The following is a 113846-nucleotide window of genomic DNA, read 5'->3' as shown; positions in this document are numbered from 1 at the left end:
GCATTACGGTTTTAATCCGCTGCTGCTGGAGGAGCACCAGGAGGTCGGCCGGCCGGTCTCCTGCGCCGGTATCGTCGGCAAGGGGCTGTTCGAAGAACTCCGCCTGCCGCTCTCCCGCCGCTCGATCGTCAACACGATCAACGGCGCCCGCGTCAGTTATAACGGCGCCGCTTTTGATCTCCACCGCCAGACGGTCGCCTACATCGTCGACCGCGCCCACTTCGACCAGGAATTGAGCGCCAAGCTGGAGATCGAGTTCAATACCCAGCTGCAGGACATTCACCCGATCAAGGAAGGTTATTTCCTGAAGACCAATAACGGGGAATATTTTGCCGACCTGGTGATCGGCGCCGACGGGCCGAATTCCCGGGTGCGGAAAGCGCTCGGTTTCAGTTCCGACATGAAGCTGTACCGCGGCTACCAGTACCGGGTCAAAATGACCCCGGAAAGGCTGGACGCGGTGCAGGTCGATTACGTCAAGCCGTTCTCGCTCTTTACCTGGCTGATCCCCGAGGGGAACGGGGTAGCGCGAATCGGCACGATCAGCAACAATCCGTACCAAGAGGTTAACCGCTTCATGGAGAAAAACCATTTAACCGGCGAGATCATCGAGAAGAACGCCGGCGCGATCCCGATCGGCACCTGCGAGCTGGTCAAGGGGAACGCGCTGCTGGCCGGCGACGCCGCCTGCCAGATCAAACCGATCACCTCCGGCGGGATCTATTACGGCCTGAAAGCGTCCGAACTGCTGGTCGACGCCGTCCGCGAAGGCGACCTGGCGCAGTACCCGGTCCGCTGGGCGGAGGAATTCGGGCAGGAGATCAAGATCTGCCTGCTGCTCCGGAATATTTTAGAGAATATGGGGGACGACGTCCTGAAAAAACTGTTCGAATACGTCAAGGACAACGCCAAGCTGATCGAACAGATCGGCGACTTTGAGAACCATTCATCGGTGATCTGGAGCCTGGCGTCCAATCCGCGGACCTATCCGACGATCGGCGCGCTGCTGATGGGGATGGCCAGGAACCCGAAGTTCCTGTTCCGCTCGCTTTTCCGGCTTCCCCGATGAAGCGCCTGGCCGGTTTTCTCCTCTGCCTGCTGCTGGTTTCCATCGCTTTTTACCTGGCCCGGCCGTACATTTTTACTTTTATGGCCGACTATCTTTACGCGCGCGACAGTTTGGACCGCGCCGACCTGATCATCGTCCTGGGGGGCGACAACAACGGCGAACGGGTGGCCGAGGCGGTCACCCTGTACCAGGCGGGCTACGCGCCGCGCCTCCTCATGTCGGGCGGGCCGCTCGCCTGGCACCTGACCAACGCCCAGTGGATGAAAAAACAGGCGGTCGAATCGGGAGTGCCGGCCGGCGCGATCGCCCAGCAGGACCGGTCGCTCTCCACGCTGGACGACGCGCTGCTCTGCCTGCCGCTGGCCAAGCAATTCGGCTGCCGCACGGTCATCCTGGTCACTTCGCCCTACCATAGCCGCCGGGCGTCGATCGTCTTCAAAAAGGTTTTCGCCCCCGAAGGGATCAGGGTCATTTCTTATCCGGTCCGGCAGAGCGTGTTTAACCCGGACAAATGGTGGACGCGCTACGAGGACATGACGGCGGTCGTTTGGGAGTACGCCGCCAATGTGATATACTTTTTGCGAGGCTACTGAAAATGAAGATCGGTTTCGGTTACGATGTCCATAAGTTCCAAAAAGGGCGCCCGTTGATCGTCGGCGGAGTGGAAATCCCGCATCCCCAGGGGCTGCTCGGCTGGTCCGACGCCGACGTCCTGCTGCACGCGATCATCGACGCGCTGATCGGCGCCCTGGGCGAGGGCGATATCGGGCGGCATTTCCCGCCCGGCGACCCGAACTTCAAGAACGTTTCCAGCCTCAAACTGCTGGCTTTCGTCAAGGAACTGGTCGCCAGCCGCGGTTATTCGGTCAACAATATCGATTCCACCATCGTGGCGGAAGAGCCGCGCTTCGCCCCGTACATCGAGCAAATGAGGCGGACGATCGCCGGGACGCTGGATATCCCGCCGGAGAGCGTTAACGTCAAGGGGAAGACCGAGGAAGGCCTCGGCTTTACCGGGACGAAAAAAGGGATCAAGGCGTACGCGATCTGCCTCATCCACAAAGAGCTATGAGACTCGGCGTCAACATCGACCACATCGCCACCCTGCGCGAAGCGCGCCAGGAGCATTTTCCCGACCCGGTGACCGCGGCTAAGGCGGCGCTGGCCGGCGGCGCCGACGGCATAGTTTGCCACCTGCGCGAAGACCGCCGGCACATCAAGGACGACGACGTGGCCCGGCTCCGGCAGTTGCCGGCCCGGTTGGACCTGGAAATGGCGGCTACCGACGAAATGACGAGGATCGCCCTCAAGATCAAGCCCGACATGGTGACTATTGTGCCGGAAAAACGCCGCGAAGTTACAACAGAAGGCGGACTCGACCTAAAATCGAAAAACGAAAATCGAAATTCGAAACTAAGGAATATTATCCGGAAATTACAGGATAAGGGGATCAAAGTCAGCTTATTTATCGACCCGGACTACGACCAGGTCGCGGAAGCGGCCGTTTTGCTGGCCGATTTTGTCGAGCTGCACACCGGTAAATACGCCCGGGCGTCATACGTCAAAGGGAAAAAGCTTTCGGTCGCCCGTGAGCTGGAAAAAGTCGGCGTTGCCGCCCAGCAGGCGCGGCTGATCGGCCTGCGGGTCAACGCCGGACACGGCCTCGATTATGAGAATGCCGGCGCGATCGCCAAAATACCGGGGATGGAAGAGCTGAACATCGGTTTTGCCATTATTGCCCGGAGCTTGCTGGTCGGCCTGGAGCGGGCGACGAAAGAGATGAAGGAGGCAATCAAGTGAAGATCGCGATCGGTTCGGACCACGCTGGTTACGCGTTAAAGCAGAAAGTGCTCGCTTTTTTAAAGAAAAAGCGGATCACGATCAAGGATTTCGGCACTTATTCCGAGGAGTCTTGCGATTATCCCGATTTCGCTTACCCGGTCGCCCGGGCGGTCGCCAAAAAGCGCTTTGACCGCGGGATCCTGATCTGCGGTTCGGGGGTCGGCGTCTCGATCACCGCCAACCGGGTCAAAGGGGTGCGGGCGGTCAACGTCAACGACCTGTATACCGCGCGGCAGAGCCGGGAACACGGGGACAGCAACGTCCTGTGCCTGGCGGGTCGGCGGCTCGCTCCGGCCAAAGCCCTGAAGATCGCCGCGCTCTGGCTGGCGACGCCGTTCTCCGGCGATCCCCGCCACCTCCGGAGGCTGAAAAAGATCGACCGATGAAAGCGTTCATCCTGGCCGCCGGTTACGGGACCCGGCTGGAACCGCTGACCCTGGCGGTCCCCAAGCCGATGGTGCCGATCGTCAACCTGCCGACGATGCAGCACAACATCGAACTGCTCAAAAAGCACGGTTTCACCGAGATCGTCGCCAACATCCACTATTACCCGGAGCAGATCGAGAATTACTTCGGCGACGGGCACGCCTTCGGCGTCAGCCTCGATTATTCCTTTGAGGAAGAGCTGCTCGGCACCGCCGGCGGAGTGCGGAAAATGGCGCAGATCAGCGGCGCGCAAGAGACCTTTATCGTCCTTTCGTCCGACGCGCTGACCAGCATCAACCTAACGCGCTGCCTGGAATATCACCGGGAGAAAAAGGCGCTGGCGACCATCGCTCTGGCCCGGGTCAACGACGTGCGGGAATTCGGCGTGGTAATGCACGACGACTCCGGCCGGATTACCGGGTTCCAGGAAAAGCCGGACCCGGCGGTCGCCCTGAGCGACCTGGCCAACACCGGGATCTACGTGTTCGAGCCGGGGATCCTTGACCTGATCCCGGACGGTTTTTACGATTTTGGCAAACAACTGTTCCCGCGCCTGGCCGCGGAGCGGGCGGCGCTGTACGGTTACGAGATGGTCGAATACTGGAACGACGTCGGCGGGCTGGAAAAATACATCCAGTCCAATTATGACGCCATGAGCGGCGCCCTGCACATCAACATCCCGGGCCGCAAGGTCGCCTCGGCGACCTGGCTTGGCGAGCGGGAGCAGATCGACCCGAGCAGCCGGTTCGAGGGGTCGGTCATCATCGGCGACCGCTGCCGGATCGGCCGCGACGTCTACATCAAGGATTCGGTCATCGGCGACAAGTGCGTGATCGGCGACGGCGCCGCGATCACCGGTTCGGTCCTCTGGCCCGACGTGGTGGTCAGCAAGGAGGCGCGGGTCACCGGCGCGGTGATCGGTTCTTTCTCCCACCTGGGCAAGGCGGCGGTGGTGGGCGAGGGGACGGTCATGGCGAACCGGGTCGTCGTTGGCGCCGGCCGGGTCGTTCCCTCCCAGAGCCGCGTCCAGCCGGACTCTATTTATTAGTTAATATTTAATACAAGTTTTAGCCCTCTGCGACCGATAGTAGTAGTGAAATGAACAAAACAAGCGTCGGTCTGCTCCTATTAGTAATGTTAGTGTCCGCCGCCTGCGCGCAGGAAAACCTCGGCGCCCGGCCGATGGGGATGGGTGGCGCTTTCGTCGGCCTCTCCGATGACGTTAACGCGATCTTTATTAACCCGGCTGGCATCTCGGCCATTCGCCGCGAGTCGGTCCTGGTTTCCACCCGGGTCCAGCAGGGGCGGGAATACACCCTGATCGGCGGCGTGGAGAATACCCCGTTCGGCACCCTCGGCGTCGGTTACGTCGGTTCGACCGACCCGATCGCTTCCGACCTGAGCACCGCCGCCTGGGACAGCGACAGCGCGGTCAAATACACCACCCAGACGCTTTACCTGACCGCCGCCCGGGAATTGAACCAGGCGATGCGCGTCCCGGAAAACCTCGGCGTCCTGTCGATCGGGATGAACGTCAAGTTCTCCAGCCGGAAGATCGGCGTCTCGACCGGCCTTTCCCGCGACGGCGGCTCCAACGTCGATATCGACCTGGCCACGATTTTTAAGCCGACCCGCGACCTGTCGCTCGGCCTGTCGCTGCAGAACTTGTTCAATAACGATAATTCCCTGATCGCCGGGCTTTCGACCATCGAGCAGAAGAACTCGACCGTCCTGGCCGGCGTCTCCGGCCGGTTGTTCGACGACAAACTGACCTGGGCGGTGGAAGGCGAGGAGATCGGCTGTGAATGGGCCCCGGTCAAGGGCCTGGCTCTGCGGGCCGGCCGCGGCAAGGATTGCACCACGACCGGACTGGGCATTTCGCTCGGCGGGTTCGGCATCGACTACGCTTACCTGAACAAGACCAGCCCGATCCATTACTGGTCGGTCTCGATCATCACCCTGGAAAACCAGCCGACGAAGGTCGCGGCGCTCGCCAGCGAGTAGCACCGTCCCCGCCCATTTGCTATAATCCCCTCGACATGAGCTTCGTGCTGACAGCCTATTTTTTTGTCCTGTTCCAGGTCGGGATAGTGGTCCTGGCCGCGCTTTCTTTTGTTTTTAAGCCGTTCGGCCCCCGGGGGGAGCGCGGTTTTTACGCTTGCCTGGCCGCTTTTCTCCGGTTCCTGATCCCGCTCAGCTTTATCCGGGTGGAGATCCGCGGCCGCGAGAACATCCCCCGGCACGGCCGCCTGATCCTGGCCGGCAACCACCCGGGACTGCTGGAACCAATGTACCTGATCGCTTACCTGCCGCTCAAGCTGGTCCTGGTCGCCGATGACGGGTTGACCGGCTTGCCCTTCCTTGGCCGGGTCATTAAAACGGCCGGCTGTCTGACCTACCGGCGCCGGACGACCGACGTCGCTTTCCTGATCGGCCTGCGCGACGCTTTGGCCGACGGACAGAACCTCCTGGTATTTCCCAAACAGCTGCGGCGACTCGGCGCGGCTGATAAGATAGAATATGACGACGACCTGGTCAGGACGGCCGCCGCCGCCGGCGCCACGATCGTTCCGTTCGTCGTTGAGCAGCCGGGCGGCGCCCTGTTATCGCGGGGACTTTTCGTCACCCCCGGTAAGACGACGATCAGGATCGGCAAACCGCTGCCGCCGCGGGCCGCGGACGGGGCGGCGGAGCTGCAGCGCCGGTTCGAGCAATTAATGGAGGGAGGATAGATCATGGAGCTATTCACGCCGCTGACCGAGTTTCTGGCACAACGGTTTTGGTGGATCGTCGGTTTCATTATATTTCTGGTCCTGGGAGAGATCATCAGGAAAATGGTCTTTTCCGTCAATCGGCAGGAGAAACTCAACAAAAAGATCAAGGAGCTGGAACAGGAGCACGGCGACCTGAAAAAAAAGATGGCGGCGCTGGCGCAGACGAACATCTTTACCGGCCTAAAAAAGAAATGAGAACGCTTGCCCGCCTCCTGGCCGATCTTTTTTTCGCGACCGGTCTCCAGCTCGGTTTTTTGGCCTTATATCTCCTGGCCTGGCCGCTCTCGCTGCTGGGACGGCGGGGCGTCGTCCTTTTCCGGCAAATGGCCGGCGGCATTCTCCGGTTCCTTTTCTGGGGCGGCCGTCTCCGGCCTCGCTTGAGCGGAGTGGAAAAACTGACGCCCGGGCGCAAGACGATCTTGCTGGCCAATCGTCCCTGCCGCAACGCCCCTTTTTACCTGACCGCCTATTTCCCGGTTTCGCCGGCGCTGGTGATCTCCAGCCGTTTGCTCCGTTTCCCGGTCGTCGGCCGGGTCTTTCGCCAGCTCGGCTTTATCCCGTATCCCCGCCAACCGGAGGAGCGCCGGGCGGCGACCGCCTTTGCCCTCGGCCTGATCAACGCGCTCAAGCACGGCGATCCGGTCGTCATTTTTATCGAGACTTTCCTCGGCGACAGCCGGCGCTCCCGGCAGCAGCTGGAGCGGCTGATCGAGGTCGCCCGGCAGACCGGATCAGACCTGCGCCCCCTCCTGGTCACTACCCGGGGAGTGGGTAACCGGCCGAACCGCGACATTTTCCTCCTGGGGGAGGTAGACTTGGAATTAGGGCCCCCCTGGCCGCTGGAGGAAAAAGAGCTCCCCGGCCGGATCCGCGATTATTTCCATAATTGATGCAAGTTTTCCCGGGGTTGCTTCGATATTACCTGTGGAAGGTAAAATAACCAATGAACAATGCCGTGGAAAACACGATTCATATCAGGCAGCTTACCGACGATATCGACTCGATCTGCAGCGATATCTGCGACCTGATGGCGAGTGACGCCGGTCCCGGCGTTGCCGCCGCGGAAGCGCCCGAGACCAAGCAAGGCGAATACGCCGCCGCCCGCGAGCTGCTGCTCGGCGGGCGCTGAAAAACAGGAGGAGTCAAGATGGGTGAATTAGCGTTCAAATCGACACTGCCCGAAGGCCACCATCCGTGGAAGGCCCACGATCCGTACAATTTCCAGGGGCGGGCGGCCGCGACCAAGGAAGGCTACGACGGGGTCAACGAATTCCTGCACGCTCCGATGCGGGGCGAAGCGGAAAACAACCAGCACGAGGTCTTTAACGAAGAGACCGGCCAGACCGATGTCGTGACGCTCAATGCCGGCCTCTCTTTACTGGACGATCTGGAGAACCTGAGCGCCGCGGCGCACCAGGAGTCTGATCTGCCGTCGGTCGGGGGCGGGGTAGACCTGAACCTATAAGGAGCATGGATGTTCGAGTATGTAGCGCAAAACTTTAATCTGGTCAGCTTTTCGCTGGCTTTGGCGTTTTTCCTGACCGTTTCGGCGATCGGCCGGGTGCTGACCGCCTACGTTAAACTGTATCGGGCGAAGAAGAATGCCGCCAAGGCGCAAGCCAAGCTGGCGGAGTACCAGCAAAAACTGAAAGATCACCTGACCGGTATCCGGCAGGGGATCGGGGAGATCAGAAATGGTCCAAAACCTGAATAGCGCCGATCAAGCCCGGCAATTCATTGCCAACAATAATGTCCGGCCGAACGCCAATAAACAGGTGAACGGGCAGACCGTTTCGCTGGAAACGGACGGACAGCAAGGGATTTCCCAGGCGGAATTCAGCGCGTATTACGCCGACCAGGTAACGATCTCCGCCGACGCCTGGACAGCCATTGCCGGCGATAACGGGGTTTTAGACGGGTCAGAACTCGCGGGCCAGCCGAGCCAGACCGAAGAGGCCGGAGTCCCGGGTGGTGAAGTTGTTGGGGTCCCGGGTCAGCCTGCCGGCCAGTCCGGTTCCGCGTCCGCTTCGCAATTCCGCGCTTCCTACCTCCTGATGTCCGGTTACGGCCGGGCGGCGATGCCGCTGCCGGAGCTGGAAGCGAAATGGAACGCCGCTTTAGCCGATGACAACATGATCAGCCAGGAAGAGTACGCCGACCTGGTCGGCGTTGACGTCAGCGACGAGGTCCTGGGCGCCCTGTTCGGCGGCCGGGAGAAACTGCCGCCGACCGAGCTGATGCGCCACCAGGACGTCTTTGCCGAGTATTTTGAGGCTTCGGGCGGGCGCAAGACCTGGGATTCGGTCAGGACTGCCGGTCACGTCAATATCATCCCTTCTTCCGCCGGACTGACGCAGATGTTCCAGGGCTGGTCGCGCGAGGACCAGTTAACGTTCGTCCAGAATAACCGCGATCTGCTCGGCTCCAGCTTCACCGGCCTGTCCGATGAAGAGGTGCTGGACGAGATGCTGGCGATGGCCGACCAGAACAATGGCCGCAACCTCCGCCTCCTCCTGACCCGGGTCGCCGACGAAATGGCGAAAGAACTGCGCAAAGCCGATATCCCCTACAGCGGGATGAACGACCCGCTGACGCAGCAGATCTACACCGAGCTGTTCCTCGAGGACTACCTGCTGACCGGCGAATTACCGACGAGAGACGAAATGACCAAGCTGCAAAAGGCGAACGAGACCCTCGGCCGCCTCCACGCCCTCTATTCCGGCGAGGGGACCGATCCGACGGTCAATATCAACCCCAAGGCGGGGCAGGTCCTGGAGGTCCTCGACCAGGTAGCCGAGATCTTAGACGACGAAAGCATGCGGCCGGCCGACAAGCGGACGGAGATCGCCCGGTTATTGCAGGGTATCAGCCAGGAAACGGTCGCCGTCCCGGGCCAATAAACGCGGAAAAGCGGCCAAAATAAGCCCCCCAATAACGCAAGTTTTCCCCCTTTAGCTACGATATATATGTGTAATGACAGTAGCATCCGCATATACCGCCGAGATCCAGAAGCTTGCCGACCTCCAGGAACTAGAAGAGGCCGGCGGCGCGTCGGCTGTTCCCCAGTACCTGGCCGCCGACGGCCAAATGCTGCCGGTCGACGAGCACGGCTCGGATAGCGTCGTAGTTAACCTCGGCGCGCTCTCCAACGCCGCCCAGGCCGCCATCACCGCGGCGGAAACGGCCGCCCCCCAGATGCTCAACAACGCAGAACAGGTCGAGGAAGAACAGTACCTCGCCAATACCCTGGAATACACCGCCGTAGTGGAAGGGGAGGTCGAGCAGACTGAAGACGCCCCGCCGCCCCCTCCGCCGCCCCCGACCCCCGAAGAAGACGGCGGCGGCACCGAAGGGACCAGCGGCAGCGGCGGCGCCGAAGGGACCGGCTCGGCCGACGACAGTTACGACGGGACCGACGCCTTTAACGGCATCGACGAGGAGCTGGACGACATTTTCGGCGGCTTCAACGAGGACGACTTCATCGACGAGGACGGCGACGGCGACTACGACACGCTCAACGAAGAGGCGATGAAAGAGTTCACCGAACGGATCATGGCGGTGATGAACCGCCTCCTCGGCCTGACCATCGCCCTGTCGCTCAAGCAGGAGATCATGGAGATGCTGGACGAGAAGTTCAGCGGCCAGCCGATCGAAAAAAGCAACAAGTCGCAGCTCCGCGCCAACGTCCTGAAGATCTTCTCCGGGGTGCTCAAGGCGGTCCAGATGGGCTTCTCCAAGCTGATGGAGAAGATCAACGCCCACAACGAAGAAGTCTACAACCAGAAGGTCGAGGACGCCAAAAAAGAGCAGGATTCGACCGGCTTTAAAGCGGAAAACTGGTGGAAAGCGGGCGAACCGGCGGAAGAGCTGACCCGGGAACTGTGCCGCGAACAGGTCAAGTACCTGAAAGCGCTGAACGCCAACGTGGAGGCCTTCCAGGCGATCATCGAGCACATGATCGAGCTGATGACCGAGGGGATGGCCGGCAGCAGCGACGAGACGGTCCAGCTGATGACCGCGGTCGTCAACGGGATGAAGCGGATGGTCGCCGCGATCGAAGAGAGCTCGGCGCTGGTCGAGAGCAAGCTCGAAGAGGCCGAACAGGCGGTCGAAGATATGGCCTATATCGACAGCTGCGAAGCGGGCTGGGACAAGCTGTGCGAAGGGGGCTGGGACAATTTCTGGGAAGGTCTGTCCGGCATGCTGCGGGCGGCCCAGAATTGGATGGAGAATATCCCGGTCCTCAACGTCATCAGCTACACCTGCCTGGAGCCGATGCAGCATCTCATGGGCCTGACCCAGAACCCGGTCGAGTTCGTCCTCCGGATCGTGGAGGGCATCCTCGACCTGATCTCCATGGCCCTGGACTACATCGGCGAGTTCGTCGATAAATTGCTCTGGACGATCTTCGGCGGTATCTATGACTCCGAAAATTGGGCCTCGGGTGACGGCTGGGACAAGACCTGGACCGACTGGTCGGGCGACGACAGCTACGGGACGCACGGGATCGGCGACCTGATCCAGTGGGTCGGCCGGGTCGTGGTCGACGATATCCTCGACAACCTGATCCTCGACAACATCGTGGACGCCATCCGTTTTGTCCTCTACGAAGTCGTCCAGCGGGCGATCGATTGGATCAACGACAACGTTTTTGGCGGGCACGAAGTGATCATGAGCACCCTGGACCACCCGGGGAGCCACGATTATTTCGGTTTTGAGATCGACCTGTCGGGCGGCGCGGGCGGCAATTATAACGGCGACAGCGAGAGCTCCCTGCAGGGGGGCGCCAGCTCAGTCGTTGCCAATGACGGCGGCGCTTCGGCCGGCGTTGGCGCCGGTTTCGGCGCTTTCCTGGACGGTGTCGACGGCGCTTCTTACGACTCCGGCGGCAAGGCCCTGAAGTGGGATAAGAGCGGGACCTACGACCCGAACGATATCCAGGACCTGAAGCTCGACGTGCTGATCAAGAGCATCCGCGGCGAGATCATCCGCGCCCAGAACGCCTACCGGATGGCGCTGGCGATCAGCTTCCTGAAGGCCGACCTGCGCAACATCGTCTACAGCGAAATGACCGGCCTGACCGGTTTCGCCAGCCACGCCGACCTGATCGCCGCCGCCGCCGAGATCACCATCGGCCCGGCCACCCAGATCGTCGACGCCGCCCTGTCCCAGCTGATGATGCGGGCGAATATCTACAACAACCTCCTTTTGACGATCGATTCGTTCGAAAAACTGGAAGCGGCGCGCGGCGCCCAGGTCGCCAGCGTCATCCTGACGGTCGTCGCCCTGGTCCTGGCGATCGTGATCATCGCTTACACCGCCGGCGGCGGCACCGCTCCGGCGGCGCTCCTGGTCGCGGCCGCCGTGGTCGGCGTCTGCGCGGCGCTCTCCAACATGATCGCCCAGCAGATCCTGGCGGAGATCGACCCGTACACCATCGCTCCGCCGGAAGTGGACGAAATGGACGACCCGAAAAAATTGAACACGTCCAAGACGGTGAACGACGTCTTCAACGCGATCGACCAGGAGATCCTGTCGCTGGAGAACTCCCTGGCGACCGGCAACGGCTTCATGGTCAAGACCAAGGACGGCATGCTGCGGCTCGACTACAAAGCGATCGCCAACCTGGAGCGGAAGCTGAGCGCGATGAACAACGCCATCCGGACCCTCTTCTACATGCTGAAGGAAAAGCGCGACCTGGCCCGCCTGGTCAAGGCGGTCTTCGGCGGCAGCGTCGGCGACTCGTCGGGCGAGGGGCTGGTCATGAAGGCGATGGAGAGCATGCTGGCCCAGCGGCAAGCCGTTGTCTCCGCGATCACCTTCCAGCTTTCCCAGTTCATTGCCGCCAAGAACCTGGCTACCCAGACCGAGCAGGCGCTGAACAAAACGAACCAGGGGGCGGCGACCAGCGGGATCGCGGCCGTCGGTTCGCTGCTTGGCTGTATCCCCGGTCTCGGAGCGGCCGGCGCGATCGCCGGCGCCGCCGTCACGATCGCCGGCGGCCTGATCAATATCGCGATCTCCCTCTCCAATGACAAATTAAACATGACTTTCCAGTCAAACGACCAGGAACTGGACGCCTACCTGGAAGACCGGGCTTCGGGCGACGACTCGTTCGAATCGAAGCTTGACCGCCTCGAGGCGGAAGCGATGCTCAATTTCCTGGAGAACGGGTTGATGGGGACCGGCGACGGCTACCAGGCGGTCAACTCGCCGCTGATGGCGCAGACGCTCAAGAAGATCCAGCAGATCTACCAGATCAAACAGGTGATGGCCGACCTGATCGCCCTCACTTCCCACGTCCGCGCGGTGGTCCAGAAAGAGCTGACCGGCGTCGCCCCCGGCACCTCGGCCGAAGAGCTGACCAAGGCGACCATCACTTCGAACTGCAACGCTTCCCTGCGGATGCTCGGCAACCTGGCCAACCACATGAAGACGACCGCCTCGGTCCTGAACGAGGCGCGCGACGCCGAAAAAGAGATGATCACCGGCGTCGTGGCCGGTTCGATCCAGGTCGCCGCCGGCACGCTCGGCGTGGTCGGCGCCGGCGCCGGTGAAGCCGGATCGGCGCTCGCCAACGTTGGCCAGATCGCCCCTCTGGTCGGCAACGTCGTCTCCTCCCTGGTCCAGCTGATCATGGCGGCCGTTTCGGCCGCTTCGGACAACGGCGAGCTGGCCGGATACGACGTCGACGACACGGTCGACGGGATGGGGGTCAAGCAGGATAAAGGAAAGCACGATAACGGCGACTGGGCGGCCCGGCTCGACGCCGAGGAAGAGGCGATCTACCGCCAGATGGGGACCGAGCTCCTGCAGTCGATGAACGGTTCGATGATGGGAGTAAGCCCGGACAGCTCGCTGCTGACCAGCAAGATGAACCGGCTTTACAACCTGAAAGCGGCCCTCGCCATGACGATGAACATCATGCGCGAGGTCAAGGCGGCGATGGGGCACTTCCAGTATTCCACCAGCCTGGCCGACGTCATCGAATCGAACCGGGCGTCCGCCCTCGCGATCCTGGGAGCGCTCAAAGACACTTTAGAGACGATCGCCGAACGGGAGAACCAGAAGACGCAGGAGACGATGCAGGCGATCCAGTCGGCGATCAGCCTGGCCGCTTCGGCTGCCACGCTCGGCTGCGCCGCCGCCAAGATCGACATTGCCAACCAGCTGAAAGACCCCGACGTCGCCGACGCCGACGCCGGCGCCCTGCAGGACACGGCCAGGAAGCTCGATAAGGCGATCGCCGGGATCAACTTCCTGAGCAAGATCGCCATCGGCATCGTGCCGGCCTGCTTCGACCAGGCCGCCAAAGACAGCCCGACCGAAGCGCGGGAGATCGAAGGTAAGCCGGAAGCGAGCAAGCACGGCAAGAAGAAGGAAAAAGGCGAAAAGAGCGAGAACAGCGGCTTTGCCGCCTCTATGGACAGCATGGACCAGGATATCGCTTACCACGAGTTCAGCCTGGCCCAGACCGAATCGGCGATGTCGGTCCTGGCCTACAATTCGCGCAACGCCGAAGCGGCGTTCAATTTCCTCAAGGGGTTGCCGCAGGACGTCCTCAACCTGGTCGAGGCTTTCATCAATAAGCAGCAGGAAGACCTGCCCGATACCAACGCCCAGCAGGATGCCGGTGCCGCGGCCGCAGCCGCCAACGGGAACCCGGCGGCCGCCGCCCAGCAAAATACCCCGGTCAATCCGACCGCCCCGGAACAGCAGGCCGCCCCGTCGACCGCCGTTTACCTGGAAGAATCTAAGCAGCTGCTTCAGCGGATCGAACAGTCGATCACCGAAGCGCAAACGGCGCTCAGCAACGCCCAGGCGGCGGTGACCGAAGCGGAGAGCAATATCCAGGGGCTGGAAGCGCAAGCGGCGCAGACCGCCGATCCGGCGGTCCGGCAGACCCGGGAAGAACGGATCGCCAATCTTAAACTGGAACTGGAACAAAAGAAAGAGGAATTGGCGGCCAAGCAGGAAGTGCTGACCGGCCTGATCCGCGATAAAGCGGATGCGGAAGCGACCGTCGGCCAGGCGGCGACCACCTTGCCGCGGCAGGAAGCGGAACTTAATCGGCAGAACACTGCCTTGAGGACGGAGCTTGGCGAGGTTTCCGATCAGGTCGCGCAATTGACCGAAAAGGTCGCCGAAGGGACGGCGACCCCGGCCGAAGAGCAGGAACTTGCTCAGCTGCAGACCCGCCAGGCCGAGATCCGGAGCGAGCTTGGTCTGCGCGAAGCGGCCATGGTTGAACTGCTGGCCCAGGCGGAGTCGTTGAAAGGCGAGGCCGAAGCGCTGAACGGCCGGGTTAGCGCCGTAAGAGGCGAAGTTGCCGCCCTGGCCCGCGAAGTCGGCAATATCCAGCGGCAGATCACCCAGCTGGAACGGGAGCAGAATGAGGAGACGGGGAGCACGGAGGCCGGCGCAGCCGCGACCGTGACCACGACGACCGATGCCAATACCCGCGAAGCCGTCTCCCGGATCGGCCAGATCGGCGCCCAGGTCCAGGAACGGCAAGAGAATATCGATGAAAGCCAGCGGCGCGACGATGCCGCTTTGACCCCGGAACAAGCGCCGGAAGACGTTGTTGTCCTCTCGGCGCCGGCGAGCGCCAGCGGGCGCGACTCGGTTGAACATTCCGAGCGCCATCAGACTTCTATCGCGCAATTGAGCAACATGGACGCTCCGGCCTGCGCTCTGCTGCTGGGCCAAATGGAGAGCGGCCAGGCAGCGGCCTGGATCAATGTGATTGCGGAAGGCCACGGTTCCGTTCCTGCTAATCCCGAGAAGGCCGCCCAGGTCCGCCAGCAGATCGTTAACCGGCAGGGCCGGGATTTCTTCTCGGCTTTCGACCGGAGAGCGATGGATGCCGCTATTCCGGCCGCGGCTGCTCATGTTAATCCCGGCTTTGTGCCGCTGAGCACCCCGGTCACCCCGCGCCAGCAGGAACAGGCGACCCGTTCCACCTCGGTCCAGGCCTACGACGATTGGATCGAGACGATGCAGGTCGGCGCCGAGCGGCTGGAAGGCCGGACGCAGGCGATCAGCGCCCCGGTGGCGGCCGAAGCGGGCGAGATCAGCCAGTTGATCGAGACCGCCCAGCAGGAAGACGCCCGCCCGGTGAGCCGGGAAGAGCAGATCGAGTATTTGAAAAATCGGATCGAGATGCTGAAAACGACCCGCCAGGAAGCGGTCCGGCGCTACGAAGTGCTCCGGCGCGAAACGCTGCCGCAGGCCCGGGCCAACGCCGCCGCCGTGACCGCCGATATCAGCCGGCAGATCGACGCGGTTCGGGGGAAACAAGTTGAGATCGGCAACCGGATCGCCACCCTGGAGACGCTGGAAAGCGCAGGGACAATTACCCCGGAACAGCAAGTCGAACTGACCGGTCTGCGGGAGAGATCGAACGAATTGAGACAGGCCCGGACCCGGCTGGAGAGCATGCGCGAGGCCGCCCAGAGCGAAGTGGAAGAATGCCGCCAGCAGATCCAGGCCGTTAAACAGGAGATCGAAGGGCTGCAGCGCGAGATCGCCCAGGCCGTGCAGGAGAAGAACCGGCTGCAAGCCGCCGCGCCGCGCAGCGAACAGCGGGCGGAACGGAGCGACACCGACCGGGTAGTCGCTGTCCGGGACCCGGGTGGACGCCAGTCTGGTCAGGGCCAGGGCGGCCAGCAGGGTAACGGCGGCGAGCGGCGCAACCCGTTCGGCTTCATCTTCGGCAACGGCAATAACGGCCAGGCGGTGCGGACCGCCGCCAACAGCTCGCCGGCGGACCTCGTCGGCCAGGTCGCCCGGGAACAGGAACAGCTGCTCGCCACCTTGAACGGGGGGAGATTATCATGACAATCTGGGGGATAATGCCGAATATCGCCGACAGCCAAAACGTCAAGCCGGCGGCCAAGTCGAATACGGGGAGCGCCGCCCATACCGGGCCGAGCTTTGCCGAGAACCTGAGCCAGCTGGCCAAGTCCGCCAATATCCAGGTTGCCGACGGTAATTCCGCCGCCCTGCTTAACCTCAACAAGAAGAAGGAAGAGAAGCTGGAGAAGCTGTTCAGCTTCACCGAGGCCGAGGCGGAAATGGCCGAAGATTGCGTCGACCGGATCAAACAGCTCCTCAGCGACCTCAACAAGAAATAGGGCTATTTGCCCTCAGGCGGATGCAAGTTTTTCCCCTTTTCCCACGATAATACTAGTGCCATGCGAGCGGAAGAATCACTACGGGCAAATTACGGCATCGACCTGGGCGGGAGCGGCGGACTGCTGCTCGACAGCCTGGAACAGAACGTTTCCAAAGCGCTCGGGCTGGGCGGCCAGGAACAGGAAAAGGGCCCGAACCAGCTGGCGGTCAATCCCGAACAGATCCGGGGGATGATGGCCGATCTCGCCGGTAAACCGTACGCCGGGGTCAACAGTATCGTTTGAAAAAAGCCGTACGGCCGATGCAAGTTTTGCACCGGTCGTTACGACAAGAGAGTGGAAGAGGTTGCAGTGAAATAGTCCGCCCTCGACAAGCGGACAACAAAAAAGGAGGTGAACAGGTATGAGTGTGAATATGACAGGTGTCTACGTCGGTATTGACGGGGATACAGATTATTTTCAAAAACAGGTCCTTGAGTCCTTCAAGGTGACCGATACGCAGGAAGACGTGATGGGCGCGGAAGACGCGGCCGGCCACAAGGGCGAAGACGGCTGGGAGTGGAAAGATTCCGCGGAAGCCAACGCCAACGGCTGTATCGTGACCAAGGAAGGCGACGTCATCACGAACTCCGGTTCCGCGTTCATGTACGCCAGCGAACGGTTCAGCCAGGCGCAGCAGAACAAGGCCGGTGGTATCGCGACCGTTTCGAACATCGAAAAGTCGATCAACAGCGTGTTACAGCGCCGGATCGGTTAAGAGCAATGACCGGGCCCCGGTCATCCGGGGCCCGTCCTCTTAAAGGCGAAAGGCGACTTTCCCTTTAAGCGGATCAAAAGATAAGGAGATGACCATATTATGTCAGCAATTCAAAGCGGTTACGCGATCTTATCGGGGTTAAGCCAGGGGTCCACGTCCCGGGACGTCGGCTCGCTGCAGGACAAATTGAGCAATTTCTGGTCGAATTTCAACTCGGAGATGAAGGATTACGTCACCGCCATGGACGACGATTCGACCGAATACGTCGAGATCATGGGGCAGACGGTCAAGAAGGACGGCTCCGCCGCCCAGTACCTGCTCGACAAGTGGAATTACGAAACGACCGGCGTGGTTGACGCGGTCGTGCGCGCCATCCGTTCCGACCTTGATTTTGCCAAGCAGATCTTCTCGATCTTCGGCAGCTAACGCCGGGCCGGGGGCCCGAATAGGGAGCTATGTTTAAGAGCTATTACTTCGCCACAGAGGATTATCAGCTGCAAAAGCCGCGCAAGCGGCTGGTGCAGCCTCTGCCCGACCTCTCTAATTTTATCACCAACGATTCGACGCTCAAGAAATACGCCAACTTTGGGATGGAGATGATGAAGTGGCTCCCCAAGTTCGAGCAGATGTACTACTCCGGCAAGCAGTTCGCCAGCCAGGACGATGTCGACTCGGGTAATTCGGCCACCCTGACGCACGGCAACAGCGCGGCAACCGGGGATCACCCGTCGACCGACCTGACAGTGACGACGGAATGGATGAACGACTTCAACCGCTACGCGGTCAACATGAACGACGACGCGGAGATGGCCGCCGTCTTCAAGGGTGGCGACGGGTATTTTACCGACACCGGTTATTTTGATGCGTTGAAGAGCCGGGGGACGGCGAACGGCGGCAAGATCGACAACCTTTGTGCCGTCCGGGCCTGGGAAGACACCCACACCAATGTCGACGGTTTTACCGATTGGCGCGGCAACACCTGGATCGCCGGTCAGAACCACCGCGAGGGAGCGTTTGGGCCGGGGAATAACGGTACGGACGAGAACTGGGCGGGGCAGAGCATGGGGGCCGGTTACCAGAACCTCGATTTCCAGGCGGCGGCCGGAGAATGGAACCATATCATGGTGCCGAAGAAGGAAGGGGTGGAGGACGCCAAGGCGGCCGCGGACGTCAACACGAACTTATTCATCACCACCAGCCAGCTGAACATCGTCGGCTACAGCAATTTTACCCAGTTGACTGCCTGGCTGAACTCGACCTTTCCTGGCATGAGCTTTTACGACATCGTCATGGACCCGACAAACGGTTACTCCAAGCTGACCAGCTCCAAGGACGTGTTCAAGCTGGTCCTGGCGATGACCGAATCGCGCGAGCGGATCTGGAAGATGGAGAACGACGTTTACGGACCGGTGGCCAATTGCCGGAACGACGCGGCGATGAAGTCGGCCGTTACCGATTTCGTCAGCGCGCACAATCCGGGGATGAACTACCACTCCCTGCAGCTTTTTGGCCAACTCTTCCAGGCCCAGCACAGCGTTATCAACCGGATGACCCAATACTGGGCTCCCTACCAGAGGGATGTTGATAACGCCCAGAACTTCGGCTACAACTACGGCCGGCTCGACAACTACCGGTTCAACAAGTTCGCCGAGGACCTGGGGGCGCACGGCTTTAACCAGTGGGTGAACGAATACAAGAACTACACGCACAGCTCCAGCGAGTGCTCCAAGGAGTCGGGCAAGCTTTACGAATGGCGCAACGCTTACGCCGGCCTGAACCAGGACGATTATGAGGCGGAAAAGGACGAAGACGAGCCGAACTACACCAAGATCAACAAGTACGACAAGGCCAATGGCATCATCGAACAGTGGTTCGGTGCTTTCCTGCCGGAATACGGCAAGCCGTGCGTTGCCGACATGCCCGGCTGGTTCGTTAACGGCGACGGCAACAAGCAATGCCTCGGCTCGGCGAGCGGCGACCCGACCACCGACGCGCCGGGCTCCTGGCGGTATGTCAGCTGGCTGGGTAAATATGTCTTTGCGGTCGATGAGGACTTTAAGTCGCTCGGTTACGACCGGAAATTCTACGAGCACAGCTTAGTCACCTCGACCGAGGCTGGCGGGGAAGGGACGCGTGGTTCGATCGACGAGGGGACGGAAAATTGGCGCAAACTGGTGAACGAGGTTTACCCCTCGACCTATATCAACCCTCTGCCGGACGGCGACTACATTCACCAGAACTACGCGGCGTTCCAATTCCGGGACCTGAATAACGAATGGGTCGGCCAAGGGACCGAGTACCAGAACAACTGGGTCGTCCACCTGATCGGCGAATTGTGGAAGAACGGCGGCGGGGCGGAAATGCGCAAGATCGTCGGCACCTGGCAGCAGCGGCGCCTGGCAGCCGCCGAGTACCGCTACGACATCCAAAAGACCGAAGAACGGCGTAATGAGATCGCCGACGACAAGCAGGCCCAGGCCAAACAAGCCGCTAAAATTGAAGGGAACCGGGCCAAGGAAAAACAGCAGGCCGCCAAGCGCCGGCACGAGGAAAAAGCCATGGAACAGGCGGCGGAAAAGCATATGCAGCAGCGCCGGAGTGCAATGTCCAAAGACGCCCAGATGGGCGAACAGCAGAAAAGCCAGCAAAAACAGAAGGCCAAAAACAAGAAATAAGCCGTTTTACCGGTAAAAAACCGCACCTGTCGATGCAAGTTTTCCCCCTCTGATCACGATATATTAATAGAGCATAGCTATGTCAGAACTAGCGTTAAATATAGGCATCGCCAACTCGGGCAAAGAATACGCGGTCAGGAAGCCGCAAAGCGGCCCCAAACCGCAGGAAGAGGGGACGCTGGCTAGCCAGGCGGCGCGCGAATCGGGGATGGAATGGCTGGAGAACGAAAAAGGGGAAGTGCGGTTGTCGCGCCAGGTCAACGAGAGCGAAGCGCTGCTGACCACTTCGACCACCAACACCGCCGCCCGGGTCGCCCGGTCCGCCGTCACTTCGCAGGAGCTGATCGGCGAGCTCCGCAACAAGTTCAAGAAAGCATTCGTCACCGCCTACAGCAACGTCTTCTCTCACAACCGCCTGCTCGCCAAGGTCTCCGAATGGCTGGTCGGCAACGTGATGGAGCGGCTCGCCCTCATGGGCATCTCGATCGCGGAGCTGGAAGAGCTCAAGAGCCAGGTCCGGAGCGACCTGGTCGACCAGAACCACACGGCGATGGCGCAGGTCGTTTATGACGAGACGATGCTGGAGATCCTGACATGAGCGTCAAAAAGAAAAAGAACTCCCAGAAGCGGATCATCGGCGAGCTGAAGAACCAGCTCATGATCCAGGCCGACCGGCTCGGCATCCGCGAAGACTACGGCCCGCTCTCCCTGGAGGAGATGAAGCTCGACGCCGTCGGCAAGATCATGGGCGATTTCTACGCCGAGCGCTCGAATCTGGAGTATGAGCTGAACATGCTCGACAGCAACAAACGCGACCTGCTGATCAAGCTGGAGCGGCTGAACTCTTATATCCGCAAGGCGGTTTCGGTCCGCGAACAGCACAGCGCCAAAATGGAACAGCTGATCGAAAAGGGGATGGGCGACCTGCAGCGGACCCGGCGGGCCGTCCGGAAGCTGGAAACGGTCAGCATAAAGGTGGCGGCATGAGCAAATTATCGGCTTGCCTGATCGTCAAGAACGAGGAAAAAACGCTTGCCCTGACGCTGCCGGTCCTCAGCGCCGGGGTCGACGAGGTTATTTTAGTCGACACCGGGTCGACCGACGGGACGGTGGCGCTGGCGGAAAAGCACGGCGCCCAGGTCTATCACTTCCCCTGGATCAAGGATTTTGCGGCGGCCCGCAACGAGTCGCTCAAGCACGCGACCGGCGACTGGGTCCTGTGGGTCGACGCCGACGAGTTCATCAAGACCGAAGACCTGGCGGAGCTCCGCCGCCTGCTGGAGACGGCCGAGGCCGACGCCTACACCGTGACGATGTACACCTCCGGTTTCGGCCAGTGCGAACGGCGGCAGAACTATCCCCGGGTCAAGGTCTTTCGCAACGGCCGCGGCGCCCATTTCGTCCGGCCGATCAACGAACAGCTGGTTGACGCCGCCGGCAAGGTCCTCTACGGCCCGGCGGTCCCGATCGCCATTTACCACTGGGGCAAAGACCTGGCGGCGGAAAAGATCGCGGCCAAGTGGGAGCGCAACGTCGACCTGTATTCCCAAGCGGCGGCCGAAAACCCGGCCGATCCGTACTATCCGTTCCTGCTCGGCCACACGCTGACCGACATGGACAAACTGGCCGAGGCGATCGAACAGTACCGCAAGGTCGTGGCGCTGACCAAGGACGAGGCCGTGGTCCGGCCGTCGCGCGAAAAGATCGCCCAGCACCTGCTCCGGCTCGGCAAATTCCGCGAGGCGCTCGACGCCGCCCGCGAGCTGCTGGAGCGCGACGAGTATAACGTCCCGGCGCACAACATTTTCGCCGCCGTCTGTTTGATGCAGAAAAACGCCGACAAGGCGATCGAGATCCTGAGCGAAGTGATCGGGCGCGACTGCGCCGCCGCCGCCGAAAGCCCCTACCAGTGCCTGAGCCTGCCGCAGGTTTTGCTCGGCAAGGCGTACGAGCAAAAGGGCGAACAGGCCAAGGCCGACGCCTGCTTCCGGCGGGCGCGCGAACTGTACCCGTACAGCGGAGGCCAGAACTGACCATGGGCATAGAACAAGCCAATACGCAGCAAATATCCGTCGCGGCGAACATGGGGGCGACCGAGAACCTCGGCCAGCTGCTGCGCCAGGAGATGGACAAGAAGGTCGGCGACAACCAGCAGCAGAACCAGCGGCTGGACGAAAGCGCGCTGAAAAAAGCGCTGGAAGAGGGCGGCGGCAAGGCGGGCCAGCAGATCCTGCAGCAGATGGCAGCCAAGCTGACCCAGAATTTGCCGACCAATAAGCTGATGCAGAGCTTAAAGGACGATTTCAACTTCGTCCTGGATTCGCAGGAGGATAACTCCCAGGACAAGTTCAGCGTCAGCAGCCCCGAGTATTTCGTCAGCAAGGCCGGCAAAGAGAAGAAGAGCGGCGGCCAGACCTCGAGCGGCTTCAGCGGCGAAGAGCAGCAGCAGGCGCAGCAGCAAGCCCAGCAGCCGACGCGCGCCTCGCTCAAGGAATACCTGGGGACCTATTCGCAGTTCCTGGTCACCGGCGGGAGCGAAGCGAAGAAAAAGGTCCAGCAGGGCGAAACCGCGCTGATCAAAGAGAAAGGGGTATCTGTCAAGGAGCTGCAAAGCCTGAAGCTGCAGGCGGCCAATTCGGTCCGCTCCGAGATCATGCGCCAGGTCAAGAACAGCCATCTCAAGCAGATCTGCTCCACCAAGAACTCGCTGGAATACATCCTGAACAAGAAAGAGGTCCAGAGCTTCATCGACTTCGCTTTCTTCAGCGAGAACCTCGGCGGCGAGGAATTCGGCGGCTACAAGACTAATTTGCAAACGGCCGTTAATTCGTCCAGCGCCGAAGTCTGGAACGAGATGAAGGATTTCGTCGCCGAAAAGCTGACCGAAGAGCTGACGCAGAAAGCGCTGGGCAAAAAGGACGAAAAAGCGGTCGTCAAGGACATCGACGAGCTGCTGAAACTGGGCGAGAAGGTCGGTTTCGACGTCGCCAATTTCCTGCAGCAGCTGCCCGACCGGAGCCTTGACCTTGGCTTGCTCCCGCCCGGCAGCAACAATCCGGCGCTGGCGGCCGAAGCGGGTACCGGCCAGGGCGACCAGGAGCGGCCGCGGCAGTACCAGTACACCGCCGACGAAGAGAAAGAAATATTCACCGACAAGCTGCGGGCGATCTACATGCAGCGGGCGCTGCACGGCGACCTCCGCTCGGTTATCCAGACGCAGTTCAAAATGATGAAGATGCAGAACGGGCTGATCAAGCTCGGCGTTAGCAATTTTGAAGAGGTCGAGCGCGAAGGGAAGGCGCTGGCCCGCTTCCGGCTGATGGAAATGCTGCAGGAAGGCTTTGAAGAGCGCGCCACTTATGCTAAACTTTCAGGCGAGGCGTGGGGGATGACGGAGAAGAAGCTCAAGACGGTCCTGCGCAACCTCGAGCGCCTCGGCGTCGTCCTGTCGTCCACCGAGCTCGATTCGATCCGCGACAAGGCGAACGAAAAGATGCTGCGCGAGGCCGAGCACGAACTGACGATGATCAACACCGCCATCGAGATCCGCGGCGAGATCAAGTTCCTGACCTCGAAGCAGAAGATGCTGACGGAAGTGGTCGGCAGGTTATCAACGGAATCAGGCTTCGGCCGGCCGGGCGACGAGCTCGGATTGGTCAGTGAAGCCGCTTAAGGAGGAGTTAAAATGGTAGCACCGGCATCGTGGTCTGGCGGTTTGAACGGGTTAAGCAATTCGGCCAGTCAGCTTTCCATCCAGCTCGACTTGATCATGGCCGACGTCGGCAAGGTCGTCCGCGAGGTCAACGACGCGAACAATGAAGAGATCTCGACCCTGGATAAGCAGGACGACAAGCTGGATAAAGAGAAGACGATCCAGGATCTGATGATGCTGCGGACGCAGCTGCAGCTCTTCCCGACCTCCGTCAAGGGGAAAGCGGAAAAGATCGTCGGCCTGATCGACGAGGCGCTCAGAAAGCTCGGCGCCAACCCGCTTACTTAAGCGCCGCCGCGACCGCCGCGCGTAATTCGGCGCGGTGACGATGATCGTCGGCCACCGGCGCGCTCACGATCGGCTTGCCGATCCTGATCGTTACCTCTCTGCCGCTCCGCAGCACTTTAACCGGCACGACCGGCAGTTTGGTCTCCAGCGCGATCAGCGTCACGCCGCCTTTGATCTCTCCCTTATCGGTGAAGAAGATAACGCTCTCCCCCCGCTGCAATTTGTTGATGATCGCCAGGACGTCGTCGTGCATCAGGGTGAGGTTTTCCGGGTCCAGCGTCAAGAAACCGAAGGTCGGGACGACCAAGCGGCGGCAGGAAAAAATAAAGTGGGACTTGCCGGGCAAGTAACCGAGAGTCGCCATGCCGTCCCGGGCTTCCGCCGGGTCCTGGAGGTAAATGACCGGACCGGCCGGGATGTTATTCTTGCCTTCAACGCGGACCGCTGTCCGGGTCAGCCGAAGAAAAACCCTGGTCCAGAATTTGCCGAAATTGTGCCACATGATTGTCCTCCTCAAGACTTAGTGCCGCTACGGTAACATAACCTTGTTGCTTAGTCAAACTATTTACGATATTATTCCTTAAAATGAAGCTGAAAAACCGGGTAGCGGTGGTGACGGGCGGTTCCGGCGCGATCGGCGGCGCGATCGCCCGTGAGCTGGCCAGGGAAGGGGCGGTCGTGGTCGTCGGTTTTAGCCGCCATAAAAAAGGGGCGGAACGGGTAGTCAAGGATATTAAGGCCGGCGGCGGCCGGGCTTTTCCGTTGTTAATTAAAGTGGAACGGTCGGCGGCCGTTGCTCAAGCGTTCGCGCAGATCCTCCGGCGCTTTGGCCGGATCGATATTTTAATCAACAATGCCGGTATTGTCCGGGACAAACTCCTCCTTTTAATGTCGGACGCCGATTGGGACAGCGTGCTGGACGTCAACCTGAAAGGGGTCTTTAACTGCTGCCAGGCGGCGCTCAAGCCGATGATCGCCCAAAAAAGCGGCGCCATCGTTAACGTTTCTTCGGTCTCGGCCCTGCGGGGAGTGGAAGGCCAGGCGAATTACGCGGCGGCCAAAGCGGGGATCGCCGGTTTGACCCGGTCGCTGGTCAAAGAGGTCTCTCGTTATAATATCCGGGTCAATTCGGTCGCGCCCGGCCTGATCGATTCGGAGCTGACCGGGAAATTGACCGGGAAATACCTAAAAATGATCCCGCTGGAGCGGTCCGGGCGGCCGGACGAAGTGGCGAAAGTCGTCGCTTTTCTTGCCGCGCCCGACGCTTCCTACGTCCAAGGACAGACCCTGGCGGTTGACGGCGGATTGACGGTTTAACATCACGGAGGTGCCGATGTGGCGGTAAAAGAGAGATTGAAAAAGATGCTGGTGACCCAACTGAACCTGGACCGCGATCCGGCGAAGATCGGCGACAGCGAGCCGCTCTTCCGCAAAGGCCTCGGCCTCGATTCGGTCGATTCGCTCGAGATCATCGTAGCGATCGAACGGGAGTTCAAGGTCAAGATCAACGGCAAGAACCTCAAGAAGCCCGACCAGGTCTTTAAAACGGTCGGCACCCTGGCCGAGTTCGTGGAAAAATTGACCGGTCAGAAGTGAGGCGCCGCGTCGTCATCACCGGGTTGGGCGTGGTCGCGCCCAACGGGACCGGCACCGCCGCTTTTCTCCGCGCCCTGCGGCAGGGCCGCTCTGGCATCAGCCGGATCACCTCTTTTCCCACAACAGGGCTGCGCTCCCGGCTCGGCGGCGAAGTCCGCCGCCTGCCAAATCTTATTCCCGACTTCGATCGAGTCAGCCAGTTAGCCCTGGTTGCCGCCCGGGAAGCCGTTACCGCTTCGGGGATCGGTCCGGGGCCGTGGGGGATCTCGGTCGGCACGGTCAGCGGCGGCATCCTGACGCTGGAGCGGGCGATCTTGTCGGGCCGCCGTCCAGCAAACCTGCCCAAGAAAACTTATCCCGGCGCAACCGCGCTGATCCTTGCCAAACAGCTTAGTTTGACCGGCCGGCAGCTGACCGTTTCCAATGCCTGCGCCGCCGGGACTACAGCGCTGGCGCTGGCGGCCGAAACGATCCGGCGGGGCGAACAAGACGCGGTCCTGGCCGGCGGCTGCGAATCGTTTAACCTGTTAACTTTCGCCGGTTTTCACGCCTTGCGCTCCCTCGATCCCGTCTGCTGCCGCCCGTTCGACCGGGAGCGGCAAGGTTTGGTGATCGGCGAGGGAGCGGCTTTTCTCCTGTTGGAAGAAGAGGGACACGCCCGCCGGCGCGGCGCGGAGATCCTGGCCGCAGTGGCCGGCTACGGGCTTTCGTCCGACGCTTATCATGAGACCGCCCCGGAACCGACCGGCCGCGGCGCCGCCCGGGCGATCAGCTTGGCGCTCAAGGATGCCAGGTTGAATAAGACGGACGTCTCCTATTTTAACGCGCACGGCACCGGCACGCCGCAGAACGACCGGATGGAGACCGCCGCGCTGAAGCTCGCGTTCGGTCCGGCCGCTTATGACCTGCCGGTCAGTTCGATTAAATCGATGGTCGGACACCTGATGGGGGCGGCGGGGGCGGTGGAAGCAGTGGCTTCCGTTCTCGCCTTGCGGCATTCCTTTATCCCGCCGACGATCAATTACCGCCGCCGCGACCCGGCGTGCGACCTGGATTACGTGCCGAACCAGGCGAGGGCCGCCAAGTTGAGCGCGGTCCTCTCGGCTAATTTCGGTTTTGGAGGGAGCAATGCGGTTATCGCGTTCCAGCGGCACGGTTAAACCGGGCGCCGATCTGAAGCGGCTGATCGGCAAACTGCCGCGTTTCCGGAAAATGGACCGTTTTACCGGTTACGCCGTAGCGGCCGCCGGCCGGGCGATCGGCCGGCAGAAACTGCCGGCCGGGACCGGGATCGTGCTGGCCACGCTCTCCGGCCCGCTGGTTAGTACCGAAAAGTTCATCCGCGATCTGGGAAAACACGGCCCCGGGTTGGCATCGGCCCTCCTTTTTCCGAGCACGGTGTTGAACCTGGCGGCCGGCACCGTTTCGATCGTCCACGGGTTGCGGGGGCCGTCGGTCACGGTGATCGGCCGGCTGGAAGAGGCGGTACAAATCGCGTCCGGGATGATAGAATGTGGTCGGGCGCCGGCAATGCTGGCCGGGTACGTGGAAGAAGGCAGCTCGTATATGGGGGTCAAGGGGCGCGGCGCGCAATTTATCCTGTTGGCGAAAAAGGGAGGCAGAAAGCGTGTCTGATTACCAGCTGGCAAGCTGCCTGAAGCATTACAAGAACGACCAGGACAAGGTCGTGAAGCCGAGCGAAACGGTCCGGCTGGCCGTGGAAAAGCTGAAGAAACAGTTCGACCTCTCCAGCTTCCACCTGGAACAGCGGAGCTCGGTCATCGAAGGGGCTTATTCGTTCTCCAGCGTCAGCGACCAGTTGACCGCCAGCGGCAAAGGTTTAACCCCGGAGCAATCGCAGGCGAGCGCGGTCATGGAGTTCGCCGAGCGCTACTCCTGGCTCCACTTCGACTACAAGCATTACGACGGTTACGTCGTCAAACCGTTCAACGAGATCAAAAAGGGGAGCGTCCCGACCGTCAACGAAAGCTATTTTTTCGCCTGTTTTCCCCACCTGACGAACCGGGCGGAGCTGCTCGAGCAGGTCAAGGCGATGCCGCTCAAATGGATCAAGGGGGTCTCGCTCAACGATCACCGCCCGTTCTATTACCCGATCAGCTGGTACAACTACACGGAAACCTCCAACGGCCTGGCGACCGGTAACGCCATGGAAGAGGCGATCGTCCAGGCGATCTGCGAAGTGATCGAGCGGGAGAACGTCTACCGCTTTTACGAAGAGCGGCAAGTCGCGCGCGACATCGACCTGCGCTCGGTCAAGCATCCGCTGGCCGTCCGGGCGCTGACCAATGCCCGGTCGTACGGGATCGAGTTCATTATCAAGGACATCTCCTTTAGTTTGGGTGTCCCGACCGTTTGCGTCTGCGGCACCGACCCGCAGCGGCGCGGCAAGCTTTCTTACCGGGGGTGCGGTTACGGCACCCACACCGACCCGGAAAAAGCGCTGATCCGCGCCCTGTCGGAATATTTCGAGGGTTATTCGCTGATGACCAACGTGGAGAACGAGTTCAAGCTCAACTGGGGGCTGATCATCAGTAAACTGCCGAAAAAGAATTATGGCTTCCTCACTTATTACAACGCGGAGGTGCTCGACCGCCCGGACAAGCCGATCTGGCTCCGGGACATGCGCGACCTGAGCCGCGACGATATCCGCGACGAGATCCTGGCGCTCCTCAAGATCCTGAAAAAGGAGAACCACGATGTCATCTTTATCGACAAGACCAACCCGCAGCTCGGCATCCCGGTCACCCGGATCTTCGTGCCGACCTTCCGGTCGCTGATCGGGACCAGCGTGATCGATCCGGACGACCTGATGAGCAAGGCCTATTACGAGGCGGGCAATAAACCGATGGCGCAGAAGTATTACCGGCAGCTCCTGCTCAAGGATTATTATATGAATCCCGAAGTTTCCAAAGTGAAGGTCGAGCAGATCTACAAGGGGGATTTCCAGGAGCAGATCCAGGCGATGGGCGGCATCAAGCGCGACGTCCGGGTGCTGATCAAACAGATGGAACAAGCGTTAGCCAAAGCCGCCCGGCGAGGCAGCTGACCGGGTCAGGACATTTCGGTGTAGGTCTTGCCGTTGATCACTTGATGCGGCCTGACCGCGGGGACGTCGCAGCGCCGGCAAACGTCAAAGGCCTCGCTGAAACGGGCGTTCAGGTTCTTTTTTTCCAGGGCGATCAGGTCGTCCAGTGTTTTTACCTCTGCGATCCGGCCGATCACGGCCTCCCCGTGGATATCGTTGCAGCAAATATGGATATTGCCCTCCCAGGAAATGAATAGGGTGCTCAGATGGGTAAGACAAAGCGCTTTGGTGCCGGGAGCGCTGGCGTTCTTTTTTGACGCCGCCAGGAAGGCTTCGTCCACCAGCGCGTTGTCGGCCAGCTTTTGCGAGCGGGTGGTGATGATGTGGTGGAATTTGAAGTTGTCCGCGTTGAAGCCGAGTCCGGTAAGCAGTTCCTTCATCTTTTCCAGATCGGCCAGGCCAAAGGCCTTGTTAATGACCGGGGTGAACTGGATGTTCGCCCGGCCCCGGTTATTAGCGGCAGCGTAACGCAGATTGTCCAGGGTCTGCTGGAAATCCAGCCCGACCATCAGTTGTTCATAGCTTTTCTGATCGTAACCGTTAAAACTGATATTATACCTGTTGACCAGTCCCGCCAGTTCTGCAAAAAGCGGGGGCTTGAGCAGCGAAGCATTGGTGATCAAGAGGATCGCGGCGTTAGGCACCTGCTGCTTGATCAGGCGGAGCAATGCCGGCAGTTTCGGGTGCAGGAGCGGTTCGCCGAAACCGGAGATCTTGAACACATTGATGCCGGTCGCTTTAGCCAGGTCGATCGCGGCCTGGACGGTTGCCTCGCTTATCAGCCCTTTGGCGCGCGGATCGTTGCGCGGGCAAAAAACGCATTTGGCGTTGCAGGCGTTGGTCGGCTCCAGTTCGATCTGCTGGCTGTATCTGGCTGGGGTGTTCATGCGCTAATCTTAATATTATGATGGCCAGAAAGCAAGTTTGTTGTTACAATACCGCTAAATGAGGCTGCTCTACGCGAACCTGGACTTCTCCAGCGTGACCGGCGCCCTGAACCGGCAGATAGTCGGCGCCTTCCGGCAGACGGCGATCAAGCTTGAGCTCCTCGATTTTGTCCGGTTGACGCATTCGGCCGCGGAGCGCTTGCGCCAGCAGCACCCGACCTGGCCGCCGGCGGAGATCATGCTCCAGGCTAAAACCCAAGTAGCTATGTCGCTGTGCGAAGCGACCAAGGGGGAACGCGGCAGCTGGCTCATGTTCCTGAACGGCCGTTACCTGCCGTCCGAGGTCATCGCGAAATTAAAGGAAAACGGCCTAAAGATCGCCGACTGGGAGCTGGACGACCCCTATTGCGTGGACGCTAGCCTTAGAGTTTCCGCTTACTGTGACGCGCTTTTTACGGTCGATTCCGCCGCGGTCGAGCTCCACCGGGCCAACTCTTGCCCGACGGTCGTCCACCTGCCGCTGGCTTATTCTCCGCTGCTGGATGATCCGGCTCCCCCGGCCGACCAATACCTCAGCGATATCTGCTTTATCGGGACGCCGTTCCGCGGCTCGCATCGTTTGCGCTGGATCGACCAGGCCGCCGGGACCCTGGCGCGCTATCGGTTAAAATTGATCGGCTCCAACCTGTATTCGGAATCATGGCGCGAGAACCTGCCCAGTTACGAATTGCTCAAAGGTTTTATCCGGGAAGAGTCCCTGCCGCTGGACGAAACGGTCAAATTCATGAGGGGGGCCGCGATCAACCTGAACCTGCACCGGGACAGCTACGGCCAGTCGGTCGACCGGAACGAACGCCGCATTATCGCGCGCTCCCCGAACGAGCGGACATTTTTGCTGGCCGGGCTGGGCGCGTTCCAGCTGATCGATGATACCAGGCCGGACCTGGCCGCTTGTTATGAGCTTGGCCGGGAAGTGGTGACTTTTCGGTCGGCGGCGGAGCTAGAGGAAAAGATCCTTTATTACCTCGCTCATGAGGCGGAGAGAAAGGCCATTGCCGCAGCGGCGCGCCAGAGGACTTTAGCCGAGCATACTTACGGGCACCGGGTCGGCAAGATCATCGAGGTTATTTCCGGGCTTCAATAATGATGTTCGAGGCCGCTTGTTCCAGGCGGGTATCTATCCCTCTCAACTCCGGATGGGCGCTTTTTCCGCAATCGACGAAAATAACGTCGCGGAAGCCGACCATTTCCAGCGTTTCTTTCAGGAATTGGGGGGTAAAAAGCAATTTGTGCCGGAATTGCAGCCAATGGGTCTGGACCAATTTGAAGAAATCATGGTAAGAAACGATGCCGCCGCCGCGCTCCCGCATTTTTTCCGGGGCCATCCAGTAAGCCAGGCTGGGGGTCGATATCCTGACCGTGCCTTCGGGCTTTAGGACCCGGTGTTGCTCCACCAGCATCAGCATGACCAGTGATTGTTCAAAATGTTCAATAAAGTCCTCGGAATAGATAAGGTCGGCCGAATCGTTCTCGAAGGGGAGGGGGGCGCTCAGGTCAAGCCGGCGATAATACTGGCGCAGGTCGGCGGGGATCTTTTCCGCCGGGGCGATGTCGCAGTTTATCCAGCCCGGGAAAACTTTGGGTCCGCAGCCCAAATGGAGTTTGTTCATTCCTGGAAGAGTTCTTCCGCCTTCAGTTTCCCGTCGTAGAGCGCCTTGCCGACGATGCACCCCTCGACGCCGATCGCCCGCAGCCGGTCGATGTCCTCTTTGGTGGTGACGCCGCCCGAGGCGATGACCGGCACTTTGATCTCGGCGGCGAACTTTTCGATGCCGGCGAAGTTCGGCCCCGCCAGCATCCCGTCGCGGCTGATGTCGGTGTAGATAAAGCGTTTAACCCCGAGGGTGGTGGCCTCTTTGGCAAAAGTGAAGATGTTCTTCTTGGTGACGTACATCCACCCTTCGCCGGCGGCGACTTCGCCCTTGGCGTCGATCGCCACGGCGATCTTCTCGCCGTATTTTTCGCAGACATTGGTCAGGAGGTTGGGGTTCTTGATGGCGGTCGTGCCGAGGATGACCCGGTCGACGCCGTACTTGATCAGGTCGGCGATCACGGCGTGGTTGCGGATCCCGCCGCCGACCTGGATCGGGACGCTGGTCTCCTTGATGATGCTTTTAATGACTTCCACGTTCTCCGGGGTGCCGGAGCGGGCGCCGTCCAGGTCCACCACGTGGATCCGTTTGGCCCCGGCGGCCGCCCATTTCTGGGCGAACTCGACCGGGTTGTCGGAGTAAACGACCGCGGCGTCGTACCGGCCCTGCTTGAGCCGGACGACCTTGCCGCCGAGGATATCGATCGCGGGAATGACTTCAAAGCTCATTTGCATAATCTCCCAAAATTCTTCATGATCTGCAGCCCTTTTTCGCCGCTCTTCTCCGGGTGGAACTGGATCCCGAACAGGTTGTCTTTCCAGACGCTCGAGATAAATTCTATACCATAATCGGTCCTGGTGGCAACCGTTGTTTCGTCGGCGGTGACCGCGTGGTAGGAGTGGGCAAAATACATCATCGCCCCTTCCTCGATCCCGTCAAAGATCGGGGCTTTGTGCTTGAAGTGGAGCCGGTTCCAACCCATGTGGGGGATGCTCTGGTTGGACCAGGGAGTGCCGGCAAAATTGAACTTTTCAACCTTGCCGGGCAAGATGGCTAAGCCTTTTTGTTTACCTTCCGCGGACGATTCGAACAGGTGCTGCATCCCGAGACAGATGCCGAGGAACGGCTTGCCGAGCGCGATCGCTTCTTCGATCACCGCTTCCAGGCCGTAGCTGCGCAGCTCAATGATGGCGGAATCGAACGAGCCGACGCCGGGGAGGACAACGCCTTTGGCGCCGCGAATGGCCGCTTTATCCCGGGTGATCTCGGCCGGGATGCCCACATGCTGGAATGCCTTCTGGACGCTCCGGAGGTTCCCGGCCCCGTAGTCGACGATCGCTAGAGACACAGCGCGACCGCTCCCAGGACGCCCGACTCGGAACCGAGCTTGGCGCGGACGATCTTGACGTTCTTGGCCGGCAGGGTGAGGGCGTATTTTTTAAATTCGGACTTGATCGGGTTCAGCAGCAGCTCGCGCATCTTGGAGACGCCGCCCCCCAGGATGACCATCTCCGGGTTAAAGATATTGACCAGGTTGGAAATACCGATCGCCAGGTAATGGGCCGTTTCGTTGATCACCTTGATCGCCTTGGGGTCGCCTTGCCGGGCGGCCAATTCCACCGCGATCGCGTCCATGCCGGAGCGCCGCTTGATCGCCGTTCCGGAAGCGAGCGCTTCGAAACAGCCGACGTTGCCGCAGCCGCAGGTGTACCCTTTGGAGTCGATGATCATGTGGCCGAACTCGCCGGCCGCGCCGATCGCCCCGCGGTAGATCTTCCGGTCGATAATGATCCCGCCGCCGATCCCGGTCGAGATGGTGATGTAAATAAAATGGCGGGCTTGCCGGCCGGCACCGAAGTACGCCTCGCCCAGGGCGGCGCAGTTGGCGTCGTTATCGACGTGGACCGGGACGTGGAATTCCTTTTCCAATATTTTTTTCAGGTTAACTTTTTTCCAGCCGGGGAGGTTCGGGGGTTCGATGACGATGCCGGTCTCGTAGTCGATCGGGCCGGGGACGCCGATACCGATACAGCTGATCTTGGTCTTTTGGCCGCGGATCAAAGCGTAAACCGCTTTTTTCAGGTTATCGATGACCTGTTTTTGTCCCTTCTGGGCCTCGGTCGGGATATTGACGTCGGTGATGATCTTGCCGGTCGGGGCTGCCAGTGCCGCCGCGATCTTTGTCCCGCCCAGGTCAATGCCGATGATCATGCTCTTAGTATATCGGGAAACAAATAGCCGCGCAAGTTTTTCTTATCTGCCTACGATGATAACAGCGTACGCCATTTGCATGGCTGGCTACCTCGTAAGGCGACAGGGTCCTAAAAAGATAGTCGACGGGGCAAACCAGTGAATAAATATATTGGAGGAATAAAAATGAAGAAATTAATTGCGTTCGCTCTTTTTGCGGTGATCACATTCGCTCTCTGCTCCCAGGTTATAGCGCAAACGAATAAACCTGCTGTTTTATCAGGTGCCAAGAATATACCTTGTACGCGTTCGGGTCCCCAACCGAAGATCTGAGGTTTGCAGGGTTCAATTAATGTCAAAGCCCCCGGGTCAAACCGGGGGCTTTTTTTGCCTTTTTAGCCTTTAAAATCGAATGCAAGTTTTTACCGATCCGTCACGATTAGCAAGTGAAGAGGGCGGGATGCAGAACGCCCCTTTTTATTTGGGAGGAAAGAATGTCAAAGAACATCATTATCCTGGTAGTGCTCCTGATCGCGTCGGCCGCTTTTGGCGCCGTCTATTCTGACGGTATTTACGCCCAAAATCCCGATTATCACGTTGCCCGCGCTTCGGAAATTGTCGATATTAACGCCAAAAACGGCACGGCGGTTGCGGTCAAGTACTTGGACAAGGAAGCTCCTCCCGTTGCCGACCTCGGGCAGGTTTTAGCCGACGTTTCCGGCAACTTTAGCGTTGACATCGACGCCCAGCAGACGGAGAACAAGCCGGTCGCCGGGGTCAATGTCAGCGCCAATTACAGCGTGAACAAAGGCCCGGTCTATGTCCAGTATTCCCATACCCGCTGCTATTCCCGCTATGTCGATGAATACTCGTCGGCAGCGAGCACCGATTTTTCCGGCACGGTTAACAACAAGGTAACTTTCGGGGTCAGTTTTGCCCCCGATTACTCCCGCACCGCCAGCAACGTAGCCAGTGCTCCTAATGGCGAGACGGTCGCTTCCGCAGTAGCTGCGCCAGCCGCAGCGGCAACGGTCAGGTCATCCGCGATCAACTAGCTGTTAGATTAACCTTCTTCTAAGATAAGCCCCCGGTAAATCCGGGGGCTTTTTGTTTCTCCCCCTTGACAGATTTTTGTCTCCCATGATATGATGTTAGCACTCAATGGTAGTGAGTGCTAATACCTAAACGAGGAGGTGAGTTTTCATATGGTAAGCAAAAAGTTGACGCCGATCGGCGATCGGATCGTCATTAAGCCCGAACCGGAAGAGACCAAGACCAAATCGGGGATCGTGCTGCCGGACGCCGCGAAGGAGAAGCCGTCGGAAGGGACGGTGGTCGCGGTCGGCAGCGGCCGAATTTTAGACAATGGCCAGAAAGTGTCGCCGGAAGTGAAAATCGGTGATAAGGTCATCTACAGCAAATACGGCGGGACCGAGGTCAAGCTCGAAGGCGATGAATTTATTATCCTGGCCGAGCGGGATATTTTAGCGATCAAAGGATAGTTTTAAGGAGGTGGGATGAAATGGCTGCAAAAGAAATGATGTTCGGAGACGAGGCGTGGCGCAAGCTCGAAAAGGGCGTGTCCAAAGTCGCCAACGCCGTGAAGATCACTTTAGGCCCGCGAGGCCGCAACGTTGTCCTGGAAAAGAAGTGGGGATCGCCGACGATCACCAACGACGGCGTGACCATTGCCAAGGAGATCGACCTGGAAGATCCTTACGAGAACATGGGGGCCCAGCTCCTGAAGGAAGTGGCCAGCAAGACCAACGACATCGCCGGTGACGGGACGACCACGGCGACATTGCTGGGACAGATCATCTTCAAGGAAGGGCTCAAAAGCGTGGTGTCCGGCGTCAATCCCATGGCCCTCAAGCGGGGGATCCAGCTGGGGGTTGACGGCGCGATCGCCGAGCTCAAGAAAGAGAGCCGGCCGGTCGAGACCAAGGAAGCGATCGCCCAGGTCGCGTCCATCTCGGCCAATAACGACGCCGAGATCGGCGACCTGATCGCCGACGTCATGGAAAAGGTCGGTAAGGATGGGGTTGTTACTGTTGAGGAATCAAAGGGCATAGAAACCAGTAAGGATTTTGTTGAAGGCATGCAGTTCGACAAGGGCTACGCTTCGCCGTACATGGTCACCGACCGCGAGCGGATGGAGTGCGTCCTGGAAGACTGCTTTATGCTGATCACCGACAAGAAGATCAGCGCGGTCAAGGACCTGCTCCCGTCGCTGGAAAAGACGGTCCAGGCCAGCAAGCCGCTGCTCATCATCGCCGACGAGATCGAGGGCGAAGCGCTGGCGACCCTGGTCGTCAATAAGCTGCGCGGCACGCTCAACGCCGTCGCCGTCAAGGCCCCCGGCTTTGGCGACCGGCGCAAGGCGATGCTCGAGGATATCGCCATCCTGACCGGCGGCGAGGTCGTCTCGGAAGAGAAGGGCCTCTCGCTCGAGAACATCGACGAGGCGTGGTTCGGCAAGGCCAAGAAGATCGTCGTCCGCAAAGAGGACACCACGATCATCGAAGGGGCCGGCGAAGCCAAGGCGGTCAAGGAGCGGATCTCCCAGATCAAAAAGGAGATCGACCTGTCGGATTCTTCCTACGATAAAGAGAAACTGCAGGAACGGTTGGCGAAGTTGTCCGGCGGCGTGGCGGTCATCAAGGCCGGCGCGGCCACGGAAACCGAGCTCAAGGAAAAGAAGCACCGGATCGAGGACGCCCTGTCCGCGACCCGGGCCGCGGTCGAAGAGGGGATCATCCCGGGCGGCGGTTCGGCCTTTATTCACATTCTCCCGGCGATGAAAAAGCTTTACGATGGGACCGCCGGTGATGAGAAAATTGGCGTCGGGATCGTGCTCCGGGCGCTGGAAGAGCCGCTCAAGCAGATCGCGACCAACGCCGGGATGGAAGGATCGGTCGTGGTCGAACGGGTCAAGAAGGAGAAGAACGGCTTCGGCTTCGATGCCCAGAGGTTTGAATACGGCGACATGTTCAAGGCCGGGATCGTCGACCCGCTGAAGGTCACCCGCTCGGCGCTGCAGAACGCGGCCTCGATCGCCGCGATGCTCCTGACCACCGATGTCTTGGTGGCGGAAAAGCCGGAAGAGGAAAAGGCCAAGATGCCGGCCATGCCTCAGGGCGGCGGTTACGGGGACATGATGTAGTTTAGGTCCCAGGTACCAGGTACTTAGGGGGCCCCGGGAGACCGGGGCCCCTTGTTTTTGGTTGACAAGTCCGGGCTCCGGATGCTAAAATTAATGTGCATTCGAATTGTGTAAGTTTTACCAAGCGAAGTGGGATTTTTCCCGCTTTTTTGCTTTTAGGGGGGGTAGTTATGAAGATCGACCACTTTCATGAGATGCTGGAAGAGATCCAGCGGGAACGGGGTATCTCCAAAGATAGCCTGGTTAGCGCTATTAAGGCCTCCCTGGTATCCGCTATCAAGAAGCGGTTCACCGAAGAGGACGTGCTGGAATGCCGCATTTCCGATGACGGCGAGGTCCGGATCTATAAGATAGCCGAAGGGGCGGAGGAAGACGTTACCCCGGCCGACTTCGGCCGTTTCGCCGCCCAAACCGCCAAGCAGGTCATTATCCAGCGGATGCGGGAAGCGGAAAAAGAGGAGTCTTTCAGCGAGTTCACCAAGAAGGCGGGCGAGGTCGTGACCGGCATTGTCCAGCGGCGCGAGTTCGGCGGCTACCTGGTCAACCTGGGCCGGATCGAGACCGTTCTCTCCATAGCCGAGCAGATCCCCGGCGAAATGTTCCGCGAGAAAGACCGGGCCAAGATGTACATTGTCGAGACCAAAAAGACCCCCAAGGGGCCGCTGGTCGTCGTCTCCCGCGCCCATCCCAATTTGATCAAAAAGCTCTTTGAAATGGAGATCCCCGAGATCAAGGACGGAATTTTAGAAATCAAGACGATCGCCCGGGAAGCGGGGCGGCGGACCAAGATCGCCATCCAGAGCCACGACCCGAACGTCGGCGCCGTGGGGACCTGCGTCGGCCACATGGGCCAGCGGATCCAGAACATCGTCCGCGAGATCGGCCAGGAGCGGATCGACATCGTCGAATGGAGCGATAACCCCAAGAAGTTCATCGCCAACTCCCTGAGCCCCGCCAAGGTCCAGAAAATGGAGCTGAACGAAGCGGAGAAATCGGCCCGGGTCTGGGTGCCGGAAAAGGAGCTGTCGCTGGCCATCGGCAAGGAAGGGCAGAACGTCCGGCTGGCGGTCAAGCTGACCGGCTGGAAGATCGACCTGGTCTCGGACGAAACGCCCAAGACCGACGACGTCAAGAAATCCAAAATGAAGGTCCATGAACTGGCCAAGGAGCTGGAACTGACCAGCAGCGAACTGATCGCCAAGCTGCGGGAGCTCGGTTTCTCCGTCAAGGCCGCCAATTCTTCGGTCCCGGAAGAAGCGGTCGCCAGATTAAAGGAAGGAGCAGAGAGTGGCAGCACCAAAGAAGCAGAGTGAAGATAAGCCCGTCAAGGTAAAGACCGTCAAGGTCAAGGTCAGCGACCTGGCCAAGGAGCTCCGGATCCACATCAAGGAGCTGCTGGCGGCGCTCAAACAGCTCGGGGTCGACGTCAAGACCGCCAACTCTTCGATCGACGAGGAAACGGCCAAGATCGTTTCCGAATTGCTGCGCCCCAAGCCCAAGCCGGTGGCGCCGCCGCCGTCCCCGACCGCCCAACAGCCGGTTGCCGCCGCTAAGGCGGCCGCTCTCAAGCCGACCGGCATCGTGATCAACACCGACGACATTTCGGTCAAAGAGCTGATGGAGAAGATCGGGATCAAATCGTCGGACCTGATCAAGGAACTGATGAAGAAAGGGATCATGGTGACGATCAACCAGCGGATCGCCGCCGAAGTCGCCAAAGAGGTCGCGGCCAATCTCGGCAAGGAGATCACCGTCAAGGCGGCCAGCGCGGTCGCGGACGTACTGCCGCACGGGATGAAGATCGAAAAAAGGGCGCTCCGTCCGCCGATCGTTACCGTCATGGGGCACGTTGACCACGGGAAAACCAAACTGCTCGACGCGATCCGGTCGACCAACGTGGCCGACGGCGAGGCGGGGGGCATTACCCAGCATATCGGCGCTTACCAGGTGGAGGTCAACGGCCGCAAGGTCACGTTCCTCGACACCCCGGGCCACGCGGCCTTTACCGCCCTGCGGGCGCGCGGCGCTAAAGTGACCGATATAGTTATCCTGGTCGTCGCGGCCGATGACGGCGTCATGCCGCAGACGATCGAGGCGATCAACCACGCCAAGGCGGCCGGCGTGCCGATCATCGTGGCGATCAACAAGATCGATAAGCCCGATGCCAACCAGGACCGGGTCAAGACCCAGCTTTCCGAACACGGCTTGCAGCCGGAAGATTGGGGCGGCCAAACCGTGACCATGCCGGTCTCGGCCAAGCAGAAAACCGGTATTAATGAGCTGCTGGAAATGGTCCTCCTGCTGGCCGACGTCCAGGAGCTGAAAGCCGACCCGAAAGCTACTCCGCTGGGCGTGGTAGTCGAGTCCCGCCTGGATAAAGGGCGGGGAGCGGTCGCCACGGTCCTGATCAAGAACGGGACGTTGCGGATCGGCGATATCTTTACTTGCGGCGCGACCTACGGCAAGGTCCGCGCGCTGCTCACCTACACCGGCGCCCGGCTGGAAAAGGCCGGACCGTCCATGCCGGTCGAAGTCCTTGGTTTCCTTGATGTTCCCACACCGGGCGACATGCTGCAGGGGATGGGTTCGGAAAAAGAGGCGCGTCTGCTTGCCGAACAGAAAAAGGCGCTGCTCAGCAAGGTCCAGCGCGGCCGGGTCGTTTCCCTGGAAGATTTCTCCAAGCAGATCAAGCAGGGCGAAAGCCAGGACCTGAACCTGGTCGTCAAGGCGGACGTGCAGGGGTCGCTCGACGCGATCCTCAAGTCGCTGGCGGACATGAAGGTCGGCCAGATCGGCATCCGCATCATTCACAGCGGGGTTGGCCTGATCAACGAGTCCGATGTCATGCTGGCCACCGCGTCCAAGGCGATCCTGATCGGCTTTAACGTCGGCCAGGAAGGGGCGGTCGCCAACCTGGCGGCCGACGAAGGGGTGGAGATCCGGCAGTACAATATCATCTACAACCTGCTCGACGACGCCAAGCTGGCCATGGAAGGCTTGCTGGAACCGGAATACGAAGAGGTCATCACCGGCCACGCCGAGGTCCGCAACCTGTTCTCTTTCTCCAAGGTCGGCAAGATCGCCGGCTGTTTCGTGACCGACGGCAAGATGACCCGCGGCACCGGCATGCGGATCCTGCGCGAAAAGAAGAAGATCTGGGAAGGGAAAATGGAGTCGCTCAAGCGGTTCAAGGAAGACGTGCGGTCGGTCGAGCAGAACTTTGAGTGCGGCATCAACATCCCCGGTTACACGGACTTCAAGGTCGGCGACGTCATCGAGAACTTTGAGATCAGAGAGAAGCCGCGAGGGAAATGACGAGACAGCAGCGAGTCGAAGAGCTGATCCGTTCCGAAGTCAGTGAGATCATCCGCGAGGAAGTCGACGACCCCCGCATCGGGTTTATCAGCATCACCGGCGTTAATATCTCCCCTGATCTGGAGAACGCCCAGATCCATGTCAGCATCATGGGTGACGAGAAACAGAAGCAGGACGCCATGGCCGGCCTGCAGTCCGCCACGCACTACATCCGCGGGGAGCTGGGCCCCCGCCTGGCGCTCCGCCTGGTCCCCAAGATCGCCTTTGTCCGCGACGATTCGCTGGAGCGGGGGAGCCGCGTCCTGCAGATCATGAACAAGCTGGGGAAAAATGAAACAAGCGTTCGCCAAAATAAAAGAACGGCTAAAAAGCGCTAAGAGCGCGGTCGTGACCGCCCACGTCGATCCCGACGGCGACGCCGTCGGCTCCATGCTGGCCATGGGGATGGTGCTGGAGCAGTTCGGGCTCAAGGTCCAGTACTACTGCGCCGATTTCCCGCCCCGGATCTACCGTTTCCTCCCCGGGTCGGAAAAGATCAAGCGGGATGTCCCGGCCGGCCTGATCTTTGACCTGGCGGTCGTCCTCGATTCCTCCGACGTCAGCCGGATCGGCCAGGGCGTCGACCTGCGCCAGATCGCCCGGCTGGTCGTGAACATCGACCACCACCCGGACAACACCATGTTCGGCGACATCAATTACGTTACCCGGGCCTCTTCGGTCGCCGAGGAGGTTTACGACCTGGCGAAGTACCTGGGGGCGAAGATCGACCGGCGGATCGCCGATTGCCTGTACGCGGCGATGATCACCGACACCGGTAACTTCCGCTACGAGAACACGGGCGCCAAGACGTTCCTGATCGCGGCCGAACTGCTGAAGGCGGGGGTCAACACGCACGAGATCAGCACCCGGATCTACGATAACCGCTCGCTGGCCGCGGTGCGGATCGCGGCGCTGGCCATGTCGGGCATGCAGATCACCCCGGACCATAAGGCCGCCTGGACGGTAGTGACGGGAGAGATGATGGACCAGACCGGGGCTAAGGGCGAGGACCTGACCGGGCTGGTCGACCATCTCCGTTCGATCGAAGGGGTGGAGGTCGCGGTCCTTTTCCGGGAAGACAAGGACGGCACGGTCAAGGTCAATTTCCGCTCCAAGGACCGGCTCAACGTTTCCGAGATCGCCCGGCGGTTCGGCGGCGGCGGGCACGTCAAAGCCTCGGGCGCCACGCTGGAGGGGAAGACGGCAGAGATAGTCAAACGCGTGATCGCGGAGGTGGAAAAATACCTCCAGGCCGCCAAGTTCCTGGTGTAACCATGAACGGGATCATCATAGTCAACAAGCCGCAAGGCTGGACGTCTTTTGACGTTGTCGCCAAGATCCGCAACCTGACGCGGGTGAAGAAGGTCGGCCATTCGGGGACCCTCGATCCGATGGCGACCGGCGTTCTCCCCGTTTTCCTCGGCAAGGCGACCAAGAGCATCCAGTACTTCATGACCGGGGATAAGGGGTACGAGGGGGAGATGACCCTCGGAGTGAGAACTGACACCGGCGATGCCGAGGGTAAAATTCTAAATCCTAAATCCGAAACTCTAAACAAATCCGAAATACGAATATCGAAAGAAGAAATTGAAAAGGCCTTTGCTAAATTTACCGGGGAGATCGAACAAGTTCCCCCCATGCATTCGGCGGTCAAGGTCAACGGGACGCGGCTTTATGAGCTGGCCCGCCAGGGGATCGAGATCAAGCGCCAGGCCCGCAAGGTCACGATCTACGATCTGCGGCTTACCGATCGTCAGGAAAACCGCCTGGCTTTTTCCGCTATTTGCTCCAAGGGGACTTATATCCGCCAGCTGGCGGTCGACATAGGTGACGAATTGGGGTGCGGCGCGCACCTGTCGAAACTGAGCCGCTTTTACGCCCATCCGTTCCACATTTCCCAGGCGCTCGACATGGATATAATCGTCACCATGGCAAAAGCCGACATCCTGTCGTCGGTAATTATCGAGCCGGAAGAGATCCTGGACGAGATGAAAGAGGTGGCCGCATGAGCCAGGCCGCAGCCAAAAAGAAGCTCGAAAAGCTCCGGGCCGAGATTCGGCACCACGATCATCTCTACTACGTCCTGGACAAGCCGGCGCTCTCCGACCAGGCCTACGATAAGCTCTACCGGGAACTGGTGGAACTGGAGCGGGAATACCCCGATCTGGTCACCCCCGATTCCCCGACCCAGCGGGTCGGCGGCGAGCCGCTCAAGTCATTCAAGAGCGTGACCCATAAAATCCCTCTTTTGTCCTTAGAAAAGGCTAATACAGAAGAGGAATTGATTGCTTTCGATACCCGGGTTAAAGAAGCCTTGTCCCTCAAAGAGGTTGAATATTTTCTAGAAATGAAATATGACGGCCTTGCCATTTCCTTGAAATATGAGGGCGGAGTTTTAGTTCAAGGTGCAACTAGAGGAGACGGTGTCCATGGAGAAGATGTAACAGCTAATATTAAAACTGTAAATTCAATCCCACTGCACTTACTGAAGGATATTGATATCGAAGTCAGGGGTGAGGTCATCCTTCTAAACGATGACTTTATTAAGCTTAATCAAGCTAGGGAAGATAATGATGAGCCGCTTTTTGCAAACCCGCGGAATGCAGCAGCAGGATCAATTAGACAGCTTGATCCGAAGATCACAAGGGAAAGGCCTTTAATGTTCTACCCATACTATGGGTCTTCTCAAAAAGGAATAGATACTGAATATGAGATGCTGAAATATTTGTATGAGCTTGGATTTAAAGATAATCCATATTTATGGAAATTAGATGGCATTCAAGAAGTGATCAAGTATATACATAGTCTTGAGGAAAAAAGAGAAAATGGTAAATTGCCCTACGAGATTGACGGTGTTGTTGTTAAAATAAATAAATTATCGTATCAATCGAAAATGGGCGCAACAGCTCGGGCTCCGAGATGGGCTATTGCATTTAAGTATTCTCCGGTACAAAAAGAGACGGTCATTGAAGATATTCAGGTCCAGGTCGGCCGGACCGGAGCGATCACACCGGTCGCTCATCTGAAGCCGGTCCACCTGGCCGGCGTGATGGTCAAACGGGCGACCCTGCATAACGAAGACGAGATCAGGCGGAAAGAGATCAAAGTCCGCGACCATGTTAAGGTCCAGCGGGCCGGGGAAGTCATCCCCGAAGTCGTTGAGGTTATTAAGAGCAAACGGACCGGCCATGAGAAAGAGTTCGTCATGCCGAAGAAGTGCCCGGTTTGCGGGGCTGAGATATTCAAACCGGAAGGGGAAGCGATCGCCCGCTGTACCAACGCCGCCTGTCCTGCCCAGGTGATGGGACGGGTCCGGTTGTTCACCTCCCGCGAGGCGATGGATATCGAACATGTCGGCTGGGCGCTGATCGACCAGCTAGTCGATCAAAAGCTGATCAAGGACGCGGCTGACCTCTATACATTGGAAAAGGATGATGTCAGGAGCCTCGAGCGGATGGCCGACAAGTCCGCCCAGAACGTCATCGATTCGATCCAAAAGAGCCTCGACCGGCCGTTAGACCGATTGATCTACGCTTTGGGGATCAGGATGATCGGGCGCCGAACCGCCCAGTTGTTGGCCGACCATTATCATGATATCGATTCTCTCGCCGAAGCTAAGGAAGAAGAGCTCTCCAAGATCCACGAGATCGGCCCCAAAGTTGCCGCTGCGATCGTCACCTTCTTTAAACAGAAGGGGAACCGGGAGCTGATCGCGAAGTTGAAAAAGGCAGGGGTTAGGGTGAAGGGGACAGAGAGTAGGGGGCCACAGCCATTTAAGGGAAAGACCTTTGTCTTTACGGGAGGTCTAACTGCTTACACCAGACCGTCAGCCGAAGAGCTGGTTCGCAAGCTTGGCGGTTCAGCTTCCGGGTCCGTTTCCAAACAGACCGACTATGTCGTTGCCGGCACCGACCCGGGCTCGAAGTACGAGAAGGCGAAGAAGCTCGGCGTTACGGTCCTGACCGAAGAGGAGTTTAATGCCCTTATAAGTAAACGCAAGATAAAACTGAACGAGTAGGAAACCTGCGACTGAACGTCGCGGTTCCCAAGCAAGAAAGGAGAATAAAGATGACAGATGTTAAAGCGAAAATAAGGTTTTCACCGAGAATATTAGATCATTTGGGCATATCGGCTTACAATAGCGTAAAAAAGTGCTTAGCTGAAATTGTCGCGAATTCTTATGATGCTGACGCGACCATTGTAAATATTGCACTTCCAGATGTGCTTGATGAGGATGCCTTTATAGAAATAAATGACAACGGAATCGGCATGTTGCCAAAAGAAATAGTTGAAGATTATTTATTGATTGGCAGAAATAGAAGGACAGATGGGCAAGTAACAATAAAAGGCCGACCGGTTATTGGTAGCAAGGGCATAGGGAAGCTTGCCGGATTCGGTATTGCCACTCGGATTGAAATGATTAGCGTCAAAGACAATATTCAATCACACCTCAGAATCGACAAAAAAGAGCTAGAAGAAATAGTGTCATTGGGGGAAAAAGACATCGATATTCAAACATCAAAAACAAAAAAGACAAATGGAACGATTCTTAGGCTTTACGGCCTGCACAAAGATTTAAGCATGCCTGATTCAGAAGCAGCCCGAAGGCATCTAGTAAAAGCCTTGCCCCGGAAAGCCGATTTTAAAATATTTGTGAATGATGTCGAATGCTCAGCCGAAGACATCCCGGGCACCAAAGTTGTATTTAATGAAGAAATTGAAGGCATTGGAAGAGTAGCAGGTTATTATGTTGTTGCTAATGCCAGACAAAAACAACCTGGGCTCTCTGTTCGGGTTAGAGATAGAAATGTTCAGGACCCATCCTTTTTTGGGCTTGATACAAGGGCGCACGGGTTTTTTACTGCCGAAAAAATAGTTGGAGAGATTAACGCTGATTTCTTAGATCCCACTGATAAAAACGCGGAAGACCTCGATTTAATTAAAACATCAAGAGACGGTTTCTTGGAAGATTCAGCTATCGTTCAGAAATTTACTGAATGGGCCTCGGGATTTATTAAAAAAATAGTTCAAGGCGTTGATGAACAAGAGACAAAGAAGAGGGCGGATGGGATATTGGACGAGCCTGGCATTGTTGCTCAGCTAGATAAATTGCCGCCCCATGTTAGATCCACGGCCACGAAAGTAGCGCGTTCTGTGATTGGTAAGCTAAAAACTGATTCGGATTCAGACGCGAAAGACTTAGTGGAGTGGATAATTAAATATTATGAATCAAGTGTGTTAAAAGAAATTATGCGATCAATAATGTCAGCAGATATTAATGAGGCAAAAAAGCTGTCGGAATTGATAAGGGAGTGGGGGTTAAATCAGGTTAACAGTGTTGTTGGAATTATAAAAACTCAAATTGAAATCATTCAAAAGCTCGAAGAGCTAATTGTCTCAGAAAAGGCATTGGAAATAGAGGTTCATGAGCTGATTGAAGCGAATCTATGGCTTGTTAGAGAGGGGTTGGAATTGTGGAGCTCCGATAAATCATTGAAAACGCTATTAGAAGGAAAGATAAAAGAAATATATAAAGACAAGGCCGCTTTAAGGCCTGATTTAATTTGCAAGTCACGAAATGACGGGAATGAGGCCGTTTTGCTCGAATTTAAACGGCCGACTGAGGTCATTATTATGGAACATGTGACCCAAGCAATGGAATATGAGGGATTAATTAAGAAGCATCGGCCAAATATTCATTTTGAGACTTTTGTAATTGGTAGGCAATATGATCCCAGTGTTTTAGCAACAAAAGATAAATTGGAGAAAGCGTCCGTTCATCTTTGGTCGTTTGAAGAGATACTTCAGCGAGCTAGGGCAAGATTTGAAAAAATATTAGAAATATTGGGACAATAAATGGGAGTAAAATAAAGAAGTATGCGTGAAGCCAAGGCGGTCCTTAAACTAGTTAAAAATTTGCTGGAAAAGCGGAGCGCTCGCCGAAAAGAGGGGCGGTTCGTTGTGGAAGGGCCGCACCTGGTGGAAGAGGCCGGCGACAAGGTCGAATGCCTGGTCTATTGCGAGAACCTGCCGGTCGTCAAAACGCTGGAAGATAACGGGACGCCGTGCTACAAGATCTCGCGCCAGCAGTTCGAGGAAATCTCCGGCGTGGAAACGCCGCAAGGCGTCCTGGCGGTCGTCAAGGAGTTCGGCTTCAGCTTCCGCGACCTGTTAAAAGCGGACAAAACGCTGATCGTCTACTGCCTCGGGGTCCAGGACCCGGGAAACCTGGGGACGATCATCCGCTCGGCTGACGCGTTCGGCGCCACCGGCGTCATCGTCTCCAAGGGGACGGTCGACCTGTATAACCCGAAAGTCGTCCGCTCCTCCATGGGTTCGCTTTTCCACCTGCCGATCATCACCACCGAAGATGATGGGGAGACGATCAAATACCTCAAGGAGCATAAAGTAAAGATTATTGCGGCTGATGGCTCAGCCAAGCAGGATGTTTCTGCCGTTAGTCTGAAGGGGGCTGTCGCGATCTTGATGGGGAATGAAGGGGCAGGGTTGATTAAAAGCATCATTGAGATAGCTGACGAAGCGGCGCGAATACCGATGGTTGGCAGAGCGGAATCGTTGAATGTGGGGATGGCCGCTTCCGTGTTATTATATGAAGCGCTAAGACAACGTAGCGGCGACCTTTAGGTCGCCATGTTAATGGCGGTCTAAAGACCGCCGCTACAGAAAACAAGGTCATGCACTAGGCGCAGAGCCACCCAGACCAGGAGGGATGGCTTAATTGTTGAACTGCGAGATCGACTTTGAGAACACGCGCCGGGTATTCCGCAATCCGCGGGAGCTGATCGAGACCCGCAAACTCTCCGAGCTCCCGGCCTGTTTTGCCCGGATGGAAGAAGCATCGGCCAAAGGTTTACATCTGGCCGGGTACCTTTCTTATGAGGCCGGTTACGGTTTCGAGCCGTGTTTGCGGCACAAGGACGAGTTCGCTTTCCCGCTCCTCTGTTTCGGCGTCTTTTCCCGCTGCCAGGTTACCCGCCAGACCGTCCAGTCCCGGCGCCTGCCGATCACGGCCGACCTCAACCATTCGTGGCCGGAATATCACGCCAATATTAACAAGATCAGAGAATACATCGCTGCCGGCGACACTTACCAGATCACTTACTGCGTCAAGAATAAATTCTCTTACGCCGGCCCCCCGTACGAGCTGTATCAGGCGCTGCTCGGGTTCCAGCCGGTGCCGTATCCCGCTTACATCGGGCACCACGAATACCAGCTCCTCTCCCTTTCGCCGGAGCTCTTTTTCCACAAAAAAGGGCGGGGGATCGTCACCAAACCGATGAAAGGGACGCTGCTGCGCGACGGGAGCTGGCACAATGACCTGTTCGGCAAGCAGTGGTTAAGCCATGATCCCAAGAACCGGGCGGAGAATATCATGATCACCGATCTCCTCCGCAACGACCTGGGGCGGATCTGCCGCGCCGGTTCGGTCCGGACGGTCAAACTTTACGAAGTCGCCAAATACCGGACCGTTTACCAGATGACTTCGACCGTGCAGGGCGAATTGAGCGACCCGGCGATCCCTTATTACGACCTTTTTAAGGCGATCTTCCCGTCCGGTTCGGTGACCGGCGCCCCCAAGATCCGGGCGATGGAGATCATCAGGGAATTGGAACCGGAAGAACGGCGGATCTACACCGGGGCGATCGGCTTTATCTCTCCCGAACGGGAAATGTACTTTAATGTTCCCATCCGGACGATCCTCTTGACCCGTGACTCGGGACCCGAGACCATTTATAGGGGCGAGATGGGGGTCGGCGGCGGAATAACGCATTACTCCACGCCCGAAGGCGAATACGACGAATGCCTCGTCAAATCCCGTTTTTTGACCGCCGCTTTGTGATATAATTAACCGCAAGATGCAAGAGAAAGTCCGGCAGATCAAGGACGAGGCGCTGCGCGTCATCAACGCGGCCCAGACCGTTAGCGCGCTGGAAGAGGCGCGGGTCCGCTTTACCGGCAAAAGCAGCGAACTGCTGAGCCTGCTCAAATCGCTCGCTTCGCTCCTGCCGGAAGAACGGCCCCGGTTCGGCGCCCTCGTCAACGAAACGAAGAACTCGATCGAAGCGGCCCTGAGCGCGAAAAGAGCCACCCTGCAGCAGTCGGAACAATCCCAAAAGATCGCCGCGGAAAAGCTCGACGTCTCCCTGCCGGGGAAGGGGATCCGCCGCGGCCGCTACCATCCGCTGACCCAGGTAATGGAAGAGGCGAAGGATATTTTTATCCGGCTCGGTTTTGAGATCGCCGAGGGGCCGGAGATCGAGACCGAGTATTATAACTTCGACGGTTTGAACATCCTGCCGCATCATCCCGCCCGCGACATGTGGTCGACCCTCTTTGTCGAAGGCGGCCAGCTGCTGCGGACGCACACCTCGCCGGTCCAGGTCCGGGTCATGGAGAAAAGGAAGCCGCCGCTGGCGATCATCGCGCCCGGCCGGGTCTACCGCCGCGATTACGACGCGACCCACTCGCCGGTCTTTCAACAGCTCGAGGGCTTCCTGGTCAATAAGGACGTGACGTTCGGCGACCTGAAAGGGACGCTGACCGAGTTCCTCCGCCAGATGTTCGGCAAGGAGCGGAACGTCCGCTTCCGGCCGAGCTATTTCCCGTTCACCGAGCCGTCGGTCGAGGTCGACGTCGAATGGGAAGGACGGGGCTGGATGGAGATCCTCGGTTCCGGCATGATCGACCCGAACGTCTTTAAGGCGGTCGGCTATGATCCCGAGAAATACTCGGGGTTCGCTTTCGGCATGGGGATCGACCGGATCGCCATGCTGAAATACGGGATCGATAATATCCATCTCATGTACGAGAACGACCTGAGATTCCTGGAGCAATTTTAATGCGCGTACCGATCGAGTGGCTAAAAGAGCTAGTTACCTTCCGGGCCGGGGCGGACCAGCTGGCGGAGATGCTGACCGCCGGCGGGTTGGAAACGGTCGCCTTACCGGACGAAGTGCTGGAGATCGACGTCCTGCCGAACCGGGCCGATGCCTGGAGCGTCAGGGGGATCGCCAGGGAGGTTTCCGCCCTGACGAAGTTCAAAATTAAAAGTTCAAAGTTTAAAGTTAAGGAAACATTCAACAAGAATATTAAAGGGGCAGTTAAAGTCGAGGTCCGGGATAAAGATCTCTGCCCACGCTACATGGCCCGGGTCATCGAGAACGTCAAGATCGGCGAATCGCCGGAATGGCTCAAAAAACGGCTGGAGCTTTCGGGCATCCGGCCGATCAATAACGTCGTTGACGTGACCAACTATCTCCTCCACGAGCTCGGCCAGCCGATGCACGCTTTTGACGCCGCGCTGGTCAAAGAGCAGTTCATTATCGTCCGCCGGGCGAACCCGGGCGAAAAGGTCGTTACTTTGGACGGCAAGGAACATAAGCTGGATAAGGACGTGCTGGTCATTGCCGATCCGGACAAGGCGATCGCCGTGGCCGGGACGATGGGGTGCGCCAACACCGAAGTCAGCGCCGCGACCAAAACGATCATTCTGGAATCGGCCTGCTTTGATCCGATCTCGGTCCACAAAACGTCCAAGCAGATCAAGACCCGGACCGAATCGTCGGTCCGTTTTGAGCACGGCGTCGATTGGCACGGGGTGGCGGAGGCGCTCGACCGCGGCGCGGCGCTGATCGCCGAGCTGGCCCGGGGCGACGTGCTCAAGGGTAAGATCGACACGGCCGGTAAGCCGCACAAGGCGCGCGCGCTCGAGCTCCGGCCGGAGCGGGTCAACAAGCTGCTGGGGAGCGAGATCGCGACCGGCGACATGATCAGCGTGCTGACGCGGCTCGGTTTCGCGGTCAATAAAGCGGACGGCAAAAAGTTGAAAGTTATTGTCCCGTCATTCCGGGAAATGGACATTGAACGGGAGATCGACCTGATCGAGGAGATCGCCCGGATCTCCGGCTACAACCGGATCGCCGCGACCATGCCGAATACCGCCTTCACGGGCAAAAGCGTCGATCGCGAGGACCGGCTCCGCGGCAAGGTTAGGGAGGTCCTGGTCGGCTGCGGGTTGAACGAAGTCCAGTGCTACAGCATGGTTGGCCCGAAAGAGTTCGAGCGGACCGGGATCTCTTTGGAAAAAGCGGTCAAGGTCACCAATCCCCTGACGATCGAGGGGAGCATCATGCGGACCAATATCCTCCCCGGTTTGCTTAACGTGGCCGTCCATAACCAGAACCGCCAGGTCGAGAACATTTTAATATATGAGATCGGCAAGGTCTTTCGGGGAACGGAAGAGAAATGGTCGTTGGGCGGTTTGGCGGTTGGCAGTCCGTTCATGTCGGCATTGGATAAGGGCGAAGTCGATTACTCCTTTGTTAAGGGGATCGTCGAAACGTTGATGAGGGATCTGGGGGTAGAAATGCCGGCCGTGGCGGAGTCGAACAGCTTTCTCTTGCAGCCGGGCAAGGGGTGCGAGATCAAAGGGCTGGGAATTATGGGGGCTTTGCACCCGACCATCCGGCGGAATTATGAATTGACCAAGCCGGCGTTCTTCTTTGAGCTCGATCTGGCAGCGTTGTTCAAGCTGGTCCCGGCCGGCAAGCGTTATCAACAGCTGCCGAAGTTCCCTTCCGTCAGCCGCGACATTTCGATGTTCGTCCCGGCCGGCCTTGAGCACCAGAAGATCGCTGAGCTGATCGAGCGGACCGGCGGCGAACTGGTCGAGGACGTTTTTCCCTTCGATAAATACAAAGACAGCATCGCTTACCGCGTCGTCTACCGCCATCCGGAGCGGACGCTGACCGAAGAAGCGGTCAACGCCAAGCACCAGGAAGTCGTCCAAGCGCTGGTCAATAAATTACTGGTCCGGATCAGGTAACGATCTGTTCAATCGATCCCGGCGGAGGCGGCGGTTAAGTCGCGGACCATTCCCCCCATTCTCGCTTTTATTTCCAGTTGGATTTCCAGGGGAGTAGCGATGTAAATATTGTCCCGGTGACCGGCCGGCGCGACCGTTGTCTCTGCCAGAGTAAAGCCGGCTTTGGTGTAAAAGCCGATGCTCTTTGGATTGGTTTGAGCGGTTACCCAGGCGATCGGATAAAGCGGGCCATAATCGGCGGCGGCGCCGATCCTTTCCGCGATATGCCGGAGCAGGCGGGCGCCTATACCGGTGCGCTGCAGCGGTTCGTCAACGCATAACCTTCTTAAAAAGATGCACTTGACCGGTTTTCCCCGAATGGCGAATTCATCGGCGTAGGCTAAAGCAACCCCGACGACTTTATTATTTAAAAGCGCCACTTCGCTGAGTCGCCGGGCGTCCGCGTGTTTTGTCAGGAGACCGGTTAAATCCGGCTCTTCCCAGTGGCCCTGAACGACAAGATTGATCAGCTGTAAGATCTTAGCGGTATTCCGGGGATTTAGAGAAAAGTATAAAGGCCGGTACTGCAAGTTCGGCCTGTTATTGGCGGCCGAAATTCGGCGGTTAAGATTAGTTTCTCCTATCGTCATGATCTGGATTTTTATCGGCCCGGACGGCGAATGATTTCACTTTTTACGGTGATTACAGTATAATTCAAGACATGGCCGACCTAACCCCGATGGCCCGGCAATACCAGGAAATTAAAAACCTCCACAAGGATAAGATCCTCTTTTTCCGCCTCGGCGACTTCTACGAGATGTTTTACGAGGATGCCGAACTGGCTTCCCGCGAGCTCGACCTGACGCTGACCGGCCGCGGCAAGGATGATAACCGGATGCCGATGTGCGGCATTCCTTATCACGCGGCGGAAGGGTACATCGCCAAGCTGATCGAAAAGGGATACAAAGTTGCCATCTGCGAGCAGGTGGAGGACCCCAAGCTGGCCAAGGGACTGGTTAAGCGTGATATCATCCGGATCATCACCCCCGGGACCGTCCTTGAGTCCTCTATGCTTTCGGACAAGATGAACAACTATCTAATGGCCGTTAACCATGATAAGGGGAGGTTCGGCCTCGCCTTTGTCGACGCGACCACCGGCGAGTTCAAGCTTTCCGACTTTGACTCGATCGAAAAGCTTAACGATGAAATTAAGCGCATTAATCCCTCAGAAATAATAGTTTCCGATCTTTTTCCCCAGGAACCGCGACGCTTGGTCGCAGGTTCCTCGTTTAAAGACGTTTACGATAACGAAACGGCAACGGAAAAACTACTGGAGCATTTTAAGATCAAATCGCTGGAATCGTTCGGCTTGGACGGCAAAGAAGTCGCTTTGGGTGCTGCGGCCGCTATTCTCGATTATCTCAAGGAGAACCAAAAGACGACGCTCGGCCACATCAATACGCTTAAGCCGTACCACACCGCTGAGTTCATGTTCATCGACGCGGTCACCCGGCGGAACCTGGAACTGACGCAGACCGCCCGCGACAAATCGTTCCGGGGGAGTTTGCTTTGGGTCCTGGACCGGACGAAAACCTCAATGGGGAGCCGGCTGCTCCGGCAATGGCTCCAACAGCCGCTTTTGAACGTTAAGGCGATCGAACAGCGGTTGGACGCCGTTGCCGAACTGTTCAACAATGGCTTGTTAAGGGCTGAACTCGGAGCCGGATTAACCAAGGTCTTCGATATCGAGCGGTTAACCGGCAAGGTCGCGACACAGTCAGCTAACGCGCGCGATTTGGTCTCGTTGAAGGACTCTTTGAAGTTATTGCCAAAAATAACCGGGTTGCTAAAAGAGTGCCAATCTAAACTACTGAAGGAACCGCGAGGTTTACTCGCAGGTTCCTTTAGCTCGGAAATTATCGATCTACTTGAGGCGGCGATCGTCGACGATCCGCCGTTCGTCATTAAAGAGGGCGGGCTGATCAAGAGCGGCTACAATGCCGAACTGGATGAACTGAAGAAGGCGGCCGGCGGCGGCAAGCAGTGGATCGCCGAGCTCGAAGCTTCCGAGCGGCAGCGGACCGGGATCAAGTCGCTCAAGGTCGGCTTTACCAGGGTCTTCGGCTATTTCATCGAAGTGACGCAATCCAATCTTGACCAGGTCCCGCCCGATTATATCCGTAAGCAGACGCTGGTCAACGCCGAGCGCTTCATCACCCCGGAGCTGAAGGAGAAGGAATCGCTGATCCTGAACGCCGACGAGCGGATGAAAGAGCTCGAATATCAGCTGCTTGGCGAGGTGCGGACCAAGGTTGCCGCTTTTACGAAGCAGCTGCAAGCGGTTGCCTCAACCATCGCGCAGACGGACGTTCTTCTTTCTTTGGCGGAAGTGGCAGTGGAGAACCGGTATTGCCGGCCGAGAGTAACGGGTAACGAGATACGGGTAACGGGGGGTCGCCACCCGGTTGTTGAGAAAACGCTTAACGAGTTCCAATTCGTTCCCAACGACGTCGAACTGAGCGACAAGCAGAGCTTCCTGCTCATTACCGGGCCGAACATGGGGGGGAAGTCGACTTACATGCGGCAGGTCGCCCTGATCTGTTTAATGGCGCAGATCGGCTCGTTCGTGCCGGCTAAATCGGCCGAGCTTGGCCTGATCGACCGGATCTTCACCCGGATCGGCGCGATGGACGATATCTATTCCGGCCAGTCGACCTTTATGGTGGAGATGACCGAAACGGCGAACATCCTGAACAACGCCACGGCGAACAGCCTGGTCATCCTCGACGAGATCGGGCGGGGGACGGCGACTTTCGACGGGATGTCGATCGCGGCGGCGGTGGCCGAGTTCATCCATAATAAACTGGGGGCGAAAACGCTCTTTGCCACGCACTATCACGAGATCACCCAGCTGGCGGACAAGCACCCGGGGATGAAGAACGTCAACCTGCTGGTCAAAGAGGCCGGCGACCAGATCACTTTCCTGCACAAAATAGCGGACGGCCCGGCCGACCGCTCTTACGGGATCCAGGTCGCCAAGCTGGCCGGTTTGCCGCCGGAAGTTGTCAAACGGGCCAAAGAAGTTTACAATACTCTGGAGATGGTGGAGAACGATCTGGGGAAGACGAAGGTAAAGACGGTTAAGACAAGAGCAAAAAGGGGGAAAATGACCAATGAAGACCAAGCAAGTTTGTTTAGTCGCTAGCCTTTTACTGTTATTTGCCTGCGGTACGGCGAACGCGGCGGTCACCGAGATCGTCGGCGGGATCAGGGACGGCGCGGCACTGGGGATCCAGTTGGAGTCCAGCGTGGCGAAGAACCTGACGCTGCGGGGCGGCTTGGAATTTAACTCGGGCAAGCAGCCGTTCGTCGCTTTTATCGGCGGCAAGGTGCCGCTGACCGGGCTCGGCCGGATGCCGCTCGGCCTGGGCCTTGGCCTGGTCGGTTATTTCGGCAACAGCAAGACCGATCTTGGTCTTTCGCTCTCTTTTATTTTCGGCAATTTCCTCGATATCAAGCCGCTCTTCTTGGAGCTTGGTATTGACGCGGCCGGTTCCGGGCGCCTGCTCGCCCAGCTCGGTTACAAGATCTATTAAGAAGGGAAGGTAACATGAAAAGAACTATCGTTTCCGCGCTGCTCCTGCTCGCGCTGTGCGGCTCGGCTTTCGCCAACCACACCTCGATCATCGGCGGGTTCCGCGACGGCTTAGCTTTTGGTATCCAGGTCGAGCAGAAACTGGTCGGCAAGTGGGAAGGGAATTTTGCCATGGAAACCACGACCGGCGAGGACATGACCTTTGTGGGCGACAATCCTTTTACGCTTTTTGCCGGTCTCAAATACGAGCTGGGGCAGCTGGCCTTAAGCCCGGCCTTTCTCTGCTTTGGCGCGATCGGCAATTACGGGATAAATACGGAGTACGGCGGCTACGCTTCGCTGACGTTCGAGAATATCTACCAGAACCCGGCGTTATACCTCGACCTGGGGATGGACATGTTCAGCGGCCACGGTCACGCCTTTGCCCAGCTCGGTTACCGGCTCCTGGGCGAACCGGCCAATCTTTAACCGTTTAAGAACGGTTTAATATAGATCCGGCTTGCCGCCTTGGTGAAGCCGAGCGTTTGCGCGAACTCGTCGAAGTAGCATTTTTCCCCCGGCAGCGGATAATCGAACGAATAGAGCATCCCCCCGTCCCGCAGCATGCCGAACAACCGGAGCAGCAGCGTGCCGGTCGAGGAAAAATCCCGCGCGTAAAGGTCGAAGAGCTTATTGGTGTAGATCAGGTCGAGCGAGCCGTCGGCTACGCCAAAGGGCTGGAGCAGGTCGGCAAAATGGAGAGCGATCTCCAGTCCTCCCAACTCGGCTGCGTGCTCGGTCAAGCGCTCTTTCAGGCCGTTGATGTTCGGCCAGTGCCAGTCGGCCGCGTGGACCAGCTGCAGCTGGGGGAAATGATCGGCCAGCAGCTTCAGCTCTTCATAACTGTCGCCCGGCCCGCCGATCAGCGCCGTTTTGACCTCGAGCCCCCGGCTGACCGCCGTTTCCCGTAGCAGCCGGACCCCTCCGGCGTAATTTTCATAGTAATCTCGATCCCGATAATAAGAGCGGCTCTGGACCGTGCGGCTGGCGACCTGATGGGCGTAAGCTTCGCTCCGCTGCCAGCGGGCGGGGTTGAGCGAGAGCAGCCTAATTGTCATTGGCGACCCGCACCGAGCGGTAAAAATGGTCGAAAATGGTCCGGAACGCTTCGTAAGTAATCGACAGCCCGGCGGCGGAGAGCTCGATCTGCCGGGTCGTCTCGTAGGGTAAGTGGGCGTAATGGTCGGTCTCGGACCCGGTGAGCTGGAGAAAATCGAGATAAGCGAGCTCGCGCGCCGGCTGGCCGTGCAAAAATTCGCGGCATTGCGCGGCGATCTCGTCGAAGCCGCGCTGCTGGGCGATCACGTCGATCGAGGCCAAATTGGCCATGGTCTCCCAAACGGAAAGGTCCTGCGCCGGCTGATCGCTTTGTTCGATCTTTTGCCGCGTGGCCGCCAGGGTCTGCTGCCATTTATCGCCGACCAGCCGGCGCGGGAACTCGAGCGAGTCGAGCAGGTCGAAAGAGAGCCGCTGTTTGGCGACCTGCGCCCCAAAGACCATCGCGTAAGTGGCAAAGATATTCGCCAGGGCCTCTTCGTCGACGACCAGGCGCCGGATATCCCGCAGAAAAGCGTTGACCTGGTGCGACCCCTGGCTGATCGGCGGGAAAATGCCCGGCATCAGCACGCTGATCCCCGGAAAAAGCGGCCGCGGCCGGACGATCACGTCGACCAGCAGCTGGCTCAGGACGAGCGGGGAGATAGCGGTTATCTTGGCCGGCTCTCCTGCCAGGCTAAGCTCGACCGCGTTCTGGCCGGCGGCCACCGCGACCACCGGTTCGTTCTTGGCGGAAACTTCGGAGGTTAGGGCGACGTCAAGCATGACGCCGTTGGTGAGGTTGGCGAAATTCCTGGCGATCGTCACGGCGGAACGGGCCAAGCCTTGCAATTGCTGCTGGCTCCAACCCCGTTGGCGCACGACCGGGTGCTCGGCTGCCTTGTTCAGGAGCTGGCCGAAGAACAGGTTGTTGTGCAGCGGAAAACGGGCGATTATTTTCGACGTTGAGCCGGTCATCATCTTGCCACTATCTCGGCCGGCAAACGCCGGGATTTCAGCGATTATCCCAAGCAAAAGCCCTCCGTTGCCGGAGGGCTTTTTCGTTCGAACCGCGGGCGGGGCGCTAGAAGTTGCCGCCCAGGCCGAGGGAGAGATAAGGGGCGGAGATCTTTAAGCTCTTGCCGGGATCGGTAAAATCGCCCCGCTTGAGCGTGTCGAACGCGGCGGAGAAATAGCCGAGCTTGGTGCTGAAGAAAAAGGTGCTGGTGAACCGCTTCCTGACGTCCAGGCCGATCAGGTACGCTAGGCCCGTCCCGCTCCGGATAATGTCCTGACCGGTCAAGTTCTCGTTGGTCACGTCGATCGTGTAGCCGCCCTGGGCCAGGCCGAGGCCGAGATCGAGGCCGACGATGAAATTGTCGTTGATGATCGGCTTGTACTGCGCGGCGACCAGCTCAAAAGCGGCGCCGGCGGTATAAGTGTAATAATCGGCGCCGACCTTGTTCGTGGAGCCGCCCCCCAGGCCGCCGAACAGGCCGCCGACCGCCCATTGCGGGGTCATGTTGACCATAAAACCGCCGGCGCCGCCGGTCAGGCTGCTGATGCTCTGGGCCTGGGCGGGCTTATTGTCGTTGATCGAGGCGTTGGGGAGAAAATAATAGAGGCCGCCGGCACCCCCCATGGAGAAACGGCCGGGGACGTAGCCGGTCTTTTTGGCGGCGTCGTCCACGATCTTAAAAGTGATATCCGAGAGCTCGTTCAGGTCTTCCAGCGACATGTCTTGGTAAGTGCTCTTCAGTTCGGCTTTGGTCAGGGCCAGGGCGGGGACGGCGAACAGCAGGGCGAGGAGCAGGAGCGCGATCGTTCTTTTCATCTCGGACCTCCTAGAAGAATTTGGCCTAATTATACTCCGCCATTCTTTAGATGCAAGCGGAGCTCCGCCCAATCCTTGACCCGGATGATGTTCTTTTCTTTGAACGGCCGCCGGTTCCACGGCTGGTCGAGCAAAAAGACCTTGCCGCAATGTTTGGCCAGGACCTCGGCCTCATCGAGATTGTCCTCGACGAACAGGTCGCAGCCTTTCGCCTTGCGGTATTTGGTCAGTTCCCGGGCGTGGTGCAGTTCGTGGTAGGGGAAACCGTGCTTGTTCAGCCATTCCTTGGTCTGGCGGTTGAAAACGGGGAGCCGGCTGGTGATCAGGACCAGGCGGTGCAGCGGGTGCCATTCCAGGAGCGTCTCCAGCGCTCCTTCGAGCGGTTCCGCCCGGGTCAGCAGCTTTTTGCGCCAGGTGGCGAACCAGTAGCCGACCATTTTCAACTTGTCTTCGCGCATGATCCTGATCACTTCCCGCGGGTCGGTTTCGTTCCGCAACCCCATGTGGCGGTTGAAGTAACCGGAGAGGTCGCGAAAAGTGTGGGCGAGGACGTTATCGATATCGATGCCGATCTTCATTGACCGTTATTTTACCATATGGTAGCATGCCCCAAAAGGGAGGGTGTCATGAAGATAAAGGTAGGAGCGTTCGTTTTGCTGTTAGCGTTAGCCGGGCCGGTGCTGGCGATGGGGGACGTTCCCAAGGGGACCGAGTTGGGCAAGCAGCTGACGAGTATCAAACCGGCCGGCGGGGCGACGACGTTCCGGACGATAGCCGATACCTGGGTCTACGCTTTCCGGCCGGACAAGAATTACGGCGACGGCCTCGGCTGGAAAGACATCACCAATCCCGGCGCGCCGTATTCCGTGCCGCGGATCTTCATCGGTTTCGGCGGGAGCGACGTCAAGATCGGCCTGCTGAAGTTCGACCTGAGCGGTCTCGATAAAAGCCGGCCGGTGAAGAACGCCAGCCTCAAACTGTATAACTGTTTTGCCGGGTCCGACGCCGCGGTCAAGGTCGACGCCAAAAGGATCACCCAGCCGTGGAGCGAAACGACCGTGACTTATAAGACCCGGCCGGCCGCCGGCGTCACCGTCTCGACCACGATCCTGCAGGGCGGGCGCAATTACAACGATCCCGGCAAGTGGTACGACTTTGACGTGACCGGGGCGGTGCAGGCCTGGCAGGGCGGGGCGGAGAACGATGGGATCATGCTGCTGCCGCAAGGCGAATCCGGCGTTGATTTCGAGTTCGTCTGCAAGGAGTCGGCCGGCGGCGCGGAGCGCGGCCCGCTGATCGAAGTCAGTTACTAAGCGAGCGGGTTGTACGGCGGTTTGGTGCTCGGCTGGTAGTTGATCGAGTCCAAGGTGATCTCGGCGATCTCTTCCGGGGCGAGTTCTTCACTGACCAGCTTCAGGCCCGTCGCGTTGAGGTCTTCTTCGCGGATCCGCAGGGCTACCCAATCGACCGATTCGATCACCGGGCGATAGAGCTCAAAACATGCCGGCTCTAAAATGACCTGGGCGGCGAACTGGTCCAGTTTGCGTCTTTGCAGTATCTCTTCATGAGCTCTAACGTTTTGCAGGTCTTCAGTCCGGCCAAAAGCGACCATCCCCTGGCCCATATTGACCAAGGTATGAAATGGGCGGCGCTGCCCCCGGGCCAGCAGACCGGACCAGATATTAACATCGCTTGTTCTGCGGATCGGCATTAATCTGTTTTCGTTAACCGGAACGGAAAATTTCACCCGAATGTATGTCAACGCATATTGACATAGAGTGGCTGGCCGGTTATAATCGGGGGATGGCAGGCGGTAATAAATGTTGTCAGCTTGATCTGCAGAACATGGCAAAGTCGCTTCAGACCATTTCGGAACCGAACCGGCTCAAGCTCCTCTGTTTGCTCAAGCAGGGAGAGCGTTGCGTCTGCCAGCTGGAAGCGGCACTGCAGATCAAACATAATTTGATCTGCCATCATCTCAAAACATTGAGCCAACTCGGGCTCCTCAAAGCAAAAAAGCGGCGGAACTTCACGTTTTACAGTCTGGATAAGAAGACCTACAAAGAGCTATTATTCGGCATCAATAAAGTATTAGGAGGAAGATCTCTTGCATAAGCATTTGCCTTTTTTAGACCGTTTCCTGACGCTCTGGATATTCCTGGCGATGGCGGGCGGCGTTGCTATCGGGTATTTACTCCCAGGAATAGAAAAAATTATCAACCAATTCTCGATCGGCACGACTAATATCCCCATTGCGATCGGCCTGATCTTAATGATGTATCCGCCGCTCGCCAAAGTAAAATACGAGGAATTGGGCGACGTCTTCCGCGATTTTAAGGTGCTGGGATTATCCTTGGCCCAGAATTGGGTTATCGGTCCGATCTTGATGTTCCTGCTGGCAATTACCTTCCTGCGCGGTTATCCGGATTATATGATCGGCCTGATCCTGATCGGCATTGCCCGCTGCATTGCCATGGTCATTGTTTGGAACGGCCTGGCAGAAGGGGACACGGAGTATGCCGCTGGGCTGGTGGCGTTCAACAGCATTTTTCAGGTCCTCTTCTACAGTGTTTACGCCTGGTTGTTCATTACGATCCTGCCGCCGCTTTTCGGGCTAACCGGCATGGCGGTCAAGATCAGCATTGGCCAGGTTGCCCAAAGCGTCTTTATTTATCTGGGGATACCATTTATCGCCGGTTTTCTGACCCGGTTCGTTCTGGTCAGAGTTAAGGGGGAGAAATGGTATCACACTCATTTCTTACCCCGGATCGGACCGCTTACTCTGATCGCTTTATTGTTCACGATCATCGTAATGTTCAGTTTAAAGGGGAATATTATCGTTCAGATCCCCTTTGATGTTCTGGTCATCGCGTTCCCCTTACTGATCTATTTTGTGGTGATGTTCTGCCTGAGCTTCCTGATGGGGAGGGTGTTCAAGACCGGTTACGCCAAAACGGTGACGCTCTCTTTTACGGCGGCCAGCAATAACTTTGAGCTAGCCATCGCTGTTGCCGTCGCGGTCTTTGGGATAAATTCGGGGATGGCTTTCGCGGCGGTGATCGGGCCGCTGGTCGAAGTCCCGGTGATGATCGGACTGGTCAATGTTTCTTTGTGGCTTAAAAACAGGGCTTTCGGGGCTTAATCGAAAAATAGTAGTATTATTATGGCAACTAATTGGTACCCGATAATAGATTATAATAAGTGTATCGGTTGCCTGCAGTGTTATGAATTTTGCCCTCACCAGGTGTTGGAAAAGGGCCCAGACAACAAACCTCTGGTAGCGCATCCCGAATATTGTGTTGAGTTCTGTAAGGGTTGCGGTAAAATATGTGATCAGAAAGCGATAACATTTTTCGGGGATAAAAAGTAAAGGGGGAAATACATGGCGGATAAGAAGGGTTTGATCCTTTGCGTCTGTCAGGGGACTTGCCCATCATTTAATAAAATGGATACGCTCGGGGTATTAAACGCTATTCGCCGCGAGAAGCTGGTGGATTTTGTGGCCCTGCACCCCCAGCTATGCGCCGATGATGGTGATCAATATCTGAGAGTATTGCTTGATAATAAAGACATCGACAAGCTTTATGTGGCCGGCTGTGACCCTTTAATGCAGAAGAAGCTGTTCCGGGAAACTTTTGAAGCGGTTGGTTTTGATGCAGCAAAGCATGTTGGTTTTGATGTGAGAAACCTGACCACGGAACAAGCCGTGTCAGCCATCAAAGATCTCATCAAGAATAATCCCTAATAAAGCTCAAGAAGGAGAGATAAATGTTCAAATGGTTTGCCGAGCTGGTCACTTATGACCTTTTAAGATTAACCAGAGGGACGCACCTGGCGGAAAGTCTCGCCTTTTTTCTTTACGATGTCCCCAAGATCTATTTTCTCCTGCTGACGATCGTATTTGTCGTGGCCATTATTCGGACATTCCTGCCGCCGGAACGGATCCGCAAGATCTTGAGCCACGAGAGGGAATTTGTCGGTAATATTCTGGCTTCCGGACTCGGCATCTTTACCCCATTTTGTACTTGTTCCGCTATCCCGCTTTTCATTGGGATGCTGGAGTCGGGGGTGCCGCTTGGCGTCACCATGTCGTTCCTGGTCGCCTCGCCGATGATCAACGAGGTCGCGTTGATCCTCCTCTGGGGATTGTTCGGCTGGCGCGTTGCCGTTACTTACATTTTGAGCGGCATGCTGATCGCGATCGCGGCGGGCTTGATCATCGGCCGGCTGAAAATGGAGCAATATGTCGAGCAATTCGTCTTTCAGGTCAAACAAGCGAACGCGGACGGGGAAACCAAGTTCAGCTGGCACGACCGGTTGCTCTACGCGGTCGGCTATACGCAGGAGATATTTAAGCAGGTCTGGTTATACGTATTGATCGGCGTCGGTCTGGGGGCGCTGATCCACGGGTATGTACCGGTCGAGTTCATTACCAAATACGCGGGGAACGGCAATCCGTTCGCGGTAATTATCGCGGTCGTGATCGGCGTGCCGCTTTATTCCAACGCCGCCGGCACGATCCCGGTCGTCCAGGCGCTGTTCAGCAAGGGGTTGGCTTTGGGGACGACGCTCGCTTTTATGATGGCGGTGACCGGGCTTTCCCTGCCGGAGTTCATCATTTTGCGGAAGGTCTTGAAGCCGCAGCTGCTGCTGACGTTTTTCGGCACCGTCGCGCTCGGCATTATCCTGACCGGCTACTTCTTTAACCTGGTCTTTTAGGAGGGGAAGCATGGAAATAAAAGTTTTGGGTCCCGGGTGCCCCAACTGCCAGGAGCTGGAGAAGAGGGTCAGGAAAGCGTTAGAGGAGTTGAAAGTTGAGGCGACCGTGACGAAAGTGACCGATTACGCCGAGATCGGCAAGTACATCATGATGACCCCGGGGGTCGTGATCAACGAAAAAGTCGTCCACAAAGGAAAACCGCTCCCGCGAGTGGAGCAGCTCAAGGAATGGATCTCAGCCGCTAACAGTTAAGACTTCCGCAACTCAAGATAAATGACCTTGAGGATAGCCGTGATCGGGGCGGCGAAGAAGATCCCCCAGACGCCGATCAGGTTCCCCAGGATCAAGACCGCCAGCAAGATCGTCAACGGATGCAGGTCGAGTTTATTCCCCATCAGCTTCGGCACCAGGACATAGGCGCCGATCGTTTGCAAAATGACGTAAAAGACCACCACCTGCACCGCCAGCGCCGGGGAGACGAGCAGGGCGATGATCAGCGCCGGGATCGCGCCGATGATCGGGCCGATGATCGGGATCAGTTCCGTAACGCCCGCGATCAGCCCCAGGACCAGGAAGAACTTGATCCCCATCAGGTAAAGGCCGACGCCGGTCACCACGCCGATCAGCGTACAAATAATGATCTGCCCCTCCACGTAGCTCTTTAATATGTAATTGGTCTTTTCCAGGATCGCGCCGAGCGTTTCCTGGTGCTGGGCGGGGACCAGCTTCATTACCCCGGCCAGCAGCTTGTCGTCTTCCTTGAGCAGATAATAAACGATCACCGGGATCACGATGAAGCCGATGAACTGGCCGAGCATCCCGACGACCCCCAGGACCAGCTGCTGCAGGAAATTGCTGATGTAATTGAAGGCGCTGTTCAGGCCGGTGGAGATCGCCGCGTCGACCTGGACCGGCAGGCGGATCCCGGCATACCATTGCTGGCTGGAGCGGGCCACCCCCTGGAGCTGGAGGATCAGTTGCGGCAGGTTGAGCGATAACTGGGTGAATTCGTCGGCGACCGGCGGAATGATGAATTCCAGGGCGAGCACCACGACGACCACGAAGACCGCAAAGGCGATCACGATGGAAATGTCGCGGGCCAGGGGGAATTTCTTGGGGAACAGCCGCTCCGTCGCCTTGACCAGCGGATAAAGAGCGTAGAATAAGAGGAGCGACAGGACGATCGGCAGCATGGCCCCCCGGGCAAAATAGAGCAGCACGACGAAGAGCGCGAGCGTCACGATCCTGGCCCATTGTTTGTTGTTCATAACGACCTCCCGGCTTAGTGGTCATGACTATAATCCAAGTGGTTTGTTAAGTCAACTGTGCTATAATTTTTTCGCCCGTGGAACAAGATGCCAAGACACATTGTTCGCTTAACGCTCATATTGGCCCTGCTGCTGGCCGTTGCCCGGCAGGGGGAAGGGGCCGTTAAAATGATCCCGTTACGCGATTTTTTCCGCAACCCGGACAAGGCGAACTTCCAGATCTCGCCCGACGGCCAATACCTCTCCTGGGCCGCGCCGTACCAGAACCGGCTGAACATCTTTGTCCAGCCGCGCGCCGGCGGCGCGGCGCAGCGGATCACGAACGTGACCGACCGCGATATCGCCGATTATTTCTGGAAGGGCGACACCCACCTGGTCTATCTACGCGATTTCGGCGGCGACGAGAACTACCATTTCTTTTCGGTCGATAAGGACGGGCAGGGCGAAAAAGAGCTGACCCCGTTCCCCGGCGTCCGGGCGAACCTGGTCGACGATTGCTACGACGATCCGGAGTGGATCATCATCGGCCTGAACCGGCGGAACAAGGAGATCTTCGACGCTTACCGGCTCAACGTCCAAACCGGCGAGCTTCGCCTGGCGGCGGAGAATCCCGGCAACGTCGTCGACTGGCTGACGGACCACCGGGAAAAGATCCGCGGCGCGATCACCGCCGACGGTCTCGATTCCCGCCTCCTGTTCCGCCAAACCGAAAGCGAGCCGTTCGCCCCGGTCCTGACCTGGGGATACCGGGACAATTTTAGCCCGTTCTTTTTCACCTTTGATGACCGCCAGCTTTATGTCGCTTCCAACCTGGGGCGGGATAAGACGGCGATCGTCCGGTTCGATCCGGCCGAAAAGAAAGAGGTCGAGGTCCTCTTTGAGCATCCGGAAGTGGACGCCGGCGGGCTCCATTATTCCCGTAAGCGGAAGACCTTGATCGCCATCTCTTATTACACCTGGAAAAAGGAGCGCAAATACCTCGACCGCCTGACAGAGGAGATCTTTACCGATCTGCAGGCCAAACTGCCGGGCTGCGAGATCAGCCTGGTCGACAGCGACCGGGCCGAGGAGACGTTCATTGTCGGGACTTACAACGACCGGTCGCGGGGCGTTTATTATTTGTATGAGCTGAAGGCTAAAAAACTGACCAAGCTGGCCGACGTTTCCCCCTGGCTCAAAGAGGACGAGCTGGCGGAGGTCAAACCGATCAAATATCTCTCCCGCGACGGGTTGACGATCCACGGTTATCTGGTAGTGCCGCGGGAGAAAGCGGCAAAGGACCTGCCGGTCGTCGTTAACCCGCACGGCGGGCCGTGGGTCAGGGACCTCTGGGGCTTTAATCCGGAACTGCAATTCCTGGCGAACCGGGGTTATGCCGTCCTGAAAATGAACTATCGCGGCTCCACCGGCTACGGCCGCAAGTTCTATGAGGCCTCTTTCAAACAGTGGGGACGTAAAATGCAGGACGATATCACCGACGGCGTCAACTGGCTCGTCAGCCAGGGGATAGCCGACCCCCAGAAGGTCGCGATCTTCGGCGGCAGCTATGGCGGCTACGCCACGCTGGCCGGGATCACTTTCACTCCCGACCTCTACTGCTGCGCTGTCGATTATGTCGGCGTCTCCAATCTGTTCACCTTTATGAAGACGATCCCGCCGTACTGGCGGCTGGAGTTGAAGAAGATGTACGAGATGGTCGGCGACCCGGAGCGGGACCAGGCGCTGATGCGGGCCGCGTCGCCGGTCTTCCACGCCGACCGGATCAAAACCCCGCTGTTGATCGCGCAGGGGGCGAAAGACCCGCGGGTCAATAAGGACGAATCCGACCAGATGGTCGCCGCGCTTAAGGCCAGGGGGATCGAAGTGGAGTACCTCGTCAAGGAGAACGAAGGGCACGGTTTCCGCAACGAAGAGAACCGCCTGGAGTTCTACGGGGCAATGGAGCGGTTCTTCGCGAAACACCTGGCCGAAAACGTTTCAGCGGAGGTGAAGTAAATGTATATTCCGGTCATTCTCGGTACGGCGCGGGAAGGGCGGCAATCGGAAAAAGCCGCCAATTACGTCCTGGCGCAGGTCAAACAGGCGGGGATCGAGAGCGAACTGGTTGACGTCCGCGCTTACCGGATCCCGGCCACTAATAAGCTCGGCCTGATCCCGGAGGCGATTAACTGGGCGGCGAAGCTTGACCGGGCGGCCGGGTTGATCCTGGTCGTGCCCGAATATAACCACGCTTATCCCGGCGAACTGAAAATGTTCCTCGATCTGCATTACGAAAAGTATTTTAACAAGCCGGTCGCGCTCTGCGGCGTATCGGGCGGCCCCTTGGGCGGCGCCAGAGGACTCCAGGCCTTGAAGTTAACTTTGTTGTCGCTCAAAATGCTGGTCGTGCTGGAAACGGTCTACTTCCCCCTGGTGCAGGAGCTGTTTGCCGGCGACGGCAGATCAAGGACCGGTCGTACGATAAAAAGGTCGCCGGTCTGCTCAAAGGCCTGACCGCTTTGATCGAGTTGACCGGCCAAGGGAAAAAAGCATGAGCGAGTGGAATCAAGTCAAGGGGAAAGATGCCGGCGAACTGAAGCTGTACTCCTTGAGCACTTGCGGCTGGTGCCGCCGGGCCAAGAAGTTCCTGGACGAGGCGGGCGTCGCTTACAGTTACATCGATGTCGACCTCCTGCCGGATAAAGAGCAGGACCAGCTGGCGGCCGAAGTGATGAAATGGAACCCGGCGGAGACTTATCCGACCGTTGTCATTAACGGCAAAACCGGCTTCCTGGCGACCGATACCGACCGGCTGAAAAAGGAGCTTGGGATTTAATGGCGGAGAGCGTCTATCATTTTAACCCCGATAAGGAATTGGTCGCCAGCCTGATCGGCGGCCTGCAGAAAAATCAGGAGCGTTACGGCTACCGGTCATGTCCCTGCCGGCGGGCGTCCGGCAAGATCGCAGATGATCGCGATATCGTCTGCCCGTGCGTTTACCGCGCTCCGGACGTGGCGGAATACGGCTCGTGTTTTTGCGGCCTGTACGTGTCGGCCGAGGTTGCCAACGGAGCAAAACCGCTGGTACCGGTGCCGGAGCGGCGGCCGCCGCGCAGCTGATTGCTTTGCCCATTTTATTGTGCTACAATATTCAACAGAGATTAACCAGATTGACCTCCGATCTCAACGAGGAGGGATGTTCATGAAAAAGGTAGTCTTGGCCGCTTGTTTGCTGCTTCTTTTTACTTCGTTGGTCGTTGCTGAAGGGGTTAAATACCAGATCTACACCGAACGGACCGGCTTCTTAGGGATGGGAGCGAAACGGACGATCATGCTCGATAAAGAGTCCGGCAATTCCTGGGTCTATGAAGAAGGGAAATGGGTTGCGATCCCCCGGGCCGAAGACCAGTTGCGGGCGGAACAGGAAAAGGTTCAGTTTGAGGAAGAGATCTCCAGCCTGAAGAACAAGCAGGCCGAAGAGATCCAGCAGCTAAAGGCTAAACAGGACGCCGAGGTCAAGGCTCTCCTGGCGAAAAAAGAAGAGCCGAAGGTCATCGAGGTCAGGGCCCAGACTATTCGCCCCAAGACCAACTGGCGGCGGGCAGCGAAAAGCAAGACGGTGACCGCCAAGGCCAAACCGGTCGTTGAATCATCGGACGCGGAAGGCGAAGAAGGCCCGCCGTCCTGGCTTAGCGAATAACCGGCTCCGCGATCTCGGCGTATTCGCCGGGCGGCAGCGCGCCCAAACCGATCGGACCGATGGCGGTCCTGATCAGCCGTAAACACGGTAAACCGACCGCCGCGGTCATTTTCCGCACCTGACGGTTCATTCCCTCGCTGATCACGATCTCCAGCCAAGCCGTCGGCACCGTTTTCCGGAAACGGACCGGTTTGCTCCGCGGCCAGAGCCCGGACGGTTCGGCGATCAGCCGGACCTTGGCCGGCCTGGTCCGGCGTCCGCCGATCGTCACCCCGTTTTCCAATTTTTTCCGCTGCTCTTCCGTCGGCGTCCCTTCAACCTGCGCCCAGTAAGTTTTCGGCTGTTTATGCTTCGGGTCGGCCAAGCGATGGTTCAAAGGTCCGTCGTCGGTCAGAAAGAGCAAGCCTTCACTATCATGGTCAAGCCGGCCAACCGCGTAAATGCCGGGCAGGGGAATAAAATCTTTTAAGGTTCGGCGGCCGAGCTGGTCGGTGAACTGGCAGAGGACGCCGTACGGTTTGTTGAAGATGACGTAGCGCATTTTATTAAGTATAATACAAAGGAAAGGGAAGGGGGCAGAAAATGTTAAAAGCGATCTCCGATGCCGAGTTCCCGGCCGAAGTTGAGCAGGCCAAAGGGGTGGTGTTCGTCGATTTTTGGGCGGATTGGTGCGGTCCGTGCCGGATGATGGCCCCGGTCTTCGAGAAAATGGCGCAAAAATACCCGCAGATCAAGTTTTGCAAGGTCAGCACGACCGAGAATATGGCCAAGGCGGGCGAGTACGGCGTTTCCGGTATCCCCTGCATCATCATTTTTAAGGACGGCAAAGAAGTGCACCGGCTGGTCGGTTTCCGGCCGGAGCCGGCGTTCGAGGCCGAAGTTAAAAAGTATGCGTCATAGCCTGATCGTCGGCCTGATAGTGCTCGGCCTGGTCGGACCGGCGCTGGCCATGGGCGAGAAAGCCGCCGCCCCACGGTCTGCCGGGCAATTCGCCTTGCCGCAGAACGGTTTGCCATCGATCGTCAAGCTGGGAGCGGACTGGTGCGCGCCGTGCCGGGCGATGAAGCCGGAGCTGAAGGAGCTGGCGGGGGAACTAAAGGGAAAAGTTAACGTGCTGGATGTTGACATCGAAGAACACCGCGACCTGGCTCGCCGGTACAAAGTCAGATTGATCCCGACCGCGATCTTCTTTGACCGGAACGGGCAAGCGCAAGCGACGGTGACCGGGTTCCAAGACAAGGGACAGCTCAAGGCGAAGCTGAAAGAACTTGGACTTTTCTAACCCTTTGTTCGCTTACCTGGCGGTCTTCCTGGCCGGACTGGTCGCTTCGGCCAGTCCCTGCACGCTGATCATCTTTCCCCTGATCATCAGTTACGTCGGCGGTTACGCCGCGGGCGATATCCGCCGGTCGGCGCTTTATGCGCTCCTCTTTTCGCTCGGCTTGGCGATCACTTTTACCATACTTGGCGCGCTCGCCGCGCTGACCGGCAGCTTGCTCGGCGACGTCGGCGGCTATTGGCGCTATCTGCTGGCCGCGGCCGCCGTCCTGGTCGGCCTGAACCTGCTGGGACTGGTCCAGCTCAATTTACCGACCACCGGGGTCAGCCGGATCAAGCAAAAGGGCTTATTCGGCGCGCTCTTTCTCGGGCTGCTTTTTGGGCTTGCTTCTTCCCCCTGCGCGACGCCGGTCCTGGCGCTGGTCCTGGCGTACGTCGCGGCGACCAGGAATTTGGCCTACGGCGTTTCCCTTTTATTCGTTTACGCGCTGGCGTACATGGCGACGATCTTCGCGGTCGGGGTCTCGGCCGGCGCGGCCGCGGCGCTGCTCGGTTCGGCCCGCTTCCAAAAGATTTCCGCGCTCCTGCAAAAAGGGGCGGGTTTCGTCTTTATCCTGGCAGGAATTTATTTTCTCTTCATGTTATAATAAACCCCGTGAAAGTCTTACTCGCGGGCTATAATCTTGACGCGGAAGTTATCTCGGAATTAACGGCGGGCCAGAACCGCCAGGATGTCACGCCGGAAACGCTCTCCGCCGCTTACGCCCGCATCTCCCGCGACCCCCGGCCGATCGACGAACTAAGGAAAGTCGCCCGCCAGGAAGTGGAGAAAGCGCGCCGCTCCAACGCCAGCATCATCTTCAAGATGGGGCACCACTCGGTCGCGGAACACGCCGTTTTCAATTTTGACCTGATCGGCGTCTCCCGGTTGGCCATGGAGGAGCTGGAGAAGTTCCGGCTCTGCTCCTACACGGAAAAATCGCAGCGCTACCAGAAGCTGGAAGGGGAATACGTTGTCCCGGACGAGATACGCGATACGCAATACGCAACCCGCTTCACGGAGCTGATCGAACGGCAGAACGCCGCTTACGCGGCCATGGTCAAAGAGGGGGTCGAGCCGGAAGACGCCCGTTATGTGACCTCCCTGGCGACCACCGGCCAGGTCGGGATGACGCTCAACGCCCGCAACCTGGAACTGCTGGTCCGGCGTTTCGCCTCCCATCCGCTGGCCGAGGTCAACGTGCTCGGACAAAAGATGTACGAACTGGCCGCGCGGATCGCCCCGTCGATCGTCCTGTTCACGGCGGCCAACGATTACGACCAGAAGAGTTATCCGGCCTTGCGCGCGGCGGTCCAAGGCCAGTGGGAACGCAAAAGAAAAGCGGCGCAGCCGGTCGTGCTGGTCGACCATACCGACCAGGCCGATCTGAAACTGCTTGCCAGCCTGCTGCACACTTCGACCGGCGTTTCGTTCCAGAATTGCCGGCGGATGGCCAAACAAATGAAGCGGCCGGCCCGCCTGGCCCTGATCAAGAAAGCCAACCAGTATCTGGCGTTCTACGACGCGGTCCACCGCGAGTACGAACACGTTTATCTGACCTACGACCTGATCATGTCGAGCAGCTGCTTCGCGCAATTAAAAAGGCACCGGCCGGCGACGATCACCGCGCAGCCGTACGACCCGGCGCTCGGCGTGACGCTGCCGCCCAAGCTCAAAGGGACGAAAGCCGAGGGGCGATTCCGGGAGATCATGGCCGAGACCGATCGCCTGTTCGCCGAGGTCGGCCAAAACGATCCGCTGGCGGCGCAATATCTTTTGACCGGTGCCCACCGCAAAAGGGTCTTGATGACGCTCAACGCCCGCGAACTTTACCACCTGGCCAGGCTGCGCGAAGACGTCCACGCCCAGTGGGATATCCGCGATCTGTCGGCGAAAATGAGCAAGTTAGCCGGGGAAGTGATGCCGTTGACCATGCTGCTGAACGGCGGCAAAGACAGTTATGCCGGGCTTTACCAACAGGTTTACGGTAAGCCGCCCAAGGTCCTGCCGCCGCAAGAATAAAAGGGAGGTGACAACTAAGTTGAATACCGCGATCCTGATCACTTTGATCATTTGCGGGACGATCGTCTTTATCACCATCATCGCGCTCCTGTTCGCCATGTGGGTGATCACCAAGGGGATCTCCATGCAAGACAAAAGATAAATGAGCAGCCAACCCGTTTCACTTGCGCTCATTTGGCACATGCACCAGCCTTTTTACAAGGACCTGGTGACGGGGGAATACGTCCTCCCCTGGGTGCGCCTCCACGCCGTCAAAGATTATTACGACATGGTGGCGATCCTCGACCGGTTTCCCGAGGTCAAGGCGAATTTCAACCTGGTCCCGTCGCTCCTCCTGCAGGTCGAGGACTACGTGAACAACAAGGTCAGCGACCGGTTCCTCGACCTGACGCTGCGCGACCCGTGCGACCTGTCGCTCGACGACCGGATCTTCATCCTGCAAAACTTCTTCATGGCCAACTGGGACATCATGATCCATCCCTACCAGCGGTACCACGACCTGCTGCTGAAAAGGGGGCGGTTCATCTCCCACCAGGAACTGGCCAAGGTGGCCGCCCGGTTCTCGCCGCAGGAGCTGACCGACCTGCAAGTCTGGTTCAACCTGACCTGGTTCGGCTTCATTTCCCGCAACGAGGACCCGGTCGTCAAAGGCCTGATCGAAAAAGGGAAATATTTTTCCGCGGAGGACAAGCGGACCGTTATCGCCAAACAACTGGAAGTGATGGGGAAGGTCATCCCCAAATACCGGGAACTGAGCGAGCGCGGCCAGATCGAGCTGACGACCACGCCGTTCTACCATCCGATCCTGCCGCTGATCTGCGATACCAACGTCGCCCGCGAGGCGCTGCCGTACATCAAGCTGCCCGAGTCGGCTTTCCAGCATCCGGAGGACGCGGAGGCGCAGATTCGGATGGCCGTGGAGTTCCACGAGCAGCGCTTCGGCTGCCGGCCGGAGGGGATGTGGCCGTCCGAAGGGTCGGTCTCCGAGCAGATGATCCCGCTGGTCGCCAAGGCGGGGATCAAGTGGCTGGCGACGGACGAAGCGATCCTGGAGCGGACCCTGAACAAGGTCGAAATGCGGCAGCGGACGCTGGCCGCGGCGGAAATGTACCAGCCGTACCTGATCGAGCACGACGGCGCCTCGGTCGCCATGATCTTCCGCAACCATTTTATCTCCGACCAGATCGGCTTCGTCTATTACCGCTGGAAGATCCAGGACTCGCTGACCGATTTTACTTCGCACCTGAACAATATCCGCATCAGCCTGCCGGAAGACGGCCGGCGCTACCTGACGTCGGTTATCTTGGACGGCGAGAACGCCTGGGAATTCTATCCGGGCGGCGGCAAGGAGTTCCTGGAAGCTTTTTACGGGCGCTTGGCCGGCGACCCGCAAGTTAAGACCGTCCGCGTTTCCGACCATTTGCGGGAGAACCCGCCGGAGCGGAAGCTCCATAAGCTGTTCGCCGGCTCGTGGATCAACAACAACTTCAAGATCTGGATTGGCCACGACGAGGATAACCAGGCCTGGGAATACCTGAACATGGCGCGGCTGGCGCTCGACGGCAGCGATAACCAGACGGCCTGGCAGGAACTTTATATCGCGGAAGGCTCCGATTGGTGCTGGTGGTACGGCGACGACCATTCGTCGGAGAACGACGCCGTCTTTGACGCCCTGTTCCGCAAGCATCTGAAGAACGTCTACACCCTGATCGGCCGCAAGCCGCCGAAATATCTGGATGCGCCGATCAAGCAGATCAGCGCGATCCGGCCGATCAAGGAGCCGGTTTACCTCGTCCAGCCGGTGCTCGACGGCGAGATCACCAATTATTACGAGTGGCTGCCGGCCGGGCATTTTGACATCAACAAGGCCAAGGGGGCGATGCACCAGATCGAGACCCTGCTCAAAGGGATCTACTGGGGCTTCAGCATGAACACGCTGTTCGTCCGGCTGGACGTCAACTTTGTCCTGCCGATCGACGAAATGCGGAAATTCTCTTTTGCCGTTCTGGCCACGGCGCCGGTGGAGCGCAAGGCCGAGCTGGTTTACGACGCGGAGAACCGCCGCTACGACTGGCGGCTGCTCCGGCCGGTGGACGGCCACGAGTACGAGCTGGCCAAGGAGCTGACCAGCTTCGGCGTCGGCCGGATCATTGAACTGGGTATCCCGTTCGCCGACCTGGAGGCGAAGCCGGGCCAGAAGATCGAGTTCGTGGTCGTGGTCTATAAAGAAGGGCAGGAGATCGAACGCTGGCCGCGGGGCGGCGGGATCACGGTCGCGGTGCCGACCGAAACATACCGGGAGGAGCAGTGGTACGTATGAAAAAAGTTAAATTTTTGTTCGGGATCCATTGCCACCAGCCGGTCGGGAACTTTGAGCACGTGCTGGACGAAGCTTATGAGAAGTCGTATCTGCCGTTCATCCAGGTCATGGACGCGCACCCGCGGATCAAGTTCGCCGTCCACTACAGCGGCATCCTGTACGACTGGTTCCTCGCCAAGCATCCCGAATTCATCGACTATTTAAAAAAGCTGGTCAAGCGCGGCCAGGCGGAGATCATGACCGCCGGCTATTACGAGCCGATCATCCCGATCATCCCCGACGACGACAAGCTGGGGCAGATCAACATGGCGAACGGTTTTATCAAGGAAAAGTTCGGCCTGGCGCCGCGCGGCCTCTGGCTGACGGAACGGATCTGGGAGCCGCACCTCCCCAAGGTCCTGGCCCAGACCGGGATCGAATACGTCACCGTCGACGACCAGCATTTTATCTCGGCCGGCATCTCGCCGGACAAGCTGCTCGGCTATTACGTGACCGAGGAAGAAGGGGCGCAGCTCAAGATCTTCCCGATCAGCAAGCAGCTCCGCTACCTGATCCCGTTCAAGCTGCCGGAGGAGACGATCAAATACCTGCACAGCATCGCGACGGAAGCGGGGGACAACGCGGCGATCCTGGCCGATGACGGCGAAAAGTTCGGGGTCTGGCCGGGGACCCACAAGTGGGTGTTCGAAGAAGGTTATCTCGAACGGCTGCTGACCATGCTGGAAGACAACTCCGAGTGGATCGAATCAATGACCTTTGCCGAATATCTGGAAAGCGTGCCGCCGCGCGGCCGGGTCTATCTGCCGACCGCTTCATATTTCGAAATGATGGAATGGTCGCTGCCGACCGAATCGGGCAAAAAGCTGGAGCGGATCATCGGCGAGCTGAAGCACCAGGGGAAGTTCGAGGAGTACAGCCAGTTCTTCAAGGGGGGCTTTTTCCGCAACTTCTTCGTGAAATATCCGGAAGCGAACAATATGCACAAGAAGATGCTCCAGGTCAGCCAGAAGCTGCAAACCCTGAAAAAAGGGAAATCGCTGTTCGGCGAGCAGGAGCGGGATGCCCGCCTGCAGCAGGCGAAGGAAGAGCTCTATCAGGGGCAGTGCAACTGCGCCTACTGGCACGGGGTCTTTGGCGGCCTTTACCTCAATTACCTGCGCCACGCGGTCTACGAACACCTGATCAAGGCGGAAGTCCTGATGGACCAGTACGCCCGGGCTAAAGACGATTACGCCGAGATCGCCGTGACCGATTTTGACAAGGACGGGCAGGACGAGGTCATTTTATCGAACAGCCTGGTCAATCTTTATTTTGCGCCCGGTTACGGCGGGGCGCTTTTTGAGCTCGACTACAAACCGAAAGCGTTCAACCTGATCAACACGCTGGCCCGGCGCGAAGAGGTCTATCACGAAAAGCTCAAGCACGCCGCGGGGGGCGGCGGCCACGGGGTCGCTTCGATCCACGACATCGTCAAGTCCAAGGAAGAGGGGCTGGAAAAGGCGCTCGATTACGACTGGCACCGGCGCATTTCGCTGCTCGATCATTTCCTGGCGGCCGGGACCGACCTGGAGTCGTTCAGCCGGGCGAAATACCAGGAGGTCGGCGATTTTACGATCGCCCCTTACGAATACATGCCCAAGCGGCGCGGCAGCGAGACCTCCCTGGTCTTGCGCCGGACCGGCCGGGTGGGCCAGACGCCGGTCAAGGTCGAAAAGGAGATCATGCTCTATGCCCGGCAGTCCATCGTCACGATCAATTATGAAGTGACGAACCTGGGCCGGGAAAAGCTGGACGCCTGGTTCGGCCCGGAATTCAATTTCTCCCTGCTGGCGGGCCGTTCGGACGACCGTTATTACGAGCTCGATTCGGCGGATATCGACGACAGAACGATGGCCAGCAAGGGGGCGGTCGAGTCGGTTAAGTGTGTAAAAATCGTTGACAAGTGGAAAGGCTTTAGTGTATTATTGGAAATGGATAGGCCGGCTACTTTTTGGCGTTTTCCCATAGAAACCGTGTCTCAGTCCGAGTCCGGTTTTGAAAGGACATATCAGAGCTCCGTTGTCTTCCCGAACTGGCGGTTTTCGCTGGAACCGAACGCCAAATGGCAGGTCAAGATAGTCTTACGCATTGAAGATTAGGAGGAATATTAATGCCTGAACTGCGCAAGGATCCGATCTCCGACCGGTGGGTGGTAGTTTCGACCGAACGGGGGAGGCGCCCGACCGACTTCGGCGGCTCTTCCGTCGGGGCCGAACAAGCCGAGACCAAGTTTTGCCCGTTTTGCGAAGGGAACGAGCCCAAGACCCCGGCCGAGATCATTGCCTGGCGTAAAGCGTCCACTCTGCCCAATACCGCCGGCTGGGACGTCCGCGTCATCCCCAACAAATTCCCCGCGTTGATCATCGAAGGCGACGTGAACCGGACCGGCATGGGGATCTACGACATGATGAGCGGGATCGGCGCCCACGAAGTGATCGTCGAAACGCCCAAACACAACATGAATATCCCCGACCTGCCGGACGAGCACGTGGAAAGGATCCTCTGGGCTTACAAGCAGCGGATCACCGATCTGGAAAAGGACAAGCGTTTCCGCTACATCCTGGTCTTCAAGAACTACGGGACCGCCGCCGGGGCGTCGCTGGCGCATCCGCATTCCCAGTTGATCGCCACGCCGATCACGCCGCGTTACATCAAGATGGAGCTTTCCAACTCCCGAAATTATTTCCAGGAAAAGGAGCGCTGCATTTTCTGCGACATGATCCGACAGGAGCTCGGTTCGGGCGAGCGCCTGGTCTACGAGAACGAGTATTTCGTCTGTTTTGCCCCGTTCGCGTCGCGCTTTCCTTTCGAGCTCTGGCTGATGCCGCGCCGGCACGAGCACGGTTTCCAGCTGATGCCCGACGAGGAAAGGGCGCAGTTGGCCCGCTGCTTAAAGGACGTTCTCTCCCGCCTGCGGAAAACGCTGAACGACCCGCCGTATAATTACGTCCTGCACACCGCGCCCAATTCCGTCCCCCGCCCGGGAAAACCGGATTATTGGGGAACGATTCAGTACGATTTTCACTGGCACATCGAGATCATCCCGCGCCTGACCAAACAGGCGGGCTTCGAATGGGGCTCCGGGCTTTACATCAACCCGACCGCGCCGGAAGAAGCCGCCAAGTACCTCCGGGAGGTGAAAGTGTAATGGCGAGAAAGAAAAAGGTCACGTTCAAGTTCGCCGCGCCGCGAGAGGTCCATGACGTCAAGTTGTGCGGCAATTTCACGAACTGGCAGGAGGGGGCGATCGTTATGAAGCACGCGAAAAGCGGCGAGTGGCAAGCGCAGCTCAGCCTGGAACCGGGCGAGTATCAGTACAAGTTCGTCGCCGACGGCGCCTGGCTGAACGATCCGGCCGCCGACCAGCAGATCGGTAACGACCAGGGGACAACGAATTCGGTCCGCTTCGTGAGGTAAATAGAGCATGCCGGTCAGGAAGAGAGCGGTCAAAACCGCTAAAGATAAGCCCGTTAAAAAGACCGCGGCCGCCAAAAAACCGGCCGTCCCCCGCCGGCGCGCCGTAAAATCCCCGGTTAACGCCGCCCGGCCGGAAAAGTTAAGGGGCGGGGGGGAAGAACGGGTCGAAGAGAGCAAGTATTACGCCGGGCCGGTGATGCAGAAGATCGCCGAGGAAAAACAGTGGGAATTTCCCGGCGGCTACGACGAGAACCGGATCGTCCTGATGGTCCGCGACCCGCACTGGCTTTACGCTTACTGGGAGGTCAACGGCCAACGGCGCGGCGAGATCGCCGGCGAGATCGGCGCTGATCTCCTGAACCGGAGCCGCGAAGTGCTTAGGGTCTACGAGACCGCCAGCTGGCAGTCTTTCGACGTCCTGATCGACGGCGGCGCCCGGAGCTGGTACATCAAAGTGCCGGAGCCGAACCGGACCTACTGCGTCGACATCGGTTTTCTGACCCCCGACGGCCGTTTTATCGCCGCCGCCCGCTCCAACTGGGTCACCACCCCGCTGGACCGGATGTCCGACGTGATCGACGAACAATGGCTGATCCCCGACTGGGAAAAGATGTACGCCCTCTCCGGCGGGTTCGGCCTGGGCCGCGGCTCGGAAGAGATCCGGGAAATGATGCGGCGCCGGCTGGAGCAGGAGTCGGCTTCCGGCTGGATCAGTAGTATGGGCTCGCCGGTCCGCCTGATGGGGGAGCGGCCGTTCTGGCTGGCTGCCAACTGCGAACTGATCGTTTACGGCGCCACCGAGCCTTCGGCGACCGTGACCGTGCAGGGCCACAAGATCGAGCTCCGGCCCGACGGCACTTTTTCCTTGCGTTTTGCCTTGCCCGACGGCAACCAGGTCATTCCCATCGAAGCCATCCGCGATGACGGAGCCGAGCGCCGCAAGATCACCCCGAAAATCGAAAGAAAAACGGACTAAGGATGGAAAAAGGTTATCTCGCGTTAGTCCTGCACGCCCATCTCCCCTTCGTGCGACATCCCGAGCACGAGGAGTTCCTGGAGGAAGATTGGCTTTACGAAGCGATCACCGAGACCTACATCCCGCTGCTCAAGGTCTTTGAAGGCCTGGTCGACGACGGCGTCGATTTCCGCCTGACGATGTCGGTCACGCCGACGCTGGCCTCCATGTTCATCGATCCGCTGCTGCAAGACCGCTACGTCCAGCATCTGGACAAACTGATCGAGCTGACCTACAAGGAGATCGAGCGGACCCGCTGGCAGCCGGAATTTGCCGCGCTGGCCCACATGTACAACCAGCTGTTCATCGAGACGCGGGCGCTCTTTGTCGGCAAATACGGCAAAAATCTAATATCCGCGTTCAAGAAGTTCCAGGACCTGGGCAAACTGGAGATCATTACCTGCGGCGCCACGCACGGCTTCCTGCCGCTGATGGAGGTCAACCAGAAAGCGGTCCGCGCCCAGATCATGGTCGCGGCCAACCAGTACGAGAAGCTGTTCGGCCGCAAGGCGCGCGGGATCTGGCTGCCGGAGTGCGGCTACCAGCCGGGGCACGACGAGATATTGAAAGAGGCGGGGATCAGGTTTTTCCTGGTCGACACGCACGGGATATTGCACGGTACGCCGCGGCCCAAGTACGGCGTCTTTGCCCCGGTCTATTGCAAATCGGGCGTTGCCGCTTTCGGCCGGGACATGGAGTCGTCCAAAGCGGTCTGGAGCGCCGAAGAGGGTTATCCGGGCGACTATAATTACCGCGAATTCTACCGCGACATCGGTTTCGACCTCGATTACGATTACATCCGGCCTTACATCCACGTCGACGGAACCAGGATCAACACCGGGATCAAATATTTCCGGATCACCGGCCAGGTCGACCTGGCTTATAAGCAACCATACAACCGGCAGTGGGCGCTCGACCAGGCGGCAAGCCACGCCGGCAATTTTATGTTCAACCGGGAAAAGCAGATCGAGCACCTGCACGACTGGCTGGGCAAGAAGCCGATCGTCGTCTCGCCGTACGACGCGGAGCTTTACGGCCACTGGTGGTACGAAGGCCCGGCCTGGCTCAATTTCCTGCTGCGCAAGATCCATTTTGACCAGAAGACCATTAAGCTGGTCACGCCGTCGGAATACCTCGACTGGCATCCGCGCAACCAGATCGTCACCCCGTCGATGTCGTCGTGGGGTTACAAGGGTTACGCCGAGGTCTGGCTGAACGGGAGCAACGACTGGCTCTACCGCTATCTCCATAAAGCCGCCGACCGGATGGTGGAGCTGGCCGAAAGCTATCCCAACGCGGCGGGCGACCTGCGGCGGGCGCTGAACCAGGCGGCCCGCGAGCTCCTCCTGGCCCAGTCCTCGGATTGGGCGTTCATTTTCAAGACCGGCACCTGTCCCCCTTACGCTTTCAAGCGGACCAAGGACCACATCGAACGCTTCTCCAAGCTGTACGACGGCATCAAGGCGAACGCGCTCGACCTGCCGTACCTGGGCAAGATTGAGTGGCTCGATAATATTTTTCCGGACATCGACTATCGGGTGTACGCATGAAGGCCATTGTCTTAGCCGGCGGGCTGGGTACGCGCTTGCACCCTTTAACGGTGAATATCCCGAAGCCGATGGTGCCGGTCGCCAACCAGCCGATGATGGAATACGTCATCTATCTCCTGCGCAAGCATAAGTTCAAGGACATTACCGCCCTCCTGTACCACCAGCCGGAGATCATCAAGAACTATTTCGGCGACGGATCGCGCTTCGGCGTCAATCTTTCCTACGTCGAGGCCAAAGAGGATTACGGCACGGCGGGCGCCGTCAAGTTCGCCGCCCAGAGCTTCAAGAACCTGAACGAGCCGGTGCTGATCATCAGCGCCGACCTGATCACCGACTTTGACCTGGAGGCGGTCGTGAAGTTCCACCAGGAAAAGAAAGCGGCCGCCACGCTGGTCCTGACCCGGGTCGCCAACCCGCTCCCTTACGGGATCGTGATCACCGACCAGGCGGGCCGGATCAAGCGGTTCCTGGAAAAGCCGTCCTGGAGCGAGGTCTTTTCCGACACGATCAACTGTGGCATTTACGTGCTGGACCCCGCCGTGCTCGGCGCGATCCCGGCCGGCCGGTCGGTCGATTTCAGCCAGGACCTGTTCCCCAAACTGCTGGCCGACCAGCAGCCGCTTTTCGGCTATATTGCCGAGGGCCTCTGGAAAGATATCGGCGGCCTGGCCGAGTACGGCCGGGCGCATGCCGACATCGCCGGCGGTAAACCGGTCCAGATCGCCAGGGGGGCGGAGATCGCCTCCTCGGTCCGGCGGGAAGGGGTCGTTATCGTCGGCGAAAAGAGCTTCGTGGCCGATGAGGCGCTGCTGGTCGACGTGTCGGTCGGCCGCAATTGCCGGATCGGGCGCGGCGCCCAGCTGCGCCATTGCGTCCTCTGGGACGACGTGACGGTCGGGGCCGAAGCCCGGCTGGAAAAGGCGATCGTCGGCCGGGGCGCCGTGATCGGCGACCGGTGCTTCCTGGAAGAGGGCGTGGTCATCGGCGAAGAGTGCAATATCGGCAAGGACGTCGATATCAAGCCGTACGTCAAGATCTGGCCGAACAAAGTGATCGAAGAGGGGGCGACCGTTTCCCGTTCCATGGTCTGGCGCGAGCGCTGGAGCCGGAATATTTTCGGCCCCTACGGCGTGACCGGTTTGTGCAACGTGGAGCTGACCCCGGAGTTCGCCGCGTCGCTCGGCGCCGCTTACGGCGCGGTGCTGGGCAAAGGGGCCCACATTTCCACTTCCCGCGATTCCCACAAGTCGTCGCGCATGATCTACCGCGCCCTGATCGCCGGCGTGCTGTCGGCCGGCGTCAACGTTTCCAACCTGGAGGAGATCCCGATCCCCGTCAACCGCTACGAGCTTAAAGCGCTGAAGAGCCGCGGCGGGTTCCACGTCCGCAAGTCGCCCTACGACCCGCAGGTGATCGACATCAAGTTCTTCGACGAGAACGGCATGGACCTGACCTCGGCCCGGGAAAAGAAGATCGAACGGGTCTATTCCGGCGAGGAATACCGCCGGGTCGGGATCGAAGAGACCGGCGAGCTGAGCTTCCCGTTCCACCGGGTCGCGGAGTCGTACAAGGAAGGGGCGCTCAGCTGCGTCAATCGCGAAGCGATCGCCGCCGCGCGGTTCAAGGTGGTGGTCGATTACGCCTACAGTTCCGCTTCGTCGATCTTCCCGGCGATCCTGGGCGAGCTGGGGATCGAGGTCATCGCGCTCAACGCGCATATCGACGAGACCAAGATCACCAAGACCAAGCAGGCGTTCGAGAAATCGCTCGAGCAGCTGTCGCAGATCGTCAAATCGCTCGGCGCCGACCTGGGCGTGATGCTGGATACCGGCGCGGAAAAGGTCTTTATCTGCGACGAGCGCGGGACCCTGATGCGGGGCGATCACGAACTGGCGGTCATGGCCGTGCTGGCCGGCAAGGCGACCAAAGCGGCGCAGATCGCCGTGCCGGTCAGGGCCAGCCGGGTGATCGACCGGCTCGGCAAACAGTTCGGTTTTAAGGTCGTCAGGACCAAGACCAGCGCCCGCGACATGATGGAGGTCTCTTCCCGGCCGGGGATCACGATGGTCGGCGAGAACCTGGGCGGCTTTATCTTCCCCGAGTTCCAGACGGCGTTCGACGCGATGTTCACCACGGTCAAGCTGCTCGAGCTCACCGCCCGGACCGGGGCCAAACTGTCGGAGATTTCCGCGGCCGTCCCCAAGATCATGATGATCTGGCGGGACGTGTCCTGCGCGCCGGAAAAGAAAGGGCTGGTGCTGCGCAAGATCGTCGACGAGGTCAAGGACGAAGAGGTCGACCTGACCGACGGGGTCAAGATCTTTGACGGCGAAGACTGGGTCCTGGTCCTGCCGGACCCGGCCCGGCCGATCATCCACGTTTGCGCGGAGGCGGACAACGAAACGAGCGCGCAAAGGCTGATCAACCGCTACATTGAGAAGATCGATGCGGTCATATGAAGATCTTATACGTTTCTTCCGAAGTCGTCCCTTTTTCCAAGACCGGCGGCCTGGCGGACGTTGCCGGCGCGCTCCCTAAAGCCCTCAAGGCGATCGGCCACGACATCCGGGTCTACACCCCGCGCTACAAGAACGTCAAAAGCGCCGAGACCGGTTTCCCGGTCTTTTTCTTCGAGGACCAGGCGCTCTTCGGTTCGCGCGAAAACCTCTACCAGCTGCCGGGCGGGATCGACTATCCTGACAACCTCGAGCGCTTCTCCGCTTTTTGCCGGGGGGCGTTCCTGCTGCTCAAGCAGTTATCCTGGAAGCCGGATATTATCCACTGCAACGACTGGCAATCGGCCCTGGTCATCATGTACCTCAAATTAAAGTACCAGAACGACCCGTCCTGGCAGCGGATTGCCACGGTTTATTCGGTCCATAACCTGGCGTATCTCGGGATGTTCGACAAGAACCAGCTGCCGGCGACCGGTTTCGGTTGGGAGGTCTTTAAACAGGACGGGCTGGAGTTCTGGAACCAACTTGCTCTGGCCAAGGCCGGTTTCATTTATGCCGACGTGATCAATACGGTCTCGAGCACGTACGCCAAGGAGATCCAGACGCCGGAATACGGCTGCGGGCTCGACGGCCTGCTGCGCGCCCGGGCGCACGATCTCTACGGGATCATTAACGGGATCGATTACGATGTTTGGAGCCCGGCGACCGACCCGAACATCCCCAAACGGTACAGTCCGGCGACCATCTCTCTGAAAGCGGAGAACAAGGTCGAGCTGCAGCGGCAGAACAGCCTGCCCCAGAAAAAAGAGACGCCGGTCATCGGGATGATCACCCGGCTGGCGGACCAGAAAGGTTTTGATATCCTGGCCGGCGCCCTGGAAGGGATGATGAAGCTCGGTTGCCAGTTCGTCGTCCTGGGGACCGGCGACAAGAAATACCACGACCTGCTCAACCAGTTAAAGAAGAAATATCCCGACCAGCTGGGGATCAATCTGAAATTCGACGCGCTGCTGGCGGAGCTGATCTACGCCGGGTCGGACATGTTCCTGATGCCGAGCCGCTACGAGCCGTGCGGCCTCGGCCAGCTGATCAGTTTTAAATACGGTACCGTGCCGATCGTCCGGAAAACCGGCGGCCTGGCCGATACGGTCGGCGATTATAACGGCAAAACCGGCGAAGGTGAGGGCTTTGTTTTTACCGATTACACGGCGAAGGCGCTGCTCGACGCGGTCAGGCGGGCGGTCGACACCTATCACAAGAAAATGCTCTGGGTCCCGCTGCAGATCAAGATCATGGACCTGGATTACTCCTGGGACGCCTCCGCCAAGCAATATGTCGGCCTCTACGTTAAAGCGCTGGCCAAGATAGGCATTTCTGCGCTATAATAGTTTATTATGTATCGCCCTGAGATCAAAGTCCTCGACTGCACAATCCGCGACGGCGGCCTGATCAACGAACACCTGTTCGAAGATAAGCTCGTCCGCGCCGTTTACCGGGCGGTTTCCGCGGCCGGCGTCGATTACGTGGAGCTCGGTTACCGCTCTTCCAAGAAATATTTCTCCGCGGATAAGTTCGGCAAAGCCAAGTTCTGCGACGAGGCCTTTGTCCGCAAGATGATCGAAGGGGTCGATTCCCAGACCAAGCTCTCGACCATGGTCGACATCGGCCGGGTCGATCCGGACGACATCCCGCTCAAGAAAGACAGCGTGGTCGACATGATGCGGGTCGCCTGTTACGTCAAGGATATCGACAAGGCGATCGCCCTGGTCAAACATTGCGCCGACAAGGGTTACGAAACGACGGTCAACATCATGGCCGTTTCCACCGCGCTGGTCCCCGACCTGGAAGAAGGCCTCAAGCAGCTGGCGGAATGCCCGCTCAAAGCGGTCTATATCGTGGACAGCTTCGGCGCCCTTTTTTCCGAACAGGTCCATTTTTTGACCAAGCTGTACGCCAAATATCTTAATCCGAAGGGGATCGAGGTCGGGATGCACTGCCACAACAACCAGCAGCTCGGCTTTGCCAACACGATCGAGGGGATCAGGAAAGGCGCCAATTACGTCGACGGCACGATCTACGGGATCGGGCGGGCGGCCGGCAACGCTCCGCTGGAGCTGCTCCTCGCTTTTCTCAAGAACCCCAAGTTCAAGCTCGAGCCGATCCTCGAGATCATCGAAAAAGAGTTCATCCCGCTCCGGCAGCAGATCGAGTGGGGGTACCTGATCCCCGACATGATCACCGGGATCCTGAACCAGCACCCGCGCGCCGCCATCGAAATGCGCTCCGGCAAAGGGACCAAGAGCTTTGTCGAACTTTACCGCAGTTTACTGGGGGAAGGGGAATTAGCTTAAATGTCCGGACACAGTAAATGGGCGACGATCAAGCGGTCCAAAGCCAAGACCGATGCGGCTCGCGGCAAAGTTTTTACCAAGATCATCCGCGAAATAGCCTCGGCCGCCAGGATCGGCGGCGGCGATCCGGCCGGTAATCCCCGGCTCCGCCTGGCGATCGACAAAGCCAAAGCGGCCAATATGCCGAGCGACAACGTCAAGCGGGCGATCGATAAAGCGACCGGCGCCGGCGCGGTCGCCTTGGAAGAGCTGACCTACGAAGGTTTTGGCCCGGGCGGCGTCGCGATCATTATTGAAGTGTTGACCGACAACCGCAACCGGGCGGTCGGCGAAGTCCGCAACATCTTTGAAAAGGGGGGCGGCAACCTGGGCGCCTCGGGCAGCGTCTCCTACATGTTTAAGCGCAAGGGGAGCATCTCTTTTGAAAAAGCGGGGCTCGATGAAGAAAAGTTGACCATGGCGGCGATCGACGCCGGGGCCGAGGATATCCAGAGCGGCGAAACGACGATCGAGGTTATTACCACGCCGGAACAGTTCGAAGCCGTTCGCGACGCGCTCAAGGCCAAGGGTTTCAACCCGACCGACGCGGAAGTCACCATGGTCGCCGATACCAACGTTAAAGTGACCGGTGAAGCGGCGCAAAAACTGCTGAACCTGATCAACAAGCTCGAAGAGCAGGACGACATCCAGGCCGTCCACGCCAATTTTGACATTTCCGACGAGGAAATGGAAAAATTGCAATGAAGCTGGTCGCCGACCTGCACGTTCACACCGTTTCCTCCGGTCACGCTTACTCCACGCTGGCGGAATATGTCGCCCGGGCCAAAAAGATCGGCCTGCAAGCCCTGGCGATCACCGACCACGGGCCGGCCATGCCGGGCGCGCCTCATTATTATCACTTTGCCAACATGCGGATGATCCCCCGGGTCATCGACGGGGTCCGCATCCTGCGGGGGATCGAGGCGAACGTCATTAATGACCGGGGGGAGCTCGACATCAAGCCGGTGGATATCAAATGGGGGGAACTGGACATCGTCCTCGTTGCCATGCATCCCCGCTGCGGTTATCAAAACCAGGGAGCGGCGAAAAACACCGCGGTCATGATCAGGGCGCTCCGGCACCCCGGGATCAACATTATCGCCCATTTGGATAATCCGCAGTTTCCCGTGAACATCAAGCAAGTCGTTGCCGCCGCCAAAGCGCGCAAGATCGCGATCGAGCTCAATAACAGCTCGCCGCTTTCCCGGCCCGGCAGCGAAGCCATGGCGCGGGAACTGGTGCGGGCGGTGAAAGCGGCCGATTGGCAGTTGGTGCTGGGGACCGATTCGCATATCGCTTCGATGCTCGGGGATTTTACCTCGGCCAAGAAACTTCTTAAGCAAGTCGGGCTAAAGGAAAAGAACGTCGTTAATACCTCATGGGCAAAGATCGAAAAATATCTGCTTTCCAAAAAAGTGTCTACCAGGTAGTCAAAACGATCCCGCGCGGCCAGGTGCGGACCTATGGCTGGGTAGCGCGGCGGATCGGCAAACCCGGGGCGGCCAGGGCGGTTGGGCGCGCGCTGCACCGCAATCCGTTCGCCCCTCAAGTTCCCTGCCACCGGGTCGTGGCGCAAAACGGCCTGGGGGGATTTGCCCGCGGGGTCAAAGCTAAGGTACAATTGCTGAGGAGCGAAGGATACCAATGCTAGCCAAAAGGATAATACCCTGCCTGGACGTGACCGAAGGGCGCGTCGTCAAAGGGACAAAATTCGTCGAACTCAAGGACGCCGGCGACCCGGTCGAGCTGGCGGCCCTCTACGACCGGGCCGGGGCGGACGAGCTGGTCTTCCTGGACATTACCGCCTCCTCGGACAAAAGATACATCATGCTCGATGTCGTCAAAAAGGTCTCCGAAAAGGTCTTTATCCCGTTCACCGTCGGCGGCGGGATCAACGACGTGGAGACGATGCGAGAGATCCTGGCCAGCGGCGCCGATAAGGTCTCCGTCAACACCGCCGCGGTCAATGACCCGGCCCTGATCGAGAAAGGGGCGGCGAAGTTCGGCAGCCAGTGCGTCGTCCTGGCGATCGACGCGAAAAAGACGGCCGACGGACATTGGGAAGTTTACACGCACGGCGGCCGGACGCCGACGGGGACCGATGCTGTCGCCTGGGCAAAGCAGGGCGAGAAGCTGGGGGCCGGCGAAATTTTATTAACGAGCATGGACCGGGACGGGACCAAGGACGGTTATGAGCTGGACCTGACCAGGGCGATCGCCGACGCGGTCGGGATCCCGGTCATCGCTTCCGGCGGAGCCGGCAAGGTCGAACATCTCTACGACGCCTTTAGCAAAGGGCGGGCTGACGCGGCGCTGCTGGCTTCGCTCCTTCACTATAAGGAGCTGACGATCAAGGAGATCAAGGATTTCCTGGAACGGAAAGGGATCGCCGTCAGGAGATAATGCCTAATGCCTAATGCCGAACTAAGGATCATTGAGCGGGAATTAAATAAAAATCTGCCGAAAAAAGGCAAGTTAGCTATGGCGATGCGCTATTCGGTCTTGGCCGGCGGGAAACGTTTTCGGCCGATCCTCTGCCTGGCGGTGGCCAAAGCGTTGGGAAAACCTCCTGCCAAGGTTCTCCCTTTTGCCTGCGCCGTCGAAATGATCCACACCTTCACTTTGATCCACGACGACCTGCCGGCGATGGACGACTCCGACCTGCGCCGGGGAAAGCCGACCTGCCACAAGAAATACGGCGAAGCCCTGGCGATCCTGGTCGGCGACGCGCTCAGCACGCTGGCGTTCGGGCTGATCGCCGATCAGCCCAAGGCGGTCAAGGAACTGGCCGGCGCCTTGTTCGAGGTGGTTGAAGGGCAGGTGGCCGACGTTGCCGCGCCGGAGAAAAAACTAACACTGAACCGGCTGCGCGCCATCCACCGCTGGAAGACGGCGGCGCTGCTCAAGGCCTGCGTCCGCGGGACGGCCGCGATCTGCGGCGCGACGGCGCGCCAAACAACCGCGCTGACCGCGTACGCCGAACATCTCGGGATGGCTTTTCAGATCGCCGACGATATCCTGGACGTGACCGCGACCGCCCGGCAATTGGGGAAGCCGGTCCGGGCCGACAGCAAAAAGGGTTTTCCGTTCGTCGTCGGCCTGGCGCGGTCCAGGGCGCTGGCGGCGGCGGAGAGGGACCAGGCCTTGCGGCGGCTGGCGCCGTTCGGTCCGCGCGCCCGGCGCCTGGCCGAGTTGGCTTGCTACGTTACGGAGCGTGAAAAATGATAAAACCGGACCTGAAAGAGTTCAAACGCCTGGCGAAAAAGGGGAACCTGGTCCCGGTCTACAAGGAGATCGTGGCCGACATGGAAACGCCGGTCTCGGCGTTCAAGAAGATCGCCGGCGACCATTCTTTCCTGCTGGAATCGGTCGAAGGCGGGGAAAAGATCGCGCGCTATTCTTTTTTGGGGACCTGTTCCGCGTCACGGGTCGCGAGTCCCGGGTCTTTTGAGGAGATTCGGACATTGCTGAAAGAGTACAAGCCGGTTAGTATTCCCGGCTTACCCAGGTTCAGCGGCGGGCTGGTCGGCTATATCGGCTATGACGCCGTCCGGCAGATCGAAAAGATCCCCAACGCCAATCCCGACGACCTGAACATTCCCCTGATGCAATTTATCATGGCCGACGCCATCCTGGCGTTCGATCACATCAAGCATAAGATCGTGATCATTGCCAACGCGCGGATCGCCGGCGACCCGGCCCGGGCGTACCGGAGCGCTTGCCGGCGGATCGCGGGGCTGGAAGCCAAGCTGAAAAAACCGCTGCGGACGACCGAGCTGGAGACCGGGCGGCGGCGCGCGGTCAAGTTCCAGAGCAACGTCACCCGCCGGGAATACGAAGAGATGGTCCGGCAGGCAAAAGCCCATATCAAAGCCGGAGACATTATTCAGGTAGTGCTTTCCCAGCGCCTGGAAGCTAAGTGCCATGCTGACCCGTTCGATATTTACCGGGCGCTGCGCGTGCTCAATCCTTCCCCTTACATGTATTACTTGCGTTTGGGCGACCTGCAGATCGTCGGCTCTTCACCGGAGGTCATGGTCCGGCTGGAAGGCGGGCTGGCCACCCTGCGGCCGATCGCCGGGACCCGCCCGCGCGGCCGCGACGAGGCCGAAGACAAGAAACTGGCCGATGACCTGCTGGCGTCCAAAAAGGAGCGGGCGGAGCACGTGATGCTCGTTGACCTGGGCCGCAACGACCTGGGCCGGGTCTGCGACTGGGGGAGCGTCAAGGTGACGGAAGAGATGGTGATCGAGAAGTATTCGCACGTCATGCACATTGTCAGCAACGTCAACGGCCGGCTGAAGCGCGGCCGGGACGCCATCGACCTCGTCAAGGCGGTCTTTCCGGCGGGGACGGTCTCCGGCGCGCCCAAGGTCCGGGCGATGGAGCTCATCGACGAACTGGAGAACCGGCAGCGCGGCCTCTATGCCGGCTGCGTCGGCTATTTCAGCTTTTCCGGCGAACTTGATTCCGGCATCGCGATCCGGACGATCTTGATCAAGGACGGCAAGGCCTACGTTCAGGCCGGAGCCGGCCTGGTCTACGATTCGGTCCCGGCCCGGGAATACCAGGAGACCTTGAACAAGGCCAGGGCGCTTTTGACCGCGGTCGAGACCACCAGATGATCAATTTTCGCATGTTAAGATTGTCCGACGCGGCGATCTGGGCCGCGGCCGGCGCGCTGCTCTTCATCGGTTTTCTGGCGATCTTCAGCGCGAGCTACATGATGCAGGCCAAGGCGGGGACCGAACCGCTCTTGCTGGTGACCAGGCAATTCCTGGCCTTGCTGGTCGCTTTGTCCGGCCTGGCGTTCTTTTGCTATCTTGACTACCGCCACCTGCAAAAGGCGGCCCCATTCCTCTACCTTTTAGTGGTGGGATTGCTGGTCGCCGTGCTGCTGGCCGGTTCCGGCGCCTCCGGGGCGCAGCGCTGGTTCCAGCTCGGCTTCTTCTCGTTCCAACCATCCGAAGTGGCCAAGCTGGTGCTGATCATCGCGTTGGCGGCGTTCCTGGGCCGCGGCAAAGAATTCCGCTCCGGCTGGGAAGCGCCGGCGCTCCTGGCGCTGGTCGGCTTGCCGTTCCTCTTGATCTTTAAACAACCGGACCTGGGGACCGCGCTGGTCCTTTTTGCCATTTTGCTCGGCATGCTGGCCGCGGCCGATTCGGCGCCGCTGCTCCTCCTGCTGCTGGTCACGCCGGTCTTGTCGATCTTGCTGCGGCCGCTCTTGTTCCTCTGGCTGCTTTACCTGTTCAGCGTGGCGCTGGCGCTCTTTTTGACCCGGGCGCGGACGTTCGACTGGCTGGCGGTGCTCGGCCTCAATATCGGCGTCGGCGTGGCCTTGCCTTTCCTCTGGGGGACGCTGAAGTCATACCAGCGGCTGCGGATCGTCGCCTTCCTGAATCCCGGGGCCGATCCGCTGGGGGCGGGGTACCACACGCTGCAAAGCAAGATCGCGATCGGCAGCGGCGGCCTGCTGGGCAAGGGGTTTTTGCGCGGTTCGCAAACGCAGCTCCAATTCATCCCGGAGCAATTTTCCGACTTTATCTTTTCGGTCGTCGGCGAGGAGTTCGGCTTGCTGGGCGCCCTGCTGGTGCTCGCCTTGTTCGGCCTGCTGATCTGGCGCGGCCTGGTGATCGCCGGCGCCGCCCGCGACCGCTTCGGGAAACTGCTGGCGTACGGCATCGTCACTATGCTGCTTTTCCACTGCGGGGCGAACATCGGCATGGCGCTGGGCATTTTACCGGTCGTGGGCATTCCCTTGCCGCTGCTCAGCTACGGCGGCACTTCGCTGTTCATGAACCTGTGCGCGCTCGGTATTTTACAAAGTATTTCGATGCGGCGGCAGAAATTATTGTTCTAGAGGTTGAACTTGGCTTCCTGGACGCCGCGCGCTTCAAAGGTCTCATTTTTGACCGAGATAATGACTTGCCGGCAGCTCAGCCATTCTTCGCCCCGTTTTAAATAGACGTTCCCGCTCAACGCCAGGGTCTCAAGCTTATCGTCGTAAAACGCGCTGTCCGACCGGGCTTCCCGCCCTTGCTGGGTGACTTCCACGCTGCCGGTCGCCCGGGCGTCGCCGGTCTTGAGCGAAAAAACCATCTCCCGCGCCGCGATCACGGTCTTTTGCCGCAATAATCTCTTTTGCTCGGGCGAATCGAGCTGGCGCGCGGTTTCCGGCTTGATCTCGTTGGCCGCTTTTTCCAGGACCGTCCGGGTGCCGTCCCGCAAGAGCAGCTGCTGGCGGCGGCGCGAATAGGTGCCGGCGCCGGCCAGCGATAATTTTTTTCCCTGGGTCACTTCGACGTTGCCGGCCAGGTCGATGTCCCGGTCCAGATCGACCGACAGGTCGGCCCGGTCGCACTTGATCAGGGTCCTGGTCCGGCTTTCCTTCAGCCGCAGCGTGATCCGGCCGGCGGCTTTCAGCGCTTCGGTCTCGCCGAAATATTCGAGCGTTTCGGCGACGATGTCGCTGTCCCGCCTGGTCAGGCGGATATTGCCCTGCAGGTTCGCGCTCTTGCGCTCATGGTCGATCGCGACCCGGCCGGCCCGGATGACGCTGTCGTGCTGGGCCAGCGTGATCTTGCCCGCCAGCTCCGAGCGTTTTTCCGCCGGCAAATATTTGATCACCGCGCCGGTCATGCGCAGCCAGTCGGCCTCTTTTTTCGGTTCCCTGGTGAATTTGCCGATGTCCAGGTAAGCGTTGACCCCGCCGGTCGCTTCCACGATCTCGCTGTGGCGCCAGGCCCGGGCGCTGGGCGCGCGCAGGCCGTGCAGGACCAGTTGTCCCTTTTTGTTGTAAAGCTTCCCCTGGCGCACGTCGGTCAGGTAGGTGATCTCCTGGGCTTTATCGGTCCAGCCGCTGCCGGCGTTCAGTTCCCAGACGGTTTGCCCGTCCTGCCTGCCGACCACCCGGGTCTGATGGAATTCCGCCAGCCGGTCGCTTTTATCCTGGGTAAAAAAAGTGTAGTCGCGCGGCGCGATCAGCCAGTAAGCGACCGCCAGCACCAGCAGGGAGAAAAACACGCCGAAAAAAATGCTCTTCCAGGAAAAACTTTCTTCCATGTTGACCATTATAGCAAACATTGCTATAATTCGCTTGATCGTTAAGTCGCTAAAATAAAGAAAGGGAAGGGTAAGAAATGGCAGTAAAAGTCGGGATCAACGGTTTCGGTCGGATCGGTCGGCAAGTGCTCAGCGCGATGGTCGACAAGGGGGTCTTGGGCAAGGAGGTCGAGGTCGTCGCCGTCGTCGATGTCGTGACCGACGCGAAATATTTCGCTTACCAGATGAAGTATGATTCGGTCCACGGCCGGTTCAAGGGGACCGTCAGCGCCGCGGCCGACGACGTGCTGGAGGTCAACGGCCAGAAGATCAAGTGCATCATGGCGACCAAAGAGCCGAGCCAGCTCCCCTGGAAGGACCTGGGGGTCGAGATCGTCATCGAATCGACCGGCCTCTTTACCGATTCGGAAAAGGCCAAAGGCCACCTGGCGGCCGGCGCCAAAAAAGTGCTCATCTCCGCCCCGGGCAAGGGCGAGGTCAAGACGATCGTCATGGGCGTTAATGATAACGAATACGACGCCGCCCAGCACAATATCATTTCCAACGCCTCCTGCACCACGAACTGCCTGGCCCCGGTGGTCCACGTGCTGGTCAAAGAAGGGATCGGCATCGAGACCGGTCTCATGACCACCATTCACGCCTACACCGCGACCCAGAAGACCGTCGACGGCCCGTCCAAGAAGGACTGGCGCGGCGGCCGGGCGGCGGCGATCAACATCATTCCTTCGACGACCGGCGCGGCCAAAGCGGTCGGCGAAGTGCTCCCCGTCACCAAGGGGAAATTGACCGGCATGTCTTTCCGCGTCCCGACGGCCGACGTCTCGGTGGTCGACCTGACCTTCCGGGCCAATAAAGATACGTCGATCGAAGAGATCGACGCCTTGCTCAAAAAAGCTTCCCAGACTTACCTTAAAGGTATCCTGGGCGTGGCCGACGAAGAAGTGGTTTCCACCGACTTTATCCATGACCAGCGCTCCTCGATCTACGACTCGCTGGCCACGTTGCAGAACAACCTGAAGGGCGAGAAACGGTTCTTCAAGGTCGTTTCCTGGTACGACAACGAGTGGGGTTATTCCTGCCGGGTCGTCGACCTGGTCAAGCTGATCGCGGCCAAAAAGTAGGGGAGAAAATGGCCAAACAGACGCTCGAGGACATTAAAGAGCTTAACAATAAGCGTGTCCTGGTCAGGGTCGATTTCAACGTGCCGCTGGACGACAAACAGCAGATCACCGATGATACCCGGATCCGGGCGGCTATCCCGACCATCCAGTACCTGGTCGACAAAGGGGCCAAGGTCATTCTTGTGTCCCACTTAGGCCGGCCCAAAGCCGGCCCGGACGATAAGCTCCGCCTCGCGCCGGTCGTGAAAAAACTTTCCGAACTGCTGAAGCTCCCGGTCGGCTATGTCAAGGATTGCGTTGGGCCCGCAGTGGAGAACGCGGTCGCCAGTCTGCACCCCGGCTCGGTCCTGCTGCTGGAGAACGTCCGCTTCTACAAGGAAGAGGAGAAGAACGACCCGGTCTTTGCCAAGAAGCTGGCGAGCCTGGCAGACCTTTACGTCAATGACGCTTTCGGCACCGCCCACCGCGCGCACGCTTCGACCGAAGGGGTGACGAAATATCTCAAAGGTTACGCCGGTTTCCTGATGGAAAAGGAGATCAAGTTCCTCGGCCAGCTGCTCGAGAACCCGGGGCGGCCTTTCGTGGCGATCCTGGGCGGCGCCAAAATCTCCGGCAAGATCGACGTCATTTCCAGCCTGATCAACAAGGTCGACACGCTGATCATCGGCGGCGGCATGGCCTATACGTTCTTCAAGGCGCGCGGGGTCGAGGTCGGCCAGTCACTGGTCGAAGCCGACAAGATCGAGCTGGCCAAAGAGACGCTGAAAAAAGCGATCGACCGCGGCATCCCGCTGATGCTGCCGATCGACCATCTCGTGGCCGACAAGTTCGACGCCAACGCCAATGCCAAGGTCGTGACCCGGGCCGGGATCCCCGCCGACTGGCAGGGGATGGACATCGGGCCGGAGACGATCACCAAGTTCGGCCACGCGATCAAGAAAGCGAAAACTATCTTCTGGAACGGCCCGATGGGCGTTTTTGAGTTCCCCAAATTCGCCAACGGGACCATGGCGATCGCCAAGCTGGTCGCCGAAGCGACCGCCAAGGGCGCGGTTTCGGTGATCGGCGGCGGCGATTCGGTCGCGGCGGTGGAAAAGGCCGGGCTGGCGGACAAGATGACCCATATTTCCACGGGGGGCGGCGCCTCCCTGGAATTTGTCGAAGGCAAAGTGTTGCCCGGTATCGCTTGCTTGCAGGATAAATAGTATAATCCAGCGTAGCGGACATGGGGGTGTAGCTCAGTTGGGAGAGCGCGGCGTTCGCAACGCCGAGGTCGTCGGTTCAATCCCGATCACCTCCAAATATCATTAAAGGAAAGGTCATGAAAACATTATTATTGTTGGTCCAGTTCGTTGCGGCCGCGTTATTGATCGTCGCGGTCCTGCTCCATTCCGCCAAGGGTGAAGGTTTAGGCGGGATCGGCGGTTCGGCGAAGCTGTTCGGTACCCCCAAGGGGATGGAAGAGGGCTTGGACCGGATCACCTGGGGGTTAGCGATCGCTTTTATGGCGGTTTCCGTTTTGTTGGCCGTTATTAAGGCCTAAAAGGAGGCGTCTTATGGATCTAATGTCGTTGTTGGCCCCGTTCGCTGCCGCTTGGTCGGTCATCTCTCCGCTCATTGTCAGCCTCGTTACGGCCCTGGTCCTGCTGCTCATCGGTTTCCTGGCCGCTAAAGGGCTTGCTTATGCCGTTGTTTACGTGCTGAAACTGGTCCAGCTTGATAAAGGGAGCAAAGCGGTCAAGTTCAACACGGTCCTGGAAAAAGGGGAGGTCAAAAAGGGCCTGTCCGATATCCTCGGGGAGATCGTTTATTGGGCCGTCCTTTTTATCACGGTCATCGGCGTTGCCAAGCTGTTCGGCGTCAAGATCGAGCCGGCTATCGCCAAAGTTGTCATCTACCTGGGACTGGTCATGATGGTGGCGATCGTCCTGGGAACCGGGCTTTTCCTGGCTACCTTGTTAGCCAATATCGTCAAGATCGTCTGCCTGAACTTCGGCGTTGAGGGGGGGAAATCGCTGGCCAGGGTCGTTTACTACCTGGTGATCATTTTTACTTTCCTGGCAGCGCTGTCGCAGCTCGGCTTGCGGCCCAGCTCCATAGTCGGCAAGCTGGATATCCTCCTGGGGGCGCCGGCACTGGCGGCGGCGATCGCCTTCGGCCTCGGCTGCAAGGATATGGCGGCCGATTTCTTGCATAATATCTTCAAAGGCAAATAAAAAATAAAGGAGGTGAAAACATGAAAAAAATCATTGCTTTAACATTGCTCCTGGCTTGCGCTCTGTCCGTGGCGGCACTGGCGGCCCCGAAACGGTCCTTCACGCCGGCTCCGGCTGTGGCGCCGGTCTCGTCGGCTCCGGCCGGCGACGACTGGTCGGGCAAAATGGCGCTGGGCTGCATCGGCGGTACGCCGGCCTTCAAATACCATTTCAACAAGGACATGATGGTAGCGATCGGCGGTAATTACTTTACCTTTACCGGCGGTTCCCAGACCACATTGCTCGGCAAGTTCGATTACACGATGGGGAACGTCGGCGGGGTCCAGACAATGGCCGGCGGTTACATCACCAGCACGTCCGTGGCCGGTGCCAGCCAGACGACTTTCGGCGGTACCTGGGGTTTCCGGACATTGGTCCAGCCGAACATGTCGCTGGGCGCCGATATTATCCTGCTCAGCAGCACTTCTGCTGGCGGCGCGACGACCACCGGAATTTTGCCCGGGGTCTTCATAAACGCGGGTTATTACTTATAAGTATCTTTGACCCGATTTTCCCAAGCCTCCCGCGATTTCTCGCGGGAGGCTTTTTTTATTGCCCGCAGGCCGAAAATATTGTAAAATGGATAAGTGCTAAACTCGATCGCGATCTTTTTGTCGGCGGCGCTGATCTCGCTGCTCGTTACTTTCCCCCTGCTCTGGCTTCTCCGGTTGATCCGGGCCGGCCAACCGGTCAGGGCAGAGGGGCCGGCCACGCATCTGGGCAAGGCGGGGACCCCGACCATGGGGGGGATCGGTTTTGTCCTGGTCATGATCGTTCTGGCCTTGATCCTGATCAACGTGGAATTCCACCCCGCTTACCTGGCCCTGGTGCTGCTGACCCTCTGTTTCGCCCTGATCGGCCTGGCGGATGACTCGCTCAAGATCGTTTTTAAACGGAACCTCGGTTTAACCTTCTGGGAAAAGATTGCGCTGCAAACGGCGGCCGCCGGGGTCTTTGCCATTGTCCTGACCTGGCTGGGACATAACCTGGGAGTGTGGGGCATTATTCCCTGGTTAGGCCTGTACCAGCCGCTGGTCTACCCGTTCTTTGTCGCTTTTATCGTTGTCGGCATGGCCAACGCGACCAATTTAACCGATGGTCTTAACGGCTTGTTGGCCGGGACCGCGACGATCGCTTTCCTGGCGTTCGCCGTGCTGGCCAACAAGGCCAGCCAACCGGAAGCCGCGACTTTCGCGCTGATCGGCGCCGGAGCGGTCATGGCGTTTCTTTATTTTAATTTTCCCAAAGCCGGCCTGTTCATGGGCGACGTCGGTTCACTGGCGGTCGGCGCCGCGCTGGCCGGATTGGCGATCATCCTGCGGGCGGAGCTCCGCCTGGCGGTGATCGGCGGGATCTTTGTCCTGGAGGCGGTTTCCGTCATTATCCAGGTCGGTTCGTATAAAGCCTTTAAACGGCGGGTCCTGCCGATGGCTCCGCTGCATCATTCTTTTGAGCTTTTAGGGATCAAGGAGTGGGTGATCGTGGTCGGTTTCTGGATCGCCGGGCTGGCGCTGGCGATAGTTGGACTATGGAGCTAAAAGGGAAAAAGGTCGCGATCTTCGGGCTGGGCAAAAGCGGCCTGGCGGCCAAGGATAAACTGTCGGCGCTCGGCGCGGTCATTAGAACGACCGATTCCAAAGTCAGCCCGCACACGCTCGACGATATCGCGGGGGCCGACTTGATCGTGGTCAGCCCGGGGGTCCATTTAGATATCCCGGTTCTGCGGGAAGCGAAAAAGCGGGGGATCAAGATCGTGGCCGAGCTGGAGCTGGCTTCCTGGTTCATCAAGAAACCGATCGTCGCCATTACCGGGACCAACGGCAAAACGACCACGACCACCCTGGTCGGCGAGATGCTGAAAGCGGCCGGCCGGCGGGTCTTTGTCGGGGGTAACATCGGCGCGCCGCTGGCCGGGATTGCCGACGCGGACCTGGATTATATCGTGGCCGAGGTCAGCAGCTACCAGCTGGAAGCGTGCGACACGTTCAAACCGTACGTCAGCGTGCTGCTTAATATCCAGCCGGACCATCTCGAACGGCACCACACGATGGCCGAATACATACAGCAAAAGGCGCGAATATTCGCTAACCAGACGGGTGACGATTATCTGGTCTATAACGAGGACGACCCGGAGGTCAAAAAAATGGTACTGGGTGCCAGGTGCCGGGTACTGGGGTTTGCAAAGGAGCGGGCGGCGGAAATCATCACCATCAAACCGGAAGAAATAAAGATCCCGGGGAAACATAACCTGGAAAACGCGCTGGCCGCGGCGCAGGCTGCCGCACTCTGCGGCGTGCCCACAGCGGTCGTGGCCGAGGTCTTAAAGACTTTTCCCGGCGTGGAGCACAGGATCGAATACGCCGTGACGGTCAACGGCGTCGATTTTTACAACGATTCCAAGGGAACTAACCCGGACTCGACCATGGTGGCGATCGACACTTTCCCCGGCCGGGGGATCGTGTTGATCCTGGGGGGCAAGGATAAAGGGACCGACCTGCAGCCGCTGGCCCGGAAGATCAGGGAACGGGTCAAGGCGGTCGTCACGATCGGCGAAGCGGCTGAACGGTTCACGGCGGCTTTAAAAGCTGCCGGTTATGATCAGGTTTATCCGGCCGGGTTTTCACTGGCAGACGCGGTCAAACAGGCACAGGGACTGGCTAAGTCCGGTGACCTGGTCTTGTTCTCGCCCGCTTGCGCCAGCTTCGACATGTTCAACAACTACGAAGAACGGGGGAGGGCTTTTAAACAGCTATGCCGAAGCCTAAAAGCCTAGACTATTTATTTCTGTTCGCCGTCATCGCGCTCTGCGCCGTCGGGTTGACCATGGTCTTTTCCGCCAGTCCGACGATGGCGATGAAATACGGGGACACGCTTTATTTCGTCAAGCGCCAGCTCTTTTATCTGGCGCTCGGCTTCGCCGCGTTGTATTATGCCTACCGGCTCGACCTTGATAACCTGAAAAGCAAAGCCGGTTTGATCATGGTCATGGCGGTCGCCCTGCTGATCGCCGTCTTTATTCCCGGAGTAGGCCGCAAGGTGCTGGGCGCCTCGCGCTGGATCGACCTCGGTATCCTGTCGTTCCAGCCTTCCGAGTTTATCAAGTTCGCCATGGTCCTGTTCATGGCCAAGTGGCTGGCGGACCGCAAAACAGTGCTCGGCGACCTGGTCAAGGGGTTCTTGCCGCCGTTGCTGTTGTTGGGCCTGGTCTCGCTCCTGATCATGAAGCAGCCCGACATGGGGACGAACCTGGCGATCGCCGGGACCTTTTTTGTCATGCTGTTCGTGGCCGGAGCGAATCTCTGGCATCTGGGTGGCCTGGGCCTGCTGGGCATACTGGTGATCGCCGCGCTCAGCATTACCACGCCGTATCGCCTGCGGCGCCTGCTGGCTTATCTTGACCCGTGGCAGGACCCTCAGGGGATCGGTTTTCACATCATCCAGTCGCTCCTCGCCGTCGGTTCCGGCGGTTTGTTCGGCCTGGGCTTGGGCGCTTCGCGGCAAAAGTTCTTTTACCTGCCGCAGCAATTCACCGATTTTATCTTCGCGATCCTGTGCGAAGAGCTCGGTTTCGTCGGCGGCGCGGCGGTGGTCTGTTTGTTTTCCCTGTTCGCGGCCCGGGGCTTCTTGATCGCTATGGCGGCCAAAGACGACTTCAAGCGTTACCTGGCCGTCGGCCTGGTCAGCTGGCTGACAATTCAGGCGCTGATCAATATCATGGTGGTGCTCGGGATCATACCGACGACCGGCATCCCTTTGCCGTTCATCAGTTACGGCGGGACCGCGACCATTATCAATCTGTTCGCCGTGGGAGTAGTGTTAAATGTCTCCAGAAAACCGTAAAGTCGTGATCGTCGCTGGGGGGACCGGCGGCCATATTTATCCGGGGATCGCGGTCGCTCAAGCCCTGGCCGGAGCGGACATCCTTTTTATCGGCAGCGCCGCCGGGCTGGAAAAAGAGCTGGTCCCGCCGGCCGGTTTTAACTTGAAGCTGATCAGGGCGCGGGCGCTGACGCGGCAATTTTCTTACAAGGCGGTGACCGCCCCGTTCGTGACGATCATCGGCTTTTTCCAGGCGTTGGCGATACTGGCGGCTTTTGCGCCCCGGGTGGTGCTGACCATGGGCGGTTACGCGGCGCTGCCGGTCGTCCTGGCCGCCAAAGCGCTGGGGATCAAGCTTTATGTCCACGAGCAGAACGTTCTCCCCGGCGTGACCAACAAATTGGCTTTCCGGCTGGCCGACAAGGTTTTTCTCTCTTTTCCCGAGTCGCTGAAGTATTGCGCGGGCGAGGTGGTCGGTAACCCGGTCCGGGCGGAGATCCTGAAAGCGCGCCGGACCAAAAAGGACAGACAAGTCGTGCTGGTCCTGGGCGGATCGCAGGGAGCGAGAAGCTTGAACCAGGCGGTCGCCGCGGCGTTGCCGAAAGTGGACGGCCGCCGCTGGGAGATCGTGCACAGCGTCGGCCGGCGCGATTTTCCCCAATACGGACACCTGCGTTCCGAACATTACCGGCCGCTGGAGTACATCGCTGACATGGCGGAAGCTTTGGCCGGGGCCGATCTGGTCGTCAGCCGGGCCGGCGCCACGGCGCTCGCCGAATTCACGGTCGTCGGCCTGCCGATGGTCCTGGTCCCGTACCCTTACGCGGCCGAAGACCACCAGGAGCTGAATGCCGATGTCATGGTCCGCGGCGGCGCGGCGCGCAAGATCGCCGACCGTGATTTTACCGCCGAACGGTTCCTGGCCTTGCTGAACGATCGAACGCTCGATCTGCCGCGGATGGGCGAGAACGCCAAAAAACTGGCCCGGCCGGCAGCGGCCCGGCTGATCGCCGAGGCGCTATGGAACTAGATCTCGAACGGGCAAAAAATATCCACCTGGTCGGGGTCGGCGGCTGCGGCGTTTCCGGCATCGCCCGGATACTGCACGAGATGGGCTTCAAGGTCAGCGGGTCGGACCTCAAGGAAGGGCCGAACACGATCCGGCTCAAGGACCTGGGGGTCAAGATCCACATCGGGCACGAATCGTCCCAGGTCCGCGACGCCGACATCCTGGTCTATTCCTCGGCGGTCACCGAAGAAAACCCGGAAATGAAAGAGGCCCGGGCCAAAGGGATCAAGATCGCCAAGCGGGCCGAGGTCCTGGCCTGGATCATGCAGCGGTCCCGGCTGAAGATCGCGGTCGCCGGGACGCACGGCAAGACGACGACCACGGCGATGATCGCCCGGGTGCTGGAAGCGGCCAAGCTCAATCCGACCTACCTGATCGGCTGCGACATGGATTACATGGACGGGAACGCCAAGCTGGGCGACGGCCAGTTCTTCGTCGCCGAGGCCGACGAATCGGACAGCTCGTTCCTCTATTACGCGCCGACCGCCGCGGTCATCACCAACATCGAAGCGGACCACATGGAGCATTTCGGCAGCATGGAAGAGCTGTTCGCGACCTTCGAGCGGTTCGCCGAAAAGGTCGATCCCGAAGGTTTTATCGCGATCGACGGGACCGACCGGAACAACCAGCACCTGAAAAAAGCGGTTAACCGCCGCTTCATCACTTACGGCCTGGATGCCGAGATGCAGTACAGCGCCGCCGACCTCAAATTCGCCAACTTCAGCTCGGCTTACACGCTCCTGCACAACGGCGAAGAGCAGGGGAAGGTCACGCTCTCCGTTCCCGGCTGGCAGAACGTGCTGAACAGCCTGGCGGTCTTTGCCGTCTGCCAGGAATACGGCCTGGATTTCGCCACGATCGCCAACGCGCTGCAGACCTTCATCGGCGCCCGGCGGCGTTTCTCCACCGTCGGGGAACAGGACGGGGTTCTGATCATCGACGATTACGCCCATCATCCGACCGAGATCAAGGCGACTTTGGCGGCCGCCCGCTCGGGTTGGCCGGGGCGCCGGATCATCTGCGTTTTTCAGCCGCACCGGTACACCCGGACCTTCCTGCTGAAAGAGCAGTTCGGCAAGGCGTTCGATAACGCCGATAAGGTGATCATCACCGACATCTACGCCGCGTCCGAGAAACCGATCCCGGGCGTGACCGGCCGGACGATCTCGGACCAGCTCCCGGCGGCCAAAACGACCTTTATCCCGAAAAAAGAGCAGATCGCCCAGGCGCTGATCGGCGAACTGAAAGAAGGGGACATTGTCATGACCCTGGGAGCGGGAGATATCTTCAACGTCGGGAAAGAGATCCTCTCCCGCTTAAAGATGAAACCATGAAACTGGCGCGCAACGAGCCGTTAAAAAAACACACTTCGTTCCGCATCGGCGGACCGGCGGACTATTTTTGCGTGCCGCGGGACGTTGCCGAACTGGCCGAAGCGCTGACCTTTGCCCGGGTCAGGAAAATGGCGGTCGCGATCATGGGGGCGGGGACGAACCTGTTATGTCTGGACAAGGGGTTCCGCGGCCTGGTCATCAAGTTCGCCGGCGGCCTGAACAAGCTGACGGTCCACGGGCGGATGGTCCATGCCGGCGGCGGAACGCCGCTGCCGCTTTTGGTCAACACCGCGCAGCGTCACGGTCTTTCCGGCCTGGAGTTCCTGGCCGGTATCCCGGGGACCGTCGGGGGCGCCGTGGTGATGAACGCGGGCGCCTGGGGAAAGGCGATCGGCCGTTCGGTCGTCCGGGTGGTCGTGCTCGATCAGGCCGGACGGGAAAAGGTTTTGCGGCCGGCCGCTCTCCGCTTCGGTTACCGGCGCAGCGCGCTGCAGAGCGGCAAGTACCTGGTCGTCGAAGTTGTCCTGCGCCTCCGCCGGGGGCGCAAGCGGTCGATCAAGGCGCGCATCAAGGCTTTTCTCAAAGAGCGCCAGGCCAAACAGCCGCTGGGGAGCCCGAACGCCGGTTCGGTCTTTAAAAACCCGCCGGGCAAATACGCCGGCAAACTGCTGGAAGCGGCGGGCTGTAAAGGGATGCGTTTTGGCGACGCACAGGTCTCGCCCAAGCACGCGAACTTTATCGTCAACCTGGGCGAGGCCAAAGCGCGCGACGTTCTGAAGCTGATGACCAGGATGATGGAGCGGGCAAAAATCAAACTTGAGCCGGAGCTGAAAATCATGGTAAAATCGAATTTATGAACGGCAAAGAACTGGAAGCGAAAGCGAACAAGCTGCGCCAGCACATTATCCAGATGACCTGCGCGGCCGCTTCCGGGCATCCGGGCGGCTCGCTCTCGGCGGCCGACATCATCGCCGTCCTTTATTTCCACCAGCTCCGGCACAAACCGCAGGAACCGAACTGGGCGGACCGCGACCGCTTCGTGATGAGCAAGGGCCACGCTGCGCCGGTCCTCTACGCCGCGCTGGCGGAGTCGGGATATTTCCCCGTCGATTACCTCAAGACCTTGCGCCGGGTCGGCAGCGCGCTGCAAGGGCACATCGATATGCTGTCGCTCCCCGGGATCGAAATGTCGACCGGCTCGCTCGGCCAGGGGCTGTCGGCGGCGAACGGCATGGCGCTGGCCGCCCGCCTCGATAAAAAGGCCTGGCGCGTCTATTGCCTGCTGGGCGACGGCGAATGCCAGGAGGGGCAGGTCTGGGAAGCGGTGATGACCGCGGCCCATTATAAGCTCGACAACTTAACGGCGATCGTCGATCACAACAAGTTCCAGATCGACGGCTGCCTGGCAGACATCAAGAACCTGGCGCCGCTGGCGGACCGGTGGAAAGCCTTTGGCTGGAACGTTATCACCTGCGACGGGCATCAGGTCCCGGCGCTCATTGCGGCGCTGGACCAGGCCGGACAGGCAAAGGGAAAACCGACCGTGATTATTGCCAACACCATCAAGGGGAAAGGGGTCAGTTTCATGGAAGCGAACCCGCTCGATTACCACGGTAAGGCGCCCTCGCCGGACGAAGAGAAAAAAGCGCTGGGCGAACTTTGCCGGCTGCCGGGGCCGGACCGATGAGGAGCGAAGCGACCCGCGACGCTTACGGCCGGGTCCTGGCCGAGCTCGGCAAAGAGAACAAGGATATTGTCGTTCTCGACGCCGATCTCTCCGTGTCGACCAAGACCTGCACTTTTGCCAAGGCTTTTCCCGACCGCTTTTTTGACCTGGGGATCGCCGAACAGGACATGATCGGCACCGCCGCCGGCCTGGCGGCGGCCGGCAAGATCGCTTTCGCTTCGACTTTTGCCGTCTTTGCTTCCGGCCGCGCCTGGGACCAGATCAGGATGTCGGTCGCTTATACCCGCCTGAACGTAAAAGTGGTCGTTACCCACGCCGGCATTACCACCGGCGAAGACGGCGCTTCGCACCAGGCGAACGAGGATATCGCCATCATGCGGGCGATCCCGAACCTGACGGTAGTCGTGCCGGCCGACGCGCTGGAGACCGAAAAGGTCATCCGGGCGGCGGTCGCTCTTTACGGACCGATGTATATCCGCCTCAGCCGGCCCAAGACCCCGGTCATTACCGAAGGGGTAAATTACGAATTCAAGATCGGCCGGGGGGTCGTGCTGAAAGAAGGCAAGGCCGCGACGATCATCGCCTGCGGTATGATGGTCGGCAAAGCGCTGGCCGCGGCGGAGATCCTGGGCAAAGCGGGGATCGACGCACGCGTGGTCAACATGCACACGATCAAGCCGCTGGATAAAGAGCTGATCGTCCGCTGCGCGCGCGAGACCGGCGCGATCGTGACGGCCGAAGAGCACTCGATCCTCGGCGGGCTGGGCGGCGCCGTGGCGGAAGTGGTGGTGGAGAACGAAACGGTGCCGATGGCCCGGGTCGGCTTGCACGACGTGTTCGGCGAATCGGGCACCCCCGACGAGCTCCTGGTCAAATACGGCTTGACCCCCGAAAACATTGTCACGGCCGTCCAGGCAGTCCTGAAGAGGAAAAAATGACCAGGCCTTCATGGGACGACTATTTTCTGAAGATCGCCCAGGACGTCTCCGAACGGGCCACCTGCATCAAACGCCAGGTCGGCGCGATCATCGTCAAAGACCACCGGATCCTGGCCAGCGGCTACAACGGCGCGCCAAAAGGTTTTGACCACTGCACGGAGCAGACCTGCATCCGCAAGCAGATGAACGTCCCCTCCGGCCAGCGGCACGAACTCTGCCGCGGCCTGCACGCCGAGCAGAACGCCATCATCCAGGCCGCCTGGCACGGGGTGCGGATCGAAGGGGGGACGATGTACTGCAACTATCAGCCGTGCGTCATCTGTGTTAAAATGATGATCAATGCCGGCATCGTCAGGCTGGTTTACACCGGCGGGTATCCGGACGAATTGGCCCAGGAGATGCTGAAAGAATCTGATCTGGAGGTAGTGAAATATGAAGGTAGGATTTCTCGGTCCTGAGGGGACGAACAGCGAAGAGGCCTGCCAGCTTTACTTGAAAAAGCTCGAGGATAAAGCGGAACTGCTCCCGTTCTCCACGATCCACGACGTGCTCTACGCCGCCGACCGCGGCAAGATCAACGAGGCGATCGTCCCGATCGAGAACTCGATCGAGGGGACGATCGGCACCGTGACCGACATGCTGGTCAAGGACGTCGATCTGCTGATCCGGCAGGAGCTGGTCATCCCGATCTATCATTACCTGATCGTCCAGAAAGGGATCGGCCTTCAGGAGATCACCGACGTCATTTCCAACCCCCAGGTACTGGACCAGTGCAAGGATTTCCTGCGGAAACATCTGCCCGGGGTCAAGCTCCACCTGGCTTACAGTTCCGCCGACGCGGTCCGCCAGGTGGCGACCTCGCTGGGCGAAAAGGTCATCGCGCACGGGCGGGTCAAGGGGAGCGTCTTTGCGGCGATCGGTACGGCTGCCTCCGCCAAGCTTTATAACCTGCGCATCGTTTCCGCCAAGATCAACGCCCAGGATAATCGGACCCGCTTCGTCGTGCTCTCGAAAAAGGACCACCCGCGGACCGGGCGCGACAAGACCTCGATCGTCTTTTCCATCGCCAGCGACCGGCCGGGCGGCCTGCACGACGTGCTCAGCGAATTCGCCGTCCGCAATATCAATCTGACCAAGATCGAGTCGCGGCCTTCTAAAAAGGCGCTCGGCGATTACTATTTCTTCGTCGACATGTTGGGACACCGGAACGACCGGGAGATCGCCGAGACCCTCAAAGAGATCAAGCGGAAGACCTCGCGGCTCAAGCTGCTCGGCTCGTACCCGCGGGGGAAATAAGATGAGCGAACGGCACGGTTCCAATCTACTGGAAGGTTTGCTGCTCGGCGGCATGATCGGCGCGGCGCTCGGTGTCCTGTTCGCGCCGGCCGCCGGCGCCAGATCGCGGGCCGCTCTCCAGCAGATGTTGAGCGAAGTCGGCCTGGATGGAGTGGTGGAGCGTTTCTCCGAGGCGTTCGAAGCCGGCAAAGAAGAGATCGCGAAGTCGCTTAAAGAGGGGGAATAATAATGGTGCAAGTCTACCTGGTCAACGCCCTGATCTTTTGCGTGATCCTGCTGGTCATTGCCCTGATCGTTGGCGCCGTCCAGCTGGTCATGATCCTGTTCGACCTGCGCAAAATGACCGACGAGGTCAAGAACAAGTTCCTGGCGGTCGCCTCGGTCCTCGATATCGTGACGCTGGTCGTCGGCGGCCTGGGCGGCGCGAAGAAAAAGTTCCAGGAGCAGGACGGCTCGACCATGGTGGCGTTCCTCGGCGGTCTGAAGAAAGCGCTGCAGGTCTTTTTCGGCAAGGAGGGTAAATAAGATGGGTAAAATGGGTGGTTTCCTGAAAACGGTCACTTTGGGTGGGTTGCTCGGTCTGGTCGCCGGCTTGCTTTTTGCCCCGCAAAAAGGGGAAGATTCCCGCAAACAGCTGCAGGACGCGGTGGAAAAGGGGAAAGATAAGTTCCAGGAGATAAAAGGGAAGATGGGCGGCTGCTGCGGCGGAGACTCTGATTGCTGCAAAGACTAGAACTGCTGGTCGCCGAGGCGCTCACAGAGCTCGGCGTTAACGAAACCAAAGGCGTCAAGCTAGATATCCCGCCCCGGCGGGAGCTGGGGGATTACGCCACCAACGCCGCGATCGTTTGCGCCCGCCGTTTATCCCGCCAACCGCTTGAACTGGCGGAGGCGATCGCCGCCCGCGTTAAATCCGACATGTTCGACCGGGTCGAGGTCGTCAAACCGGGGTTCATCAACTTCTTTTTGAACGAACAATTTATTCAACAAAGCGTTCTGGGGATCATTGCGAAGGATCGGGCCTGGGGAAAGGGGACTAAGGGACTAGGGACTAAAATACTGCTCGAATTCGTTTCCGCGAACCCGACCGGCCCGCTGCACGTCGGGCACGGCCGCTGGGCGGTCATCGGCGACGCCATCGCCCGCCTGCTCAAAGCGGCCGGTTACGGCGTCGAGACCGAATTTTACGTCAATAACATCGGCAACCAGGTCGACAAGCTCTGGGAATCGGTCCAGGCGGCAAGGAGCGGTCAACCGGTCCCGGAGAACGGTTACGGCGGGGCCTATATTAAGGACGTCAAAGGAAACTCCCAGGAAGAATGCCTCAGTTCGATCCTCAGCGAGCAAAAAACGACCTTAAAACAGCTCGGCGTCGAATTTACCCGCTTCTTTAACGAGAGCGACCTGCACGCCAAAGGCGAAGTTAAAGAAGCGATCGGCCGGCTGGCAAAGAACGGCAAGACGATGGTGGAGGAGGGGGCGGTCTGGTTCAAGTCGCAGGAGATGGGCGACGACAAGAACCGGGTCCTGGTCCGGGCCGACGGGACGCCGACCTATTTTGCGGCCGATCTTGCCTATCATCTCGACAAATACGCCCGCGGTTTTGACCGGCTGATCGATATCTGGGGGACCGACCACCACGGTTACGTGAAAAGGGTCAAGGCGGCGGTCGCGGCGATGGGCCTGCCGGCGGAGAAGCTGGAGATCATCATCGGCCAGCTGGTGACGCTTTACCGCGGCGACGAACCGGTCCGGATGTCGAAAAGGACCGGCGAGATGGTCACCCTGCAGGAAGTGATCGACGAGACCGGCGCCGACGCGACCCGTTTTTTCTTCGCCGCGACCGACGTCAATTCGCACCTTGATTTCGACCTGGAGCTGGCCAAGAAGCAGTCCAGCGACAACCCCGTCTACTACGTGCAGTACGCGCACGCCCGGATCTGCAGCATCATCAAGAAGGCGGGGGAGGAAGAACGCCGGGGCAAAGCCGACCTGTCCACCCTGACCGAACCGGCGGAGCGGGAGCTGATGCTGAAGCTGATCAGTTGGCCGGACGTGGTCGAGGGGGCCGCGCGGCTGCGCCAGCCGCACAAGGTGACCGAATACGGCAAGGAGCTGGCCACGGTCTTCCACCACTTTTACGAAAAATGCCGGGTGATCGGCAATCCCGCCCGGCTGGTCCTGGTCGACGCTTCTCGAATCACGCTGCGAAATGTGTTAGAATTATTGGGTATCAAGGCACCGGAGGCCATGTAAATGAAGTACGCGTTCTTCAAAGGCAAGATCGTCCCGTTCAGCGAAGCGAAGATCGGGATCATGACCCACGCTTTCAACTACGGGACCGGCGTGTTCGAAGGGATCCGCGGCTACTGGAACGCCGAAAAGAGCAACATGTACATCGTCAAGCTGCGCGATCATTACCAGCGGCTGGAGACGTCGACCAAACTGGCGCTCCATTCTTCCGTCAAGTATTCGTTGTCGGAACTGGAAAAGATCACCCTCGAGCTCTGCCGGAAGAACGACTATAAGGAAGACATCTACATCCGGCCGATCTACTACAAATCGCAGGAGAAGATCGGGCTGGGCCTGACCGGCATTGAAGAGGATTTCTGCATGTTCGTGTCGCCGTTCGGCGCTTATCTCGACATTAGCAAGGGGATCAGGGTCTGCGTCTCCAAATGGTGGCGGATATCCGAGAAGTCCGCGCCGCAGGGGGCCAAGATCAACGGCGCGTATTTCAACTCGTCGCTGGCCAAGGCCGAGGCGCTGGAAAAAGGGTTCGACGAAGCGATCCTCCTGTCGCACCAGAGAACGGTGGCGGAAGGTTCGGGGGAAAATCTTTTTGTGGTCAAGGACGGCAAGCTGATCACGCCGCCGCTCTCAGAAACGATCCTCCCCGGCATCACGCGCGTCTGCATTATGACGCTGGCGGAGAAAGAGCTGGGGGTCAAAACGGCGGAACGGCAGATCAAGCAGGACGAGCTTTATACGGCCGACGAGCTCTTCTTCTGCGGCACCGGCGCCCAGGTCTCGCCGATCGTCGACGTCGACGGAAAACGGATCGGCAGCGGCAAGCCGGGGCCGGTCACCATGAAACTGCAGAGCCTCTACTTTGCCGCCGCGCGCGGCGACAACCCCAAGTACGCCGACTGGGTAACACCCGTTTATTAATGATCACCGGCGTCGGCGTCGATATCATCGAGATCGGGCGGATCAAGAAAGCCGTGCAGAAGCACGGCAAAAGTTTCCTGCAAAAAGTCTACACCCCGAGCGAGATCCTCTACTGCCAGCTGCTGAAAAGCTACCGTTATCCCGAACTGGCGGTCCGCTTCGCGGCCAAAGAGGCCTATTCCAAGGCGCTCGGCACGGGGATCAGGGGGTTCGGCCGCTCGAACAAAGGGGTCGGCTGGCTTGATGTCGAGGTCGTCAACGATAAACGGGGCAAACCGCTGATCGCCGTCAAGGGGCGGGTCAACAAGAAGATCCACGTTTCCCTCTCCCACAGCCGCGACCAGGCGATCGCTTTCGTCGTACTGGAAAATTAAAAGTTGCATAGTTGTTGCTATTTTTGTTATAATTTCTCATCATGAGAGCGAGATTGCTCCTGGGTGCGTTGGCGCTTGTCCTGTTTTTTACCTCAAGTTCGCCGGCCGATACTTATACCGTAACCAATTGTAACGATTCCGGGGCCGGGTCCCTGCGCGAGGGGATAACCTCTTCCACTTCCGGCCGGATCATCGAGTTCAATATCCCGGCCACCGACCTTAGTTACGAAGCGATCCCCGGCGGTCACGCCTGGATCATTAAATTAATGACCTCGTTGGTGGTCAGCAACCCTAACATCTATATTAACGGCTCCACCCAGACCATTAACCAGGGCAATACCAATCCTTACGGGCCGGAGATCGTTATTTCCTCGGAGGTCAGCGAAGGCAGCCCCGGGATCGCGCTCTATTCTAACGGTAATACGATCGAAGGGATGGTCTTTAGTTACTACAAAGGCGGCTACACGATCGACTGCGGCACCGATTACAACACGATCCGCGGCTGTTATTTCGGCACCGACGCGACCGGCGAGGTTGACACCACGACCGCGATCGCCGGCATCTGGCTCCACGGCAACTACAACCTGGTCGGCGGCTACGCCACGGAAGCCAGGAACCTGATCTCCGGCAATAACAGCTGCGGGATTCAATGTACCGGGAGTATCGGCAACCTGATCAAGGGGAATTATCTCGGCGTTAACCGGACCGGCAGCCGCGCCGTAGCAAGCGCTGTCGGTGCGGCTGTCAACCTCTACGGCGACGGCGTGAATTGCTTCAGCAACATTATCGGCGGGGCGACGGAAGCCGAACGGAACCTGATCTCCGGCAATAACGTCGGCGTCCAGATCATGGGCACGACCGCGCTCAGCAACGAGGTCAAGGGGAACTACATCGGGACCGACGCCGACGGGATCACGGCTATCGCCAATTACTACGCCGGGGTATATATTACTAATGCGAACCTGAACCTGATCGGCGGGAGCGCCGAAGGGGAGCGGAACGTCATATCGGGTAACGGCACCTCGAATTATTACGGCCTCTGGATCATGGGAACCGCTCAACACAACCGCGTCTTTGGCAATTACATCGGCACCACCAAGAACGGGACATACGCTCTGGCCAACTATAACGGGATCAGGGTGGAAGGGCCTTACAACCAGATCGGCGGCGGAAATGCCGGCGAGGGTAACCTGATCTCCGGCAACACCCGGTACGGCCTTTATTTATACGGCGGAACCAGCAACGAGGTCAAGGGGAACTATATCGGCACCAATTGTCTGGGAGACAGCCCCATCCCCAACAATTATCATGGGGTTTACGTCAACAATTCCAGTTACAACACGATCGGCGGCACGACCGAAGGCGAGCGGAACATCATCTCCGGCAACGGCTCCGGCTCAAATTATTTCGGCATATGCGCTTCCGGCACGTCACAGAACAACAGGCTGATCGGTAATTATATCGGCACAGACAAGACCGGCACGGATTATCTTAGTAATTATAACGGCATCAAGCTGGAAGCGCCTTACAACCGGATCGGCGGGAGCGGCAGCGGCGAGGGGAACGTGATCTCCGGCAATGCCTATTACGCGATCCAGGTCATGAACACGTCGAGCGCGGAGATCCGGGGGAACCGGATCGGCACGAACCAGGCCGGGACCGGCCGCCTGCAAAATATGATCGGCATATACGCCTATAATTCCTACGGCTGTATGATCGGCGGAACGCAGGAGGGCGCCGGGAACTTGATCAGCTGTAACAATATCAATGTTTATCTCAATTATTCGCTTATCGGCAACACGGTCCAAGGGAACCTGATCGGGACCGACGCCGACGGGACCAGCATCCTGCCCGGGTATTCCGGTTCATATTATACGGACTACGGTGTCTATCTTGCCGATTCGAGCTACCAACTGATCGGCGGCGCCACGCTGGAAGCGCGCAACGTGATCGCCGGCCAGAATTACGGCATAAACGTTAGCAGCCCGAGTTATCCCGCGTCCGGCACCGCGTATAACCGGATCCTGGGCAATTATGTCGGCGTGGACAAGACCTCCAACAGCGCTTTGCCGAACATGTACGGTGTTTATCTGGGCGGAATGTACAACGATATCGGCGGCGGCGCGACGGGCGAGGGGAACGTGATCTCCGGCAATTTTAATTCCGGCGTGGAGCTGCACGGTGACTATCTTTCGGTCAAAGGGAACCACATCGGGACCAACGCTTCCGGTTACGGGATGATCCCCAATAATTCCTATGGTGTCGGTAACTACGGCGGTGTGATGATCTTTCCGACGACCGCCAATTTCAATACGATCGGCGGCACGGCCGAAGGCGAGCGGAACATCATCTCCGGCAACGGCGGCTACGGCGTCGTGCTGGGCTACGATTCCTACAGCTATACCACGGCGCTGAACTCTAACACGATCCAGGGAAATTATATCGGCCTGAACAAGAACGGATCAGGCGCGCTGCCGAATTCCGTGGGCGGCATCTTGATGTCCTGCTATAACGCGGGTGGCGCGTCCAATAGCGGCAATCAGGTCTTGAACAACCTGATCTCCGGCAATACCGGTTTCGGCCTGGTCGTCGGTTACAACATCGATAATACGCAGATCAATAATAACCGGTTCGGGGTGACCGCGGCCGGCGGCGCGCTCGGCAACAGCAACGGCATCATGGTCTCTCAGCCTTTTTATACGACCTACATCAGCGGCAATGAGATCGCCAATTGCACCGGCGACGCGATCCAGCATACGACCAGCGGTCCCATTTCGGGCGCCAATAATACGATAGTTAACAACGGCGGTTACGGCCTGCTGATCACCGGTGCCGGCCCTGTCGTTATGACGGACGGCACCATTGAAGCGAACGCGTCGATCTATGGCGACCGGGAGACTAAATACGCGATCTATAATAACAACAGCGGCACAATGCATTATTTTAACCGGACCGATTGGGGCGAACCGACCGGGCCGTACGATCCGGAAGATAACCGGGCGAGCGGCCGTTATTTTAATCCGGTCGGGCAGGGGCAAAAAGTCTCCGATTACATAGTTTACGACGATTTTATCGGTTGGGGAACGGTCACGCCCGCAGCGCCGACCGGCCTGGTCGGCACCGCCGAATCGGCCAACACGGTCCGCTGGAGCTGGACCGGCAACACGACCTGGGAATCCGTTTACCAGGTGGTCAGCGCCGAGACCGGCGCGGTGGTGGCCGAAGCGCCGCACGGCGTCGCCTCGACGGTCGAAGCGGGGATGACCGGCAGCAGTACTTATAACCGTTTTGTCCGGGCCTGGAAGATCGACGCCAGCTCCGAGTCCGGCGTGGCTAGTGCGACTACGCCGACCCAGGAGGGGCCAACCGTTACGGTAACCAATCCCGTTGCCGGTGGAAAATACAAGACCGAAAACATTCCCGCCACCCCCATCGTCTTTGCGATGGGAGGGCCGAACGGCGTCCAGGCGAACAGCGCCTCGATCTATTACTCGCTTAACGGCGGGACGGATTACATCCTGATCGATACCAGCGTACCGACGAATGAACCGTATTATATCAATACCGTTCCGACCTTTGAATCGGCGAACATGAGGATTAAAGTTACCGGTCTCGATGGTTACGGCCAGCTTGGCACCGGCGAAAGCGGCGCCTTCCTGCTTGACGCCCGTCCACCGACCGCTGAGGTGATCGCGCCCAACGGCGGCGAGCGGGTGGGGGCGACCTATCCGATCAGGTGGAGCGCGTCCGACACGGTCGGCCTGGCAGCCGCGCCGATCACTATCCAATTCTCCAGTGACGGCGGGGGCAGCTGGTCGACGGTAGCATCCGGCCTGACCAATACCGGGACCTACGAGTGGACCGTGCCGTCCCTGGCCACGACCAGCGGCCGGATCAGGGTCAGCGCGGTCGACCAGGTCACCCGGGAAGCGACGGCGATCAGCGCCGCTGATTTTACGATCGACGTTGTACGGCCGACGGTGACGGCGATCGTCCCGGCCGGTAGTGCGACCAATGTCCCGACTACCGCCGAAGTGATCGTCACCTTCTCCAAAGAGATGAGCCGGGAGGCGGCCCAGAACGCTTTTACCCTGACGGCGGTCGCCACGGCGGCGGGCGCTTTCAGCTGGAGCAGCGACGGCCAGACGATGACCTTTACGCCGGCGGCGATCCTGGCGCGGAGCGGCAATTATACCGTGACGATCGGCCCGGGCGCCGTCGACCTGATCGGCAACAGCTTGACGGCGTTCAGTTCGACCTTCACCACCGTCGCCGGCAAGCTGGCCGCTTCGCTCAAGGCCAATAACGCCGATCTCCGGAACGGCGATTACGTTATGAAACGGCCGACGTTCAAAGCCAATATTACCGACGACGTTTCGCTCGAAGCGAGTTCGCTGAAGATGCACCTCGACGGCGCGCTGGTCAATCCTTATATCGTTGCCAACTCCGACCGGGATTACACTCTGATCTTCCAGCCGGCGGGGGAACTGGAGGACGAAACGGTCATGGCCCACAGCATCAGCGTGGAGGCGAACGACATAGAGGGCGGTTCGCTGAACAAGCTCGTAACCGGCCTGAAAGTGGTCGCCGCGGGCAGTTCTACGGCCCTGGTCGGCGCGGTTTCGGTCTACCCGACAACTTACTCGATCGCCCGCGACGTGACCACGACGGTCGCGTATAACCTGAACCAGGACGCCGACGTCAATCTCGTCATCTTTGGCCCGGCCGGCGAACCGGTCTGGAACCGGCGGTACGCGACCGGGACCAACGGCGGGATGGCCGGCTATAACGCCATCGCGTTCAACGGTCTTTCCGATACTTCCGGCCTGGCGCTGGGGAACGGGATCTACGTTTTCCGGATCATGGCCGGCGGCAAGGTGATCGGTAAGGGGCATATCGTTATATATGATTAAAAAACTGCCGGTTTCTTTACTCCTGCTGGTCACGGTCGCTTCGCTGGCGTTCGGCTTGACCAAAGTCGCCAACGACCCGACCCGGATCGGGGTCGGCGCCCGGATCCTCGGCATGGGCAAAAGCTACATCGGCATGGCCGACGACCTGGAAGGGATCTTTACCAATCCGGCCGCGCTTGCCCAGATCAACCGGCCGCAGGCGACCAGCATGTCGGGCAAATTCCTTAATGAATATAATTATCTTAACCTGGGGACAGCCGTGCCGACCAAATACGGCACGTTCGGCTTCGGTTACGTCGGCAGTAATGTCGGCTTTACCGCGGTCGCCGCGACGATCGAGGCGGTGGACGGCATCCGGATCATCCCGACCGGCGGCGCCGGTTCGAATTACGAATACAACAACCGGGTGTTCCTCCTTTCCTGGGGCGCGACCTTTTACGAACTGCCGGTCGGCGGCACGCTCAAGTTCTTCGGCGTCGACATGACCGGGCAGGGGATCACGAACGGGAGCGCCGCCGGCAACGATCTTGACCTGGGGATCAACTACCGGCCGCTGCAATTTACCAAGTTCGGCCTCGTCCTGCAGAACATCCTGCCGGCCGGTATGGGGGGCAAGATCACCTGGAAGAGCGGACTGGAAGAGAGTTTGCCTCATGTCGTCAAACTGGGGGCCAACGTCAACCTGCTCGGCGAACAGGGGATCTGGGTCCGCGGCAAACACGAGGTCCGCTTAAATTTTGACGGAGATTTCACGCCGACCAGGCCGAATATCCCGGCGCTTTATCACACCGGGATCGAGTGGTCGCCGATCGACCTGCTCGACCTGCGCGCCGGCATCGACCAGGAAACGGTGGGGACCGGCACCTCCGGCGCGCTGGAGGCCTCCAATAACCTGACCTTCGGCCTGGGCCTTTACTTCAACGATTTCCGTTTCGATTACGCGTTCCACCAATACAGCCAAACGGGCGACAATGATACCCATTATTTTTCCATCTCTTACGGCGTCGGCAAGAAGGACCGGACGCCCAAAGGGGCGCTGTTCGCCCTGCAGCCGGCCGATAAAACGGTCATCCGCGGCCAGCGGGTCGATTTCCAGGGGAAAGTCTTAAAGAGCGAGGTCGCCCATCTGACCATCAGCGGCTTCGAAGCGCCGCTCAAACAGCAGCAGGTCGACGTTGCGCTTCCCCTTAAACCCGGCAAAAACACGATCGAGATCACGGCGTATAGCGATAAATGGGCACCGCTCGGTTCCGACCAGGTCCGGTTGTTAAGCCTCAAGAGTTTTACCGACGTGACACCCGATTACTGGGCGCAGGCGCCGATCGAGAACCTGGCGACGCTCGGCATCATTGCCGGATACCCGAACGGCACTTTTTTGCCCGAAGCGGGCGTTACCCGGGCTGAGCTTTGCGCCCTGCTGATGCGGATCAAGGGGATCGAGATCAAGCCGGGCTGGCAGCAAGGGTTCATGGACGTACCGGCGACCCACTGGGCAGCGCAACACATTATCGAAGCGGTCAAAGAGAACCTGGTCAAAGGCTATCCGGACAGCACTTTCCGGCCGAACAGTAAAGTGACCAGGGCCGAAGGGCTCTCGATCCTGGCCCGGTTCGACCGTTTGACCAAACCGCGGCTTTCCGTCCTGCCGTTCAGCGACA

119 protein-coding genes and 1 tRNA gene (2 of these 120 running past the window's edge) are annotated in these 113846 nt (G+C 59.1%); 105 read left to right on the top strand and 15 right to left on the bottom strand.

Translation table 11 applies throughout. The features are described from left to right. From WC529_08130 to WC529_08010, 25 genes are all read left to right on the top strand, one after another. A protein-coding gene (locus WC529_08130) for an NAD(P)/FAD-dependent oxidoreductase (protein MFA5114246.1) crosses the window boundary here: on the top strand, window positions 1–1069 show its 3' portion. 71 nt of this gene lie to the left of the window's left edge; 1069 of the gene's 1140 nt are visible here — the last part of the coding sequence; the start codon falls outside the window, past its left edge; the stop codon is at window positions 1067–1069. Beyond that, window positions 1066–1662, top strand: coding sequence for a YdcF family protein (locus WC529_08125; GenBank protein ID MFA5114245.1), 597 nt, complete (start codon window positions 1066–1068; stop codon window positions 1660–1662). The genes WC529_08130 and WC529_08125 overlap by 4 nt, the downstream gene beginning before the upstream one ends. A 2-nt stretch (window positions 1663–1664) precedes the next feature. Beyond that, a complete protein-coding gene (gene ispF / locus WC529_08120) occupies window positions 1665–2141 on the top strand; it encodes a 2-C-methyl-D-erythritol 2,4-cyclodiphosphate synthase (protein ID MFA5114244.1) in 477 nt (158 codons plus the stop codon). Further along, window positions 2138–2869 carry a pyridoxine 5'-phosphate synthase gene (locus WC529_08115; GenBank protein MFA5114243.1) on the top strand — a complete coding sequence of 244 codons (732 nt, stop codon included), beginning with the start codon at window positions 2138–2140 and terminating at the stop codon, window positions 2867–2869. Before ispF ends, WC529_08115 begins: the two co-directional genes overlap by 4 nt. Beyond that, entirely contained in the window at window positions 2866–3297 is a 432-nt protein-coding gene (gene rpiB, locus WC529_08110) for a ribose 5-phosphate isomerase B (protein MFA5114242.1), read from the top strand. The genes WC529_08115 and rpiB overlap by 4 nt, the downstream gene beginning before the upstream one ends. Continuing rightward, window positions 3294–4385, top strand: a complete 1092-nt coding sequence (locus WC529_08105; GenBank protein MFA5114241.1) for an NDP-sugar synthase — start codon at window positions 3294–3296, stop codon at window positions 4383–4385. Before rpiB ends, WC529_08105 begins: the two co-directional genes overlap by 4 nt. 50 nt (window positions 4386–4435) lie before the next feature. Then, on the top strand, window positions 4436–5341 hold the full coding sequence (locus tag WC529_08100) for a hypothetical protein (GenBank protein MFA5114240.1): 906 nt from the start codon (window positions 4436–4438) through the stop codon (window positions 5339–5341). A 35-nt stretch (window positions 5342–5376) separates the two neighbouring features. Continuing rightward, a complete protein-coding gene (locus tag WC529_08095) occupies window positions 5377–6069 on the top strand; it encodes a lysophospholipid acyltransferase family protein (GenBank protein MFA5114239.1) in 693 nt (230 codons plus the stop codon). 3 nt (window positions 6070–6072) lie between these two features. After that, window positions 6073–6306, top strand: coding sequence for a hypothetical protein (locus WC529_08090; GenBank protein MFA5114238.1), 234 nt, complete (start codon window positions 6073–6075; stop codon window positions 6304–6306). After that, window positions 6303–7001, top strand: a complete 699-nt coding sequence (locus WC529_08085) for a 1-acyl-sn-glycerol-3-phosphate acyltransferase (GenBank protein MFA5114237.1) — start codon at window positions 6303–6305, stop codon at window positions 6999–7001. Before WC529_08090 ends, WC529_08085 begins: the two co-directional genes overlap by 4 nt. A gap of 53 nt (window positions 7002–7054) precedes the next feature. After that, entirely contained in the window at window positions 7055–7240 is a 186-nt protein-coding gene (locus WC529_08080) for a hypothetical protein (protein ID MFA5114236.1), read from the top strand. A gap of 18 nt (window positions 7241–7258) precedes the next feature. After that, the gene (locus WC529_08075) at window positions 7259–7576 is read left to right on the top strand and encodes a hypothetical protein (protein ID MFA5114235.1); all 318 of its coding nucleotides are present in this window, start codon (window positions 7259–7261) and stop codon (window positions 7574–7576) included. Window positions 7577–7585: 9 nt separating this feature from the next. Then, window positions 7586–7825 (top strand): hypothetical protein, encoded by a 240-nt coding sequence (locus WC529_08070; protein MFA5114234.1) that lies wholly within the window; start codon window positions 7586–7588, stop codon window positions 7823–7825. Continuing rightward, the gene (locus tag WC529_08065) at window positions 7806–9011 is read left to right on the top strand and encodes a hypothetical protein (GenBank protein ID MFA5114233.1); all 1206 of its coding nucleotides are present in this window, start codon (window positions 7806–7808) and stop codon (window positions 9009–9011) included. Before WC529_08070 ends, WC529_08065 begins: the two co-directional genes overlap by 20 nt. A gap of 73 nt (window positions 9012–9084) precedes the next feature. Beyond that, entirely contained in the window at window positions 9085–15951 is a 6867-nt protein-coding gene (locus WC529_08060) for a hypothetical protein (GenBank protein ID MFA5114232.1), read from the top strand. Then, complete coding sequence (locus WC529_08055) at window positions 15948–16247, top strand: hypothetical protein (protein MFA5114231.1); 300 nt, start codon at window positions 15948–15950, stop codon at window positions 16245–16247. The genes WC529_08060 and WC529_08055 overlap by 4 nt, the downstream gene beginning before the upstream one ends. 60 nt (window positions 16248–16307) lie before the next feature. Beyond that, window positions 16308–16532, top strand: a complete 225-nt coding sequence (locus tag WC529_08050) for a hypothetical protein (GenBank protein ID MFA5114230.1) — start codon at window positions 16308–16310, stop codon at window positions 16530–16532. Window positions 16533–16656: 124 nt separating this feature from the next. Further along, window positions 16657–17004 carry a hypothetical protein gene (locus WC529_08045; GenBank protein MFA5114229.1) on the top strand — a complete coding sequence of 116 codons (348 nt, stop codon included), beginning with the start codon at window positions 16657–16659 and terminating at the stop codon, window positions 17002–17004. 99 nt (window positions 17005–17103) lie between these two features. After that, window positions 17104–17430, top strand: a complete 327-nt coding sequence (locus WC529_08040; protein ID MFA5114228.1) for a hypothetical protein — start codon at window positions 17104–17106, stop codon at window positions 17428–17430. Between the two features lie 29 nt (window positions 17431–17459). Beyond that, a complete protein-coding gene (locus WC529_08035) occupies window positions 17460–19679 on the top strand; it encodes a hypothetical protein (GenBank protein ID MFA5114227.1) in 2220 nt (739 codons plus the stop codon). Between the two features lie 79 nt (window positions 19680–19758). Further along, window positions 19759–20277: a hypothetical protein gene (locus WC529_08030; GenBank protein ID MFA5114226.1), complete on the top strand. Its 519-nt coding sequence runs from the start codon at window positions 19759–19761 to the stop codon at window positions 20275–20277. Beyond that, complete coding sequence (locus WC529_08025; GenBank protein MFA5114225.1) at window positions 20274–20666, top strand: hypothetical protein; 393 nt, start codon at window positions 20274–20276, stop codon at window positions 20664–20666. Before WC529_08030 ends, WC529_08025 begins: the two co-directional genes overlap by 4 nt. Then, on the top strand, window positions 20663–21712 hold the full coding sequence (locus WC529_08020) for a glycosyltransferase (GenBank protein ID MFA5114224.1): 1050 nt from the start codon (window positions 20663–20665) through the stop codon (window positions 21710–21712). The genes WC529_08025 and WC529_08020 overlap by 4 nt, the downstream gene beginning before the upstream one ends. Window positions 21713–21714: 2 nt before the next feature. Then, the gene (locus WC529_08015; protein ID MFA5114223.1) at window positions 21715–23352 is read left to right on the top strand and encodes a hypothetical protein; all 1638 of its coding nucleotides are present in this window, start codon (window positions 21715–21717) and stop codon (window positions 23350–23352) included. A 12-nt stretch (window positions 23353–23364) separates the two neighbouring features. After that, window positions 23365–23679: a hypothetical protein gene (locus tag WC529_08010; GenBank protein ID MFA5114222.1), complete on the top strand. Its 315-nt coding sequence runs from the start codon at window positions 23365–23367 to the stop codon at window positions 23677–23679. Here WC529_08010 and WC529_08005 read toward each other — a convergent pair. After that, a complete protein-coding gene (locus WC529_08005; GenBank protein ID MFA5114221.1) occupies window positions 23672–24181 on the bottom strand; it encodes a hypothetical protein in 510 nt (169 codons plus the stop codon). The two genes, WC529_08010 and WC529_08005, sit on opposite strands and share 8 nt — an antisense overlap. Window positions 24182–24264: 83 nt before the next feature. Here WC529_08005 and fabG point away from each other — a divergent pair, with 83 nt between their 5' ends. From fabG to WC529_07980, 5 genes are read left to right on the top strand one after another with little or no spacing between them, the layout of a single operon-like run. Then, window positions 24265–24996: a 3-oxoacyl-ACP reductase FabG gene (fabG, locus tag WC529_08000; protein ID MFA5114220.1), complete on the top strand. Its 732-nt coding sequence runs from the start codon at window positions 24265–24267 to the stop codon at window positions 24994–24996. Window positions 24997–25041: 45 nt separating this feature from the next. Then, a complete protein-coding gene (locus WC529_07995) occupies window positions 25042–25275 on the top strand; it encodes a phosphopantetheine-binding protein (GenBank protein ID MFA5114219.1) in 234 nt (77 codons plus the stop codon). Then, window positions 25272–26435, top strand: coding sequence for a beta-ketoacyl-[acyl-carrier-protein] synthase family protein (locus WC529_07990; GenBank protein ID MFA5114218.1), 1164 nt, complete (start codon window positions 25272–25274; stop codon window positions 26433–26435). Before WC529_07995 ends, WC529_07990 begins: the two co-directional genes overlap by 4 nt. Continuing rightward, window positions 26404–26910 (top strand): beta-ketoacyl synthase N-terminal-like domain-containing protein, encoded by a 507-nt coding sequence (locus WC529_07985; protein MFA5114217.1) that lies wholly within the window; start codon window positions 26404–26406, stop codon window positions 26908–26910. The genes WC529_07990 and WC529_07985 overlap by 32 nt, the downstream gene beginning before the upstream one ends. Next, window positions 26903–28342, top strand: a complete 1440-nt coding sequence (locus tag WC529_07980) for a YcaO-like family protein (protein ID MFA5114216.1) — start codon at window positions 26903–26905, stop codon at window positions 28340–28342. Before WC529_07985 ends, WC529_07980 begins: the two co-directional genes overlap by 8 nt. Before the next feature lie 5 nt (window positions 28343–28347). Here WC529_07980 and WC529_07975 read toward each other — a convergent pair whose 3' ends face one another. Next, complete coding sequence (locus tag WC529_07975) at window positions 28348–29268, bottom strand: radical SAM/SPASM domain-containing protein (GenBank protein MFA5114215.1); 921 nt, start codon at window positions 29266–29268, stop codon at window positions 28348–28350. A 58-nt stretch (window positions 29269–29326) separates the two neighbouring features. Between WC529_07975 and WC529_07970 the strand changes: the two genes are divergently transcribed. Beyond that, entirely contained in the window at window positions 29327–30412 is a 1086-nt protein-coding gene (locus WC529_07970) for a glycosyltransferase (GenBank protein MFA5114214.1), read from the top strand. Here WC529_07970 and WC529_07965 read toward each other — a convergent pair. From WC529_07965 to WC529_07950, 4 genes are read right to left on the bottom strand one after another with little or no spacing between them, the layout of a single operon-like run. Continuing rightward, window positions 30393–30938 carry a methyltransferase domain-containing protein gene (locus WC529_07965; protein MFA5114213.1) on the bottom strand — a complete coding sequence of 182 codons (546 nt, stop codon included), beginning with the start codon at window positions 30936–30938 and terminating at the stop codon, window positions 30393–30395. The genes WC529_07970 and WC529_07965 overlap by 20 nt on opposite strands. Beyond that, window positions 30935–31648, bottom strand: a complete 714-nt coding sequence (gene hisA, locus WC529_07960; GenBank protein MFA5114212.1) for a 1-(5-phosphoribosyl)-5-[(5-phosphoribosylamino)methylideneamino]imidazole-4-carboxamide isomerase — start codon at window positions 31646–31648, stop codon at window positions 30935–30937. The genes WC529_07965 and hisA overlap by 4 nt, the downstream gene beginning before the upstream one ends. After that, a complete protein-coding gene (gene hisH, locus WC529_07955) occupies window positions 31645–32268 on the bottom strand; it encodes an imidazole glycerol phosphate synthase subunit HisH (GenBank protein MFA5114211.1) in 624 nt (207 codons plus the stop codon). The genes hisA and hisH overlap by 4 nt, the downstream gene beginning before the upstream one ends. After that, window positions 32259–33131: an ROK family protein gene (locus WC529_07950; GenBank protein ID MFA5114210.1), complete on the bottom strand. Its 873-nt coding sequence runs from the start codon at window positions 33129–33131 to the stop codon at window positions 32259–32261. Before WC529_07950 ends, hisH begins: the two co-directional genes overlap by 10 nt. Before the next feature lie 473 nt (window positions 33132–33604). On the opposite strand from WC529_07950, the gene WC529_07945 reads away from it, so the two are divergent. The 14 genes from WC529_07945 to pheT all read left to right on the top strand — a co-directional run bounded on the left by WC529_07945 (window position 33605) and on the right by pheT (window position 50473). After that, window positions 33605–34165: a hypothetical protein gene (locus WC529_07945; protein ID MFA5114209.1), complete on the top strand. Its 561-nt coding sequence runs from the start codon at window positions 33605–33607 to the stop codon at window positions 34163–34165. A gap of 150 nt (window positions 34166–34315) precedes the next feature. Continuing rightward, window positions 34316–34612 (top strand): co-chaperone GroES, encoded by a 297-nt coding sequence (gene groES, locus WC529_07940; GenBank protein MFA5114208.1) that lies wholly within the window; start codon window positions 34316–34318, stop codon window positions 34610–34612. A 20-nt stretch (window positions 34613–34632) separates the two neighbouring features. After that, window positions 34633–36273: a chaperonin GroEL gene (groL, locus tag WC529_07935; GenBank protein ID MFA5114207.1), complete on the top strand. Its 1641-nt coding sequence runs from the start codon at window positions 34633–34635 to the stop codon at window positions 36271–36273. Between the two features lie 170 nt (window positions 36274–36443). Continuing rightward, a complete protein-coding gene (nusA, locus tag WC529_07930; GenBank protein ID MFA5114206.1) occupies window positions 36444–37586 on the top strand; it encodes a transcription termination factor NusA in 1143 nt (380 codons plus the stop codon). Beyond that, window positions 37561–39588 (top strand): translation initiation factor IF-2, encoded by a 2028-nt coding sequence (infB, locus tag WC529_07925; protein ID MFA5114205.1) that lies wholly within the window; start codon window positions 37561–37563, stop codon window positions 39586–39588. The genes nusA and infB overlap by 26 nt, the downstream gene beginning before the upstream one ends. Continuing rightward, window positions 39585–39965: a 30S ribosome-binding factor RbfA gene (rbfA, locus tag WC529_07920; protein MFA5114204.1), complete on the top strand. Its 381-nt coding sequence runs from the start codon at window positions 39585–39587 to the stop codon at window positions 39963–39965. The genes infB and rbfA overlap by 4 nt, the downstream gene beginning before the upstream one ends. Further along, entirely contained in the window at window positions 39919–40899 is a 981-nt protein-coding gene (locus WC529_07915) for a bifunctional oligoribonuclease/PAP phosphatase NrnA (protein MFA5114203.1), read from the top strand. Before rbfA ends, WC529_07915 begins: the two co-directional genes overlap by 47 nt. A 2-nt stretch (window positions 40900–40901) precedes the next feature. After that, window positions 40902–41636, top strand: a complete 735-nt coding sequence (gene truB / locus WC529_07910; protein ID MFA5114202.1) for a tRNA pseudouridine(55) synthase TruB — start codon at window positions 40902–40904, stop codon at window positions 41634–41636. Further along, the gene (ligA, locus tag WC529_07905; GenBank protein MFA5114201.1) at window positions 41633–43645 is read left to right on the top strand and encodes an NAD-dependent DNA ligase LigA; all 2013 of its coding nucleotides are present in this window, start codon (window positions 41633–41635) and stop codon (window positions 43643–43645) included. Before truB ends, ligA begins: the two co-directional genes overlap by 4 nt. Before the next feature lie 50 nt (window positions 43646–43695). Then, on the top strand, window positions 43696–45483 hold the full coding sequence (locus tag WC529_07900) for an ATP-binding protein (protein ID MFA5114200.1): 1788 nt from the start codon (window positions 43696–43698) through the stop codon (window positions 45481–45483). A 21-nt stretch (window positions 45484–45504) separates the two neighbouring features. Further along, entirely contained in the window at window positions 45505–46272 is a 768-nt protein-coding gene (locus WC529_07895; protein ID MFA5114199.1) for an RNA methyltransferase, read from the top strand. Window positions 46273–46369: 97 nt separating this feature from the next. After that, window positions 46370–47488, top strand: a complete 1119-nt coding sequence (locus WC529_07890) for a chorismate-binding protein (GenBank protein MFA5114198.1) — start codon at window positions 46370–46372, stop codon at window positions 47486–47488. Between the two features lie 16 nt (window positions 47489–47504). After that, complete coding sequence (pheS, locus tag WC529_07885) at window positions 47505–48488, top strand: phenylalanine--tRNA ligase subunit alpha (GenBank protein MFA5114197.1); 984 nt, start codon at window positions 47505–47507, stop codon at window positions 48486–48488. Beyond that, complete coding sequence (pheT, locus tag WC529_07880; protein MFA5114196.1) at window positions 48488–50473, top strand: phenylalanine--tRNA ligase subunit beta; 1986 nt, start codon at window positions 48488–48490, stop codon at window positions 50471–50473. Before pheS ends, pheT begins: the two co-directional genes overlap by 1 nt. Window positions 50474–50481: 8 nt before the next feature. Here the strand turns inward: pheT and WC529_07875 are convergent, their stop codons facing one another. Next, entirely contained in the window at window positions 50482–51102 is a 621-nt protein-coding gene (locus WC529_07875; GenBank protein MFA5114195.1) for a GNAT family N-acetyltransferase, read from the bottom strand. A 71-nt stretch (window positions 51103–51173) separates the two neighbouring features. Between WC529_07875 and mutS the strand changes: the two genes are divergently transcribed. Genes mutS through WC529_07860 form a run of 3 tightly spaced genes read left to right on the top strand, consistent with a single transcriptional unit; the run spans window position 51174 to window position 54515 of the window. Beyond that, the gene (gene mutS, locus WC529_07870) at window positions 51174–53657 is read left to right on the top strand and encodes a DNA mismatch repair protein MutS (GenBank protein ID MFA5114194.1); all 2484 of its coding nucleotides are present in this window, start codon (window positions 51174–51176) and stop codon (window positions 53655–53657) included. After that, window positions 53626–54048 carry a hypothetical protein gene (locus tag WC529_07865; GenBank protein MFA5114193.1) on the top strand — a complete coding sequence of 141 codons (423 nt, stop codon included), beginning with the start codon at window positions 53626–53628 and terminating at the stop codon, window positions 54046–54048. The genes mutS and WC529_07865 overlap by 32 nt, the downstream gene beginning before the upstream one ends. Window positions 54049–54062: 14 nt before the next feature. Beyond that, window positions 54063–54515, top strand: a complete 453-nt coding sequence (locus tag WC529_07860) for a hypothetical protein (GenBank protein MFA5114192.1) — start codon at window positions 54063–54065, stop codon at window positions 54513–54515. Here WC529_07860 and WC529_07855 read toward each other — a convergent pair. From WC529_07855 to WC529_07840, 4 genes are all read right to left on the bottom strand, one after another. Then, window positions 54512–55144 carry a hypothetical protein gene (locus WC529_07855; protein ID MFA5114191.1) on the bottom strand — a complete coding sequence of 211 codons (633 nt, stop codon included), beginning with the start codon at window positions 55142–55144 and terminating at the stop codon, window positions 54512–54514. The two genes, WC529_07860 and WC529_07855, sit on opposite strands and share 4 nt — an antisense overlap. Continuing rightward, entirely contained in the window at window positions 55134–56102 is a 969-nt protein-coding gene (locus WC529_07850) for a hypothetical protein (protein ID MFA5114190.1), read from the bottom strand. Before WC529_07850 ends, WC529_07855 begins: the two co-directional genes overlap by 11 nt. Before the next feature lie 103 nt (window positions 56103–56205). After that, window positions 56206–56955 carry a hypothetical protein gene (locus WC529_07845; protein ID MFA5114189.1) on the bottom strand — a complete coding sequence of 250 codons (750 nt, stop codon included), beginning with the start codon at window positions 56953–56955 and terminating at the stop codon, window positions 56206–56208. Between the two features lie 29 nt (window positions 56956–56984). Then, window positions 56985–57533, bottom strand: a complete 549-nt coding sequence (locus tag WC529_07840; GenBank protein MFA5114188.1) for a hypothetical protein — start codon at window positions 57531–57533, stop codon at window positions 56985–56987. A 48-nt stretch (window positions 57534–57581) separates the two neighbouring features. On the opposite strand from WC529_07840, the gene WC529_07835 reads away from it, so the two are divergent. Continuing rightward, a complete protein-coding gene (locus WC529_07835; GenBank protein MFA5114187.1) occupies window positions 57582–58268 on the top strand; it encodes a DNRLRE domain-containing protein in 687 nt (228 codons plus the stop codon). Here the strand turns inward: WC529_07835 and WC529_07830 are convergent. Further along, on the bottom strand, window positions 58265–58666 hold the full coding sequence (locus WC529_07830; GenBank protein MFA5114186.1) for a hypothetical protein: 402 nt from the start codon (window positions 58664–58666) through the stop codon (window positions 58265–58267). The genes WC529_07835 and WC529_07830 overlap by 4 nt on opposite strands. Window positions 58667–58710: 44 nt before the next feature. On the opposite strand from WC529_07830, the gene WC529_07825 reads away from it, so the two are divergent. The 6 genes from WC529_07825 to WC529_07800 all read left to right on the top strand — a co-directional run bounded on the left by WC529_07825 (window position 58711) and on the right by WC529_07800 (window position 61927). Continuing rightward, window positions 58711–59070 (top strand): metalloregulator ArsR/SmtB family transcription factor, encoded by a 360-nt coding sequence (locus tag WC529_07825; protein MFA5114185.1) that lies wholly within the window; start codon window positions 58711–58713, stop codon window positions 59068–59070. Between the two features lie 49 nt (window positions 59071–59119). After that, window positions 59120–60097, top strand: a complete 978-nt coding sequence (arsB, locus tag WC529_07820; protein MFA5114184.1) for an ACR3 family arsenite efflux transporter — start codon at window positions 59120–59122, stop codon at window positions 60095–60097. A gap of 21 nt (window positions 60098–60118) precedes the next feature. Next, window positions 60119–60325 (top strand): ferredoxin family protein, encoded by a 207-nt coding sequence (locus WC529_07815; GenBank protein ID MFA5114183.1) that lies wholly within the window; start codon window positions 60119–60121, stop codon window positions 60323–60325. Window positions 60326–60400: 75 nt separating this feature from the next. Next, window positions 60401–60700: a heterodisulfide reductase subunit A-like protein gene (locus tag WC529_07810; protein MFA5114182.1), complete on the top strand. Its 300-nt coding sequence runs from the start codon at window positions 60401–60403 to the stop codon at window positions 60698–60700. A gap of 23 nt (window positions 60701–60723) precedes the next feature. Beyond that, the gene (locus WC529_07805) at window positions 60724–61674 is read left to right on the top strand and encodes a permease (protein MFA5114181.1); all 951 of its coding nucleotides are present in this window, start codon (window positions 60724–60726) and stop codon (window positions 61672–61674) included. Between the two features lie 10 nt (window positions 61675–61684). Further along, window positions 61685–61927, top strand: a complete 243-nt coding sequence (locus WC529_07800; GenBank protein ID MFA5114180.1) for a thioredoxin family protein — start codon at window positions 61685–61687, stop codon at window positions 61925–61927. Here WC529_07800 and WC529_07795 read toward each other — a convergent pair. After that, complete coding sequence (locus WC529_07795) at window positions 61924–62943, bottom strand: AI-2E family transporter (protein MFA5114179.1); 1020 nt, start codon at window positions 62941–62943, stop codon at window positions 61924–61926. The genes WC529_07800 and WC529_07795 overlap by 4 nt on opposite strands. An 87-nt stretch (window positions 62944–63030) precedes the next feature. Between WC529_07795 and WC529_07790 the strand changes: the two genes are divergently transcribed. The 5 genes from WC529_07790 to WC529_07770 all read left to right on the top strand — a co-directional run bounded on the left by WC529_07790 (window position 63031) and on the right by WC529_07770 (window position 66622). Further along, on the top strand, window positions 63031–64938 hold the full coding sequence (locus WC529_07790; protein MFA5114178.1) for a S9 family peptidase: 1908 nt from the start codon (window positions 63031–63033) through the stop codon (window positions 64936–64938). Beyond that, the gene (locus tag WC529_07785; protein ID MFA5114177.1) at window positions 64939–65436 is read left to right on the top strand and encodes an NAD(P)H-dependent oxidoreductase; all 498 of its coding nucleotides are present in this window, start codon (window positions 64939–64941) and stop codon (window positions 65434–65436) included. 37 nt (window positions 65437–65473) lie between these two features. Beyond that, on the top strand, window positions 65474–65758 hold the full coding sequence (locus tag WC529_07780) for a glutaredoxin family protein (GenBank protein MFA5114176.1): 285 nt from the start codon (window positions 65474–65476) through the stop codon (window positions 65756–65758). Beyond that, window positions 65758–66042, top strand: coding sequence for a ferredoxin-thioredoxin reductase catalytic domain-containing protein (locus tag WC529_07775; protein ID MFA5114175.1), 285 nt, complete (start codon window positions 65758–65760; stop codon window positions 66040–66042). Before WC529_07780 ends, WC529_07775 begins: the two co-directional genes overlap by 1 nt. Window positions 66043–66124: 82 nt before the next feature. Then, window positions 66125–66622: a hypothetical protein gene (locus WC529_07770; GenBank protein MFA5114174.1), complete on the top strand. Its 498-nt coding sequence runs from the start codon at window positions 66125–66127 to the stop codon at window positions 66620–66622. On the opposite strand, the gene WC529_07765 is transcribed toward WC529_07770, so the two are convergent. After that, complete coding sequence (locus tag WC529_07765) at window positions 66612–67163, bottom strand: pseudouridine synthase (GenBank protein MFA5114173.1); 552 nt, start codon at window positions 67161–67163, stop codon at window positions 66612–66614. The two genes, WC529_07770 and WC529_07765, sit on opposite strands and share 11 nt — an antisense overlap. Before the next feature lie 41 nt (window positions 67164–67204). Between WC529_07765 and trxA the strand changes: the two genes are divergently transcribed. From trxA to rodA, 21 genes are read left to right on the top strand one after another with little or no spacing between them, the layout of a single operon-like run. Next, window positions 67205–67522: a thioredoxin gene (gene trxA / locus WC529_07760; GenBank protein ID MFA5114172.1), complete on the top strand. Its 318-nt coding sequence runs from the start codon at window positions 67205–67207 to the stop codon at window positions 67520–67522. Beyond that, complete coding sequence (locus WC529_07755) at window positions 67512–67904, top strand: thioredoxin family protein (protein MFA5114171.1); 393 nt, start codon at window positions 67512–67514, stop codon at window positions 67902–67904. The genes trxA and WC529_07755 overlap by 11 nt, the downstream gene beginning before the upstream one ends. Further along, window positions 67891–68547 (top strand): cytochrome c biogenesis protein CcdA, encoded by a 657-nt coding sequence (locus WC529_07750; GenBank protein MFA5114170.1) that lies wholly within the window; start codon window positions 67891–67893, stop codon window positions 68545–68547. Before WC529_07755 ends, WC529_07750 begins: the two co-directional genes overlap by 14 nt. Window positions 68548–68555: 8 nt before the next feature. Next, window positions 68556–69962, top strand: a complete 1407-nt coding sequence (locus WC529_07745; protein MFA5114169.1) for an FAD-dependent thymidylate synthase — start codon at window positions 68556–68558, stop codon at window positions 69960–69962. A gap of 7 nt (window positions 69963–69969) precedes the next feature. Beyond that, window positions 69970–70104 carry a hypothetical protein gene (locus tag WC529_07740; protein MFA5114168.1) on the top strand — a complete coding sequence of 45 codons (135 nt, stop codon included), beginning with the start codon at window positions 69970–69972 and terminating at the stop codon, window positions 70102–70104. Next, window positions 70105–72282, top strand: a complete 2178-nt coding sequence (locus tag WC529_07735; GenBank protein MFA5114167.1) for a glycoside hydrolase family 57 protein — start codon at window positions 70105–70107, stop codon at window positions 72280–72282. Beyond that, window positions 72279–74420 carry an alpha-amylase/4-alpha-glucanotransferase domain-containing protein gene (locus WC529_07730; GenBank protein MFA5114166.1) on the top strand — a complete coding sequence of 714 codons (2142 nt, stop codon included), beginning with the start codon at window positions 72279–72281 and terminating at the stop codon, window positions 74418–74420. The genes WC529_07735 and WC529_07730 overlap by 4 nt, the downstream gene beginning before the upstream one ends. Before the next feature lie 11 nt (window positions 74421–74431). Continuing rightward, window positions 74432–75469 (top strand): galactose-1-phosphate uridylyltransferase, encoded by a 1038-nt coding sequence (galT, locus tag WC529_07725; GenBank protein MFA5114165.1) that lies wholly within the window; start codon window positions 74432–74434, stop codon window positions 75467–75469. After that, complete coding sequence (locus WC529_07720) at window positions 75469–75738, top strand: isoamylase early set domain-containing protein (protein ID MFA5114164.1); 270 nt, start codon at window positions 75469–75471, stop codon at window positions 75736–75738. The genes galT and WC529_07720 overlap by 1 nt, the downstream gene beginning before the upstream one ends. A 7-nt stretch (window positions 75739–75745) precedes the next feature. After that, window positions 75746–76714 (top strand): DUF4912 domain-containing protein, encoded by a 969-nt coding sequence (locus WC529_07715; GenBank protein ID MFA5114163.1) that lies wholly within the window; start codon window positions 75746–75748, stop codon window positions 76712–76714. 2 nt (window positions 76715–76716) lie between these two features. Continuing rightward, window positions 76717–78303, top strand: a complete 1587-nt coding sequence (locus WC529_07710; GenBank protein ID MFA5114162.1) for a 1,4-alpha-glucan branching protein domain-containing protein — start codon at window positions 76717–76719, stop codon at window positions 78301–78303. Then, on the top strand, window positions 78300–80762 hold the full coding sequence (locus tag WC529_07705) for a mannose-1-phosphate guanyltransferase (GenBank protein ID MFA5114161.1): 2463 nt from the start codon (window positions 78300–78302) through the stop codon (window positions 80760–80762). Before WC529_07710 ends, WC529_07705 begins: the two co-directional genes overlap by 4 nt. Next, on the top strand, window positions 80759–82144 hold the full coding sequence (locus tag WC529_07700) for a glycogen/starch synthase (protein ID MFA5114160.1): 1386 nt from the start codon (window positions 80759–80761) through the stop codon (window positions 82142–82144). The genes WC529_07705 and WC529_07700 overlap by 4 nt, the downstream gene beginning before the upstream one ends. A gap of 9 nt (window positions 82145–82153) precedes the next feature. Beyond that, window positions 82154–83110, top strand: coding sequence for an aldolase catalytic domain-containing protein (locus tag WC529_07695; GenBank protein ID MFA5114159.1), 957 nt, complete (start codon window positions 82154–82156; stop codon window positions 83108–83110). Next, the gene (locus WC529_07690; GenBank protein ID MFA5114158.1) at window positions 83111–83854 is read left to right on the top strand and encodes a YebC/PmpR family DNA-binding transcriptional regulator; all 744 of its coding nucleotides are present in this window, start codon (window positions 83111–83113) and stop codon (window positions 83852–83854) included. It abuts the gene before it with no gap. After that, window positions 83851–84579 (top strand): PHP domain-containing protein, encoded by a 729-nt coding sequence (locus tag WC529_07685; protein ID MFA5114157.1) that lies wholly within the window; start codon window positions 83851–83853, stop codon window positions 84577–84579. The genes WC529_07690 and WC529_07685 overlap by 4 nt, the downstream gene beginning before the upstream one ends. Then, complete coding sequence (locus WC529_07680; protein ID MFA5114156.1) at window positions 84528–84800, top strand: MGMT family protein; 273 nt, start codon at window positions 84528–84530, stop codon at window positions 84798–84800. Before WC529_07685 ends, WC529_07680 begins: the two co-directional genes overlap by 52 nt. Next, a complete protein-coding gene (gene hisF, locus WC529_07675; GenBank protein ID MFA5114155.1) occupies window positions 84794–85552 on the top strand; it encodes an imidazole glycerol phosphate synthase subunit HisF in 759 nt (252 codons plus the stop codon). Before WC529_07680 ends, hisF begins: the two co-directional genes overlap by 7 nt. Window positions 85553–85558: 6 nt before the next feature. Then, entirely contained in the window at window positions 85559–86374 is an 816-nt protein-coding gene (locus WC529_07670) for a polyprenyl synthetase family protein (protein MFA5114154.1), read from the top strand. Further along, the gene (trpE, locus tag WC529_07665; protein MFA5114153.1) at window positions 86371–87774 is read left to right on the top strand and encodes an anthranilate synthase component I; all 1404 of its coding nucleotides are present in this window, start codon (window positions 86371–86373) and stop codon (window positions 87772–87774) included. The genes WC529_07670 and trpE overlap by 4 nt, the downstream gene beginning before the upstream one ends. A gap of 11 nt (window positions 87775–87785) precedes the next feature. Then, window positions 87786–89009 (top strand): rod shape-determining protein RodA, encoded by a 1224-nt coding sequence (rodA, locus tag WC529_07660; protein ID MFA5114152.1) that lies wholly within the window; start codon window positions 87786–87788, stop codon window positions 89007–89009. Here rodA and WC529_07655 read toward each other — a convergent pair. Then, window positions 89006–90211 carry a hypothetical protein gene (locus WC529_07655; protein ID MFA5114151.1) on the bottom strand — a complete coding sequence of 402 codons (1206 nt, stop codon included), beginning with the start codon at window positions 90209–90211 and terminating at the stop codon, window positions 89006–89008. The genes rodA and WC529_07655 overlap by 4 nt on opposite strands. A 77-nt stretch (window positions 90212–90288) precedes the next feature. Between WC529_07655 and gap the strand changes: the two genes are divergently transcribed. From gap to WC529_07535, 24 genes are all read left to right on the top strand, one after another. Continuing rightward, window positions 90289–91332 (top strand): type I glyceraldehyde-3-phosphate dehydrogenase, encoded by a 1044-nt coding sequence (gene gap / locus WC529_07650; protein ID MFA5114150.1) that lies wholly within the window; start codon window positions 90289–90291, stop codon window positions 91330–91332. Between the two features lie 8 nt (window positions 91333–91340). Further along, window positions 91341–92537, top strand: coding sequence for a phosphoglycerate kinase (locus WC529_07645; GenBank protein ID MFA5114149.1), 1197 nt, complete (start codon window positions 91341–91343; stop codon window positions 92535–92537). A 22-nt stretch (window positions 92538–92559) separates the two neighbouring features. Further along, window positions 92560–92632, top strand: a tRNA-Ala gene (locus WC529_07640). 21 nt (window positions 92633–92653) lie between these two features. Continuing rightward, window positions 92654–92875, top strand: coding sequence for a preprotein translocase subunit SecG (secG, locus tag WC529_07635; GenBank protein MFA5114148.1), 222 nt, complete (start codon window positions 92654–92656; stop codon window positions 92873–92875). A gap of 13 nt (window positions 92876–92888) precedes the next feature. Further along, a complete protein-coding gene (locus tag WC529_07630) occupies window positions 92889–93548 on the top strand; it encodes a hypothetical protein (GenBank protein ID MFA5114147.1) in 660 nt (219 codons plus the stop codon). 20 nt (window positions 93549–93568) lie between these two features. Continuing rightward, complete coding sequence (locus tag WC529_07625) at window positions 93569–94081, top strand: hypothetical protein (protein ID MFA5114146.1); 513 nt, start codon at window positions 93569–93571, stop codon at window positions 94079–94081. Window positions 94082–94174: 93 nt separating this feature from the next. Then, window positions 94175–95125 (top strand): phospho-N-acetylmuramoyl-pentapeptide-transferase, encoded by a 951-nt coding sequence (gene mraY, locus WC529_07620; GenBank protein ID MFA5114145.1) that lies wholly within the window; start codon window positions 94175–94177, stop codon window positions 95123–95125. After that, window positions 95116–96360: a UDP-N-acetylmuramoyl-L-alanine--D-glutamate ligase gene (murD, locus tag WC529_07615; protein ID MFA5114144.1), complete on the top strand. Its 1245-nt coding sequence runs from the start codon at window positions 95116–95118 to the stop codon at window positions 96358–96360. Before mraY ends, murD begins: the two co-directional genes overlap by 10 nt. Further along, window positions 96339–97427, top strand: a complete 1089-nt coding sequence (gene ftsW / locus WC529_07610; protein ID MFA5114143.1) for a putative lipid II flippase FtsW — start codon at window positions 96339–96341, stop codon at window positions 97425–97427. The genes murD and ftsW overlap by 22 nt, the downstream gene beginning before the upstream one ends. Further along, window positions 97408–98436, top strand: coding sequence for an undecaprenyldiphospho-muramoylpentapeptide beta-N-acetylglucosaminyltransferase (gene murG, locus WC529_07605; protein MFA5114142.1), 1029 nt, complete (start codon window positions 97408–97410; stop codon window positions 98434–98436). Before ftsW ends, murG begins: the two co-directional genes overlap by 20 nt. Further along, window positions 98427–99809, top strand: a complete 1383-nt coding sequence (gene murC, locus WC529_07600; GenBank protein MFA5114141.1) for a UDP-N-acetylmuramate--L-alanine ligase — start codon at window positions 98427–98429, stop codon at window positions 99807–99809. Before murG ends, murC begins: the two co-directional genes overlap by 10 nt. Further along, window positions 99806–100666 (top strand): UDP-N-acetylmuramate dehydrogenase, encoded by an 861-nt coding sequence (gene murB, locus WC529_07595; GenBank protein MFA5114140.1) that lies wholly within the window; start codon window positions 99806–99808, stop codon window positions 100664–100666. The genes murC and murB overlap by 4 nt, the downstream gene beginning before the upstream one ends. After that, window positions 100663–101496, top strand: coding sequence for a transketolase (locus WC529_07590; GenBank protein MFA5114139.1), 834 nt, complete (start codon window positions 100663–100665; stop codon window positions 101494–101496). Before murB ends, WC529_07590 begins: the two co-directional genes overlap by 4 nt. Continuing rightward, window positions 101493–102434 carry a transketolase family protein gene (locus tag WC529_07585; protein MFA5114138.1) on the top strand — a complete coding sequence of 314 codons (942 nt, stop codon included), beginning with the start codon at window positions 101493–101495 and terminating at the stop codon, window positions 102432–102434. The genes WC529_07590 and WC529_07585 overlap by 4 nt, the downstream gene beginning before the upstream one ends. Further along, window positions 102431–102892: a cytidine/deoxycytidylate deaminase family protein gene (locus WC529_07580; GenBank protein ID MFA5114137.1), complete on the top strand. Its 462-nt coding sequence runs from the start codon at window positions 102431–102433 to the stop codon at window positions 102890–102892. The genes WC529_07585 and WC529_07580 overlap by 4 nt, the downstream gene beginning before the upstream one ends. Further along, window positions 102867–103730, top strand: coding sequence for a prephenate dehydratase (gene pheA, locus WC529_07575; GenBank protein ID MFA5114136.1), 864 nt, complete (start codon window positions 102867–102869; stop codon window positions 103728–103730). The genes WC529_07580 and pheA overlap by 26 nt, the downstream gene beginning before the upstream one ends. 1 nt (window position 103731) lies before the next feature. Further along, window positions 103732–103956, top strand: a complete 225-nt coding sequence (locus WC529_07570) for a hypothetical protein (protein MFA5114135.1) — start codon at window positions 103732–103734, stop codon at window positions 103954–103956. Window positions 103957–103958: 2 nt separating this feature from the next. Further along, window positions 103959–104255 carry a hypothetical protein gene (locus WC529_07565; GenBank protein MFA5114134.1) on the top strand — a complete coding sequence of 99 codons (297 nt, stop codon included), beginning with the start codon at window positions 103959–103961 and terminating at the stop codon, window positions 104253–104255. Between the two features lies 1 nt (window position 104256). Next, window positions 104257–104463: a YtxH domain-containing protein gene (locus WC529_07560; protein ID MFA5114133.1), complete on the top strand. Its 207-nt coding sequence runs from the start codon at window positions 104257–104259 to the stop codon at window positions 104461–104463. Beyond that, entirely contained in the window at window positions 104448–105986 is a 1539-nt protein-coding gene (argS, locus tag WC529_07555) for an arginine--tRNA ligase (GenBank protein ID MFA5114132.1), read from the top strand. Before WC529_07560 ends, argS begins: the two co-directional genes overlap by 16 nt. After that, window positions 105987–106901: a branched-chain amino acid transaminase gene (locus tag WC529_07550; GenBank protein MFA5114131.1), complete on the top strand. Its 915-nt coding sequence runs from the start codon at window positions 105987–105989 to the stop codon at window positions 106899–106901. Beyond that, entirely contained in the window at window positions 106901–107275 is a 375-nt protein-coding gene (gene acpS, locus WC529_07545; protein MFA5114130.1) for a holo-ACP synthase, read from the top strand. Before WC529_07550 ends, acpS begins: the two co-directional genes overlap by 1 nt. A gap of 41 nt (window positions 107276–107316) precedes the next feature. Beyond that, window positions 107317–112188, top strand: coding sequence for an Ig-like domain-containing protein (locus WC529_07540; GenBank protein MFA5114129.1), 4872 nt, complete (start codon window positions 107317–107319; stop codon window positions 112186–112188). Then, window positions 112181–113846, top strand: the 5' portion of a protein-coding gene (locus WC529_07535) for an S-layer homology domain-containing protein (protein ID MFA5114128.1). The gene runs 179 nt beyond the window's last position; the window shows 1666 of its 1845 coding nt (coding positions 1–1666); it begins with the start codon at window positions 112181–112183; its stop codon lies beyond the right edge, outside the window. The genes WC529_07540 and WC529_07535 overlap by 8 nt, the downstream gene beginning before the upstream one ends.

Source organism: Candidatus Margulisiibacteriota bacterium, assembly GCA_041650855.1.
Classification (GTDB): domain Bacteria; phylum Margulisbacteria; class WOR-1; order O2-12-FULL-45-9; family XYB2-FULL-48-7; genus JALOPZ01.
Note: the sequence above shows the minus strand (reverse complement) of the source record. Positions and strands in the feature narration are given on the sequence as shown.

Bases quoted from the DNA above. Each gene is read 5' to 3' on its own strand.
- WC529_08010 (MFA5114222.1), top strand. From the start codon at position 23,365: ATGGTAGCACCGGCATCGTGGTCTGGCGGTTTGAACGGGTTAAGCAAT.
- WC529_07730 (MFA5114166.1), top strand. From the start codon at position 72,279: ATGAAAAAAGTTAAATTTTTGTTCGGGATCCATTGCCACCAGCCGGTC.
- WC529_07915 (MFA5114203.1), top strand. From the start codon at position 39,919: ATGAAACAAGCGTTCGCCAAAATAAAAGAACGGCTAAAAAGCGCTAAG.
- trxA (MFA5114172.1), top strand. From the start codon at position 67,205: ATGTTAAAAGCGATCTCCGATGCCGAGTTCCCGGCCGAAGTTGAGCAG.
- ftsW (MFA5114143.1), top strand. From the start codon at position 96,339: ATGCCGAAGCCTAAAAGCCTAGACTATTTATTTCTGTTCGCCGTCATC.
- WC529_07965 (MFA5114213.1), bottom strand. From the start codon at position 30,938: ATGAACAAACTCCATTTGGGCTGCGGACCCAAAGTTTTCCCGGGCTGG.
- WC529_07695 (MFA5114159.1), top strand. From the start codon at position 82,154: ATGTATCGCCCTGAGATCAAAGTCCTCGACTGCACAATCCGCGACGGC.
- murC (MFA5114141.1), top strand. From the start codon at position 98,427: ATGGAACTAGATCTCGAACGGGCAAAAAATATCCACCTGGTCGGGGTC.
- WC529_07985 (MFA5114217.1), top strand. From the start codon at position 26,404: ATGCGGTTATCGCGTTCCAGCGGCACGGTTAAACCGGGCGCCGATCTG.
- WC529_07790 (MFA5114178.1), top strand. From the start codon at position 63,031: ATGCCAAGACACATTGTTCGCTTAACGCTCATATTGGCCCTGCTGCTG.
- WC529_07690 (MFA5114158.1), top strand. From the start codon at position 83,111: ATGTCCGGACACAGTAAATGGGCGACGATCAAGCGGTCCAAAGCCAAG.
- WC529_07950 (MFA5114210.1), bottom strand. From the start codon at position 33,131: ATGATCATCGGCATTGACCTGGGCGGGACAAAGATCGCGGCGGCACTG.
- murG (MFA5114142.1), top strand. From the start codon at position 97,408: ATGTCTCCAGAAAACCGTAAAGTCGTGATCGTCGCTGGGGGGACCGGC.
- pheA (MFA5114136.1), top strand. From the start codon at position 102,867: ATGAAGGTAGGATTTCTCGGTCCTGAGGGGACGAACAGCGAAGAGGCC.
- WC529_07975 (MFA5114215.1), bottom strand. From the start codon at position 29,268: ATGAACACCCCAGCCAGATACAGCCAGCAGATCGAACTGGAGCCGACC.
- WC529_07855 (MFA5114191.1), bottom strand. From the start codon at position 55,144: ATGACAATTAGGCTGCTCTCGCTCAACCCCGCCCGCTGGCAGCGGAGC.
- WC529_07580 (MFA5114137.1), top strand. From the start codon at position 102,431: ATGACCAGGCCTTCATGGGACGACTATTTTCTGAAGATCGCCCAGGAC.
- gap (MFA5114150.1), top strand. From the start codon at position 90,289: ATGGCAGTAAAAGTCGGGATCAACGGTTTCGGTCGGATCGGTCGGCAA.
- WC529_07630 (MFA5114147.1), top strand. From the start codon at position 92,889: ATGGATCTAATGTCGTTGTTGGCCCCGTTCGCTGCCGCTTGGTCGGTC.
- WC529_07770 (MFA5114174.1), top strand. From the start codon at position 66,125: ATGAAAAAGGTAGTCTTGGCCGCTTGTTTGCTGCTTCTTTTTACTTCG.
- WC529_08055 (MFA5114231.1), top strand. From the start codon at position 15,948: ATGACAATCTGGGGGATAATGCCGAATATCGCCGACAGCCAAAACGTC.
- WC529_07865 (MFA5114193.1), top strand. From the start codon at position 53,626: ATGAAGACCAAGCAAGTTTGTTTAGTCGCTAGCCTTTTACTGTTATTT.
- WC529_08125 (MFA5114245.1), top strand. From the start codon at position 1,066: ATGAAGCGCCTGGCCGGTTTTCTCCTCTGCCTGCTGCTGGTTTCCATC.
- WC529_07735 (MFA5114167.1), top strand. From the start codon at position 70,105: ATGAGCAGCCAACCCGTTTCACTTGCGCTCATTTGGCACATGCACCAG.
- WC529_07805 (MFA5114181.1), top strand. From the start codon at position 60,724: ATGTTCAAATGGTTTGCCGAGCTGGTCACTTATGACCTTTTAAGATTA.
- WC529_08060 (MFA5114232.1), top strand. From the start codon at position 9,085: ATGACAGTAGCATCCGCATATACCGCCGAGATCCAGAAGCTTGCCGAC.
- WC529_07560 (MFA5114133.1), top strand. From the start codon at position 104,257: ATGGGTAAAATGGGTGGTTTCCTGAAAACGGTCACTTTGGGTGGGTTG.
- galT (MFA5114165.1), top strand. From the start codon at position 74,432: ATGCCTGAACTGCGCAAGGATCCGATCTCCGACCGGTGGGTGGTAGTT.
- WC529_07655 (MFA5114151.1), bottom strand. From the start codon at position 90,211: ATGGAAGAAAGTTTTTCCTGGAAGAGCATTTTTTTCGGCGTGTTTTTC.
- WC529_07845 (MFA5114189.1), bottom strand. From the start codon at position 56,955: ATGAAAAGAACGATCGCGCTCCTGCTCCTCGCCCTGCTGTTCGCCGTC.
- WC529_07850 (MFA5114190.1), bottom strand. From the start codon at position 56,102: ATGATGACCGGCTCAACGTCGAAAATAATCGCCCGTTTTCCGCTGCAC.
- WC529_08115 (MFA5114243.1), top strand. From the start codon at position 2,138: ATGAGACTCGGCGTCAACATCGACCACATCGCCACCCTGCGCGAAGCG.
- hisA (MFA5114212.1), bottom strand. From the start codon at position 31,648: ATGAGCTTTGAAGTCATTCCCGCGATCGATATCCTCGGCGGCAAGGTC.
- WC529_07810 (MFA5114182.1), top strand. From the start codon at position 60,401: ATGGATACGCTCGGGGTATTAAACGCTATTCGCCGCGAGAAGCTGGTG.
- WC529_07815 (MFA5114183.1), top strand. From the start codon at position 60,119: ATGGCAACTAATTGGTACCCGATAATAGATTATAATAAGTGTATCGGT.
- WC529_07785 (MFA5114177.1), top strand. From the start codon at position 64,939: ATGTATATTCCGGTCATTCTCGGTACGGCGCGGGAAGGGCGGCAATCG.
- WC529_08065 (MFA5114233.1), top strand. From the start codon at position 7,806: ATGGTCCAAAACCTGAATAGCGCCGATCAAGCCCGGCAATTCATTGCC.
- WC529_07625 (MFA5114146.1), top strand. From the start codon at position 93,569: ATGAAAAAAATCATTGCTTTAACATTGCTCCTGGCTTGCGCTCTGTCC.
- WC529_07755 (MFA5114171.1), top strand. From the start codon at position 67,512: ATGCGTCATAGCCTGATCGTCGGCCTGATAGTGCTCGGCCTGGTCGGA.
- WC529_08100 (MFA5114240.1), top strand. From the start codon at position 4,436: ATGAACAAAACAAGCGTCGGTCTGCTCCTATTAGTAATGTTAGTGTCC.
- WC529_07540 (MFA5114129.1), top strand. From the start codon at position 107,317: ATGAGAGCGAGATTGCTCCTGGGTGCGTTGGCGCTTGTCCTGTTTTTT.
- WC529_07685 (MFA5114157.1), top strand. From the start codon at position 83,851: ATGAAGCTGGTCGCCGACCTGCACGTTCACACCGTTTCCTCCGGTCAC.
- secG (MFA5114148.1), top strand. From the start codon at position 92,654: ATGAAAACATTATTATTGTTGGTCCAGTTCGTTGCGGCCGCGTTATTG.
- WC529_07840 (MFA5114188.1), bottom strand. From the start codon at position 57,533: ATGAAGATCGGCATCGATATCGATAACGTCCTCGCCCACACTTTTCGC.
- trpE (MFA5114153.1), top strand. From the start codon at position 86,371: ATGATAAAACCGGACCTGAAAGAGTTCAAACGCCTGGCGAAAAAGGGG.
- rodA (MFA5114152.1), top strand. From the start codon at position 87,786: ATGTTAAGATTGTCCGACGCGGCGATCTGGGCCGCGGCCGGCGCGCTG.
- WC529_07775 (MFA5114175.1), top strand. From the start codon at position 65,758: ATGGCGGAGAGCGTCTATCATTTTAACCCCGATAAGGAATTGGTCGCC.
- WC529_08020 (MFA5114224.1), top strand. From the start codon at position 20,663: ATGAGCAAATTATCGGCTTGCCTGATCGTCAAGAACGAGGAAAAAACG.
- WC529_07720 (MFA5114164.1), top strand. From the start codon at position 75,469: ATGGCGAGAAAGAAAAAGGTCACGTTCAAGTTCGCCGCGCCGCGAGAG.
- WC529_07700 (MFA5114160.1), top strand. From the start codon at position 80,759: ATGAAGATCTTATACGTTTCTTCCGAAGTCGTCCCTTTTTCCAAGACC.
- pheS (MFA5114197.1), top strand. From the start codon at position 47,505: ATGCAAGAGAAAGTCCGGCAGATCAAGGACGAGGCGCTGCGCGTCATC.
- WC529_07670 (MFA5114154.1), top strand. From the start codon at position 85,559: ATGCCTAATGCCGAACTAAGGATCATTGAGCGGGAATTAAATAAAAAT.
- ligA (MFA5114201.1), top strand. From the start codon at position 41,633: ATGAGCCAGGCCGCAGCCAAAAAGAAGCTCGAAAAGCTCCGGGCCGAG.
- WC529_07825 (MFA5114185.1), top strand. From the start codon at position 58,711: ATGTCAACGCATATTGACATAGAGTGGCTGGCCGGTTATAATCGGGGG.
- ispF (MFA5114244.1), top strand. From the start codon at position 1,665: ATGAAGATCGGTTTCGGTTACGATGTCCATAAGTTCCAAAAAGGGCGC.
- WC529_08085 (MFA5114237.1), top strand. From the start codon at position 6,303: ATGAGAACGCTTGCCCGCCTCCTGGCCGATCTTTTTTTCGCGACCGGT.
- WC529_08050 (MFA5114230.1), top strand. From the start codon at position 16,308: ATGCGAGCGGAAGAATCACTACGGGCAAATTACGGCATCGACCTGGGC.
- WC529_07680 (MFA5114156.1), top strand. From the start codon at position 84,528: ATGGGCAAAGATCGAAAAATATCTGCTTTCCAAAAAAGTGTCTACCAG.
- fabG (MFA5114220.1), top strand. From the start codon at position 24,265: ATGAAGCTGAAAAACCGGGTAGCGGTGGTGACGGGCGGTTCCGGCGCG.
- WC529_07970 (MFA5114214.1), top strand. From the start codon at position 29,327: ATGAGGCTGCTCTACGCGAACCTGGACTTCTCCAGCGTGACCGGCGCC.
- WC529_07830 (MFA5114186.1), bottom strand. From the start codon at position 58,666: ATGCCGATCCGCAGAACAAGCGATGTTAATATCTGGTCCGGTCTGCTG.
- mutS (MFA5114194.1), top strand. From the start codon at position 51,174: ATGGCCGACCTAACCCCGATGGCCCGGCAATACCAGGAAATTAAAAAC.
- acpS (MFA5114130.1), top strand. From the start codon at position 106,901: ATGATCACCGGCGTCGGCGTCGATATCATCGAGATCGGGCGGATCAAG.
- WC529_07570 (MFA5114135.1), top strand. From the start codon at position 103,732: ATGAGCGAACGGCACGGTTCCAATCTACTGGAAGGTTTGCTGCTCGGC.
- WC529_07995 (MFA5114219.1), top strand. From the start codon at position 25,042: ATGCTGGTGACCCAACTGAACCTGGACCGCGATCCGGCGAAGATCGGC.
- murB (MFA5114140.1), top strand. From the start codon at position 99,806: ATGAAACTGGCGCGCAACGAGCCGTTAAAAAAACACACTTCGTTCCGC.
- WC529_07800 (MFA5114180.1), top strand. From the start codon at position 61,685: ATGGAAATAAAAGTTTTGGGTCCCGGGTGCCCCAACTGCCAGGAGCTG.
- WC529_07565 (MFA5114134.1), top strand. From the start codon at position 103,959: ATGGTGCAAGTCTACCTGGTCAACGCCCTGATCTTTTGCGTGATCCTG.
- WC529_08080 (MFA5114236.1), top strand. From the start codon at position 7,055: ATGAACAATGCCGTGGAAAACACGATTCATATCAGGCAGCTTACCGAC.
- truB (MFA5114202.1), top strand. From the start codon at position 40,902: ATGAACGGGATCATCATAGTCAACAAGCCGCAAGGCTGGACGTCTTTT.
- WC529_07585 (MFA5114138.1), top strand. From the start codon at position 101,493: ATGAGGAGCGAAGCGACCCGCGACGCTTACGGCCGGGTCCTGGCCGAG.
- WC529_07590 (MFA5114139.1), top strand. From the start codon at position 100,663: ATGAACGGCAAAGAACTGGAAGCGAAAGCGAACAAGCTGCGCCAGCAC.
- arsB (MFA5114184.1), top strand. From the start codon at position 59,120: ATGGCGGGCGGCGTTGCTATCGGGTATTTACTCCCAGGAATAGAAAAA.
- pheT (MFA5114196.1), top strand. From the start codon at position 48,488: ATGCGCGTACCGATCGAGTGGCTAAAAGAGCTAGTTACCTTCCGGGCC.
- WC529_08040 (MFA5114228.1), top strand. From the start codon at position 17,104: ATGTCAGCAATTCAAAGCGGTTACGCGATCTTATCGGGGTTAAGCCAG.
- WC529_07550 (MFA5114131.1), top strand. From the start codon at position 105,987: ATGAAGTACGCGTTCTTCAAAGGCAAGATCGTCCCGTTCAGCGAAGCG.
- WC529_07645 (MFA5114149.1), top strand. From the start codon at position 91,341: ATGGCCAAACAGACGCTCGAGGACATTAAAGAGCTTAACAATAAGCGT.
- WC529_07860 (MFA5114192.1), top strand. From the start codon at position 54,063: ATGAAAAGAACTATCGTTTCCGCGCTGCTCCTGCTCGCGCTGTGCGGC.
- WC529_08095 (MFA5114239.1), top strand. From the start codon at position 5,377: ATGAGCTTCGTGCTGACAGCCTATTTTTTTGTCCTGTTCCAGGTCGGG.
- WC529_07710 (MFA5114162.1), top strand. From the start codon at position 76,717: ATGGAAAAAGGTTATCTCGCGTTAGTCCTGCACGCCCATCTCCCCTTC.
- WC529_07900 (MFA5114200.1), top strand. From the start codon at position 43,696: ATGACAGATGTTAAAGCGAAAATAAGGTTTTCACCGAGAATATTAGAT.
- WC529_08030 (MFA5114226.1), top strand. From the start codon at position 19,759: ATGTCAGAACTAGCGTTAAATATAGGCATCGCCAACTCGGGCAAAGAA.
- WC529_07705 (MFA5114161.1), top strand. From the start codon at position 78,300: ATGAAGGCCATTGTCTTAGCCGGCGGGCTGGGTACGCGCTTGCACCCT.
- WC529_08015 (MFA5114223.1), top strand. From the start codon at position 21,715: ATGGGCATAGAACAAGCCAATACGCAGCAAATATCCGTCGCGGCGAAC.
- WC529_07765 (MFA5114173.1), bottom strand. From the start codon at position 67,163: ATGCGCTACGTCATCTTCAACAAACCGTACGGCGTCCTCTGCCAGTTC.
- WC529_08070 (MFA5114234.1), top strand. From the start codon at position 7,586: ATGTTCGAGTATGTAGCGCAAAACTTTAATCTGGTCAGCTTTTCGCTG.
- WC529_07795 (MFA5114179.1), bottom strand. From the start codon at position 62,943: ATGAACAACAAACAATGGGCCAGGATCGTGACGCTCGCGCTCTTCGTC.
- WC529_07715 (MFA5114163.1), top strand. From the start codon at position 75,746: ATGCCGGTCAGGAAGAGAGCGGTCAAAACCGCTAAAGATAAGCCCGTT.
- WC529_08035 (MFA5114227.1), top strand. From the start codon at position 17,460: ATGTTTAAGAGCTATTACTTCGCCACAGAGGATTATCAGCTGCAAAAG.
- WC529_08105 (MFA5114241.1), top strand. From the start codon at position 3,294: ATGAAAGCGTTCATCCTGGCCGCCGGTTACGGGACCCGGCTGGAACCG.
- WC529_07875 (MFA5114195.1), bottom strand. From the start codon at position 51,102: ATGACGATAGGAGAAACTAATCTTAACCGCCGAATTTCGGCCGCCAAT.
- nusA (MFA5114206.1), top strand. From the start codon at position 36,444: ATGAAGATCGACCACTTTCATGAGATGCTGGAAGAGATCCAGCGGGAA.
- WC529_07895 (MFA5114199.1), top strand. From the start codon at position 45,505: ATGCGTGAAGCCAAGGCGGTCCTTAAACTAGTTAAAAATTTGCTGGAA.
- groL (MFA5114207.1), top strand. From the start codon at position 34,633: ATGGCTGCAAAAGAAATGATGTTCGGAGACGAGGCGTGGCGCAAGCTC.
- WC529_08075 (MFA5114235.1), top strand. From the start codon at position 7,259: ATGGGTGAATTAGCGTTCAAATCGACACTGCCCGAAGGCCACCATCCG.
- WC529_07945 (MFA5114209.1), top strand. From the start codon at position 33,605: ATGTCAAAGAACATCATTATCCTGGTAGTGCTCCTGATCGCGTCGGCC.
- groES (MFA5114208.1), top strand. From the start codon at position 34,316: ATGGTAAGCAAAAAGTTGACGCCGATCGGCGATCGGATCGTCATTAAG.
- WC529_07780 (MFA5114176.1), top strand. From the start codon at position 65,474: ATGAGCGAGTGGAATCAAGTCAAGGGGAAAGATGCCGGCGAACTGAAG.
- hisF (MFA5114155.1), top strand. From the start codon at position 84,794: ATGCTAGCCAAAAGGATAATACCCTGCCTGGACGTGACCGAAGGGCGC.
- WC529_07835 (MFA5114187.1), top strand. From the start codon at position 57,582: ATGAAGATAAAGGTAGGAGCGTTCGTTTTGCTGTTAGCGTTAGCCGGG.
- rbfA (MFA5114204.1), top strand. From the start codon at position 39,585: ATGACGAGACAGCAGCGAGTCGAAGAGCTGATCCGTTCCGAAGTCAGT.
- WC529_08090 (MFA5114238.1), top strand. From the start codon at position 6,073: ATGGAGCTATTCACGCCGCTGACCGAGTTTCTGGCACAACGGTTTTGG.
- WC529_08025 (MFA5114225.1), top strand. From the start codon at position 20,274: ATGAGCGTCAAAAAGAAAAAGAACTCCCAGAAGCGGATCATCGGCGAG.
- WC529_08005 (MFA5114221.1), bottom strand. From the start codon at position 24,181: ATGTGGCACAATTTCGGCAAATTCTGGACCAGGGTTTTTCTTCGGCTG.
- murD (MFA5114144.1), top strand. From the start codon at position 95,116: ATGGAGCTAAAAGGGAAAAAGGTCGCGATCTTCGGGCTGGGCAAAAGC.